Genomic DNA, 110768 nt, shown 5'->3' on the forward strand with positions numbered 1-110768 from the left:
GGATCTCATCCTCATCGAGGGCGTCATGGGGCTGTTCGATGGTCAACCCTCGGCGGCAGACCTGGCCGAGCGCTTCGGCGTACCGGTGCTGGGGGTGATCGACGCGGCGGGTCTGGCGCAGACCTTTGGCGCCCTGGCCTATGGCCTGGCCCACTACCGGCCGAGCCTGCCCTTCGCCGGGGTGCTGGCCAATCGCAGTGGCAGTTCGCGGCAGACCCAGTTGATCCGTGGCAGCCTGCCGGCGGGCATGACCTTCTTCGGCAGCCTGCCACGCGATGCCGGCATCGAACTGCCCAGTCGCCATCTCGGGCTGATCCAGGCCGACGAGGTCACCGACCTGGATCGCCGCCTCGATATGGCCGCCGATGCCCTGGCCGCCAGTTCCGACATCGAATTGCCGCCGCCGGTGGCCTTCGCCGCGCCGGAGCCGACCGCCGTGGCACCGCTGCTGGCTGGCGTACGCATCGGCGTGGCCCGGGACGCTGCCCTGGCCTTCCTCTATCAGGCCAACCTGGATCTCCTGCGTGCCCTGGGCGCCGAGCTGACCTTCTTCTCCGCCCTGACGGACCCGACCTTGCCGGCGGTGGATAGCCTCTATCTACCCGGTGGCTATCCCGAGCTGCACCTGCAGGCGCTGTCCAACAACCTCGGCATGCGCGCGGCCATCCGCGCCCACCATGCGGCGGGCAAGCCGATCCTGGCCGAGTGCGGCGGCATGCTCTATCTGCTCGATGAGCTGACCGACAAGACTGGGGAATCCGTCGCCATGCTCGGCCTGCTGCCGGGCAGCGCGCGGATGCAGGCACGGCTGACCGCCCTGGCCCTGCAGTCGGTGGAATTCGCGCAGGGCACCCTGCGCGGCCACACCTATCACCATTCCGCCCTGGAGTCTCCCGCGGCGCCCTGGGCGCGTGGGCTGTGCCCCAATGGCAAGGCAGTGGCCGAGGCGGTCTACCGCGACGGTCGCCTCACCGCCAGCTATATTCACTTCTACATGCCGTCGGCACCCGCCGCGGCTGCTGCGATGTTCAAGCCGTGACCACGACGCCCTATACCCCCGCCGAACGAGCCGCTGTCTACCGAGCCATCGCCGAGCGCCGTGACATGCGCCATTTCTGCGGTGGCGAGGTGCCCGCCGAGCAACTGGCCCGCCTGCTGAGCGCGGCACACCACGCGCCCAGCGTGGGGCTGATGCAGCCCTGGCGCTTCCTGCGCATCAGCGATCCGGCCTTGCGCCAGCGCCTGCACGAGCTGGTGGAAGAGGAGCGTTGCGCGACCGCCGAGGCCCTTGGCGAGCGTAGCGACGAGTTCATGAAACTCAAGGTGCAGGGCATCCTCGACTGCGCCGAGGTGCTGGTCGCGGCCCTCATGGACGGCCGTGAGGCCCATGTCTTCGGCCGCCGGACCCTGCCGGAAATGGACCTCGCCTCGCTGTCCTGCGCTATCCAGAATCTCTGGCTGGCGGCGCGCTGCGAAGGCTTGGGCATGGGCTGGGTATCGCTGTTCGAGCCCGACGCCGTGCGCAGCCTGCTGGGGATGCCCGAGGGCTCCCAACCGGCGGCCATTCTCTGCCTGGGTCCGGTCGAAGCCTTCTATGAGCGGCCGATGTTGGAAGAAGAGGGCTGGCGCCAAGGCCGCCCCCTGGAAGAGCTGGTCTTCGAGAATCGGTGGGGCCAGAAGCCATGATGCTGGCCTTCGCGGTCGTCTGCGGCATGCTGCTCGACCTCCTGTTCGGCGAACCGCGTCGTGCCCATCCGCTGGTCTTGTTCGGCCGTTTCGCCGAGAGCCTCGAAGCCCGCTTCAATCCTGGCGGCCGCGGCTGGCGCAGCCACGGGGTGATGGCCTGGAGCCTGGCCGTGCTGCCTTGGGTACTGCTCACCGCCTTGCTCTGCCAGATCGGCTGGCTGGCCTGGATCATCCAGCCGCTGGCGCTCTACCTGGCCATCGGGCTACGCAGCCTGGGCGAGCATGCCGAGCCGGTGGCGCGCGCCCTGCAACGCAACAACCTGCCCGAGGCGCGGCGCCGGGTCGGCTATCTGGTCAGTCGTGAAACCAGCGAACTGGACCAGACCGCCGTGGCCCGCGCCGCCACCGAATCGGTACTGGAAAATGGCAGCGATGCCGTCTTCGCCGCGCTGTTCTGGTTCGCCCTGCTCGGCGCGCCTGGCGTGGTGCTCTATCGCCTGGCCAATACCCTGGATGCCATGTGGGGCTATCGCACCCCGCGCCTGGAGCGCTTCGGTTGGGCCGCGGCGCGGCTGGACGATGTGCTCAACTATATCCCGGCACGCCTGGTCGCCCTGACCTATGCCTGCCACGGCCGCTTCTGGAACGCCATCGAATGCTGGCGCACCCAGGCGCCGCTGTGGGACAGCCCCAACGCCGGTCCGGTGATGGCGGCCGGTGCCGGTGCCCTGGGCGTGAGCCTGGGTGGAGCGGCGCGCTACCACGGTGAGTGGCACGAGCGCCCGTTGCTGGGCCGTGGCCCCGCGCCAACTTTCCTCGCCATCACCCGCGCCCTCACGCTGGTACGCCGCGGCGCCTGGCTATGGACCGCGCTGATCGCCCTGGGAGGGTTGCTGCTTGCTTGAGCACGGCGGTCGACTGCGCCGCGCGGCGCGCACCTACGACATTCCCCTGGACGATTGGCTGGACCTGTCCACCGGCCTCGCGCCCTGGCCTTGGCCGCTGCCTGAGATCCCGGCGAGCGCCTGGGCGCGCCTGCCCGAGCCCGACGATGGCCTGGTGGAAGCTGCCTGCGCCCACTACCGTGCACCCGCCGTTTTGCCGGTGGCGGGTTCCCAGGCCGCCATCCAGGCACTGCCTACCTTGCGTGCGCCCTCGCGGGTCGCGGTACTCGCCCCCTGTTACGCCGAGCATGCCCTGGCCTGGCGTCGTGCCGGGCACGAGGTACGGGAGCTGGATGAGGAGCAGATCGTGGCCGGACTCGATTCGCTCGACGTCCTGGTGGTGGTCAATCCCAACAATCCCACCGGGCTGCAACTGCCGCCCGCGCGGCTGCTGGACTGGCACGGCCGACTCGAACGTCGTGGCGGTTGGCTGGTGGTCGACGAGGCCTTCATGGACGCGACGCCAGGCCTGAGTCTGGCCCCCTACAGCGATCTGCCCGGGCTGATCGTATTGCGCTCCTTCGGCAAGTTCTTCGGCCTGGCTGGCCTGCGCCTGGGCTTCGTGCTCGCTGCGCCCGATCTCTTGGCTCGCCTCGACGAGCACCTCGGCCCCTGGACGGTGAATGGCCCGAGTCGCCATCTCGCCCGGCAGGTGCTAGCAGATGTCGCGGCTCATGAGCGCCAGCGCCAGGTGTTGCTCCAGGCCGGTGATCGACTGGCGACGCTGCTCACCGCCCACCATCTGCCGCCCAGCGGCGGGTGCGCCCTGTTCCAGCTGCTGCGCCGCCCAGACGCCGCTGCGCTGCATGAACACCTGGCGCGCCAAGCGGTCTTCACCCGGCTGTTTCCCGACCTGGGTGCCCTGAGATTCGGCTTGCCTGCCGACGAGTCCGGCTGGCAGCGGCTGGAGCAGGGGCTGGCCCGCTACCGGAGTTCCTTATGAGTACCTTGATGGTGCAGGGCACCACCTCCGACGCCGGCAAGAGCACCCTGGTGGCCGCGCTATGCCGCTGGCTGTATCGCCAGGGCGTGAGCGTGGTGCCCTTCAAGCCGCAGAACATGGCGCTGAACAGCGCCGTGACTGCCGACGGTGGTGAGATCGGGCGGGCCCAGGCCGTCCAGGCCCAGGCCTGCGGACTCGCTGCGCACACCGACATGAATCCGGTGTTGCTCAAGCCCAACACCGACGTCGGCGCCCAGGTGATCATCCATGGCCGCGCCGTGACCAGCATGGACGCCAAGGCCTACCACGCCTACAAGCCGATAGCCCGCGAAGCGGTGCTGGCTTCCCATGCACGGCTGTCGGCACAGTATCGGGTGGTGCTGGTGGAAGGCGCCGGCTCGCCGGCCGAGATCAATCTGCGCCAGGGCGACATCGCCAACATGGGCTTCGCCGAGGCGGTGGATTGCCCCGTGCTGCTGGTGGCCGACATCGACCGCGGCGGCGTCTTCGCCCATCTGGTGGGTACCCTGGAGCTGCTGGAGCCCAGCGAGCAGGCGCGCGTCGCCGGCTTCATCATCAATCGCTTCCGCGGCGACCTGGCCCTGCTGCAACCGGGGCTGGACTGGCTCGAGGCGCGCACCGGCAAGCCGGTGCTCGGGGTGCTGCCCTATCTCCACGACCTGCACCTGGAAGCCGAGGATCGCCTGGCCACCGGTCAGGTCGCCAAGCGGGGCCCGCGCCTGCGGGTGGCCGTGCCGGTAATGCCGCGGCTGAGCAACCACACCGATTTCGACCCGTTGCGCCTGCATCCCCAGGTGGAGCTGCTGTTCGTCCGCCAGGGTGAGAGCATGCCCGCCGCGGATCTGATCATCCTCGGCGGTTCCAAGAGCGTGCGCAGCGACCTGGCCTTCCTGCGGGCCCAGGGCTGGGACACCGCCATCGCCCGTCATCTGAGATACGGCGGCCGGTTACTGGGCCTCTGTGGCGGTTTCCAGATGCTCGGCGAGCGCATCGCTGATCCCCTCGGCCTGGAGGGGGCGCCAGGTGATAGCGCCGGTCTGGGGCTCTTGGCCATGACCACCGAGCTGGCGGCGGAAAAGCAACTGCGCAATGTGCGTGGCTGGCTGTGTGACGGCGGGGCCGAGGTCGGCGGTTACGAGATCCACGCGGGTGTCAGCCAGGGCCCGGCGCTGGAGCGCCCGGTGCTGCGTTTCGTCGATGGCCGGGTCGACGGCAGCCTCAGCGACGACGGCCAGGTGCTGGGCACCTATCTGCATGGCCTGTTCGAGTCGCCTGCCGCCAGCGTCGCGCTGTTGCGCTGGGCAGGGCTTACCGAACCGCAGCTGTTGGATTACCACGCGCTGCGCGAGCGCGATCTTGAGCGCCTGGCTGATCTGGTCGACCATCATTTGGATACCGGGCGCCTGCGCGCCCTCTGCGAGCTCTAGATGCGCGAACTCATCCTCGGTGGCGCTCGCTCCGGCAAGAGCGCCCTGGCCGAGCGCCTGGCCGCTCAGTCCGGCCTCGCCGTCACCTACATTGCCACCGCCGGCGGCAGCGACGCCGAACTGGCCCGGCGCATCGAGCGTCATGCGGCACGGCGCCCTGCGCACTGGGCGCTGGTGGAAGAGCCGCTGGCGCTGGCCGAACGGCTGCGCGCCCTGGCCGCGCCGGACGCCTGCCTGCTGGTGGATTGCCTTACCCTCTGGCTGACCAACCTGCTGCTGCTCGACAATCCCCAGCGTCTCGACCGCGCCTGCGCCGAACTGCTCGATGCCGTGCCGCAGTTACCTGGCCGCCTCATCCTCGTCAGCAACGAGACCGGCCTGGGCGTCGTCCCGCTGGGTGAGCTGACGCGGCGCTACGTCGATGCCGCCGGCGAATTGCATCAGGCCCTGGCCGCGCGCTGCGAGCGCGTGGTGCTGACCGTCGCCGGACTACCCCTGACCCTCAAAGGAACCCCGCTATGAGCATGCCCTGGTGGCAAGGACCCTGCCGCCAACCCGATACCGCCGCCGCCGAGGCTGCGCGCCAGCGGCAGGCGGTCCTGACCAAGCCGAGCGGCTCGCTCGGCGACCTGGAGGCGCTGGCGATCCAGATGGCCGCCCTGCAGGGCACCCCCCGGCCCGTGCTGGAGCGCACCGCCATCGCCGTCTTCGCCGGCGACCACGGGGTGGTGGAGGAGGGCGTTTCGGCCTATCCGCAGGCGGTCACCGCCGAGATGGTGCGCAACTTCGTCCGTGGCGGGGCTGCCATCAGCGTGCTGGCCCGGCAACTCGACGCCACCCTGGAAGTGGTCAACCTGGGTACCGTCACGCCCCTGGAAGCGCTACCGGGGGTGATCGACCTGCCGTTGGGGCTCGGCACCGCCAACTTCACCCTGACCGCGGCCATGACCCACGAGCAGTGCCAGGCCGCGTTGCAGGCCGGCCGCGATGCCGTGCTGCGCGCCCGGACGCGCGGCGCCGACCTGTTCATCGGCGGCGAGATGGGCATCGGCAACACCACCGCCGCCAGTGCCTTGGCCAGCGTGCTGCTGGACACCTCGCCCCAGGCCCTGGCCGGCCCGGGGACCGGCCTGGACGCCAGCGGCGTGGCGCGCAAGGTCGCGGTGATCCAGCGCGCCTTGCTGCGCCACGGCGAAGCCCTGCAGGACCCCTACGAATTGCTGCGCCGGTTGGGTGGCTTCGAGCTGGCGGCCCTCACCGGCGCCTACCTGACCTGCGCCCAGCAGGGCCTGCCGACACTGGTGGACGGCTTCATCTGCTCGGTGGCGGCGCTCTGTGCCCTGCGGCTGCAACCCGATATCCGCGACTGGTTGCTCTTCGCCCACTGCGGCGCCGAACCCGGTCATGCCGCCGTGCTGCTGGCCCTGGGCGGCGAGCCCATGCTGGACCTGGGCTTGCGCCTGGGCGAGGGTAGCGGCGCCGCCCTGGCGGTCCCGCTGTTGCAGCTGTCCTGTCGCCTGCACAGCGAGATGGCCACCTTCGCCGAAGCCAGCGTCTCCGACCGTGCCCATGACTGACTGCTGGCTGCTGCGCCATGGCGTCACCGAGGGTCCCGAAGGCTTTCGCGGGCGCCTCGATCCGCCGTTGTCGCAGCAGGGCTGGGCGCAGCTGCGCGAGGCGGTTGCCGCGCAGCCGGCCTTCGCCCTGATCTTGAGTTCGCCGCAGCAGCGCTGCGCCCGCTTCGCCGAGTGGCTTGCGGCGGAGCAGGGCGCCGAGCTGGTGCTGGAACCCGATCTACGCGAACTCGACTTCGGTGACTGGGAAGGCCGCAGCGCGGCCGACCTGATGCAGGACCAGGCCGAGGCCCTGGGACGGTTCTGGGCCGATCCCTATGCGCATACCCCGCCGGAAGGCGAGCCGGTGGCCGCCTTCGCCGAACGGGTGCTGGGCGCCATGGCGCGCTGGCGGCCGCGGCTGCAAGGACAGCGCAGCCTGATCGTCACCCACGGCGGCGTGATCCGCCTGCTGCTGGCACGCCAGCGCGGTCTCGCGCCCAGGGACCTGCTGCAGGTCGAGGCCCCTTACGCGACCCTGCAAGCGCTGATGCTGGAGCCCTGCTGATGCCCCTGCCGCTGCTGATCGCCGTGCAATTCCTCACCCGCCTGCCGGTTCGGCTGCCGGGGATGCCGCCGCCGGAGGCCGTGGGCCGCTCCGTGCTCTGGTATCCGGTGGTGGGCCTGCTACTGGGGGGGCTGCTGAGCCTGATCGCCTGGTTGGGGGCGGGGGGCGGGGTTTTCCTGCAGGCGGCGCTGGTGCTGGCCGGTTGGGTGATCCTTACCGGCGGCCTGCACCTGGACGGCCTGGCCGATACCGTCGATGCCTGGGTCGGCGGCTATGGCGATCGCGAACGCACCCTGGCGATCATGAAGGATCCGACCTGCGGCCCCATGGGCGTGCTGGCGCTACTGCTGACCCTGCTGCTCAAGTGGAGCGCCCTGGTCGTGCTGCTGCCGCAGTCGTCCGCCTGCCTGTGGCTGGCCACCCTGGCCGGTCGTCTGGCGCTGCCCTGGCTGCTGTTGACCACGCCCTACGTCCGCCCGGGCGGACTCGGTGAACTGCTCAGTCGCCACCTGCCGCGGGCGACCCTGCGCGGGGTATTGCTCGGCGGAGCGGCGCTGCTGCTGGCGTTGCCCCTCGGCGGATTCGCCTTGATCGCCACCGCCGCGGTTGCGCTGCTTGGCCGCCGGGCCCTCCGCCGGCGCCTGGGCGGCACCACCGGCGACACCGCTGGGGCCCTGCTGGAGCTATGCGAAACCGGTGTGCTGGTCACCCTCGCCTTGACCTTGTGCTGAAAATACCTGGTACAACTGTGAAATGGCGGGGATTTTGCGACCATGCGCCTTGAACCGTGCCCCTTTAACCGCTATGAAGGCCCGTGGTGTCGCCCTGGTGGGACCGCCACCTAGAAACGCGCGGGTCCAGACGGAGTCGTCGTCAGCAGGACAAGGAGCCCTAATGCCCGGTGCGTATTCCCGCGCGGATTCGGCCAAGGAGATTGCCGCCGAGCCCCGCCTTCGTTTCAAGCCTCGCAGTCTGTTCGCCAAGTTTCTCCTGGCCTTCATCCTGGTGGATGCGCTGGGCACCACGCTGTTCACCCTGCACAGCTATCGCCAGGCACGCGACGCCAGCAGCCAGAGTATCGACTACCGGTTGATGAGCGCAGCCCTGGCATTGCCCGAGATCCTCGGCGAGGACTACCTGGCGCAATTGCAGGACCCCTCGCAGGCCGACCCGCAGCGCTATCACCGTACCCTGGTGACCCTCGATCGCTATGCGCAGAAGGCTGGCCTGGCAGCGCTCTACGCCTTCGTCGAGGACGGCGACGAGTTCCGCTTCATCATGGATTCGGCCAGCGAGGAGGATATCCGCATCGGCTACTACGGCAACTATCGCCAGGTCTACGACCAGGCGCCGCCGGAGCTGCGCGCGGTATTCACCGATCACCAACCCCGTTTCGCCGAATACCAGGATGGTTTCGGTAACTTTCGTTCGCTGTTCCTGGCCGTTCCCGGCCGGGACGGGCAAGTAGTCGTCATAGGGGCGGACATGTTCATGGAAGGCATAGCAGCGGCGGAGCGCTCGGCGCTGCTGGAATCGCTGCTCATCGGGGTGCTCATCTTCGCCCTGGGTGCGCTGGTCGCGCGCATCCTGGCGGGAGCGCTCAACCGCTACCTGCTGCGCCTCGGGCAGGCCACCGAGCGCATCGCCGACGGTGATTACCAGCTCGGGCTCAAGGAGGGGCGCGATCCGGTGGGCCGCCTCGGTCGCGCCATGAACCAGATGGGCGCCGCCCTGGCGGCCCGTGAGCGCCGCATCAGCCAGCTGGCGTTCCGCGACATGCTGACCCGGCTGCCCAACCAGACTCGCCTGGTGCTGGAACTCCGCCAACGCATCGAGCGGGCGCCCGCGGAGCGCTTCGCCGTGTTGCTGCTGGATGTCGCCAACTTCCGCAACATCAACGAACTGCTCGGCCAGGAGGGCGGCGACAAGATCCTGCGCCATCTGGCCCGGCGCCTCCGGGTAGCGGCACCGGAGGAGAATGGCGTCGCCCGGATCGGCGCCGACACCTTCGTGCTCCTGCTGCCCTGGTTCGATGCCGGCTCCGCCGAGGCGGCGCTGCTCTCCCTGCGCAACCTGGTGGAAAAACCGGTCGTCAGCGGCAGTCAGCGCGTCTCCCTGCGCATCACCTTCGGCATTGCCTGCTATCCCGAGCATGGCGAGGGCGCCGAGGCGCTGCTGGCCAACGCCGAGACCGCCCTGCAGGAGGCCCGGCGACGGCAGCTGCCCTATGCCTTCCATGATCCGGAACAGGAGCGTCAGCGCCAGCTCGGCATCGCCCTGCTCGATGCCCTGGACCTGGCCGTGGATCACGATCAGCTGCGGCTCTATCTACAGCCGAAGATCTCCCTGGCGGACGGTCGCATCGCGGGTGCCGAGGTGCTGATCCGCTGGCAGCACCCGGAACTCGGCCTGCTCGGGCCGGACGTCTTCGTCGGCATCGCCGAGCAGAGCCGCAAGATCTGCGACATCACCCTTTGGATTCTCGAGCGCTGCATGCGGCTGCAGCGCGATTGGCCACTGGGCTCGCTCACGCTCAACGTCAACCTGTCGTTGCTGGATCTCGAACATCCGGCCTTCATCGGCCGCATCGGCCGCCTGCTCGACGATACCGGCGCCATCGCCCGGAACTTCTGCCTGGAGATCACCGAGTCCCGCGCCATGAGCAATCCGGTCCAGGTGCTCGACTGCCTGCGGCAACTCAAGGCGATGGGCTTCGAACTGGCCCTGGACGACTTCGGCGCCGGGCATTCCTCGCTGGCCTGTCTGAGCAGCTTTCCCATCGACGAATTGAAGATCGACAGGCAATTCATCGAGCACTCCCAGCTGCCGGGTGATCAGGAGGTCATTCGCCTGCTGGTCCAGCTGGGTCAGCTGCGCGGCCTGCGGGTGGTGGCCGAAGGGGTGGAGACACCCGAGGCCGCTACCTTGCTGGCAGCCCTGGGCTGCGACCAGCTGCAGGGCCTGCTGGTGGCCGGTCCCATGCCCTGGGAGACCTTCGAGGCCTGGTACGGAGCGCATCAGGGGCGCTGGGCGGTGCCCGCCTGACAAGGCTCAGGGCTGGCTGACCGCTGCTCTGCCAAGCAACGGTGGCAAACGTTCCACCAGTTCGTCCAGCACCAGACGCACCCGCAAGGGCAGTTGTCGCATGGCCGGCCAGATCGCCTGGATCTCGATGGGCTGGGCACGCTCGGCGAAGGTGAGGGCCACCAGTTCGCCTTCGCGCAGCGCTGCGTCGACCAGCCAGCTCGGCAGACGCGTGACACCGAGCCCCCGGCAAGCCGCCTGGAGCATGGCCTCGAGATCGTCCAGGAGCAGGCGGGCCGGTGGGCGGATCTCGAGCAGCTTGCCCGTGGCGTCCTGAAAGGCCCAGCTCGCCCCCTGAGCCCCGCGGCCATAGAGTACTGCCGGCTGCTGCGCCAGTTCGTCCAGGCTCCGCGGTGTGCCGTGGCGAGCCAGCCAGGCGGGTGCCGCGCAGACCACCATTAAATGTCGTCCCAGGCTGCGGCTGCGCAGACCGGGTGTGTCATCCAGCGGACCGCTGCGGATGGCCAGGTCGATACCTTCCTCCAACAGGTCCACCTTGCGGTCGTTGAAGGAGAGCTCCAGTCGCAGGTCGGGCCAGCGCTCGACCTGCTCCAGCAGGATCGGCGCCAGGCAGCGGCGGCCCAACAGCACCGGCATGCTCAGCCGTAGCCGTCCGCGTGGACTCAGGCCTCCGGCGAGTTCGTCCTCGGCGCCCTCCAGCTCGGCCAGGATGCGCAGGCAGCGCTGATAGAACAGCTCGCCCTCCGCCGTGAGTGTCTGGCTGCGCGTGGTGCGTTGGAAAAGCTGGACGCCCAGCTGTTCTTCCAGGCGGGCTACCGCCTTGCCGACCGCCGAGCGGGAAAGATGCAGCCGCTGTGCCGCGCTGCTGAAGTTGCCCGACTGCACGGCCTGGACGAAGGCGGCGATGCCGCCTAGGGAATCCGCTCTGATCATGGGATTGTCGTGTTTGGTTATTCAGTCTTGAGAGTTTATCGCGCAACTGGCGCGTAGGGCTATTCAATAAGCTGGGGGAACTACTCACCGAGGAAATTCCCATGCGTCCGATCTCCGCCCGGCAATGGCAGTTGCATGCCTATGGCGCCGCCCATCTCCACCTGGTCGAAGCGACCGTTCCGCCGCCCGCTGCTCAGGAGGTCCTGGTTCGGGTGCGAGCGGTGTCCCTCAACTATCGCGACCGCCTGGTGCTGGAGAACGGCATGGGCAGCCCGCTGCATTTTCCCCTGGTGCCCGGTTCGGATCTGGTTGGCGAGGTGGTGGCACTCGGGGCAGGCGTCCGCCGGGTAGGGCTCGGCCAGCGGGTGATCAACACCTTCTGGCGCCACTGGCTAGACGAGCCCCTGCCGGGGCGGGCGCCCGATGCGGCCTTCGGCGGCGCGGAGCTGCCTGGTGTACTGGGCGAATACGTGGTGATGCACGAGGACAATCTGGTCGCTGCGCCGGAGACCCTGGACGACGTCGGTGCCAGCACCCTGACCTGCGCCGGTCTCACTGCCTGGCACAGCCTGCTGGAGGTCGGGCGGCTGCGGGCGGGCCAATGGGTGCTGGTGCAGGGTAGCGGTGGCGTGGCGCTGTTCGCTGCCCAGCTCGCGCTGAGCCTTGGCGCCCAGGTGGTGCTGACCAGCGCCAGCGCCGAGAAGCGCGCCCGGGCGCAGGCCCTGGGCATCCAGCGAGTGGTGGCGCGTGATCGTCCCGATTGGGCCGAGGAGGTCTGGCAGGCTACCGGTGGCCGTGGTGTGGATCTCGCCGTGGAGGTCGCTGGCGGTGATCTGGGTCCGACGCTGGATACCCTGGCGCCGGGCGGAGTGATCGCCATGGTCGGGGTGCTGGATGGCTTCCAGCTGCAGGTCCCCTGCGCGACGCTGTTCGCCAAGCGGGCCCGCATCCAGGGCGTCGGCGTGGGTAGCCGTCGGGGACTGGAAGACCTGGTGCGCTGGATCGACCAGGCAGGCATCACGCCCGTGGTGGCGGCCGAATACGCCCTGGCCGATCTACCTGCGGCCCTGGCGCATCTGGCCCGCGGCGCCTTCGGCAAGGTGGTGGTGCGGATGGAGTGAGCCGAACAGCACGAAGCCGCCTCGCGGCGGCCTCGTGGCGGCGGACCCCGGCGCTTAGAAGCGGTAGGTCAGCTGGGCGCCCAGACCGTGGGCGCTGTTGTCGTACTTGGCGCTGTAGCCACCGCGCAGGGCGTCGGGGGCACGGTTGACCTTGACGTTGTCTTCCCACAGGTAGGCGTAGGCCACGTCGATGGTCATCTCCTTGGTCGGGGACCAGCCCGCGCCCAGGGAGAAGGTCTTGCGATCACCCACCGGGACGCGCACGTTGCGGTCGGCGTTGTCCACCGGAGAGGGATCGAGGGCCATGCCGGCGCGCAGCACCCATTGGGGATTCAGCTGGTAGGCGGCGCCCACGGCATAGGACCAGGTGTCCTTCCAGTTGAATTCCTCGGTGATCTCGCCCAGGCGATTGCCCAGCACCGGCAGGGTGGGGGTACCTTCGTTCTCGACGGTGATGGCGTCCAGACGGCTCCAGCGGGTCCAGGTGGCACCGGCATAGAGGGTCCAGTCGTTGTTCAGCCGATAGGTGAAGGAGGCGTCGGTGCTTTCCGGCAGGGTCAGGTCCAGGCTGCCATCGTACTTGCCGTTGAGCCGGCTGAGGATGGAGTTGAAGGCCGGGACGGCGCTGCCGGCGCCGCTGACTTCGGTATGGCCCTTGAGCTTGTAGCTGACCTTGGAGTGGTAGGTCAGGCCGAAGGTCAGGTCGTCGGTCAGGTCGGCCAGGACGCCCACGTTGTAGCCATAGGCGGTGTCGTCGCCCTCGACCTTGACCTGGGCATCACCGCCACCGAAGGCGCCGGCGCTCAGGTTGCTGTTGAGCTTGCCTTCGATGCGGTTGATGGTCGGGCCAAAGCCGACCGAGACCTTGTCGGTGATCTTGTAGCTGACGGTGGGCTGCACGGTTATGACTTCCACCTTGCTCGCCTGGCCCTGGTAGCGACCTTGGAAGGCATGCTCGTAGTTGCTGATCAGCGCATAGGGTACGTAGACGCCCAGGCCGAAGTGCAGGCGGTCGTCGACCGGGGTCACGAAGTAGCCGAAGGGCACCACCGAGTTGGGCACCATGTCACCATCGTTGCTGCCAGGGACCTGCTGGCCGTTGGCGTAACGGGCGTTGGCGTCCTTGATGTCCACCTTGGCATGGATGTAGGCGCCACCCACGGACACCTCACGACCCAGGCGCGACATGCCGGCCGGGTTGCCATAGATGGTGGAGGCGTCCTGCGCGGACGAAGAGCGCCCGGCGAAGGAGGTGCCCATGCCGCTGACGCTCTGTTCGTTGATGGCGAGGCCGTTGGCCAGTGCATAGCCGGAAGCGCTCGAGACGGCCAATGCAAGTAGGGTGAGTTTTATTGTTTTCATGCTCTTGCAGCTCCATTGAAAGGCGAGAAGCGCTTACCTCCGCGGATTCCCAAGTCCGAGTGAGTACCTGCGCACACTCTGCTTGTAGCAGGCCCCGCTTACGAATACAAAAAAAACTATCCGGTCACGTTTGGTCCGGTGGGTTCATCGTACGTTCATCCGACGAACCCGCCCGAACAGACGCCGAAAGGCCCGGCGCGGTGCCTCAGGCGAAGGCCGTGACGGGAGCCGATGCCGGCCGGCCGGGTGGCTTATACTGTCGGCTCTCTTGCCTGGAGTGAGCCCTTGACTTCCACCCCCCACTGGATTCGCGATGACGCCTCGCTGGCTGCGCTCTGCCAGCGTTGCCGGACCTTGCCCTTCATTGCCCTCGACACCGAATTCATGCGGGTCGACACCTTCTACCCCAAGGCCGGCCTGATCCAGATCGGCGACGGTGAGCAGGCCTACCTGGTCGATCCTCTGTGCATTGGCGACTGGGCACCCTTCGCCGCGCTGCTGGAAGACGCCGGGGTAGTGAAGGTGCTGCACGCGTGCAGCGAAGACCTGGAAGTGTTGCTGCGTTTGACCGGCAGCCTGCCGCAGCCGCTGTACGACACCCAGCTGGCGGCGGCCTACCTGGGCCTGGCGCACTCCATGGGTTACTCGCGGCTGGTGGCCGAGGTGCTGCAGATCGACCTGCCCAAGGACGAGACCCGTTCCGACTGGCTGCAACGACCCCTGACGCCCCTGCAGGAACGCTACGCTGCGGCCGACGTGACCTACCTGGTCGACGTTTATCATCATCTGGAAGCGCGCCTGGATGACCAGCGCCGCACCTGGCTGCTGGAAGACGGCGCCGAGCTGGTGGCCAATCTGCGGCGTACCAGCGATCCCTGGGAGGCCTATCGCGAGGTCAAGCTGGCCTGGCGGCTGTCGCGCCAGCAACTGGCGGTGCTGCGGGTACTCTGCCACTGGCGCGAGCTCACCGCCCGCGAGCGCGACCAGCCCCGTAACCATGTGCTGCGCGAGCGCTCGCTGTGGCCGCTGGCGCGTTTCCAGCCCACCGACAAGCAGGCCTTGGGTCGCATCGACGACATGCATCCGCGCACCGTGCGCCAGGACGGCGACACCCTGCTGGGGCTGATCGCCGAGGGCGCCGCCACGCCTGCCGAGCAGTGGCCGGAGCTGCAAGGGGAGCCCTTGCCCCACGAGGTGTCGCCGCTGCTCAAGGCCTTGCGTGCCATCGGCGAGCGTGATGCCCAGGCGCTGGGCATGGCACCCGAGCTGATGCTGCGCAAGAGGGTACTCGAAGCCCTGCTGCGCACCGGTTGGCCCGATGGCGAATACCGCCTGCCCGACAATCTGCGCGGCTGGCGTCGCGAGCGCTTCGGCCAGGCCCTTCTCGATCACCTGCAAGCGCAACGCACCACGCCTGCGCCCCTGGAAAACGCCCCATGAAATTGCTCTGCTCCATCTACCGCAGCCCGCGCAAGCCGGAAATGTACCTCTATGTCGACAAGCTCAAGGGCCTGTCCCGTGTCCCGGAGGGCCTGCTGGCCGCCTTCGGCCCCCCGGCACTGGCCTTCGAGTTCGTGCTCACCCCGGAGCGCAAGCTGGCGCGGGAAGACGTCGCCAAGGTTCTCGAGAACATCGAGCAGCAGGGCTACCATCTGCAGCTGCCGCCGCCTCCCGAGAACGATGACTACGTCGAGCATCTGCCCGAAGAACTGCTGCGGCTCAACGATCCGCTATGACGGCCGTCCTGCTGCTGGAGCACGAGCCAGCCGGCTATCTCGACGCCTGGCAGGTATTGGCACCCGGCCTCGACCTATGGGTGGCCCAGGATCAGGCCGAGGCCGAGCGCCTGGCTGGCGGAGCATGCTATTGGCTGGGGCAGCCTGATCGAGCGGCGGACTTGCTGCGTCGTGGCGCCAAGCCGGCCTGGCTGCAGTCGACCTGGGCCGGCTATGCGCCGCTGCTGGCGGCGGACCTGCCTTGCGACTACCGTTTCAGCCGCGCCGTGGGGCTGTTCGGCCAGAGCATCGGCGAATACGTGCTCACCTACCTGTTGCAGCACGAGCGCCAAGTGGCTGCGCGTCAGCAGAGCCAGCGCGAGCGTCACTGGGACAGCCGGGCGCCAGGTACCCTGGCCGGGCGGCGTCTGCTGCTGGTGGGTGCCGGCGACATCGGCCAGGACATCGCCCGGCTGTTCGCGCCGTTCGGCCTGAGCATCACCGGCGTCGCCCGCCGTGCGCGGACGATCCTCAGCTTCGCGCGGGTCGTGCCGCTGACGGCCTTGCAGGAAGCCGCTGCCGAGGCGGACTTCGTGGTCAACCTGCTGCCGGACAGCGCCAGCACCCGGGATCTCTACGACGCGGACTTCTTCGCGGCCCTGCCCGCGGGCGCCCTGTTCATCAACGCCGGGCGGGGCACCAGCGTGGTGGATGCCGATCTGATCGCGGCGCTGCAGCGTGGACACCTGGCCGGTGCGGTACTGGACGTGTTCCGCCAGGAACCTCTGCCTGCGGATCATCCCTTCTGGCGGACGCCCAACCTGCAACTGACCGCCCACGTCGCCGGACCCACGCCGCCTGCGGCGGCTGTCCGGCTGTTCCTCGACAATCTCCAGCGCCTGCAACAGGGTTTGCCCCTGCGCGGCGCCGTCGATCTCGCTGCTCAGCCGAGGGTATAGGGACCGGCCACCGCCAGTTCCTCGATGGTCAGGCGGGGGCTGGGCAATTCGCGCCCCTGCAGGGACTCCGGCAGGTTGGCCTTGTCGCCCAGCTTGCCGATGGCCACCGCCAGCTCGACCTTGAACGAGCCCGGCACCTTCAATTCACGCTGGATGCCCTCGCGGTCGATACCCGCCATGCCGTGGGCGTGCCAGCCGGCGTTGGTCGCCTGCAGCGCCAGATAGGCCCAGGCGGCGCCGGCATCGAAGCTGTGGCTGGGGAAGGGCACTTCCTCGCCGCTGCCGGCGCGGGTATGGGTGGTCTTCGACAGGATGATCACCAGCGCCGAGGCGTGTTGGGCCCAGCCGCGATTGAACTCGGCCAGCAGGCTCAGGAACAGGTCCCAGTGGGCATCGCCACGGCGGGCATAGAGGAAGCGCCAGGGCTGGGCGTTGAAGGCCGAGGGTGCCCAGCGGGCGGCTTCGATGAAACCGAGCAGCGTCTGTTCGTCGATCTCGGCCGGTGCGAAGGCGCGCGGTGACCAACGCTGCACGAATTGCTCATCGACGGGATACTGTGGGGTACGGCTGGTACTGGTCATGGCTTCACCACGGGAGGAAAGGGGAGTCCGGCACGGTAATCCGGCCGGGCGGAGTCGACAAGGGCGCGAACGGTGCTTGGCGCTCGCAGCGTGCGGCACTAGACTGCGCGCCCCCTTTCTTTGCCACGACCTCTGCCATGGCCGCCATCACCCAGCCGTTCTGGAAGCGCAAGACCCTCGACCAGCTCGATGCCCAGGAATGGGAGTCGCTGTGCGACGGCTGTGGCCTGTGCTGCCTGCAGAAACTGGAAGACGAGGACGACGGCGCCGTCTACTACACGCGCATCGCCTGCAAGCTGCTGGATCTCAAGACCTGCCAGTGCAGCCGCTACGCCGAGCGTACCCGCTTCGTACCCGACTGCATCCAGCTCACCCCGGCCCAGGCCGACCAGTTCGCCTGGCTGCCGCCTACCTGCGGCTATCGCCTGGTGGCCGAGGGCAAGGACCTCCCCGAGTGGCACCCGCTGATCTGCGACGACCGCGAGGCGGTGCACAAGGCCGGCATCTCCCAGTCCGGCCGCATGCTCAGCGAGACCCAGGTGGCCGAGGATGACTGGGAAGACTATCTAATCTTCCGCGCTGGCTAAGAATCTTTTCACGATCTGCTGCGCGTCGGCCAAACCGCGTTGAAAAGGCCCTGGGTCGCCAGCCCGGTCGGAATGCTCATTTACCACTCGTAAACTCCGCTTCCTCAGCCATTTTCGCCTTGTTTGGCTCTAGCTCGCGAGATCCTGAACAGGTTCTAAGAACCTGTTCAGGCCCGCGCGGCACTCATCATCGGCGAAACCAATCCACCCACGCGATGGCAGCGCACCTCCACGAGGGTCGCTGGCAGTAAGGCCTGGGGCCTTTCGCAACCGGCGCCGGCCAGCGGGCAGCGATCCCGAAAGAAGCAGCCACTGGGCAGCACCCGGTTGCCCGGCAGCTCGGTGCGCTGGGCGGCGGCGTCGCCGGTCAGCGGCTGGTCCAGCCGCGGCACCGCTTCCAGCAAGAGCCGGGTGTAGGGATGACTGGGATGCTCCAGCACCTCTGCCGCCGCGCCCAGCTCGACGATCTGTCCCAGGTACATCACCGCCACCCGGTCGGCCAGGTGGCGCACCACCGAGACGTTGTGGGAGATCAGCACGAAGGTCAGGTCGCGCTCGCGCTGCAGCTGGGCCAGCAGGTTGAGGATCTGCGCCTGCACCGAGATGTCCAGCGCTGAGGTGGGCTCGTCGAGAATGATGACGTCCGGATCGGACGACAGCGCCCGGGCGATGGCGATGCGCTGGCGCTGGCCCCCGGAGAACTGGTGGGGATAGCGATCCAGGTATTCCGGGCGGATGCCCACCTGGCGCGCCAGCCGCTCGGCGACGGTGCGCAGTTCCCTGGTGGAGCGGCGACCGCGCACCACCAGCGGCTCGGTGATCAGCTTCCACACCGGTAGACGCGGGTCCAGCGAGGATTGCGGGTCCTGGAAGACGATCTGGATGTTGCGCTCGCCGCGCGCCGTGCCTTGAAGGGAGCCGCTGACCGGCTCCACCAGCCCCATCAGGACCTGGGCCAGGGTGCTCTTGCCGCAACCGGATTCGCCCAGCACACCCAGGGTTTCGCCGGGGAAGAGCTGCAGGTCGATGCCATTGAGCGCATGGGCCAGGCCCTTGCCGCGGCCGAGCCAGTCGCGGCCCACCGGGTAGCGCACCTCGACGCCGCTGAGCTCCAGCAGGGGTACAGAGGGCGGGGAAAGAGTGTTCATGCAGGGGCGTCCTCCGCCTGCAACCAGCAGGCGCTCAGGTGATCGGGAGTGGCCGCGGCCAGCAGCGGCGGGCGCGTCTCGCAACGTCCGTGGCGCTGGGCGCAGCGCTCCTTGAAGGTACAGCCGCTGGGCAACTGGGCCAGGTTGGGCACCTGTCCGGGAATGCTGGCGAGGTCGCTACCCGGCACCGCCTTCTCCGGCAGGCAGGCCAGCAGGCCCTGGGTATAGGGATGCCGGGGTGCCTGCATCACCGCGGCGGTGACGCCCTGCTCGACGATGCCGCCGGCGTACATCACATAGACGCGGTCGCAGAATTGCGCCACCAGGGCCATGTCGTGGGTGATCAGCAGGATGGCGGTGCCCCGCGCCCGGGCCTTTTCACGCAAGAGCAGCAAGACCTGGCGCTGTACCGTGACATCCAGTGCCGTGGTCGGCTCGTCGGCGATCAGCAGCTGCGGATCGCAGGAGAAGGCCAGGGCGATCATGATGCGCTGGCGCATGCCGCCGGAGAGTTCGAAGGGATAACGCTCGAGGATCTGCTCGGGATCGGCGATGTGCATGTCCTTGAGCAACTCGATCGCCTTGGCGCGGGCCTCGGTGACGTCCAGCGTGGTATGGCGCCGGATCACGTCCAGCAGTTGCTGGCCGATGCGCCGGGTGGGATTGAGGGCGGTCATCGGTTCCTGGAAGATCATCGCCGCCTCGCGACCGCGGACTTCCATGAGCTGGCGCTCGGAAAGCGCCAGCATGTCGCGACCCACCAGGTTGACGCTGCCACCGGTGACCCGGTAGCTGCCGGGTGGCAGCAGGCCGAGGGTGAGCATGGCGGTGACCGACTTGCCGGAGCCGGACTCGCCCACCACGCCGACGATCTCGCCAGGGGCCACGCTCAGGCTGACGCCATTGAGCGCCTTGGCGCTGCTGCGAAAGCCGGGGAATTCCAGGTTCAACTGGTCGATGTGCAGAACGGGCTGGCCCATGTCATTTGCCCTTTTGGCGAGGATCGAGCAGGTCGCGGATGCCATCGCCCAGCAGGTTGAAACCGATGGCGGTGACCAGGATCGCCAGGCCCGGGAAGGTCGAGTACCACCACTGGTCGAGGATGAAGTTGCGGCCGCTGGCGACCATCACGCCCCATTCCGCGGTGGGCGGCTGGGCGCCCAGGCCGATGAAGCCCAGCGCCGAGGCCATGAGGATGGCGTTGCCGATGTCCAGGCTGAATTGCACCAGCAGCGGCGGCAGGGCGTTGCGTGCCACGTGCCAGTGCACCAAGTGCCATTTGCCGGCGCCGAAGGTGCGCGCTGCCTGGACATAGGCCAACTGGCGGATGCTCAGGGTCTGGCCGCGGGCCAGGCGCACATAGAAGGGGATGCGCACCAGGGTGATGGCCAGCATGGCATTGAACAGGCTCGGCCCGAGGGCGGCGGCCAGGGCCATGATCAGCACCAGCGAAGGCACCGAGAGGATGATGTCCATCAGGCGCATCATCAGGCGGTCGAAGGCGCCGCCGACGATGCCCGACAGGCAGCCGAGCAGGCCGCCAATAGCGCAGGCGGCAAAGGCCACGAACAACCCGACGCCCACCGACTGGCGGCTGCCGTAGATCACCCGGCTGAGCAGGTCACGGCCCACCTCGTCGGTGCCGAACCAGTGCAGGGCGCTGGGTGCCTGCAGGCGGGCGGTGAGTTTCAGGGCGTTGGGTTGGTAGGGTGCCAGCCAGGGCGCGGCGATCATGCACAACAGCACCAGCAGGGTGATCACCAGGCCGGTGAGCATCAGCGGATTGCGGCGGATGCGCCAGGCCAGCCAGGCGAGCTGCTCCCGCCAGAGGGGGCGCGAGGTGGTCAGGGTCGTCATGCTAGTTCACCTTGCCGATGCGGGGATCGACCAGTCGGTAGAGCAGATCGATGAAGCGGTTGAGCAGGACGTAGATGAAGGACACCACGATGGCGAAGCCCATCACCGCCGGAAAATCCAGCGCTTGGATCGACTTGACCACATAGGCGCCCATGCCTGGCCAGGCGAACACGGTCTCGGTGAGCACCGCGCCATAGAGGAGGTCGCCCAGGGCCAGGCCGATCACCGTGATGGAAGGGATCAAGGCGTTGGGCAGCGCGTGGCGCAGCACCACGGTGGCTTGCGACAGGCCATAGGCGCGGGCGGTGCGGATGTAGTCCTCACCAAGCTGTTCGAGCATGGCGCCGCGAATCTGCCGGGTGATCACTCCCAGGTTGACGAAGGCCAGGGTCACCGCCGGCAGCAACAGATGCTTGGCCGCGCTGACGAAACCGGTGAGATCACCAGCCAGCAGGGTGTCGATGAGATAGAAACCGGTCACCGTCGGTGGGGGCGTCAGCCCCTGGTCCAGGCGACCACCGCCCGGCAGCCAGCCGAGATGGCCGTAGAACAGCACGATCAGCCCCAGGCCCAGCCAGAACGCCGGGGTGGAGATGCCGGCCACCGCCAGGGTGCGGCTGAGGTGGTCGATCCAGCGGTTGTTGTAGACCGCCGAGAGCACGCCCAGGGGCACGCCGATCAGGATCGACAGCAGCAGCGCGGCCAGGGCCAGCTCCAGGGTGGCTGGAAAGAACAGTTTGAGATCGTCCAGCACCGGGCGATGGGTGCGGATCGACTGGCCCAGGTCACCCTGCAGCAGGTCGCCCATGTAGCGGAAGTACTGTTGGTAGAGCGGCAGGTCCAGGCCCAGCTGGTGGCGGATGCCGGCGACGATCTCGTCACTGGCACGCTCGCCGGCGATCAGCCGCGCCGGATCGCCCGGGATCAGGTGGGAGATGACGAAGGTGATCAGGGACACCCCGATCACCACGATGAGGATATCGGTCAGCTGCTTGCGCAGCAGGTGGAAGAAGGCCATGGCACACCTCGAGAGGCGGGTGCCGGAGCGCGCCGGCACCCGTCGCCCCTACTTGGACATCGCAGCGAAATCGAAGACCTGTTCGAGCATGGGGTTGAATACGTACCCCTTGATCGCGGCGCGCATCGGCACCGTGTAGGCCTTCTGGTAGAGGTAGGCGTAGGCGGCGTCGCCCACCACGATCTTCTGGGCTTCCTGGTACAGCGCCTTGCGCTGGGCCACGTCGCTGACGCTGGCGGCGTCGCGCAGCACCTGGTCCACCTTGGGATTGCTGTAGAAGGAGCGGTTGCCGGCCAGGCCGGCGTTGCTGCTGTCGAACCAGAAATTCATGAACATGTAGGGATCGGCGAAGTCCGGACTCCAGTTGCCGATGGCGACGTCGAAGTCGCCCTTGCCCAGGCGTTCGCGGAAGGTGGCATTGGCCAGCTTCTCCATCTTCAGGTTGACGCCGAGGGTACTCAGGCCTGCCTGCAGGGTCAGCCCGATGGGCTCCCAGGCCGGGTCCTTGTCCGAATAGAGGAATTGCAGTTCACGGACCTTGGGTGCCTTGCCCAGGGCCGCCTGGGCGGCTTCCAGGTCCTGCTTGGGCAGTGGCAGGCTCGGGTCATGACCCCACATGCCGTCCGGGATCGGGCCGTTCATGAGCTTGGCCTTGCCCATGGCGATGCCTTCCACGATGCCCTGGTAGTCCAGGGAGTCGACCACGGCCTTGCGCGCGTTGACGTCGTTCATGGGCGCGCGCTTATTGTTAAGGTATAGGTAGGTCACTCGCAGCGAAGGATAGGCGGTGGTGACGAAACCTGGCTTCTGTGCCAGGGCCTTCACCTGGTCTTCGGGCAAGTCCTCGATGATGTCCAGGTCTCCCTGTTCCAGCTGCAGGCGGCGTACCGAAGGCTCGGCGATGATGCGGATCACCACCTGCTTGAGCGTCGGTGCCTTGCCGGCATAGTGCGGATTGGGCTCCAGGGTCAGTGACTGGCCCTTCTGCCAGGCGGCCAGGCGATAGGCGCCGGAGCCGGCGGTGTGGCCGGCCAGCCAGGCGTCCACGTCCTTGCCGTGGGTGCTGGCCACCTTGGGGTTGATCACGCTGGCGCCGTCGTGGGCCAGGGCGAAGAGGAAGGGCGCGAAGGGCTTCTGCAGGGTGAACTTGATCGTCTGCGGGTCCACCACGGTCACCGTCATGTCCGCCGGGAAGATGCTGGACGGACCCTGCTTGAGCTTCATCAGCCGCTCGACGGAGAACTTGACCGCCTCGGCAGTGACCTCGCTGCCATCGTCGAACTTGTTGCCGGGCTTGAGGGTGAAGGTCCACACCAGGTTGTCCGGGGAGACAGTCCAGCCGCTGGCCAGGTCGCCCTCGACGTCGGTGCTGCCCTTGCCGTCTTCCACCTTGTAGCGCATCAGGCGCTGGTAGGCCGGGTAGGTCACCGTCCAGTCGTTGTTGTCGAAGGTCACGCCCGGGTCGACGGTCTGCAGATCCGCCGGCTTGCCGATGACCAGGGTGTCGGCCGCGGTGGCAGCGCTGGCCGGTTGCCAGGCGCCGAGGCCCAGCAGGGAAACCAGGGCGAGCAGGCGGGACGCCGATGAAACGAAGGTGCGCGAAGACGAAAACATGCCGGTACCTCGGATTGTTTGGGGTTGTAAGAGCCTGTCCAAAGTCTCGCGAGCTAGCGCCAAACAAGGCGAAAATGGCTGAGGAAGCGGAGTTTACGAGTGGTAAACGAGCATTCCGAAGGCATTTTCAACACCGTTTGGCCGACGCGCAGCAGCCTTTGAACAGGCTCCAAGGGTGTTTCGGCAGTGGGCAAGTCGGTCGAGCGATGAGCTCGCGGCGCGGGATTCGAACGATCCGGTCGCCGGCTGGATCAGCTCAGCAGGGCGGCAAGATCCTCCGGGCTGAGGTGGTGGTAATCGATCAGGGCATAGCGGCGCGCATCGGGCAGCTCGAAATGCCACCACTCGCTGGGGATGAAGGTGAAGCCGGCGCTCTGCATCACCCCCAGCAGCAGCAGGCGATTGCGCTGCGCGGCGGCGGGAACGGCCGGATTGAACAGGTGCGATAGCTCGCGCATGTCGTCGAAGCCCGTCCCCATGTCCAGCGCCACGCCCTGGTCATCCAGCAGGGTCACGTCCACCGCCACGCCACGGCTATGGTGCGAGCCAAGCGCCGGATCGCTCACGTACTGGGCATCCGGCAGTACTCGCCACAGCAGTTGCTGGGCATAGGGCGGACGGTAGGCGTCCAGCACCTGCAGGCGCAGGCCGGCCTGTTGCGCCAACTCGCTGGCTCGGAGCAGGCGGGCCGCAGCATCCCGGTGCAGCAGGCAGTGGGCGTCCTGGTAGAGCACCTTGCCGGCGAGATTGTCGGCGGTCGCATAGACCAGGTGGATGTCCACGCCGTAGCGCTGGGCGTCGATCTCGACGAGTTCTGGATGGTTCACGGTGCGGAGTGCTTCCTCGGAGTAAAGGGGATCACCTGGGCTCATTCGAATTGCCCGAAACGCTGCTGCAGGGCACGGTTACTCGCCAGGCGCTGTTCCAGGGCGTCGCCGAAGCGATCCGCCACCGCCGACACCAGCAGGTTCAGCAGGCAGGCCAGGGGCGCCAGGGAGTCCCAGAATTGGTCGACCTCCAGGCGTAATTGCAGCAGGTCGGCCGGATAGTCCCTGGCCCAGGGGCAGTGGTAGTCGGTGATCAGCGCCATGGGCAGTGCGGCGTCACGGGCGGCCTCGCACAGCTTGCGGGTCACGCTGGAATAGGCGCGGAAGTCGGCCACCACCAGGTAAGGGCGGGTGAAGCCGCTGTTGAAGATATCGGCGTAGGTGCCCGCCAGGCCGTCGACGTAGAAGGCCTTGGGACGGATGTATTCCAGCAGGCTGTGGAAGCTGCCGAGCACCCCGCGGGTGGTCTGGATGCCGGCGATGAACACGGCGTCGGCGTCGGTCAGCTGCTGCACCACCTGCTCGAACACCGGACCGCGGGCGAGCTGATAGACGTCTTCGATGGCGGCGAGCTCGGCGGCCAGGGATCGATCCAGGGCATCGCTGCGTCCGCTCTGCTGGCGGAAGGCGCTGAAGCGATCGGTGATGCGCCAGGCTTCCAGGCCTTCGTCTCTCAGGCTCTGCTTGACGTCGTCGAGGTTGCGATAGCCCAGCGAGCGCAGTAGCCGGCCCACGGAAATGCCGGTGGTGTTGGTACGCTGGGCGATGCTGTCGGCGGTCTCGAAGGGCAGCTTCTCCGGATTGGCCAACAGGTAGCCTGCGACTCGCTTGCCGGTGGGCGTGAGGTCGGCGAAGGCACCTTCGAGGGCTTGGAAGAAGAGGGGTTTGGTCACGCCGCGGGCCTGTGATGTTATCGATCTGTCATTTAAGGGTATGTTGTTCTCAAGCTAACATCGCCTTTCCAGGCGTCGCAAGTGGCGGGAAGCCGACTGTCATCGGGTTGTCGTAAACAGGGGAGAGGTGTCGCTTGGAGACAAGCGCGAAGCAGCAGGGGGCGGGCAGCGGCGTCTCGGACGAGACGCCGCCATTGGCGTCAGCCCAGGGGCGACTCCATGTGCGAGGCGCGTTCCACCGCGCCGTAGCGGTCGCTCACCGCGTGGGCCCGCTCCAGCAGCACCTTGAGCTCAGCCAGGTCCTGGGCGATGCGGGTGCCGGGATCGCGGCGCAGCAGGCGGGCGAAGAGATGGCCCAGGCGACCGGCCGGGGGTTCGTAGGCCATCACTGCCGTCACCTCGGTGCCGCTCGGCACTTCGGCGAAGCTGACCCAGCCCAGGTTGTTCAGGCCGGCATAGCCGCAGGAACGCCAGCCGATCAGCTGGCCGGGGATGTCATCGGTGACTTCCGCGTCCCATTCGAAGCGCCCCATGGGTGCCTTGACCACCCAATGGGAGTAGCGGTCGTTGAGCACGTCCACCCGTTCGATATGGCGCATGAAGATCGGCAGGTTGGAGAAGTCCCGCCAGAAACGGTACAGCTCGTCGCGTGGCCGGGCGATGACGATGCGGCGGGTCTGGGAGGCAGCCGAGCGCCAGGCCAGTGAGCGGCGCACGTCGCGTTCGAAACGGGTATTGGCCACGATCCGGCGCACTGGGCAACTGCCGCGCAGGCCGCGGGTCAGCAGCCAGGCGCCGGTCGCCCCGCTGAGCAGGCCGAGCAGACCGCCCCGCGCCAGGCCGCGACTCAACAGCAGGCCGCCGCCTGCCAGCGAGGCCAGGCGTTCCACGCCACGCACGGCAGCATCGTCGCGAATCGGGGGAGCAAGAGGGGGAGTGGGGGCGTCTAGGTGCATGGCAGATTCTCCTTCAACTGTGGAAAAGACCTGCCCAGAGCCCCCGCCGTTCCCTAGCCGCTCAGGCCCAGCACCCGAAACACGAAGGCGTATTCCAGGGCCACGTCGCGCAGGGCCTGGTAGCGCCCGCTCATGCCGCCGTGGCCGGCGCCGAACTCGGTTTTGAGCAGCAGCAAAGGCGCCTGATCGGTGCGCCGCTCGCGCAGTCGCGCCACCCACTTGGCCGCCTCCCAATACTGCACCCGGGTGTCGTGATAGCCCGCCACCGCCAGGATCGCCGGATAGGCCTGGGCCTTGACGTTCTCATAGGGTGCGTAGCTGGCGATGCGCTCGCGTACCTCCGGCTCGTTCGGATCGCCCCACTCGTCGTATTCGGTGACGGTCAGGGGCAGGTCCGGCTTGAGCATGGTGTTCAGCACGTCGACGAAGGGCACCTCGGCGATGGCCGCGGCATAGAGGTCGGGCCGCTGGTTGAGCACGGCGCCGATCAGCAGGCCGCCAGCGCTGCCGCCGCTGATGACGATCTGCTGCGGCGTCGTCAGGCCTTGCTCTAGCAGATGCTCGGTGCAGGCGATGAAATCATCGAAGGTGTTCTGCTTGTGTTCCAGCTTGCCGCTGCGATACCAGGCCTCGCCCAGCTCGCCGCCGCCACGCACATGGGCGATGGCGAAGCGCACGCCACGCTCCAGCAGACTCAGGCGGGCATGGGAGAACCAGGGGTCGAGGCTGTGGCCGTAGGCCCCATAGCCATAGAGGTAGAGTGGGGCGCTCTGCGGCAGGTCGCGTCGGCCGACCAGGCTGATGGGGATACGGGTGCCGTCGGGCGCGGTCGCCCACAGTCGGCGACTCTCGTAGGCGTCGGCATCGAAGGGGCCTTCCACCGGCACCTGCTTGAGCACCCGCTGACTGCCGCTGGCCAGCTCCAGCTCGCGAATCTCCGCCGGTCGATTCAGCGCCTCGTAGCGCAGGCGCATGACCGGACTGTTGAATTCCAGCACGTCCATGGCATCGAGGCTGTAGACCTCGTCCGGCAGGTCGACGCGATAGAGCGCCTGGCCGTAGGGGCGAACCTCAAGGATCGGTAGGCCGGCGGCGCGCAGGCTCAGCACCAGGGCATGGGCGCCCAGACTCGCGTCCTCCAGCATCACCTCCGGATCATGGGGCACCAGCAGCTCCCAATGCACCCGGGTCGGGCTTTCTTCGGCGGCCCGGTACAGCGCGAAGTTGATGCCATCCTGGTTGCTGCGCACGTACCAGCCATCGACGCCATGGTCGGGGAAGTATTCATGGCCTTCCTCGCGCGGCGCCAGGCAGACGAAGGCCTCGTCCGGCCGATCCGCGTCCAGCACCCAGGCCTCGCTGGTGGTCTTGCTGTGGGACAGCAGCAACAGCTTGCGCTCGGAACTGGAACGATAGCAGCCAAGGAAGAAGCGGCCGTCGGTCTCATGGAAGACCAGCTGCGGCTCGGCATCGCCCAGGTGATAGCGATAGAGCTTGTGCGGGCGATGGGACTCGTCCCGCTCGCCGAAGAACAGGGTGCGACTGTCGTTGGCCCAGGTCAGGCTGCCGTCGCATTCCCCGAAGGGCAGTTCGGTCACCGTGCCGGTGGTCAGGTCCTTCACATAGAGCCGATAGGTCTCGTCGCCGACCTGATCCAGGCTGTAGGCGAGCTTGCTCTGGTCCGGGCTGACGGTGAAGCGGCCGACGGAGAGGAAGCCCCCATCGGCGATGGCGTTGCCGTCGAACAGCAGTTCCTCGCTCGCGGCATCCGGCGTCAGGTCGCCATCGGCCGGGCGGCGGCAGCGGTAATTGCGGCCGTATTCGTCGCCGGCCTGGGTGCGCTGGTAATAGAGATAGTCGCCACGCGGGACCGGCAGCGACAGGTCCGTCTCGCGGATGCGCGCGCGGATCTCCTCGAACAGTTGCTCACGCAGGGCGGCCTGGGGCGCCAGCTCGGCCTCCAGGTAGGCGTTCTCGGCCTCCAGGTGCGCCAGCACCTCGGGAGCGTCGCGCTGTTCCAGCCATACGTAGGGGTCGTCACCTGGGGCGCGGCGAGCGGTGGGGGCTTGGGTCATGCGGGCTCCTTGTACGCCGCGTGGAAGCACGCGGTCGGGGCAAAACCGTTATCATAGGCTTCCCTTTCCCGCTATCGCCATGGATCGCAATGACCGAGCAAGAGTACCTGATCGCCTGGGCCGTCTACGCCATCGCCGCGCTGCTGCTGTTGGTGGTGACCTTCAAGGCCACCGGCTGGCTCTGGCGCTGGCTACGTGAACCCATTCGCCTGGTCGCGGCGGTACTCCTGCTGACCCCGACCATCGCCGACCCGGAGCACAGCTTCTATGCGCCGGCCATCGCCGTGACCGTGCTCGACCTGGTGTTCAAGGTGGGCAACAGTGCCTGGTCGGCGGTGGCGGACCTCTCCGTCGCCGGGGCCCTCGCCCTTGTGCTCTACCTGGTCTTCGTCATCGTTCGCTGGCTTTACTGGCGTTCACGGCCGCAGCCTGCCGCCGTCACCGCGACCGACCCTGCGGACGACCCGCTGCCGGAAGCGTCCGCCGCACGGCGCGGAGCTCCCGCGCCCGTCGAGCGCCGCGAACCTCGTGGCCGTGGCGAGCGCGTAGAACCCCGGCTGTAATCCAAACTTGCGCCCGGGGCGTCACCCATTCAGCATGCTTGCCATGGGCAGCGGCGGCAGCCGCGATCGAACCAGGCAGCCACCCCGGAGGGACGGACATGTGTGAATTGCTGGGCATGAGTGCCAACGTGCCCACGGATCTGGTCTTCAGTCTCCAGGGCTTGATGCAACGCGGCGGCCGCACCGGTCCGCACCGCGACGGCTGGGGCGTGGCCTTCTACGAGGGTAGGGGGCTGCACCTGTTCAAGGACGCCCTGCCGGGCGCCGACTCCGAAGTAGCCAAGCTGGTCCAGGGCTATCCGATCAAGAGCCACACCGTGATCGGCCATATCCGTCATGCCAACGTCGGTGGCGTCAACCTGGCCAACACCCATCCCTTCGTGCGCGAGCTGGGTGGCCGCTACTGGAGCTTCGCCCACAACGGCCAACTGCAGGATTTTCGCCCTGACCCCCGCTTCTACCGCCCGGTCGGGGATACCGACAGCGAGGCGGCCTTCTGCAGCCTGCTGGATCAGGTCCGCGAACGCTTCCCCGAGCCGGTGCCGGTGGAGATGCTGCTGCCTCAGCTGGTGAATGCCTGCGACGGCTTTCGCCGGAAGGGCGTCTTCAATTGCCTGCTCAGCGACGGTGACTGGCTGTTCAGCTTCTGCACCACCAAGCTGGGTCACATCACCCGCCGTGCACCCTTCGGGCCGGCTCACCTGCGCGATGCCGAAGTCCACGTCGACTTCAAGGCCGAGACCACCCCCGACGACGTGGTCACCATCGTCGCTACCGAACCCCTGACCTCCGACGAGGTCTGGACCCTGCACCAGCCTGGCGAATGGCATCTCTGGTGGAATGGCGAGATCGTCACCCAGGGCCGCGTCTGAACAGGAATCTCACTGGCGATGTTGCGTAGCTATATACGAATGCTGTTGTTCTCCCTGGCCCTGCTGGTCGGGGTTCAGGTGCCTGGATTCATGCTCGACTACGAGCAGCGGGTGGATGCCCATCGGCTGGAGTCCGAGCAGTCCCTGAGCGGGTTCCGGCGCACCGCGGAGCAATACTTCGAGGGCAGCCTCGAGCGCCTGCTGGCCCACTACCAGGCCAGTGACGACCCGGTCTTCCGCAGCGATGCCGACAGCCTCGGCATACTGATGCGCCGCAATGCCCTGTTCGACGAAGAGTGGCAGGCGTTGCAGGGGCCCTGGTACGAGAAGGCCTGGCGCATCCTGGTGCGTCCCAACCCCGAGCTGCGTGACGAGACCCTGCGGCAGTACCGCTATCAGGTCGTACTCACCCCTGCGGCCATCGCCTGGGGCGTCGGACTCGGCCTGGCTCTGGCGGTGATCCTGGAAACCCTTGCCCTGTGGCTGTCGATCCTGCTTTACCCTAGGCGACCGGCGCGGCGGATTTCCTAGGCCTCGGAAAAAAATTCACGTTTTCAGGCGTTTAGCTGAAAAAAGGGCTTGACGCTCCGGTGCCGGTCTGTAGAATGCGCACCCACAGCAGGCACGTAGCTCAGTTGGTTAGAGCACCACCTTGACATGGTGGGGGTCGTTGGTTCGAATCCAATCGTGCCTACCAAACAAAACCCGCACTGCTGGCGGGCTAAGAAGGGCGATCCGAAAGGGTCGCCCTTTTTCGTTTGGAAATTGGTTGGAAAAACTTTGGAAAAACGATTGTCGGCTACAGCTTCAAATCGGCGCCGACGACCTGGTATTCAATCACTTGCTCGCCATGGCCTTCCTGGTAGTGGCGGGTCATCTTCGGGTCGGCGTGGCCCATCAGCGCCTGGACGTATTCCTCTTGGAACTGCTGCTGGTCGTAGAGCCATGATCCCAGGGCGCGCACTTCGTGGAAGGTTGGGCGCTGGCCGGCGGGGATGTGGTTATAGGCGCCCACCAGGTCGCGGACGCGGCTGAATTCCTTGGTCAGGTAGTCGGGCGTCACGGCGGTCCAGTGCTCTTTGGCATCCAGCTGCTCACGCTTCCGGGCCTTGGGCCGGTAGTGGATCAGGAACGGCGAGACTATGGCCGAGCGCATGCACTCATGGACCACCTCTCGAAGTGCACCGCCCATCTGAATTTCCAGGTGGATGGGCGTCGAGTACTTCTCGCTCTTGCCGGGCGACACTCGGATGGTGCCCTTGGCAAGGTCGACGGCGTCGCGCCGGAGCGTCACCACGTCTTCGCGGCGCAGCAGGGTGATGAGCGACAGCCGGATAGCACGGCTCAGCCAGGCGGGCGTCTCCGGGTGCTCGATGATCTTCGTCAGGCCTTCCAGCGTGTGGCGCTGGCGCTGTTTCTCCGCCTCCTTCTTCACCAGGGTCAGCTCGGCCACGTTGCGCTCGGTGAGGCCCTTGGCGACGGCGAAGGCGAATAGCTGGACCAGCAAGCCGCGGTGCTTGGTGTAAGCGTTGTTCGAGAAGCCATCCAGGTACTCGGCGATGCCCAGCACATCAAGCTGGCCAATCATTCGCTTGCCCAGGTCCTGCCGATATCGATTCAGCTTGAAGGTGATCTCTTCCAAGGTGCTCGCTGCATAGTCGCGCCCGGGTAGCCATTCCGCTTCGAAGCGGTCAATCAGGTGCTCGAACGTCGGCGCTTGGTCGCCTGTGATCAGGGCCAGCAGGGCGCCGTCGTCGGCCATCAGCGGGGCGAGTTTGGCATTCGCCGCCCGTGCTAGTTTCACCGCATCGGCGAGGGGACGGTTGATGCTGGTTCGCTTGCCGGTGATGGGGTTCCGGTACACCCAGTATTTGCCGTTGGGGTAGAGGTTGTCCGGCAGCGCCCGGTTTTTCGGGGCGCGAGGGCGAGCGGCCATCAAAAGACCTCCAGCATCTTGGCCAGCAGCGGGTCATTCGATGCCATGAACTCGGCCTGCAGGTCGACGAAATACATCCCTCCTTTGATCTCTCCCACCACTTCCCCTTCCTCGATCCACTTCTTGAGCTGCTGCAGGCTTGGGATCTTCCCTGCATAGCGCAGCTTCCGGTATTCGCCGGCTTCCATGAGGCGCGGCACCTTGATTTCGACCTGGGCGATGATCTTGGCCATTACTCGGTGCCTCGCTCAATGCTTGGGGTGCGTGCCAGCGGCCAGGCGCCGATAGCATCATAGATACGGTCGGCCTGCTGCTCGCTGAGCGAGAGGCCGCTGGGATTGGCGATCCATGCGGACGCGACAACATGCTTGGTGTTGCAGGTGGCGAGCAGGCCGGCGTGATAGTGCTCAATCACCTCGGTGAGCGTCGCCGCCAGGTGCAGGTGCTCGAGCGCCACCTCCTGGCTTTTGATATAGCGTTCACCGCGCTGGTCCTCGCAGAGCGCGCTAACGTAGATCGTCCAGCGGTGGGGGATGTCGCAGAGTGCGCCGGCCACCGGTGCGCCGTGGGCGATGTGCTTGCAGTTGCCCATGTGGATCATGCTCTGGCGGCCGCTGGGCAGCAGGTTGTAGATCGCCACCTGGTTGCTGCTCAGCAGCGCCCGGGAGCTACGGTGGATACGGCGACGCATGCTGTTGGGTTTGCGCTTGCTCATGCCGCCTCCTTGCCCGTGGTGACGGTCATCCGCCACGGGTCATTTGCCCGAGCAATCGCCGCCATGTGCGGAGGCGAAACGCTGTTGCCGCACATGTGCACCTGCTGGCTCTTGGTGAAGGCCTTGCCGTCGGCACCACGGTCGATCTGGTAGTCGTCAGGGAAGCCCTGGGCGCGATACAGCTCGCGCGGCTGCAGCATGCGCAGGCCGATGTCGATAACCACGTAGGGCGTGCCATGGATTGTGACGGTGACCAGGGCAAGGCGGTCCTTGGTGGTGACGGTGGGCGACGGCTCGTCCAGGGGGCTGGTGTTGTCGGTGCCGTAGTAGCTCATCAGGAATGCGGCCACGCGCAGGGCGCCGGCCTCGACCTCTGGTGACAGCTGCAGCTCGACCACCGAGGTCTTTCCGCCGCCGCCCGCGGTGACGGTGGGCGCCGGTTCGTCGACGCCCTGGCCGATGGAGGCGCCGAACTGGCGGGACAGGAATGCGGTGACTGCACCATGGTGCTGGCCCGCCGCGCTAATGGTGTGCAGCGGCTCCCCAGGCGCCCGGGCATCGCAGTTGCCGCGGAGGTGGGCGAGGGTGGCCATGGCCAAGCGCTGCTGGCTGCCTGAGTTGGTCACGGTCGTCATCGGCCGCTCGACGCTGTGCGCAGGCGTGTTGTTGAAGCCGCCATTAGCTTGCTCGAGGAAGGCAGTGCAGATTCCCATAGCATGGGCCGCGCCCGCTGGGCGCCGGCAGTTGCCGCCACTGGTGATGGTAGGCATCGGCTCGTCGGCTGCAGCGCCGGCTGAGTCGAAGCGGAATTTCACCAAGTGGGCGGCTGCCACGGCGTGCTTTATCCCGCCAGCCATGACCGTGCCCAGGGGCTTGTCCAGGCCCGGCACCCGAGGCTCTTGGCCGTCCCGCTCGCCGTAGCCGACCGACACCAGGGTCGGCGCCACGATAGCCCGGTGGTTCTCGGTCAGGACGCTGCCCAGCGGCGCGCCAATGTCAGCAGGCTTTCCAGCGTAGACAGGGCCGCCGAGTCCAACCAAGGTAGGGCTCACAAGCATCTGCTCGCCGCGATTTGCGCAGGTCACTGTAGGCAGTGGCTGCCGCGGGTCATTCACCCGGTCGCCGCCCTGGTGGGTTGCCGGGGCGAACACCGGGCTGGCCAAGGCGAACGATCCGCCACGGGGCCAGGCCGTGACTGTGCGCAGCGGGTCGGCCGCCGACAAAGCCGCCTCACGCGACCAGTTGGCGATGGGCACTATGAATGGATCGGCGGAGTCGAGCACGAACTTGCGCATGCCCTTGGCCACCCGGCGCAACGTGGCGGCGGCCAGCGGCTTCTTCCGGTCGAAAATGCTGGGGCAGGGGATCGACCAGTCGATGCACTCGGCTGCGCTGCGCCATTTCTTCTGGCCCTTCGCTGGCACCTTGGCATGCGTCGGCGTCGGCCAGACGATGGGCTGGCCATCGCAGCGGGCGATCATGAACAAGCGCTCGCGGCTGGTGGGTGCGCCATAGTCGCAGGCCCGGCCGACTTGCCATTCCACCTGGTAACCCATGCCCTGCAGCAGATGGACGAAGCGGCGCCAGGTCTGGCCACGCCGCTTCGGGTCCGGCACCAGGAACTGCTGATGCACCGGCACACGCTCGCCAAGGGCGGCCACGGTGCCGTCGACCTTCATCACCCGACCGCTGATTTTGCAGCGCTTCGCGATCAGAGGGCCCCATTGCAAAATCTGTTTGACGTTTTCCAGGCTGATCACTCGGGGGCGCTTCTTGCCGGCCCATTTCAACCCGACCCATGACAGATTCCTGATCTCGCGCTTCCGCGGCTGGCCGCCGGCGGCTTGGCTGTGATGCGTGCAGTCGGGGCTCATGTGGAACCAACCGACCGGGCGGCCCGCGCACTCGGCATCCGGATCACCGTCGAAAACGTCCGTGGTGAAGTGCCGGGCGGTGGGGTGGTTGGCGGTGTGCATGCTGATCGCCGCCGCGCTGTGGTTCTTCGCCACGGCCACTGGCCGGTCCAGGCCCATCTCCAGCCCGGTACCAGCGCCGCCGCCACCGCAGAAAAAGTCTACGATGATCTCGTCATCCTGGCTGCTGAAGCCAAGGCCATACTGGGTTTTGAATTCAGAACCGAGTCGATTCATGGCGGTCATGCTTGGCTCGCCTCCCCGTTGCTGTCCTCAGGGGGCTGCTCAACACGGTCTAGGCGCTGAATTTCAGCGATGATCAGGGCGCCGGCCTTGACCAGATTGCGGCGCGGCGCGCCTGGCTTCCACCAGTGCCAAGCCCAAGGCCAGGACTCTGGCGCTTTGCCATAGAGTTCGTCGGGGCGGTGAGCGTGTTGGGCGTAGCAGCTGGCGGCGAGCGCCAGTGCGCCCCATCCGTACCCGTCGTCGCCTTCCAGCGTGAACCCTTCCGCCTCTATCTGCCGCTGCCGCTCGGCCAGCACGTCGCGCGTCGCCTTATCCGTATGCGCGGCGGCGTACAGCTCTGTACCGTCTGGTATCTGCTGAAGGTCGACGTGAAAGTCCAGGGACTTCCAGCCGGTGCCGTCCAAAATTGTAGTAACGGTCGCTACCAGCTCGCCGGCGTCCAAAGGGAAGACTGCGGGCTGGGAGGCGAGGGCGGTGGCCCGCTCTCGATGAATGTCCAGGGCCTTGGCCAGCATCCGCGCCTCATGGCGGGCGTCATGCATGGCGTGGTGCTTGACGCCTTCGAATTCGATATCGGCGGCTTCTGGATAGAGATCGAGGAGGGTGCGCAGGTCGCGTTCCTGCCGGAAGTGCCAGGGGCGAGACAGGCCGACGGAGTCGTAGGCGGACCCCAGGATGGTGCAGTCAAACGCCGGGCTGTTGCCCCAGATAAATAGGTCGCCGTAGTTGAGTTCCAGCCCCTCCAGCCATAGAGACAAGGTGCGAAGCTCGGCGTGTAGCGGTTGCGCGAGGCTGCCGACCAGCTCGTGGCGTGCTTCCTCGCTTTGCTGCATCCACCACTGGACGGTCTCTGCGTCGAAGACGCCGCCCTGGGCAACGCTATCGGCCAGGTCGACCCGGCCGTAGTATTCGCGTGGCCGTGGGAATTCGGCGTGCAGCGCAACGGCGCCGAGGGCAACTATGGCTGCGCGTGGGCTGGTGCCCATGGTCTCCAGATCGATCACCACGTCCACCCGGCTCATGCTGCGGCCTCCGCTGCGGCTGCCGGCTCAGCGGCGACTCGGCGGGCATACCAGGCCCGGGCTTCGCCGTCCTCGTTTTGCTCGATGGTCAGCAGGAACCAGCCATCGCCCTCCGGTGGTTTCGGTTCGAAGCTGCTGATGTCGTCGCTGAAGTCAGGTGCTGGGTGTTCTTCGAAGCGCTCATCCCACAACAGCCGTGCCTCCAGGTGCTGGGCCTTCAGCCAGGCGTCCTGGCGTTCGCGGGTAAGGCCTTCGGAGAACAGCGGCAGATAGGGATGGGACCACCAGCCCTTGGCGTCGCGCTCGATCTGACCCCAGGCGCGGAGCTGCAGGGTGCCGTCCGCCACCAGGTGCCGAGACAGACGCTCCACCACCGCCATCAGTGCATGTTCGATTCGCAGGATGTTGCCGGCTTCGGCCGAGTTGAGCGAGGCGTAGAAGGTGCGCGCGGCAGTGAGCTTGACCAAGGCGTCCAGCAGGGTGCGGCGGTCGGCTTCGGTGAAAGGCTCCTCGTGCAGGGGGATAGCCTGGATTCGAGCGTCCGCCAGGTCGTACATCAGGCGCTGATTGTGTTTGACCAAGCGCTGGTTGCTGGCGCGCTGCTGTTCGATCCTGTCGTGGGTCTCTCGATGCAGAGCGGCATACTCCCGGCGGTGCTCACGGTGAGTCGCGTCCAACACCTCGCCGGCCAGGCGCTGCTGCTCGGCCAGGGCCAGAGTGTGGAGCCGATTGATGCGGCGGGTGTGCATCACTATGAAGGCGAGGACGGGGAGGCTGACTGCGAACAGCGTCAGGGCGACTATGAGAATGGGGTTCATGTGCTGTGTCCCATGTGGTGGTGGAAAGCCCGGCAGGTGGTGTCCGCCGGGCGCTGGTGTCAGGGCTTGAAGGTGCCGAGCGTCAGCCGGGCCGCGCTGCCGATCTCCTGGCCGAGCACGTCCTTGAAGTCGCGGGCGATCTCTTCCTTCTGGCCTTCCTCCCCGACCCACCGGAGTTTTAGCGTCGGGTGCTCCGAAGGGTTGCTGGTGTGGATGCTCACGCGCAGCAGGGCGGTGATTTCCGATAGGCCTTCATACGGCACCAGGGTGAAGGCGATGCTGGCTACGCGGCTGTCCTGGCTGTTGGCCTCGATCTCATCCATGGCGCTGCGCGAGGCGTTGAAGTTGCCCTCGGTGTGGCCGCGCTCGGACTTCGCCTTGATGACAATGTTGCGGACGTTGGCGATGGCCTCGACCACCGACATGTCGCGACCTTCCTCGTTCTGCGGCTTGAGCTGCAGGTGCCAGTCCTCGAGGAATTCGGCCAGCTCGCGTTGGGTGAAGGTCTTGCCCGCCGCGTGCTGCAACGCCTTGTAGGCGGCGGTAGCCTGCAGCCGGAGGACGGCGTAGTTGTCGGCATGGCCCGGCGCGTTCACGTCGCCCAGGTTGAAGAACACCTGGGCGGTCATGTCGTCGGGGTCGACGAAGCCGGCGAAGGGGTCGGTGGCTGCCTGCTCGTTCACGTAGTCGGCGAAGTCCTGCAGCGAGCTGGTGGACAGCACGCCGCGGAAGCGCACGCGGCCGGCGCCGTAGGTTTCCAAGTTCACCAGCTTGAAGCCCTCGGGCACCAGGATGGCCGGGGTTGGGGTGTTCAGTGGCTTGCCGGTGGCAGCTACGGCGTCGGCGATGATCAGTTGCAGAGCGTCTTTGGTCAGCGACATGGAGCGGTTCCTTGTGGTGAGAAAGGTGTGGTGATGGGGTTGGGGATCAGTCGCGGGCCTTGACCGGTGCCTGGTCCTTGTTGAAGAGCTGATCGGTCGGGTTGGTCTGGAACAGCACCACGCCATCCGCCGTCGAGTACATCGGCGTATCCAGCGTGAGGTCTTCCCGTAGCTTTCCGCGCTTGGTGGGCTGGATGTAATCCAGGGTGTGGGAGACCGTGACCTGGTTGCTCTCGCCAATCCGCTTGAACTTGAAGCTCAGGACCACCTGGCCGGCCTTGCCTTGGTCGACGACGCCGGCAGCGACATCAGAGAGGGCGCGACCGACCTGTTGGGCAAAGACGCCGGCATTGAGTGAGTTGAGAAAATCCGCGGTATCAGTGGCTTTCATCGTGCTGTGTCCCGTGGTTGGGGGTTATGCCGCGGCATCCGGCGCGGCGTCGGGTGGTGCCTGGTTGTCGCCTGCCCGGGCGTCGAGAAATTCGGCGAGGTCGGGCAGGCGGACGACGTAGGGGGCGGTGCGGCCCTCACGCAGCTTGTTGGCCGGCAGTGCGACCTTGCCGGCGCGGATCAGCCGGAGCAGGTGCTTGTCGGTCTGGATGTCCGGGAAGAACTTCTCGCGGACCTGGGTAATCGTCGGGGTGGGCGTGTCGAACGCCCGGCGCAGTTGGTCCAGGGTGTTCACGCGGCCTCCTGGGTGGGCGGTCGGAAGCGGGTCAGCAGCGCGTTCTCCAGCTCTTCCAGCGTCTCTGCCGCTACGCTGCCCTGGGGCTTGTCGTTGCCGTCCACGAAGACCGCCTGAATCGCGGGGCCAGCCAGGTCGACGGCCAGCAGGAAAGGCAGCCACCCGCGGGGCGTGAGGGCGATCAGCAGCTGCATGGCGGCGACGGCGAGGGAGTGGGATTGAGTGTTCATGAGCCAGTCCTTTGGTCAGCGCCGCGCGGCGGCATGGGGGTGATTTCGACGTTCAACTGCTTGGCCAACCACTGCACGCCGCGCTCGGTGACTTTCACCACGGCGTAGTGGCGATAGGTGCGCAGCGTCGGGCACCAGCGCGAGCGCGGGTCCATGAACAGCCGGCCTTCGTGCTGGGGCGCGGCGATCAGTTCGTTGCCCTGGTTGAGGATCTTCAGCTCACGCATGCGGCGGCGGAGGATGTTCGGGCCCAGGCCGAGCAGGGCAGCCACCTGGTCGAGGGTGCGGTTCATGGGCGGTCCCTCAGGCGGCGAGCTTGAGAACCAGCGCGGTCAGCGCGGGCGGCATGTGCTGGGCGGTGGCCACGGCTTTAGCGCTGGTGCAATCCAGGGCGGCAATGGCGAGAACCCAGTCACTGTCCATGCCGTACTGTTCGCGATGCACCGCGACATGGACACCGCACTGCAACTGCTCGACGCCGCCGCGCTGCACCAGGCGCTGGATGGCGTCCTGGTCCGCCTGGGACAGCTGAGGCCGCTCGACCTCGCGCCGCTGCACCCGTGCGGGCACCACGGGCGCCGCCGAGTCGTTGGTGCCGTTGGCGATGCCCTCGACGAACTCGGCCAGGGCCTGGAGGTTGGCGCTGTCGTGCCGGGGGAGGGTGATGCGGTTGCAGCTGCCGCCCATCTCCACGTCGACGTCCACGCTGGTGTCCGTCAGCTCGACGTTGACATAGGGGCGGATACTGGAGCCCGGGCGGTCGAGGCGGCAGCGGTACTGGCCGCCTTCGGTCAGGGCCTGGCGCAGGAGTACTTGCTGGTTCAGGTCGAGGCGATAGGTGCTCATGCTGCCTCCGGGCCGTCATCGCCAGTGGTGTTGGCGGTGGCCTTGGTGCGTGCGGCGCGGGCCATGGCGAGCGCGAGGCTGGAGACGAACGCGCAGCCAGCCTCGCGCGCATCGCGACGGAGGTCAGCGATGGCGTTCGGACTGAACGGGGCGGTGGGCAGTGCCAGGATCTGGCAGCGGGATTGGGGTACGTGCTGTGTCGTGGTGGTCATGTCCGTGCCCTGTGGTGTGGGGGTACGGACATAACAATACGCGGAAGAATTATTCCGTGCAATACGTCAATGTATAGTTTTGCTCGTTAGCGCTTTCGGCGCTTCTGCCACGAGCCAGTCACGACCCCGCAGAATTCTGTATCGTCAGGAATCTGCAGGATTCTGTTGGGGAACTCCGGGTTCACCGCATAGAGGTAGCGGCCATCTTCCGTGTCGTGAAGGCGCTTGAATGTGGCTTGGCTGTCCGGGGCTGGGGTACGGACTACTACATCATCGCCGTGGAAAGCCTCCACCTCCGGGTCAACCAGGATGATTTCGCCAGGTCTATAGTCCGGGAACATGCTCAAGCCTCTAACTTCGAGACAGAATGCTTTGTCAGAGTGGGGGAAAGGGCAGGCCAGCCAATCCTCGGCAAAGCCCGGTTCAAATAAGTCGATGGTGTCTGACACGTTACCAGCCTGTACCCAAGAAAGTAGCGGGACGGGCCGTTGAAGCTCTGGGCCAGGTTTCAAATCCAGGCTATAGACTGCTTTGTCTTCAGCGACCTCGCCACCTAACAGTGCAGCAAAGTCTAAGCGAAGCGCTCTGGCGAGTTTTTGCAGGTTTTCAAGCCTTGGGCTGGAGCTGCTGCCGCTGAGAATCCTATAGACGGTTGGCTGAGTCATATTGGCTCGCCGTGCAAGCTCGTTCTCTGACCAGCCTGTCGAAGCGAATTTTTCTTTGATAAGGCGAACCATCGCCTGGGAAGAGGCAGGCATGCAATATTCCTATACGTATAATCCGTGATTGTATTGCCCTGCCCTATTCTTGCGCGTATGATCGACTCAAATTCGTTAATGAATAGGTCGTGACGAAATGACCCTGCCGGAGATGATCCAGCACCTCCTGAGCCTCGGGATGACCCAGCAGACGATAGCGGCGGAAGCGGGGGTAACCCAGCCGACTGTTCATCGTGCTTTACACGGTGGCGCCGTCCTTTATGAGACGGGTAAGGCTATCGAGCGAGTATACGCGCGGGCTACAGCTCAAGACGCAGCCGCCTAGTATTCGACGCCGCCGATCACCACCGGCAGCGTTTTAGGGTGCCGGGAACCTGGGGAATCTCACCACAAGATTTTGGCCCCCAGGCCCCGGCGAGTCGGTGGAACCGCGATCACCACAATCGCTGAACCACCTCAACAGCGCACCGCCCCGGGACACAGCACGTATCTATCTGGGGCGGCACCGCGCTGCTGTAGGCCGATCTTAGGGCGCCCGTCGCCCTCGGTCTATGGCGCACATGGGGAATTAACGCCAATGCGCACCGATCCCACGCAGGGCCTAGGGCCCGAGCTTTCCCTCGAGCAAGCCATCGATCGTGACTGCCGCGACTTCCGCGGTGGGCTGACGGCGGTATGCGCGATCATGGGCAAGCCGTATGACAGCTTCCAGAAGCGGCTATCCATCTCCCACCCTGAGAATCACCTTAGCGTCCGGGATTTCGAGCAGTTCCTTGAGCTGGTTCGCGGTCCGGCCGTGAGCCGTTCCCTGGACCGCCTGCAAGGCCGTATCAGCTACCAGCCGGTGCCGGTCGAGTCCCTGGGCGATGCGCTCAAGGCCATGGCCGACAAGTGCAGCCAGGAGTCCCTGTTCTTCTCCAGCCTGCGCGACGGCGTGGCCGACAGCGTGTGGAAGCCTCATGAGGTGGCACGTCTGGAAGCCCATGGCGAAGACCTGATCCGCACCATCAAGGGCATCATGTCCGGCGCTCGCCGCGCGATGGTGGAGGACGATCTATGAACCTCCCGCAACTGCTGCTGGGCTTCGCCCTGGTGCTGTTCTTCGCCAGCCTGCATCGCGCTGGCTGGACCGCCGCCGCCCCGTTTCTCGCCGCCGCCCTGGTGCTGGCCTCCCAACCGGAGGTGCGTCATGGCTGACATCGTCGACATCGCCAACGATCACACCGAATGGCTGCTACAGGCCTCGCTTCAGCGTCGCCAGGTCCAAACCGGCCCGAGTGCCGAGGAATGCGATTCCTGCGGGACCGAGATCCCCGAGGCGCGCCGCCGCCTGGTGCCGGGCTGCACCCTGTGCGTCGACTGCCAGGCCTTCAGGGAGAAGCGCAATGCGTGAGCGTGAGCCTTTCGCCCTGGCGGACGTGCCCGCGCTGCTGCAATACATCACCGCCGACGACCGCGATACATGGTTAAGCGTCGGTATGGGGCTCAAGGCCGAGTTCGGCGACGAGGCGTTCCAGCCCTGGGACGCCTGGAGCCGTGCCGGTGAAGGCTATAGCCCCAAGGATGCCATCACCGTATGGAAGTCCTTCCGCAAGCGCGGCACGGGCTTCGGCACCGTGGTGAAGCTGGCCCAGGACAACGGCTGGCAGCCCGAGAAGCGCGAGCTGACCGCCGAGGACAAGCGCCGCTTCGCCGCCGAGCAGGACACCCGCCGCAAGCAACGTCAGGCCGAGATCGAGGCGGACGAAGCGCGAGCCCAGGTGATGCGCGAGGCGGTGGCCGAGGCGTGCCAGCGGATATGGGACAGCCACCTCGATGCCACCGGCACCAGTCAGTACCTCGAGCGCAAGCAGGCCGGCGCCCATGGCGTCGGCTTCTTCCGTCACGCGGTGCTGCTGGTGGTCGACGATCAGCGGCAACGGGCGGACGTCTGGGTGGGTAGCGAGGCGACCAACTGGCTGCGCGATGTTCCGCAACCGCGGCCGGAGCACTTGTCATACCAGCTCTACAAACGCGGCCATCTCGCCGTGCCGTTGCGTGATGCCGAGGGGCGGCTCTGGTCGATCCAGTTCATTGCGTCCAACGGCAAAAAGCTGTTCCCGCGCTACAGCCGCAAGGCGGGTTGCTTCCACTTGCTGGGCGCCGAGCAGGATCAGCCCGCCGTGGTGGCCCTGGCCGAGGGTTATGCCACGGCTGCCAGTTGCCACGAGGCCACCGGCTGGCCGGTCGCGGTCGGGATCGACTCCGGCAATCTGCTGGCGGTTGCCGAGGCGCTGCGCCAGCGCTTCCCGGACGCGCGCCTGGTACTGGCCGGCGACGATGACGCAACGGTCTCCGGCAATCCGGGACGCACGAAGGCCGAAGCCGCGGCCCTGGCCGTTGGCGGCGTGGCGATCTTCCCCAGAGGCGAGCCTGGCCAGGACTGGAACGATATCCGCTGCGCCTTGGGCCTCGAGGCGGTTCGCCAGCGCTTGGAAGCCGCCCTGGTCGAGCTGCCGGTGGTGCATACCGTCGGCGCCGATGAGGCCCTTCCCGGCGCCCCATCCGAAGAGCTCGCCGCCGAGGAGGATGCCGCTTCCAACGAGGGGGCAGGGGAGAAGCGGCCAGCATGGGATCTGGAGCGCGTCTTCGCACGTTTCGCCCTGGTCGAGGGGGAGACTAAGGTCTTCGATTTGTTCAAGCGCGTGGTGCTGAAGAAGACGGCGTTCGAGGCGATGGTGACCAAGGCGCTGGCCAAGGCCTGGTTCGACAGCCTGGAGAAGAAGGGCATCGCCGCCGACCAGGCGCAACGTCTGATGAGCCAGGCTAAGCTGGCCAGCAAGGTCGCTCCGGGCGAGCGCATGGCGCCCACGGATCGCTACGTCCATATCGACGGGACGAAAGACATCTGGGATGTCGAGCGCCGCCGGCGGATACCGGACGGCGCCCTGAAGCTAGCCCTGGGCGACGCCTTCACGTTGTGGGTGAACAGTACGGCGCGGCGCAGCGTGGATATGGAACACCTGGTGTTCGATCCACTGATGGAGAAGAACCCCGCGATCTACATCAACACCTTCGAGGGCCTGCCCCTCACCCCATCCGAGGATGCCGAGCGTTGCCGGGGCATCCGCAAGCTGGTCGATTTCCTGTGCAACGATGACCAGGAGGCGGCGCATTTCCTGCTCTGCTGGCTGGCCCTGCCGTTGCAACAGGTCGGGACGAAGATGGCAACGGCGATCTTGCTGCACTCGACCATGGAGGGCTCGGGCAAGAGCCTGCTGTTGAGCGACATCATGCGGGTGATCTATGGCCAGTACGGCGCCACCGTGGGCCAGGTGCAACTGGAGTCCGCCTGGTCGGCCTGGCAGTCGAACAAGCTCTATGGCGTGTTCGAGGAGGTGGTGAGCCGGGACCAGCGCTATAACCAGGTCGGCAAGATCAAGCACATGATCACCGGCAAGACGTTCCGCATCGAATCCAAGTTCATGAATGGCTGGGAAGAGGCCAACTTCATGAACGCTGTGTTTCTATCGAACGAGATCCTGCCGTGGCCGATCAGCGAGAACGACCGGCGGCTGTTCGTGATGTGGCCGGAGGAAACGCTCTACGCGGATCTCCAGCGGCAGGTCATTGCCGAAATGGGCAACGGCGGCATCGATGCCTTCTATGGCTACCTGCTGAACTACGACATTGGGGATTTCACCGCACACACCCGCCCGCCCCGCACCCCGGCCCGACAGCGGCTGGTCCAGTTGTCGATGGCCTCCTGGCAGACCTTCCTCGCCGAGTGGCGGGGCGGCTTGCACGGCGAGCTGTACCGGACGTGCCTGTCCTCGGACCTCTACGCGATGTTCCTGGAGTGGTGCAGCCGCAATAAGGAGCACTCGCTCAGCCACACGAAGTTTTCGGGATTCGTCGCCAGCCAGGTGCACAAGATCGAGAACATTCCTTGGCGCGACGCGCGCGGCAGGCGGCGCTTCGGGCGCTTCTTCGTGCCCGACCAGACGGTGGAGGGCGCTCCGCTGATCTCGCTCAAGGCGGAAGAGCTGGGCAAGGCGGTGGACAGCTGGCGAACGGCTGCCCGAGAAGCGGGCTGGAAGGTCGACGACTGGGAGCACATGAAGGAGAAGACCACATGACGCCCCGAAGTGTGTTGGGTGTGTTGCCTGTGTGTTGGGTCTGTTCCGCCAACCCGCCACAGCTGAAACCCGCGCCGTTACTGGTTTTCCGGGCGTCTGTGTTGGGTGTGTTGGGTTTATCGCGCCCGCGCGCATGTGTGTATGCGTTGCGTGTGTCTTCCGTCTCCGGTCGCTGATCCGGGCAAATGAAATTCCCTATATGCGCGAGTAAGCCAACACACCCAACACACCCACCACAGCACCTCTTAAAGTATTGATTTAGATAGGTTTTAAGTGTGTTGGGTGTGTGTTGGGTTGGGCTAAAAGTGTGTTGGGTTGGAAACGTGGGGTAAAAACGATGATTGCGGCGATTGAAAGGCTGCTCTTGCACTGGGGCGAGGCGACGGATAACAGCGAGGAATACGGAACCGTAAGTGGTCTGTCGCCTATCGCGCGGGCCATGGCCTATGGGGCGGTCAACGCGGATCGGCCGCCCCGGTGCAGTAGGGCACCTGTGTACTGGACCGAGGTGGATGGGGAGGTCGATGCGGTGCTGGCAGGTATCAGCAAGCGGGAGAAGGGAGGTCAGGGGCTGCTGGAACTGGCAAACGTCCGCTACCGCGATGGCAAAGAACTGGTGGTGGAGCAGCAGATGCGGCGTCTAGGCATCCGTTCGGACAAGACCTACCGGACCCGCCTACAGCGCCTGCACGAACTGATGCAGGCTGGGTTGATCGAGCGCAGCAAAGACAAGGCGGCATGACCGTTCGTCAGGTACCAACGGCGTTCAGGCGTCGGCGAGGTGCCGGCGAGGTGTCGGCCAGAACCGGCGTTATTCGAGGGTTTACGCCATTACCGGTCGAGGGGTACAAAGTCGCTACTGGTGGTTCGCGCGTCAGCAGAAACCACTAGCTCACCGTGCTGTGTGAGAGGCGCCGACCCCATGCGGTGCCAGCCCAAAGGCCCGAAGGTCACCACCCTTCGGGCCTTTGCCTTTTCTGAGCCACCAGGAGTACGAGATGAGCGAGCCAACGACCGTCGGTGTAGTGGTCGCGGGTGCCGCAGGTGCTGGACTGGCCGGGGCGCTGGCCGCTATCGACGGCGACGCCGCGGTCGGCGCGCTGCTCGGTGCCCTGGTGTACTTCACCACCACGCGCGAGCTGCCGATCTGGCAGCGCTGCCTGTTCTTCCTGGTCAGCTGGGTGATGGGCTACAAGGCCGCCCCGGCGTTGGTGGAGATCACGCTCTGGGGCATCCGGCCCTTCGCCTACTCGACCCTGAGTGCCTTCGCGGCGGCGCTGCTGGTGGTGACGGTCTCGCTGGCCGCCATCAATCGCCGGCGGCGCGATGACTCGCCCTCAGACCCTGGAGGTCTGCAATGACGACGCCACCCTCGCTGGCCTGGCTGGACTCCCTGGTGACCCAGGGCCTGTTCCTGCTGTGCCTGGTGCTGTTCGCCAGGTTGTTCACCTACCGCCGCGGCAATGCCCGGTTCCGCCGGGGCGTCTCGTGCCTCGCCACGGTCGTGATGGCCTGCTCGGCCATCAGCGCCTTCCACATCCTGCGGGGGGATCTGCGGCTGCCGTATGAGAGTTGGCCGCTGTTGATCCTGCTGACCGTCTTCACCTGCTCGGTGGTGCGCAGCGGCGGCAACCTGGCGGACGTGATGCGGCCCGGTGGTTGGGATGGCGTCGAGCGGCGCAGGGTCGAGCGGCGCACCGAGCGGCGAGCGCGTGAGGTGCGCGGTGAAGGTTAGTGACGAGCGCCGGGGCAGCAGCGCCGGGCGTGGCTATGGCTATCGCTGGCAGCAGGCCCGAGCCGATCACCTGCGGCGCAACCCTCTCTGTTGCATGTGCAGTGGCCCAGAGCGTCCGGTGCTGGCCCAGGTGGTCGACCACAAGCAGGCGCCTCGATTGAAAGAGGCGAAGGCAAGCGGGGACCCGGCGCAGTTGGCCGAAGCCTGGCGGCTGTTCTGGTCCCGCGACAACTGGCAGTCCCTCTGTACCTTCTGCCACAACTCGACCAAGCAGCGACTGGAGAAGTCCGGGCGCCTGGTTGGCTGCGATGTCTCGGGCGTCCCGCTTGATCCTCGCCACCACTGGAACCGCTGATGCGGCCTCGGCCAGGGCGGGTCACTTGCACCACGTTGGTGCGGGCAAGGGGTAGGGGGGTGAAAAACTTACAGGCTGAGCGTGTCTAGACCGCCTGCCACCCGCTTTTCGCAACGCCGGGAAAAATGGCGATAGGGGGGAGTAACTGATTGGAGGTTGAAATGGCCGGTAATTCGAACTCCGGGCGCTCGGCCCTGCCGGCTTCGGTGCATGTGCTGCGCGGCAACCCGAGCAAGCGACCACTGGCTGAGCTGCAACGGGAGCTGCGCGAGCCCTCGGTGCCGGTGGAGGCGCCGCCGAAACCCGCGTTCCTCCAGGGCGAGGCGGCCGATGAGTGGGACCGCGTGGTCGCGGCCCTCCTGGAGCTGGGCTGGATCACCACTCTGGACCAGGCCGCCTTGGCGACCTACTGCGAAGCCTACGGCCGCTGGTTGAAGTTGGAGCGCGAGGTAGCCCGGCTCAACGCCGCGTCCGCTGACGGCCTCGGTGGGGAGCTGCAAACGTTCCCCAATGGTACCCGCCAGGAGCACCCCGTGCGCTCCGCTGCCAAGTCCGCTGCGAAGGCGGTCAACCAGGCCGGCGCCTTGTTCGGCTTTTCCCCTGTTGCCCGGCGCGCGATGAAGGCGATGGCCGCCCATCCCCAAGGGGAGCTGATACCCAATGGACCACGAGACGCCGCCGACGCCTATTTCAGCTGAGCCTGAAGACCGCACGACCGCCTTCTGCCACGACGTGTTGGAAGGCCGGATCGTCGCTGGGCCGGACGTGCGCAATGCCTGCAAGCGGCATCTGCTCGACCAGCAGCAGGGCAGCGCCCGCGGCTTGTTCTGGGACGTTGCAGCCGCGAACCGGGCTATCGGGTTCTTCGAGGATGTGCTGTGCCTGAACGGCGGCGACTTCGAGGGCCTGCCGTTCCTGCTGGCGCCCTGGCAGGTGTTCGTGATCGGCAGCTTGTTCGGCTGGATGGACGCGGGCGGCTACCGCCGCTTTCGGATCGCCTATATCGAGACCGGCAAAGGCTCCGGCAAGTCGCCGCTCCTGGGCGGCATCGGCCTTTACGGGCTCATGGCAGACGGTGAGAAGCGCGCCGAGGTGTATGCCGCGGCGACCAAGCGTGACCAGGCGATGATCCTGTTTCGCGATGCGGTGGCCATGGTCAACCTGTCGCCGCGCTTGCAGTCGCGCCTGGTGCAGTCTGGGCTCAATGAGAAGGTCTGGAACCTGTTCTACCCGAACACCTCCAGCTTCTTCCGGCCGATCAGCTCCGACGAGAGCCAGTCGGGCCCCCGGCCGCACATGGGGCTGCTCGACGAGGTGCACGAGCACCGCAACGCCAGTGCCATCGACATGATGCGCGCGGGCACGAAGAGCCGTCGCCAGGCGCTGATCGCCATGATCACCAACAGCGGCTCGGACAAGAAGTCCGTCGCAGGGCAGTACCACGACCTGGGCGTGCGGGTCTGCGCGGGCCAGCAGCAGGCCGACACGCTGTTCGCCTTCATCTGCTCGCTCGATCCAGGTGACGACCCGTTCGTCGACGAGGCGTGCTGGCCCAAGGTGAATCCGTCGCTCGACTACATCCCCGAGGGGCACAGCGACGGCATTCCGGGCCGCAAGTACCTGCGAGAGCAGGTGCAGGAAGCGCGCGGCCTACCGAGTAAGGAGGCCATCGTTCGCCGCCTGAACTTCTGCGAGTGGACGGCGGCGACGTCGCCCTGGATCGGGCGGGACGTCTGGATGCAGGCCCAGGAGCGGGTGCCTATGCGGATGCTGCGCAACCGCGCAGCGGTGGCCGGGCTGGATCTCTCCAGTACCACCGACCTGACGGCGTTCGTGTTGCTGTTCTATCCAACGGTGGAGGACCCGCATTGGCGGCTGCTGCCGTATTTCTGGATACCCGATCACGAGATCGAAGAGCGCGAGAAGCGCGACCAGGTGCCTTACCGCGTGTGGATCAAGGAGGGGCATCTGGAGGTTACGCCGGGGCGGGCCATCAGCAAGCTGCATGTGCTGCGGCGGCTGTGGACCATCTGCGACTACTTCGATGTCCAGCAGATCGGCTACGACCGCTGGCGGATCGAGGACCTGAAACAGCTGATGGACGAGCACGAGATCGAGCTGCCGCCGCTGATGTCCTTCGGCCAGGGCTATCAGTCCATGGGGCCCGCGGTCGATGAGTTCGAGCGCCGCCTGCTGGGTACCCCGGCGGGAGGCGAGCAGCAGGGCGACCTGATCGACCTGGACCCGGACGACTACACCGTGCTCGAGCAACTGGATGCGGTCGAGACCCTGCGGCACGACGGTAATCCCGTCATGACCTGGTGCGCCGGCAACGCGGTGGTGACCAGTGACCCGGCGGGCAACCGCAAAGTCGACAAATCCAAGGCCATCAGCCGGATCGACGGCATCGTCGCCTCGGTGATGGCTTGCGGTATCAGCGGCTCAGCACCGATTGGCGGTGGCACATCCATCTACGACGAAGGAGTCGGCATATGACGCTGACGGTACTTGCCTGGCTGGCCGGCTTGCTGGGCTTCGGCCTGCTGGTCGCTGGCGTGGCGATGATCAACGTGGCGGCGGCCTGCATCGTGGCAGGTGTTCTGCTGTTGTTCTGGGCCTGGCTGGCTGACCGCGCCGCGGCGGCCCAGGCTCGTTCGAAAGGGGGCTGACCATGTTCTTTTCCAGGCAACGCGCCGAGGGCACGGGCGGCTTGACCGATCCAGATGGCGGATTCTGGCGCGGCCTGATCGGTTCCGGCCGCAATAGCGCCGGGGTTAGGGTGACGCCGGAGACGGCCCTGGGAGTGCCGGTGCTGCAGAACTGCGTCACCTTGCTGGCCGAGACCGTCGCCCAGCTGCCGCTGGAGCTGTATCGCCGGCAGGACAAGGGCCAGCGTGAAGCGGCGATCAATCACCCGCTGTACGACGTGCTGCGCTACCAGCCCAACGGTTTCCAGACGCCCTTCGAACTGCGCGAGTGCGAGCAGATGGCCCTGGGGCTACGTGGTAACAGCTTCACCTACATGGACCGGCGCGACGACGGCAACGTTACGGCGCTCTGGCCGCTGCTGAACGACAAGGTGATCGTACGCAAGGGCGACGACCTGCTGCCCTACTACCAGGTGGGCAGCGGCGAACCGCTGCCGATGCGGCTGATCCACCACAAGCGCTGGGTGACCACCAACCACTACGTGGGGTTGTCGCCCATCGAGCTGCACGCCGAGTCGGTTGGTATGGCGCTGGCGATGCGGCAGTACACCGGCAAGTCGTTCGCCAACGGTGCGACGGTCTCTGGTGTGATCGAGCGCCCCAAGGAGGCGACGGCGATCAAGGATCAGGGGGCGATTGACCGCATCCTCGATCAGTGGGGGCAGAAATACTCCGGGCCGGACAACGCGAAGAAAGTCGCGATGCTCCAGGAGGGCATGACCTTCAAGCCGATCTCCATGAGCAACGTCGACGCCGAGATCGTGGCCCTGCTCAAGCTCTCCGGCTCGGACATCGCCAGGATCTACAAGGTGCCGCTGCCGATGATCAATGACCTTGAGAAGGCCAACTACAACAGCATCGAGCAGCTGCTGATTCAGTTCGTGGTGTTCTGCCTGCTGCCGTGGGTCAAGCGGCACGAGCAGGCGATGATGCGCGACTTCCTGCTGCCGCGGGACCGGAGCCAGTATTTCATCGAATTCAATCTGTCGGGCCTGCTGCGCGGCGACCAGAAGTCACGGTACGAGGCCTATGCCATCGGCCGCCAGTGGGGCTGGCTCAGCGTGAACGACATCCGGCGGCTGGAGAACATGCCGCCGGTCCAGGGCGGCGAGATCTACCTGCAGCCGCTGAACATGGTCGACGCGGGCAAGGGGATGCCCGACCTGACGAACCCCAACACACGCGCCCAGCTGGAGCTTCAGCAGCGCGAGATCGAGAGGATGCTGACCCAATGAAGGCCTATCTCAGGGCGTCCAGCCTGCTGTTCAATCAGCCGCTGCTGGTGACGCCCGACATGCTCGACCTCGGCGTGCGCTGGGCGAACCAGGCCATGAGCCTGAACATCGTCAACCTGGGCCCGGTGCACGCCCTGGGCCTGGAGGCTGTCGACGACCAGGCGGCGCTCCGCCTGGAGCAGCAGCAGGAACAGCGCCGGGGTGCCATCGCCCAGACTGGGGTGGAGGTGATTCCCGTCAGCGGGGTGTTGGTGAGCCGCGGCGCCCACATCGGGCTGTGCGAGACCATGACCAGCTACGAAGGCTTGCGCGCCCAGCTGCGCCAGGCGGTGGCCGACCCCAACGTCGAGCACATTGTGTTGGACGTGGACAGCCCGGGCGGCGCCGCTGTCGGGGCGTTCGAGCTGGCCGATGACATTCGCGCCTGGACCCAGCAGAAGCCCATCACCGGCCTGGTCAACTTCCAGGCCTACAGCGGCGGCTACCTGCTGGGCTGCGCCTGCAGCGAGGTGGTGGTCAGCCGCACCAGCGGCCTCGGCTCCATCGGCGTGATCGCCAGCCACATGGATCGCTCTGGGCTGAACGAGAAGGCCGGCATCAAGGTAACGACTGTTTACGCCGGGGCGCACAAGAACGACCTCACGCCCCATGAGGCGTTATCCGATCAGTCGTTGCAGGTGCTGAACGACATCGTGCAAGAGAGCTACGAACTGTTTGTGGGCGCGGTGGCCCAGTTCCGCGGCCTGGACGTCGCGGCGGTACGCGCCACGGAAGCGGCGCTCTACCGGGGGCAGCGGGCGATCGACCTCGGCCTGGCCGACCGGCTGGCCAGCCCCCAGGACGCCGTGGACAACCTGTCACGAGCCATCGCCATGAGCCGGAGCAATCGGCAGACCAGCCGCATCGGCGTTCGCGCCGCGGCGGCAGCCATCCAGACCCTATTCTGACCGCGTTCGCGGCAGCAACCCGGCCCGCCCTGTGCGGGCTTTTTCATGCCCAGGAGGCAACATGTCGAAGGTATTGCAACTGCGCAGCGAACGCGCCGAGCTCAACACCACGCTCCAAGCGCTGGCGAAGATCGAGGCCGAAGGCGGCTCGCTCTCTGCCGAGCAGCTGGCCCAATTCACCCAACTGGAAACCCAGATCAACGCGCTGACCGACAAGATCACGCGTGCCGAAGCCGCCGAGCGCATCGCCGCGGCCAACTCGGTGCCGGTCAGCGAGGGCGCCCAGGGCATCAATGGGCCGCCCGCCCATGTGTCCGGCCCGTTCAACCAGCCGACGCCGCCCGGCGTTGCCATGGCGCAGATGGTGCGCCTGATGGTGCAAGCGGGTGGTAACCAGCAGCAGGCCGCCGAGCTGGCCAAGGCGGGCAACTTCGGTGCCGATGTGGCGATGGCGCTGTCCACCGTTACGCCCGGCGCGGGCGGCGTGCTGGTGCCGGAAAACTTCAGCTCCAGCGTGATTGAGTCGCTGCGACCGAAGTCGGTCGTGCGCCGGATGGGTACCATCAGCCTGCCGCTGAACAACGGCAACCTGACCATCCCGCGCATCATCGGCAACACCGTGGTGAGTTACATCGGGACCGAGCAGGACATCCCGGTCACCGACATGCAGTTCGGTGACCTGAAGCTGGCGGCGAAGAAGGCCGCTGCGCTGGTGCCGATCTCCAATGACCTGTTGGCCTATGCCGGGGTGAATCCGCGGATCGACCAGCAGGTGAGCAACGACCTGGCCACCAGCATGGGGCTGTCGGAAGACCTGATGTTCATCCGCGGGCCTGGCACCGGGGCGCTGCCCAAGGGTCTGCGCTTCTGGGCTATCGCCCGCAACATCGTGCCGGCGCCGAGCGCGACGACGCTCCAGGCCGTGGATACCTTCCTGAGCGGCCTGATGCTGCGGCTGGAGACGGCGAACGTCGACCTGGCCGGCTGCGGCTGGATCATGGCACCGCGCACCCTACGCTGGCTGCAATCGCTGCGTGACGGCAACGGCAACAAGGCGTTCCCGGAAATCGATCAGGGTTTGCTGAAGGGGTACAAGGTGGCCCTGACCACCCAGATCCCCACCAACCTGGGCGATACGGGCAAGGAGAGCGAAATCTACTTCGCCAACTTCGCCGATTGCTTCATCGGTGAGGACCAGAACCTGGCGTTCGCCATCAGCACCGAGGCCAGCTACAAGGACGCCAGCGGCAACCAGGTGAGCGCCTTCCAGCGCGACCAGACGCTGATCCGCGTGATCAGCAAGCACGACTTCGGCCCGCGCCATGTCGAGTCCATCGCCGTCGGCACCGGGGTGACCTGGGGTTCCGACATGTAATCGCGGCGCCCCATCCGCTGGGGCGCGACTGCTCTCCCTGAATACAACGAGGATTCGCCATGACCACCAAGACCGTGATCGTGAAGTTCACCAACGCCTGGCAGGGATACGCCGCTGGCGAGACTGCCGGCTTCGACGAAGACAAGGCCAAGGCGCTGGAAGAGGCGGGCTTTGCCACTATCGAGAAGAAGGCCGCCCCGCGAGCGGCCCGCGGTGGCGCCGCTACCACCAGCGCAAACAACGTGCCGCCGGAGAACATCCCTGGCGCCAATGGTGATCTGGATGTGCCGGGTGGCGCCGGCAAGGCCGAAGATGGCGTTCCGCCGGGTGACCCGAATGCCAATGCGGACGCCAACGACGATAAGAAGCCCTGATCATGGCGCGCCGCATCGGTTACACGGGTAGCTCCGTGCTCACCCTGGCCGACGTGGCGCGTCAATGCCGCGTTGAGCCGGAAGACCTTCAGCCCGAGCTGATCGAGGGGGTGATCATCCCCGGCGTCACCGCCCAGGCTGAAGCCCGTACTGGCGCCGCAATTCGCACCGCGGTCTACGAAGAGGACTGGGTGAACGGCTATCGCCAAGGCCAGGCGTTCGACGTGGGCCAGGTCAGGGAAGTGGTTTCGGTCCAGCGAGTGCTGGCGGACGGTACGCTGGAGACGGTCAGCCAGAAGCCGCAACTGAGTTACGTGGGCACCGAGTCCCTGCCGGAGTGGCTTGGCCCGGCGCCGGCTGGCCGGCTGCGCATCCGCTACAGCGCCGGGGTGGACCTGGCGATCTATCCGGGTGTGCGGATGTGGCTGCTGCTCAGTGCTGGGACGGCCTATGAGTTTCGCGAGTCGCTCATCGCCGGGGTCACGCTCGCCGAGATCCCGGCCACGTTCACCGACGTGCTGCTGGCCGACGTCACCTTGCCGCCGAGGTTCTGATGAGAGCAGGTCGATTGCGGTATCGCTGCAGCCTTCGGAAAGCCGTCCGGGTGAAGAACGCTACGGGTGGTTTCGACCAGACCTGGCAAGAGATCACCCAGCTATGGGCGGACATTGCCATCCCGAGCGGCCGGGTACAGCCAGTGGCCCAGAGCCTCAGCGCCGAAGTCACGGCCGAGATCAGGATTCGTTCCCGAGACGATGCGGTTGTTGGCTGCCGCGTCGTGCGTGGAAGCACCACCTACCTGGTCGAGGCATCCCTGTTGGATGCTGATCGGACGATGCTTCGTCTGCTCTGCTCCATCGTTCCCAATCCCTAGGAGCTACCCATGAAAGTCAAAGCCCTGGCCAGCCTGTCTGGTGCTGTCGGTGATCGCGAGCCCGGCGATGAGTTCGACGTGAAGGCCGAGGACGGCCGCGAGCTGATCGAGCGTGGCCTGGTGGAAGAGGTGGGCGCCAAGACCACCAAGCCCACGCCCGCGCCTAAGGCCGAAGAGAAGGCCTGACCGATGGCGCGGCGTTCGCGAGTCATCGGCGACTTCAAGCTCAGGCGGACGCTGCGCAACATCCACCAGACCATGGACAACCAGATCCGGCCGGCCATGCAGAAGTCGGCGGACCAGATCCTGGAGACGATGCGCGAGCTGATCCCCCGGGACACTGGCGCCGCCGCCGAGGCGCTGGAGGCCTTCGTGGCCCGCAGCGGCCTGGACGCCCAGGTCGGCATCCGCGGCAAGAAGAACAACCGGAAATTCTTCTACCTGAAGTTCATCGAGTACGGGACCAAGGGCTACACCGGCGGCAAGCGGGCGGGCAACCGTAACCGGCGCGATACGGTGAAGACCGACGGCACCCACTGGTTCGGCAAGTACCCGGACATTCCGGCGCGTCCGGCACACCCCTGGCTTCGGCCCGCCATCCAGGTGAACCGCGAGGTGGTGCTGGCCAATATCGCCGGCGCCATCAACGAGACCCTGCAGCGAGCCGCCAACAATGCCTGACCCATCCGTAGCGCTGCAGGCCGCGCTCTATGCCCGCCTGACTGCCGAGGTATCGGCGCCGGTGTTCGACGGCGCGCCGCTCGACACGCCGATGCCCTACGTCTCCATCGACCGCGAGGTGGTGAGGAACGCCCGGCCCATCTCCGGCCGGCGACGCGAGGAGCGTCTGATCTACCTCAGCGTCTGGTCCGACGCCCTGGGCCAGGCCGAGGCGAAGCGGATCGTCGGCGAGATCGTCGCCGCGCTGGATGAGCGCCGCCTGGCGCTGGACGTCGGCCGCGCCGTCTCGGTCCGGGTCATCGATTCCGACACCCAGCGCGACGAGGACGGCGTGACCTACATGGGGTCCGTGACCGTTCGCGTCATCACCACCCACTGATTCACCCCTGGCCATCGTGGCCACCACTGCGCCTTTGGAGGAAACCATGGCCGGAGACAACCTCAACACGGCGGCAGGCTGCCGCTTCTACCTCGGCACCAAGAAAGCCGCCGCCACCCAGACCGAGTTCGAGAGCGACACCTTCGTCGAGGTGGGCGAGATCGAAGACCTGGGTGAGTTCGGCGACACCTTCAGCTCGGTGAACTTCACCTCGCTGAAGAATGGCCGTGTGCGCAAGTACAAGGGCACCGCCGATGCCGGCGACATGACCCTGACCATCGGTCTGGACAACGGCGATGCCGGCCAGAACGCCCTCAAGGTAGCCCACAAGGATCGCAGCAAGGGCGACTACAACATCAAGGTCACCCTCAACGACGGCGATCCCACGGCTACCCCGGTGCTGAAGCCCACCACCTTCTACTACCGCGGGAAGGTGATGAACAACACCGTGGCCCCGGGCGCCGCCGACAACGTGGTGCGCCGTAACGTCACCGTCGCCATCAACTCGGACGTGCTGGAAATCCTGCCCGTTGCCGCGACCTGATCCTGTGGGGCTCCAGCCCCACCCCTGACCGAGACCCATCATGAGCAAGACCCTGCATGGCAACGTGGATCTAGAGATCGAGGGCGAGACCTATCAACTCCGGCCGACCCTGGCGGCGGTGCGCGCGATCGAGGCCCGCTTCGGCGGCCTGCGTGGAGCTGCTGCTGCTCTGCACGGAACCAGCGTGGATGCAGTGGCGATCATCATCGCTGCCGGCGCAAATCTCACCGAGAAGCAGGCCGAGGCGCTGCCGGAGAAGGTCTGGCAGCACGGGGTGACCGCCCTGGTACCGAAGGTCTACGAGTTCCTGGGCGCGCTGTACAACCCGCGCGGTGACGATCTGGGAAAGCCAAACGGGACGGAGTCAGCGCCGTAGAGGAGGGGAGCTACGTCGATCGGCTGTATGCGGTGGCCACCGGCTGGTTGGGCTGGTCGCCACAGCAGGCCTGGCACACGCCGCTCCCTGAACTCTTCCTCACCCTGGACGCTAGGATCGAGTGGGCCAAGATGACGAACCCCTTCGGTGGCAGCCGGGCTGCGGCCCCCGAGAAGCCCAAGCCGACGACCATCGCCCAGAAGATCCGCGCAGCGCTGACTGGACGACGAGAAAGTGTTTGACGTGGTAGGTTATCCATCAAATGGATGGAGGATATATCACAGTGTCGACTTATCGAGAACTCAAGTCAGAAGTAATAGACATTAAATTCAATGCGGATAATTTTTGGAGATACATAGAGTCTAGGATAGGAACAATATCCAAAGATTTGCATGAATACCTAAATGTGGAGCAGGGACTTTCTACATCGTCTGGAGATCCCTTGGTGCAGGTATTTGAGGTTTCTCGGACTGCCTTGGGTGTAGAGTTTTTAGTGCAGTTGCTGTTCGAGCTTGACGGTGATGTGCGACATATCACAGGTAATTACCTGTTGATATCCGCTGGCGATGACCTTGTGGTTCACGACTTTGAGCGGAAGTTTTGTGTCACTCTTAGGAAGCGAGAATCAGGCGTCCAGTTTTGGCGGCCTGCTTTTGACGAGATATGTAGCGATATGCTTTCGCGATTAAAAAGTATATCGCCAAAAATATAAATCCTAACCCGCCGAGGCGGGTTTTTTATTGGAGCTTGGAAAATGCCAGCAACCGACGTTCAGGGCATGCTCGTGCGTATCGAGGCCACAACGGCTCAGCTACGGCAGGAAGTGATGCGCGGAGATGCGGTTGTAGGACAAGCAGCTCAGGGCATAGATCAAAGCCTCGCTAAGGTGGACAAGGCCTTTGACCGCACTGGGGCGAATGCCGGTGTACTACAGGGCGCCATCAGCTCTGCATTCGGAGCAGTGAGTTTGGCCACTGCTGGGGCGGTCGCTGGATTGGTAGCTATCACAACCAGCACGCTGGACTATGCCAAAGAGGTGAAGAACCTCGCGGCCATTTCAAATACTTCAGCTGAGGAGTTTCAGCGGTTCGCCTATGCAGCTCGGACTGTAGGAATTGAGCAAGATAAGCTCGCCGACATCTTCAAGGATACCAATGAGCGGGTAGGTGAGTTCCTACAGCGCGGCGGCGGCGAGATGGCCGACTTCTTCAAAGAGATCGCCCCTCGAGTTGGAGTTACGGCAGAGCAGTTCAAAGATCTTTCCGGGCCACAGGCCCTTCAGCTTTATTACAACACGCTAGAAAAGGCTGGATTGAATCAGCAACAGTTCACCGCTTACATGGAGGCAATGGGTGACGAATCCACCGCTCTGATCCCGCTGTTCAAGGCTTCTGGCAAGGCCCTTCAAGAGCTTGGTGACCGTGGGCAAGCTGCTGGGGGAATTCTTTCGAGCTTAGACATCGAACGAATGGTTCAGGTGAAGCAGTCCATCACAGACATGGAGGCTTCATTTTCCGGCGCGACCAGGCAATTAGTTTCTGGGCTACTGCCTGGCATCGAAAGCGTCACGCAGCGCCTGCAAAGCATGACCGATAACGGTGCCTCCCAGAAGCTTGGAGAGGCTATTGGTTTCTTGGCCGAAAACATCAACTTCGTGGTCGCTGCCTTGGGCGCTCGCTGGGCGGCTGCTTTTGCTGGCTATATTTCCGGCATGGCGCAAAGCGCTATAGCAACTATCGAGGCAGAAAAGGCAAATACGCGGCAGGCCGCGAGCCTTTACCAGTTGGCCGTGGCCAATCAAACCGCGGCGCAGTCTGCGGTGATCCGCGCTGAGAAAGAGGCAGTGGCAGCGCGGGGCACTGCTGTCCAAACCCAAATGTCTATTCAGCTCGCTGAGGCAAGGCTTGCCGAAAGAGCGGCAACCGAAAAGGTTGCTATCGCTGCTACTGGGCTTCGTGGCGTTGCCGGTACCGTGATGGCGATTCTTGGCGGGCCGGTAGGTCTAGCGGCGTTGACGCTCGGCGCTGGCGCAGCCTTCCTGACAATGAGCAGCAGCGCTAGGACCGCTGAAGCCAGTATTGAACAGCTCAAGCGGCCGATTCAGGAGCTGCGCCAGGAGTTCATCGCGCTCAACAAGGATCAGCGCCAGGCCCTGCTGGTCACGACCATGCGTCAGCAGCAGCAGGCAACGGAAGATGCCGATAGCGCCTTCCAGGACCTCCTGGGCACCATCAAGCAGCAGGCTGGCGCTACTGTCGCCGGGCGGATAACCCAGGAACTGCGGGACGCGCGCCACTCTGGCAAGGGTCTCGACGAGACACTGAGCGATCTTCAGCGCCGGCGCATCCTGCCAGAGTCGGCCATGGGTGACCTACGGGTAGCCGCGGGCAACCTGGATACCCTGGATAGCAAGAGCAGGAAACTCGCCGAGACCCAGGCGGTGTACAGCAAGGAGCTGAATGCCAATACCGAGTCGCAGAAGAAAAACACCGACCAGAACCAGGCCGGTATCAACGCAGCGACCCTGCAGCTCCAGACGCTGCAGAAGCAACTGAACACGCTGAAGGACAAGACCACGCTGGAAGCGGCCGAGCGGGTCATCGCCGAGAACAACATCGACACCCAGGGCGAGCTCGCCCAGCAACTGCGCCAGGTAGCCCGGGACATCGATGCTCAGAAGGACGCCAAGAAGGCGGACACCCAGGCTACTAAGGACGCTACCTCGGAGCAGACGAAGCTAAATCAGCAGCTCAAGGAAGCGGCGGACGGCTACAAGCAGCTGAAGCAACAGTTCGATCCGGCAGGCGCCGCTCAGGACGATTTTGCGAAGAAGACCGGCGAGCTGGAGCTGCTGCACAAGAACGGCAAGCTGACCCAAGAGCAGTACGCTCAGGGCGTCAGCTGGCTGAAGCAGCAGTTCGACACCGCCATAGCGTCCGCCAACGGCCTATCGGAAGCCCTGAAGTATCAGGCCGACCTGGAGCGCCAGCTGGCCAACGCCAAGGCGCAGTACGATCTGGACGCCGCGGCGGTAGGGATGGGCGACAAGGAGGCCCAGCGCATCCAGGCCCGCCTGCAGCTGGAGCAGCAGACCAACGACAAGGTGCTGCAACTGCGCACCGAGCTGGCCACGGCCACCACCGAGAAGCAGCGCCAGGAGCTGGAGAAGCAGATCGCGCTCACCCAGGAGTACGGCGCGAAGCAAGCCGACGCCATGGTCGAGGGCTACAAAAAGGTAGACCAGGCCCAGGCCGATTGGTCGAATGGCGCTCAAGCCGCCTGGAAGAACTACCGCGACAACACCGCCAACGTCGCCGGCCAGACCAAGGACCTCTTCGACGACATGTTCGGTGGGGCAGAGGATGCCCTGGTCACCTTTGTGAAGACTAGCAAGCTGTCCTTCAAGGACTTGGCTGACTCCATCGTGGAGGACCTGATCCGCATCCAGATCCGCAAGGCGCTGGCCGGCGCGGTCAGTGCTGCCGCTGGGACCAGCTGGGGCGCGGGCGTGGCCTCGATGTTCAAGCAGGCCAAGGGCGGTGCCTGGAACGGCGGCGTCCAGATGTTCGCCGACGGCGGCACCTTCACGAACGGTGTCGTCGACAAACCAACGGCCTTCGGCATGGCCGGCGGCCTGGGCCTGATGGGAGAGGCTGGGCCGGAGGCGATCATGCCGCTGACCCGCGGCCCGGATGGTTCGCTCGGCGTCATGGCGCATGGCGGCGGTGGCGCCGGCGATACCGTCATCCACCTGGGCGCCCCGAGCGTGCAACTGACGGTTAACGGCAACCCTGATGCGGCTATGCTGATGCAGATGGAGCAATCCATCCAGCGTGCGGTCAAGGCCAGCTATCAGGCTGTGGCCAACGATTTCAAGACCAATGGGCCTTTACGCCGGCTAATCACCGGCTAGGCCGGGAGATGAGCATGACACCTGAAGAGCGCGATCAACTGGCAGAAGAAATCTCAGCAGCTTTTGCCAAGCGCTATTTCGCAAATCTGTCCGTCGATACCACCGCTGCCGATTGGCAGAGGATCGCCGGTGAGCTTGGGGCCGTGACAGGCAGAATCGTTGCCGCTGCCCGATGGGAAGGCCCTATCAACGGTGACTTGTTGATGCACATGAGGCACGGCGAGCAAGTTGGCATCACCAGTATGCAGACTGTCTTCCGTGGGATGACGGCGCCAGGGGTCGCGATAGCAGAGATCTATGCCAACCAGTCAACCCCGCGAAACGACGAATCGTGACATGTCACGAACCTGATTTTCAGTGACGCAATCACCACCCGCTTCGGCGGGTTTCTTTTTTTCTGGAGTACTCGATGGCTCTCGACTGGCCCGAATCACTGGAGCCCACGGACGTGCTGTGGGGCGTCGTGAACAACAACCGCGCCTTCACCTCGACGCTGAGCAACGCGCAGCAGGTGTTCGGCTTCCCAGGTGCTTATTGGCAGTGCACGCTGAATTTCGGCGTGCTCTATCCGGAGGACGAGCGCGAGCTGACCGCGCTGCTGGGCCGGCTGCAGGGCATGTTCGGAACGGTCAAGATCCCGGCCATCCACCGGCAGCGCGACGACGACATCGGCAGCCCGGTGGTGGCTGCCGCCGGCGCCCTGGCGCTGACCATGCAGCTGTCGGGCGTGACGCCCAGCGCCAAGGTCTTCAGGCTGGGCGACTACATCTCAGTGGGCGGCGAGATGTTCGAGGTGGTCCAGGAGGCCACCAGCACCTCCGGCGGCGCCGTGACGGTGCAGTTGAACAAGCGCATCAGGAAGACCATCCCGGCCGGCACCGCGGTGGAGTACCGGCGCCCCTTCGCGATCATGCGGCGAGCTGACGACACCAACCAGGTGAACATACAGCCGGTGGTCTCCAACGCCAGCTTCCCCTTTCGGGAGGACCTGTCATGAACATGGGTTTCCCCTTCAGCCAGGCGGTGGTGAACATCATCGCCCAGGGCAACTTCCTGGCGGTCTTCGCCGTGCAGCTCGATTTCGTCGACGGCATGGTCTACGCCCACACCGGGCTGGGCGATCTGGTCATCGACGGCATCACCTACAAGGGCCTGGGCCGCTTCGGCCAGGTCGGCCAATCCCAGGAGCGTCGAGACAGCGGCTCCCCGATGGGTGTCGATCTGACCCTCACTGGCCTGGACATGGAGATCGTCAGCTCGACCACCGTCAAGGGGTGCCGGGGTCGCTTTGGACGTCTGCTGTTCGTCGTCATGGATGAGGCGGGCAACTACGCCGCGGACGTGCTGTTCTCTGGCCGCATGGACGCCGCGCAGATCGGCTACGGCGGCAACAGCGAGGACGGCAACAAGATCACCGTCCCGATCATCGACCGCATGGCCGAGTGGAGCCGCACCGGAACCGAGCGCTGGACGGATGAGAGTCACCGCGCGCGCCATGAGGGCGACCGCTTCTTCTTCGCCGTGGCGCAGCTTGCAAGCTATCCGCTGTACTGGGGCGCCGCCAAGGACGCACCCAGCTTCACCTACGAGTAGCGCTATGCGACATCCCGACTGGGCTCTACAGCTGAGCAACACGATAAAGGCCGCCTCCGAGCGGCCTTTTTCATGGGGCGAGTTCGACTGCTGCGTGTTCGCTGCCGACTGCGCCGCGGCGGTGTGCGGCGTCGATCCGGCGCAGCACTACCGGGGCAAGTACAAGACCGAGATCGGAGCGAAGCGAGTCGTCGCCAAGGGGCACGGCAGCGTCGAGGCGATCCTGGATGCCTATTTCAACCGTGTGAACCCGGCGTTCGCCCAGCGCGGCGACCTGGCGACCTACCGCGGCGCCAATGGCCTGGGCGTGGCCGTGCGCTGGGCCAACGACTACTGGACCCCCTGTGAGACCGGGGTGGCCCGAATTAATTGCGAACCCCTGGCGGTTTGGAGAGTTGAGTAATGGCGCAAGGCACGAGCAAGATCGCCTCGGCGGTGATCGGCGCGGTCGTCGGCTATGCCCAGGGCAATGTGGGTGGCGCCATCGTCGGCGCCGCAGCGGGCTACTATGTCGCCGATCAGCAGGCCAAGGCCGCCAACGTCAAGGGCGCCCAGCAGCAGGAGCCGTCGGCGCAGACCGTACGCAGCTCCAAGGCCGCCTGCCGCTACCTGCTCGGCCGGGTGAGCACCGGCGGCCTGCTGGCCTGGGCCCAGGAGCAGAAGGGAGACCAGGGTGATGGGGAGTGGCTGCACCTGGTCTACGTGCTGGCCGAGGGTGCCATCGCGGGTGTCGATCAGATCCTGCTGGGCGAGGAGGACATCGCCGCGTTCGGTGATCAGGTCAGCTACGAGGTGGTGATCAACCCCACCCAGCCCAACGCCTTCCTCCTGGCCAACTGCCCGGACTGGAAAGACAGCCAGATCGGTCGCGGCCTGAGCTACGTGCGCCTGTCGCTGCGCTACAGCGCCGAGCGCTTCCCCTCGGGCATCCCCGAGGTTCGCTTCATCGTGCGCGGCCGGACCGACATCTACGACCCGCGCAACGGCAATACCGGCTACAGCCCCAACACCGCGCTGCACCTGCTCTGGTTCCTGCGCAACCGCTGCAACGTGCCGGACGACGAGATCATCTTCTCCACCTTCGCCGACGGCGCCAACGTCAGCGACGAATCGGTGAGCAATGCCGATGGCTCGTCGAGCGCCCGCTATCGCACGTCTTGCGTCATCGGCGCGGACGAGCAGCGCACCCAGGTCCTGCAGAAGCTGGAGCAGGCGTGCGGTGGCCAGTTGATCCGCGTGGGCGGCAAGTGGTCGCTCCAGGTCGGCGCATACTATGGCCCCTACGACTTCACCATCACCGAAGACATGGTGATCGGCACCGTCAGCGGCTCGACCGAGGTCAGCAACGACTCGGCGATCAACATCATCCGTGGCACCTTCGTCGATCCTGCCCAGGCCTGGGCAGACACCGACTACCCCGAGGTGCGCGTCGAGGAGTGGGTCACCGAAGACGGCGGCGAGGCAGCGGAATCGCTGTCGTCCACCTACGTGACCGACCCCTACCAGATGCAGCGTCTGGCCAACATGGAGCTGCGCCGGCGCCGGGCCGGGGGCTCGCTATCGATCCCGCTGAACTTCAACGGCTACAACTGCCGCCCTGGGCGGGTGGTGCGCGTCTACCTACCCAGCCTGAACATCGATGGCGAGTTCATCGTCCAGGACTGGACCATGACCGCCACCGGCGGCTGCACCGTCAACGTCGCCCAGTACGACGCCGAGATGTTCGGCGATGCCGTGGGCCAGCCCTACAACCCGATCGGCTTCATCAGCCTGCCCACCGGCGGCATCGGGTCGCCGACCAACCTGAGTTGGACGCCGGCCGACGAGGCGGAGGTCAGCCAGGGCGTGCTGTCGTGGGCGCCGCCGGCTCAGGGCAGCGTCCAGGGCTATGTGGTCACTGTGCGCCAGGGCGCCACGGCGGTTCAGTCCAAGACGCTGGCCGCCGACTCGCTGCAGATCTCGTTCAACGACCTGCCGTCGGGCAACTACACCATGAGCGTGGCCGCCATCGGCCCGCTGGCGCGCTCCGGCGAGGTGTCGATCACGGTCAGCATCAACGGCCCGCCGATCCCGGAGGCCGTGGCCGTCTATGCGACCCTGGATCAGATCACCCTGGTGCCGAGCAACCCGACCCATGGCCTGAACGGTGGCACCTACGAATACTGGTTCACCACCGACAGCCAGGCGACCGCAGCCCAGGCCAGCTACCTGGGGCAGGGCCTGAGCTTCACGCACACGGGCCTGGCGTTCTATACCAACTATTTCTACTTCGTCCGGACCCGCAACGCCTACGGCGTGAGCGATTTCCTGAAGGTCAGTACCTCCACCAGCAACGACGTTTCGGCATACCTGCAGGGGATGACCGGGAAGATCACCAAGACCCAGCTGGGTCAGGATCTGCTCGCGCCGATCAGCGCCGCCGAAACCCTGGTGCCGCTGGTGTGGAAAGCCGATGCCACCTACAAGAAGGGCCAGACGGTCGTCTACACTGATGGCCGCCTCTATGCCTGGAACAGCGATACCGATGGCAACGAGACGCCGCCCGGGACGAATTGGCTGGATGCCGGCGCGGGTATCGCCCAGGCCGGAGCTGTGGTCGCACAGGTCAATAAGAACACCCAGAGCATCAGCGACCTTGATGGCCGGGTAAAAGCGCAGGCCGAAAGCGTCAGCGGCATAGTGGCCAGCATCACGCCTGATGGGGCTGGCGACACCGACTGGGGCGCTGGGGATGTCAATGTCTACGCCGGCACCATCACAGTGCAGTCGGTCGCTGCCGATGACAATTTCGCGCAGGCGCGCAGAACGGACACCCTGACATCCGTCGTAGGTGATAACGCGGCGGCGGTGCAGGTTGCGCAGCAGGCGATAGTTCAGCAAGGCAACTCGCTGAACGGTCTGGCAACCAAGATCTCCTCGTCCTACTCGATCAAAACCGAGATCACCGCAAATGGGCAACGGTATGCGGCGGGAATAGCCCTGGGCGTCGACTACTCAGGCGGCGACGTCACGAGCCAATTCCTGGTGATGGCGACCCGCTTCGCCGTGCTCAATACCGACGGCAGCACGACGACGACGCCGTTTCTCATCCAGAACGGCCAGACCATCATCAACGTGGCGATCATTGGCGACGGCACCATCACCAACGCCAAGATCGGGGACACCATTCAGTCCACCGCCGTAGGGACGAATGGCGCGCCGCTCTGGTCGCTGAGCAAGACCAGCGGGTTCTCGATGAACAGCGCCGGACCGGGTGGGCGGATGCAGCAGACGGCCGAGGCCATCAAGATTTTTGATGGAAACGGAACCATTCGAGTGCAGTTGGGAAATCTGAGCGCATGAGTTTCGGCCTTCAACTTCGTGATGCAGGCGGCGTCGTCTATTTCGATAGCGGCGCCAATTCCTTGCGGACCATGAGCTACGCGGAGATCACGGTGTCTGGCCCGGGTGCGACCTATGACCTGGGTGCGGGCTTCGATTCCTCAAAGGAAATGGTCTTCGTGTACGAGAAGTCCCCTTCTAATAACGGCGTTCCCTTCTTCAGCTTCAGTGGTAACAGCCTGGTCTTCGACGCCGGCAGTGCGAGCTCTGTGCTGATCATTCAACGAGTGAGGTTCAAATGAGCTTTGGCGCACTGTTCACAGGAGATCAGGGACAGACCATCATCGATGACACTAATAGCCTGTGCCATGTCATGGCCACGGGAATCATCGACTCCTCCGGCTCGGTCACATATCTCGCACCAATCGCCACTAGCCAGCCCCCCTTAGTGTGGATAAATCTGGATGGCGCGGGTTACCTGAGCTATTTCAGGCACACTGGATCGGCCGGCAACTGGACCGGTTTCACCTTCAACTGGAACACCTACGACCTAACGGCGATTTCGCGCTCGGGCCGCTACATCGCTACTGGAACGTTTCCACCAGCAAAGGCCGGATGGGGCTTACGCGTGCTGGATGCCAGCAGCCGAGTGCTTGCCGATACCGGCTACAAGTTATTCCGATTTTACGGTGGCACGCAGGCCTGGAGCTATGTAGGGAGCGGACGGGTAGCACAGAATTACTACTACCACTTCAATGCCAATTGGCCATCAACTGGTTTCTATTTCCTGGCTAGCCATTTTATGCGCGGGATATATCGGACTGTGGTCAACGGAGTGACGACTTACAACAGCTGTTCTCTATCAATTGGTCACCGCTCGGCCGATAAATCTCAAGTATTTGCGTCTTTAGAGACCATTTCACAGACTCAGCCCAATTCACTGCAGTTCCCTCTTATTTACGGAGCATAGCTTCTACTATTTTCCAGAGGACTAGGCATGTCACGGCAAGTAATCGACACTAACACGGATCACGGCACTTACCGTGGCGACCCAGGTAAAACCGCGTTCGATAAAGTAAACTTAAACTTCGAAGAGTTGTATAGGATGTTCCTAGGCGTACGATCCCTGGGAAACGTCGCCCTATACCTCGTCAACGATACGTTCACCGTTCCAACGGGATGCAAGATGCTGCGCGTCCTGGTTATTGGTGGTGGCGCTGGCGGCTCCGGTGCACTCACTGGTAACGCTGGCGGCGGCGGGGGAGGCGGCGGCGTCGCGATCAAGACGATCTACAACCCTACGGTAGGGCAGGCCATCGCCGTCACTATCGGCGCTGGCGGCTCCGCCGGCATCAAGAGTCAGGGGGACGGCGGCGCCGGCGGTAACGGCGGAACCAGTTCGTTCGGCTCGTACTGCTCCGCCACTGGTGGCACCTCGCTGGGGTACGGCCAGGCGGGAAACTCCGGCGTGGGCGTTGGCGGTGACATCAATTTGGGCACCAGCCCTGGGGGGCTGGGCGGCGTCAGGGGCACCGACACGACCCGCTACATTGGAGGTAACGGCGGCGGCTTCGGCGGCCCTAATGGGATCTATTCCTCCAACGGTCAGAACGCAACCACGCGCGGCTGTGGCGGCGCAGGCGGCGGCATAGGTCCAGAGTCTGCACCCGATGGCAGCACTGGAACCCGTAATGGCGGCCAGGGTGCGGCAGGCTTGATTCTTGTGGAGTGGTGCTGACATGTGGGCTCGAATCGAAAATGACCGGGTGGCTGAGACCACTACCGACAACCCGAAGGGGCGCTTCCACCAGGATCTCGTATGGATCCTGTGCCGCAACACCGTCAAGGTCGGCGACCTGTACGACGGCGCCACGTTCAGCCCTGAGCCGGTGAGCCAGGAGATGCTGCAGGCGTCCTTCGAAACAGCGATCCAGGCCCTGCTGGACGGAACAGCGCGCTCTCGTGGCTACGACTCGATCGCCACGGCGGTGAGCTACGCAGAAGAGCCGGCCGTGCCCAGGTTCCAGGAGGACGGCCGAGCTTTCAGGGCCTGGCGCTCGCTGGTCTGGGCCTATGCCTATCAGGAGCTGGCCAAGGTGAAGTCGGGTGAGCGCGAGGTGCCGGAACTTGACGTTTTCCTGTCAGAGCTGCCAACGCTACCCGACCAGGTTGCGGCATGAACAGATTTCCGGAGCCGCTGCAGGCCGAACTGCAGACCGACCGCAAGACATGGCGCCTCCTGGCGCCATTTTCGTATCTGGACCCTGAGCAGGGCCTGCTGACGGTACCCGCCGGCTTCGAGACTGACTTCGCCAGCGTGCCGCGGCTGCCGGTCGTCTTCGAGCTGGTGGGCGCGTACGGCCATGCCGCCGCTGTGCTGCACGACTGGCTCTACCGTACCGCGATGCTGCCGCGGGCGGCTGCCGACCAGGTGTTCTTCAACGCCCTGCGATCGAGCGGCATCGCCCGCTGGCGCGCTTGGCTGATGTGGGGAGGCGTCCGGATCGGTGGCGCCAGCCACTACGGCACCTCCTGATCCAACTACCGAGGATTCCTCGGTAGTTCACCAGCCCGCCCCGCGCGGGCTTTTTTTCGCCTGGAGAAAACCATGGCTCGAATTGACGAGGCTGCCGCTGGCGGCCGGAACGTGCTCGCCTTCCTGGACATGCTGGCGCGCTCGGAAGGGACATCCACCAGCCCGGCCACCCGCGACGACGGCTATGACGTGATCGTGACAGGCATTGATGGCAAGCCCGAGATCTTCACCGACTACTCGACCCACCCGTTCGCCAATGGCCGGAAGTCGAAGGTCATCAATAGCAAGGGCCTGACCAGCAGCGCGTCCGGCCGCTACCAGTTCATGCTGAAGGGCTGGGCCCACTATCGCGACCTGCTGCGCCTGACCTCGTTCGGCCCGGTCGCCCAGGACCGCTGGGCCCTGCAGCTGATCAAGGAGCGCCGAGCGCTTCCTGACATCATCGCCGGCCGCTTCGAGGTGGCGGTGGGCAAGGTGAGCAACCTGTGGGCCAGCCTGCCGGGCGCCGGCTATGGCCAGCCCGAGCACCGTCTGGAGACCCTGGTGGCCGCCTATCAGCGGGCCGGAGGGATGCTGGCGTGAACGCCTGGCTGACGCAGTACCGCGCCTTGGCTTGGGCGCTCGGCGGCATCCTGCTCCTCGCCCTGGGCGCCCTGGTCGGCGCAGGAATCGCTTACCGGCTCACCACCGGGCATTACCGACCCATCGTCGAGAAGCAGCAGGAGGCGATCTCGGTTGCGGCCCAGGTGCTGGGATCGTGCCGGACCACCACTAGCACGATGGAGGGGCAGATTGGCCAGCAGAACCAGGCCCTTGCCGATCTCAGGCGTGCTGCTGACGCCCGCGAGGCTAAGGCCCAGGCCGATCAACAGCAGGCAGCCAAGGCCGCCGGAGAGGACTACCAGGCAGCCAACCGCCTGCAGCAGGAGCGCACCGGCGGTGACCCGGCGGCGGCCGCCGCGGCCATCATCGACAAGGAGCTGGGGCTATGACCGGGAACTCAAAGCACCCTGGTGGTGGGGTGCCGATCATCCTGCCGTTTTCGGCTGGATTTCAGGCAGAAATCTCAGTAATGGCGCGGGTTTCGGCCACGACGGTGGCGGCGATCATCCTGGTGGTGGTTGCCGGGTGCGCTGGCCAGCCAGTTCCCGAGCCTGAGCCGCGCGTCGTGCGCGTAGAGGTGCCGGTCCAAGTGCCGTGCCGGGTGAAGTCGCCGGCGGTACCGGCCTGGGCGGCGGAGGGGCTGCTCAAGGAAGACAGCCTGGAAGTGAAGGTGAGGGCATTGCTGGCAGAGCGCAGGCAGCGTATCGGCTACGAGCGGGAGCTGGTAGCGGCGGTGGCCAGTTGCCAATGAATGCCGTTCGTCGCTGTCAAGCTTGTGGGGCCAGCTTTGCCTGACTACTGTATAAAAAAACAGGTATCAGGTTTCGCCATGGAAAAAGTCGACGAGTTCGGCAGCTTCGGGAACGATGAGTTCGACCCGGACAGCCTGGAGATGATCAGGAACGAGCGCGATCTCTACGTTGAGGAGATCGAGATCATGCGCGGCGTGATGGGGCGGCTTCGCCAGAACCTGCTGACGATCCTGGCCGAGCGCGATCAGCTGTGGACGGAGGTTCGCATCGTCCGGGGGTTCAAGCAGCTCAGCGTGCAGAAGTGGATGGCCGGCGGAGGCGATGGCGCTCCGGCGAGAGTCCTGGAAGAGATCGACGTGAAGTATCACGAGCTGCTGCTGGCACTGGACATCTGCCAGAAGGAGAGTGAGCACCTTCGCCAGGAGCTTGCGACGGCCCGGGCGATGGCCATTGACGAGAAGATGGACGCCGATCGGCTGCGCAGCCAGGTCAGCTGGCTGCATGGAAAGCGGTAGGATTTGGGTGTCTGCGCCTGCCGGAAGATGCGAGACCTGTAGGAAAATACAACTGTAAGTTATTGATTATATTAGGCGGTATTGACGGATTTTGAAGGACTGAAAACGTTGATAAAGGCGAGTAAATTCAAACGGTTATGTTCTATGTGGCGTCCACTTTGACATGGTGGGGGTCGTTGGTTCGAATCCAATCGTGCCTACCAAACAAAACCCGCACTGCTGGCGGGTAACGAAAAGGGCGATCCGAAGGGGTCGCCCTTTTCGTTTGCCTGTCTTACCCGAATGCCTCGGGTCCCTATCCAAGAACCGAGAGGCGACCGGTTGGCTGGCCTCTCGGGGTTGATCGGTTCTCGCCTCCGGCGTCGCAGGGAGCGCCGGAAGCTCGAGCCGCTACTTGGACGGGCTGGTGGTCGGGGTGACCGTCTCGGTGAAGGAACCAACGGGCTGCAGGCCTTTGCCGTGCGGGGCGAAGTTCACGTCCGTCGAGGCGAAACGTACCTCGTCCTGGGCCTGTTTGAGCGTCAGATTGGCCTCGTAGTACTTGTTGCTGCTCAATTGTTGCGCTGCCTGATCGACATCGGCGATGGTCTGCTTGAGCGGCGCCAAGGCAATGGAAGTATCGACGTTCACATTGGCCAGGCGCAGAACTTCCGCGGCTCCTTTGGCATCACCCTGTTTGAGTTTCTGGTTGGCGTCGGCAACCGCCTTGACCTTCTGCGGGCTGGCCAAGTAATTGTCCTGGATAATGGTGTCACCCCAGATGGGTAGCCAGGCCTTTCCGGTAGTATCCATATCGGCCGTGCCCTGGCTGTCTTTGGCATTCAGGTCCTTGGCGGCCTTTATGAAAGACGTATTGTCCGTTTGCGCGAGTTTAAGTGCATGTTGGGCTGCCTTGACTTGCTCCTCGGCCTTCTTCGGATGGCCTTGGAATAACTCGACGCGGGCAGTGGAGATATCCGCGAAGGCTTTCTGGCCTTCGGTGGACAGCGCCTGGAAACTGCTCAGCTCGTTAGCGGCGGGCGTTTCGGTGGCGGCGTACACTGCAGCGGACGAGCAGGCGGCTACGATGGCGACGACCAGCATGCTCTTTGCTAGTTTGTTCTTGACGTTCATTTGCTGCCTCCAGCGGGATATGCAATTGAAGTAAGTTTATCGCTCAGGTACCAGAACCTGGTTCTTCATGGTTGGGTTCTGTAGTGCCTGGGATCGATACTCCGCCTGGCATCTTAAGTTTGGATTAACACTTTTGGGTTGTTTCTTGAATGCGCGCTGAACAGGTTTGTTGAGGGTGTTGGTTTGCCTTATTTAATCTTGAGATTAAATAAGGCAAGTGTTTCGGGTTTGGGTATGAAGTTATAGGGTGCTTGACGCCTGATCGAAGACTGAATGTCGTTGCGGGTGGAGACTGCGCTGCCGGGATGTGACCTCTTGCCTCCTTCGTGGCGCCAGACGTTTTCACGTAGACTGGCGGACGATTTTTCCGGGGCCGCCAGTTGATCCGTGACAGCGGCGCATGGCGGTCCGCAGCGACGAGGAGGGGAAGATGTCTCAAGTGGGTGAAGGGCGGCAGATCGGCAAGGGCGGCTGCCTGGGCTTGATCCTGCTGTCGATCCTGTTCGCGGTGGTGGTGTTCGGCTCCATCATCTACGTCTATCGCCACAATGCGACGCCCACCAATCGTGCTAACGAGCAGCAGGCCATCGACCAATGCCTGGCGCGCGCCGACGCCCCGGATACCTCGCCGGCCGATCGCCAGGCGCTGATGGAAAACTGCCAGGAAATGCAGAAGCAATTCCTCAAGAAGTATCCCGACGCCCCGCGCTGATCTGCCTGGCCGCCTTCGCGCAGTTGCGCCAGGTGGCCGTTTCTGAAAGGATTTCCGTCCCAAACTTCCAGTGATCCTTTCGCGTCGCCTCGGAATGCCTTGCGGCCCTGCCACTGTGCGGCGGGATTTCCAGCGGTGCGGCTGCTTACTGGCCAATCCCACCATGTGGCCCTTGGTATGGGTCACCACTGAGTTGAGGAGGCGCCATGCCTGTCATTACTCTCCCCGACGGTAGCCAACGTCCATTCGACAAGCCCGTCACCGTAGCCGAAGTCGCCCAATCCATCGGGGCCGGTCTCGCCAAGGCCACCATCGCCGGTCGCGTCGACGGCCAGTTGCGCGATGCCAGCGATCTCATCGAGCAGGACGCCAACCTGCAGATCATCACCGCCAAGGACGAGGACGGCCTGGAGATCATCCGCCACTCCTGTGCCCACCTGGTGGGTCATGCGGTCAAGCAGCTGTTCCCGACCGCCAAGATGGTCATCGGTCCGGTGATCGACGAAGGCTTCTACTACGACATCGCCTTCGAGCGTCCCTTCACCCTCGACGACCTCTCGGCCATCGAGACGCGGATGCGCGAGCTGATCGACAAGGACTACGACGTCATCAAGAAGATGACGCCGCGCACCGAGGTCATCGAGGTGTTCAAGGCCCGGGGCGAAGACTACAAGTTGCGCCTGATCGACGACATGCCCGAGGAGCAGGCCATGGGCCTGTACTACCACGAGGAATACGTCGACATGTGCCGGGGCCCGCACGTCCCGAACACCCGCTTCCTCAAGGCCTTCAAACTGACCAAGCTGTCCGGCGCCTACTGGCGCGGCGACGCCAAGAACGAGCAGCTGCAGCGCATCTATGGCACCGCCTGGGCCGACAAGAAGCAGCTGGCCGCCTACATCCAGCGCATCGAGGAAGCCGAGAAGCGCGATCATCGCCGCATCGGCAAGCAGCTTGATCTCTTCCATCTGCAGGAAGAGGCACCCGGCATGGTGTTCTGGCACGCCAACGGCTGGACCGTCTATCAGGTGCTCGAGCAGTACATGCGCAAGGTCCAGCGCGAGCATGGCTACCAGGAGATCAAGACGCCCCAGGTGGTCGACCGCATCCTTTGGGAGCGTTCCGGGCACTGGTCCAACTACGCCGAGAACATGTTCACCACGGCCTCGGAAAACCGCGACTTCGCGGTCAAGCCGATGAACTGCCCCTGCCATGTGCAGGTGTTCAACCAGGGCCTGAAGTCCTACCGCGACCTGCCGCTGCGCCTGGCCGAATTCGGTGCCTGCCACCGCAACGAGCCGTCTGGCGCCCTGCACGGCATCATGCGCGTGCGCGGCTTCACCCAGGACGATGCCCACATCTTCTGCACCGAGGAGCAGGTGGAGAAGGAAGCGGCCGACTTCATCAAGCTGACCCTGCAGGTCTACGCCGACTTCGGCTTCACCGACGTGATCATGAAGCTCTCTACCCGGCCAGCCAAGCGCGTTGGCTCGGAAGAGCTGTGGGATCGCGCCGAGAAGGCACTGGCCGATGCCCTGAATGCCTCGGGTCTGGACTGGGAATACCAGCCGGGCGAGGGGGCCTTCTATGGACCGAAGATCGAATTCACCCTTAAAGACTGCCTGGGTCGCAATTGGCAGTGTGGTACCCTGCAGTACGATCCCAACCTGCCGGAGCGCCTCGACGCCAGCTACGTCTCCGAAGACAATAGCCGGCAGCGCCCGGTGATGCTGCACCGCGCCATCCTCGGCTCCTTCGAGCGCTTCATCGGCATGCTTATCGAGCACTATGCCGGCCAGTTCCCGGCCTGGCTCGCGCCGACCCAGGCGGTGGTGCTCAACATCACCGACAAGCAGGCCGATTTCGCCCAGCAGGTCGTCGGCGAATTGAACGCCGAGGGCTTCCGCGCGAAGGCCGACTTGAGAAACGAGAAGATCGGCTTTAAAATCCGCGAGCATACTTTGCTCAAGGTTCCCTATCTCCTGGTTATTGGAGACCGGGAGGTTGAGACACGATCCGTTGCCGTGCGTACCCGCGAAGGCGTAGACCTGGGCTCGATGCCCGTCGAGCGTTTCCGCGAGCTGCTCACGCAAGCGGTTTCCCGGCGTGGCCGGCAAGAATCGGAGTAATCACTATCAAGCAGCGTGACATGAGACAAGACAAGCGAGCCGCACCTCGGGCACCGATCAACGAAAATATCACCGCCCGGGAAGTTCGCCTTATTGGCGCCGATGGTCAGCAAGTAGGCATCGTCTCCATCCAGGAGGCCATGCAGGCTGCCGAAGACGCCAAGCTGGATCTGGTGGAAATCACCGCCGATGCCGTACCCCCGGTCTGCCGGATCATGGACTACGGCAAGCACGTCTTCGAGAAGAAGAAGCAAGTCGCGGCGGCGAAAAAGAACCAGAAGCAGGCTCAGGTCAAAGAAATCAAGTTTCGTCCAGGGACGGAAGAAGGGGATTACCAGGTAAAACTACGCAACCTGGTACGTTTCCTAACCGAGGGGGACAAGGCCAAGGTCTCGTTGAGATTCCGCGGCCGGGAGATGGCCCACCAGGAGCTGGGCATGGAGCTGTTGAAGCGGGTCGAAGCCGACCTCGCCGAACATGGCGCCGTTGAGCAGCATCCTAAGATGGAAGGACGTCAACTCATCATGGTCATCGCCCCCAAGAAGAAAAAGTAACTACCAGGGCACTGGCAGGCCTTGCGGTTATGCGTAATCACTCAATGCGGAGTATCCGAACATGCCAAAGATGAAAACCAAAAGCGGCGCTGCGAAGCGCTTCGTGAAAACTGCTGGTGGCATCAAGCACAAGCACGCTTTCAAGAGCCACATTCTGACCAAGATGACCACCAAGCGTAAGCGTCAGCTGCGCGGTACGTCGCTGATGCATGCATCCGACGTCCAAAAGGTCGAGCGCATGCTGCGCCTTCGTTAATCCTGGTCAAGAATTTAAAGGAAGTTATCCATGGCTCGTGTTAAGCGTGGCGTCATCGCTCGTCGCCGTCACAAGAAAATCCTGAAGCTCGCCAAAGGCTACTACGGTGCCCGTTCGCGCGTCTTCCGCGTCGCTAAGCAAGCGGTAATCAAGGCAGGCCAATACGCCTACCGTGACCGTCGTCAGCGTAAGCGTCAGTTCCGCGCTCTGTGGATCGCTCGTATCAACGCTGGTGCTCGTATCAACGGTCTGTCCTACAGCCGTCTGATCGCCGGCCTGAAAAAAGCGGCCATCGAGATCGACCGTAAGGTACTGGCCGATCTGGCCGTGAACGAAAAAGCGGCGTTTGCTGCGATTGTCGAGAAAGCTAAAGCTTCGCTGGCTTAAGCCCCCCGGCAATCTCGCGCTTCTGGCGCGAAGCAACGTTATCGATAGGGGAAGAGCCTCATAGCTCTTCCCCTATTTTGTATCTGGAGTCCCTAGATGGAAAACCTGGATGCGCTGGTCTCCCAAGCCCTGGAGGCCGTGCGGCACACCGAAGACACCAATGCCCTGGAACAGCTCCGGGTCAATTACCTGGGCAAGAAGGGTGAGCTGACCCAGATCATGAAGACCCTGGGCAACCTTTCGGCGGAGGAGCGGCCCCAGGTCGGCGCGCTGATCAACGCCGCCAAGGAACGTGTCCAGGACGCGATCAACAGCCGCAAGGCGACGCTGGAGCAGGCCGCGCTGGCCGCTCGCCTCGCCGCGGAACGCATCGACGTGACCCTCCCCGGACGTGGTCAGGCCTCCGGCGGCCTGCATCCGGTCACCCGTACCCTGGAGCGCATCGAGCGCCTGTTCGCCAATATCGGCTATGGCGTCGCCACCGGTCCCGAGATCGAAGACGACTACCATAACTTCGAAGCGCTCAACATCCCCGGCCACCACCCGGCGCGGGCGATGCACGACACCTTCTATTTCAACGCCAACATGCTGCTGCGCACCCATACCTCGCCGGTGCAGATCCGTACCATGGAGAGCCAGCAGCCGCCGATCCGCATCATCTGCCCGGGCCGTGTCTATCGCTGCGACAGTGATCAGACCCATTCGCCTATGTTCCATCAGGTCGAAGGCCTGGTGATCGACGAAGAAGTCAGCTTCGCCGATCTCAAGAGCACCCTGGTGAGTTTCCTGCGCGAATTCTTCGAGGAAGAGTTGGAAGTGCGCTTCCGTCCGTCCTACTTCCCCTTCACCGAGCCGTCGGCCGAGGTGGACATCCGCCGCCCGAGCCGCGATGGCGAACCGGCGTCGCGCTGGCTCGAGGTGCTGGGCTGCGGCATGGTCCACCCCAATGTCCTGCGCATGGCCGGCATCGATCCGGAGAAGTACCAGGGCTTCGCCTTCGGCATGGGCGCCGAGCGCCTGGCCATGCTGCGCTACGGGGTCAACGACCTGCGCCTCTTCTTCGACAACGATCTGCGCTTCCTGGCGCAATTCCGCTAGCTGCCAGACGGGAGTCCTATGAAATTCAGTGAACAATGGCTGCGTAGCTGGGTGAACCCTGCGGCTACGCACGAGGATCTGGTTGCCCGGCTGTCCATGGCCGGCCTGGAAGTGGACGGCGTCGAAGCGGCGGCCGGGAGCTTCCAGGGCGTCATCGTCGGCGAGGTGGTCTCCGTCGAGCGCCATCCCGATGCCGACAAGCTCAATGTCTGCCAGGTCAGCAACGGCCAGGAATCCTTCCAGGTGGTCTGCGGCGCGTCCAATGTGCGCGCGGGCTTGAAGGTCCCCTTCGCCACCGTCGGCGCCACGCTGCCGGGTGACTTCACCATCAAGAAGGCCAAGCTGCGTGGTGTGGAATCCCACGGCATGCTCTGCTCGGCCAGCGAACTGCAGATCAGCGACGACAACAGCGGCCTGCTGGAACTGCCCGCCGCTGCGCCGGTCGGTGAGAGCCTTCGCCGCTACCTGCAGCTGGACGACGCCATCATCGACGTCGACCTCACGCCGAACCGCGGCGACTGCCTGTCCATCGCCGGGCTGGCGAGGGAAGTAGGTGCCCTGTACAACACCACCGTCGAGCCGCTGCAGGTCGAGGCCGTAGCGGCTACGCACCAGGAGACCCGTCCGGTCGAGGTGCTGGCTCCCCAGGCTTGCCCGCGCTACCTCGGTCGCGTGGTGAAGAATGTCGATCTGTCTCGTCCGACCCCGGACTGGATGGTCGAGCGCCTGCGCCGTAGCGGCGTGCGCAGCATCGACGCCGCCGTCGACGTCACCAACTACGTGATGCTCGAACTGGGCCAGCCCATGCATGCCTTCGATCTGGACCAGATCAAGGGTGGCATCCGCGTGCGCCTGGCCGATGCCGGCGAGCGCCTGGTGCTGCTGGACGGCCAGGACATCGAGCTGCGCAACGACACCCTGGTGATCGCCGACCACGAACGCGCCCTGGCCATCGCTGGCGTCATGGGGGGCGAGCACAGCGGTGTGGCCGCCGATACTCGTGATCTGTTCCTGGAAAGCGCCTTCTTCGACACCATCGCCGTGGCCGGCAAGGCCCGTTCCTATGGTCTGCACACCGATTCCTCCCACCGCTTCGAGCGGGGCGTGGACTTCGAGCTGGCACGCAAGGCCATGGAGCGGGCGACCCGTTTGCTGCTGGATATCGTCGGCGGTGAGCCGGGCCCGGTGATCGAGGCGGTCAGTGCCGAGCACCTGCCGCAGGTCGAGCCGATCCTGCTGCGCGCCGAGCGCATCGAGCGCGTCCTGGGTCTGACCCTGGATGACGCCCAGGTCGAGCGTCTGCTCAGCGGCCTGGGTCTGGCCGTGGCGCGCCTGGAAGCCGGTCGCTGGCAGGTGGGCGTGCCCAGCCACCGCTTCGACATCAGCATCGAAGTGGACCTGATCGAAGAGCTGGCGCGCCTCTATGGCTACAACCAGTTGCCGATCCGCTTCCCCCAGGCCCGTCTGGCGCCGCAGCCCCTGCCCGAGAGCAAGGGCGAGCTGAGCCAGCTGCGTCGCCTGCTGGTGGCACGCGGTTACCAGGAGGCCATCACCTACAGCTTCATCGACGAAAAGACCTTCCGTCTGTTCGCCCCTGAGGTCCAGCCGGTGATGCTGGCCAACCCGATCTCCACCGACATGGCCGCCATGCGCTCGTCGCTGTGGCCGGGTCTGGTCAAGGCCGTGCAGTACAACCTCAACCGTCAGCAGGACCGCGTCAGGCTGTTCGAATCGGGGCTGAGATTTGTCGGTCAGCTGGAAGGTCTGGTACAGGAAAACGTCCTGGCTGGCGCCGTCTGCGGTTCGCGTCTGCCGGAGAGCTGGTCATCCGGTCGCGAAGCGGTGGACTTCTTCGACGTCAAGGCCGATGTCGAGGCGCTGCTGGCCCAGTCGGGTGCGGGTACTGACTTCCGCTTCGTCGCAGGCGAGCATCCGGCGTTGCACCCGGGGCAGACCGCGCTGATCGAAAGGGCAGGGCAGCCGGTGGGCTACCTGGGCGCCCTGCATCCGGAAGTGGCGCGCGAACTGGACGTGGATCGTCCGCTGTTCCTCTTCGAGCTGGCCCTGGATGCCCTGACCACCGGCAGCCTGCCGTGCTTCGGCGAACTGTCGCGCTTCCCGGAAGTGCGTCGTGACCTAGCGCTGGTAGTGGACGAAACCGTCGCCGCCGGTGACCTGCTGGCCGACATCCGCGAAAACGCCGGGGAAGGCCTCAAGGAGCTGCGTCTGTTCGACGTCTACCAAGGCAAAGGTATTGATCCACATAGAAAAAGCGTCGCCATCGGCTTGACCTTGCAACATCCATCGCGCACATTAACCGATGAAGAAGTCAACGAAACGACGCAGAAAATCCTCGTTTCTCTGGAAAGAAGGTTCAACGCCACGTTAAGGAAATAGTGCATGGGGGCCCTGACGAAAGCTGAGATGGCCGAACGTCTGTTTGAAGAGCTCGGTCTGAACAAACGTGAAGCCAAGGAATTGGTCGAACTGTTCTTCGAAGAAATTCGTCATGCGCTCGAAAGCAACGAGCAGGTCAAGTTGTCCGGTTTCGGCAACTTCGACCTGCGCGACAAGCGCCAGCGCCCCGGACGCAATCCCAAGACAGGGGAGGAGATACCCATCACGGCGCGCCGTGTGGTGACCTTCCGCCCCGGGCAGAAACTCAAAGCCAGGGTCGAGGCCTATGCTGGAACCAAGTCATAACGACGAGCTGCCGGTCATACCGGGCAAGCGCTACTTCACCATCGGTGAGGTTAGCGACTTGTGCCTGGTCAAGCCGCATGTGCTGCGCTACTGGGAGCAGGAGTTTCCCCAGCTGAACCCGGTGAAGCGGCGTGGCAACCGCCGCTACTACCAGCGCCACGACGTGCTGATGATCCGCCAGATCCGCGCACTGCTCTACAACGAAGGCTTCACCATCGGCGGGGCGCGCCAGCGTCTCACCCAGGGCGACGAGACCCGTGACGAGGGTTCGCAGTACCACCAGCTCATCCGCCAGATGATCAGCGAACTCGAAGAAGTCCTCGTCGTACTGAAAAAGTGAAAAAAAGCTTCCGTTAATCAAAGTGTTGCAGTAAGATGCACGCCGTTCCCTAGGGGAACACAGTCGGGGCGTAGCGCAGCCTGGTAGCGCACTTGCATGGGGTGCAAGGGGTCGAGTGTTCGAATCACTCCGTCCCGACCAAATTAACGAGAAGGCTCAAGCACTTAGTGGCTTGGGCCTTTTTCGTTTCTGGAGCCCAATCAAAGCATAATCAAAATCACGCAAATCAGCTGGCGATTTCGCTGATGTCGAGGTCTGGCACGGCGTCCGACCAGACCATTTCGGTATGGGCGCGCTGATAGTGCTTGGTCATGCTCGCGTTGGCTTGCTCGGCAAGCTGTCTCCCGATTTGCCCATAGGTCCAGCCGCAGTGACAGCGGCCGGACTTGGTCGAAGCCTGGCGTCTCTTCCTCTCCTCAGCCCTTGTAGCATCCGGCGGAATTGCGCCCCTCAGGAATCGCGCTGCGATTGAGTTCCAGTCGGCCTTGGTCTGGTGCTTCAGCCGCCGGAGCGGCGGGTGGGTTCCTGTTCGCCTTGGCTATTCTTGCCTTAGCTGGCTGCTCGGCGTTGTCGCCGGAGCAGGCGGCCGAGGCGGAGGTGACGGTATGGCTGCGCTTGAGCACTTCGAGCGGCATGTTGAGCAAGGCCAGATGATCGGCCATGGAGAACGCATCGAAGCACCCACGCTCCAGGGACTGGGCATAGCGGATCAACGTCTGCAGATTGAAGTTGGTATCCCGTTGCGCGCCGGGATAGCGCCAGGCGCCGGTGTGGATGCTGACCGGACGCATAAAGGCGCCAAGTTTGAGTCGCCGTGAGTGCATGCCGGTGCCCTGGGGGATTGACCTGCGTCAGGGCAGTCTTGCAGCCATGCCGAGAACCACCAGCAGCCAAAAATGCATGAGCCATTACCAGCGGATATAACCTCTGAACTCCCGGGGTTCCCGCGGTCGATCGATGCCTGTTCCGAAAGATCTGGTTTTGCTGATTGCCGCGCTGACCCTGGTAAGGATCCGGATCGCGGCGGAGTGGAAACGCGTCCGCCAGGCCAAGGCCTGAAATCGTGGCTAATGACTGGGTGGTGATGCCGGGGTCGACTACGGTCCGGCCGCCAGCATGGGCCATCGGCGAGCAGGCTGCTCAGAGGATAAGCGATGTTTTTGGGTCGAAGTGCCTTTGGTGTGTTTCTTGACCCGTGACTAGCAGGCCGCAATTACCTCTATTTCATAATTGCGGCTTGCTTTTGGATAAGCTGTGCGGAAGCTCTTATCTGATGGCGGTAGGCAATAAGAGCATGGCCCCGAGCACCACTAGTGCTGCGCCAATGGTTTTGTCGAGAATTATTTGCTTGCTCAGCATTTTATGCCGAAGAAGATCTGCGGAGAAAAATATAGCGACAAGGCTAAACCAGGCCCAGTGAGAAAATGACATGAAAAGCCCATAAGCAAAGTTTGTAATGAGCGGACTGCCTGGTTTCACCACCTGCGTATATGTCGATACAACAAACAGCATTGTTTTGGGGTTGAGGGCGTTTGTAAGGAAGCCCATTCGAAAGATGGATAGTAAGCTTTCCGATGTTCCAGCTTCTGTGTCGAGATTGATTCGGCTTTTGTTGGTGAACGACTTGACTCCAATGTATATTAGGTAAGCGGCACCCAGAAGCTTCATGGCGAACAGGAGGTTTGGCGACTGCACAATTATCACTGCTATGCCAAATACCGTATAGAAAACGTGGATTTGAACGCCGCAAGCTATACCCAATGCGGCCATCAGGCCCGCCTTTCGGCCATGTAGGAAGCTATTGCGTGTCACCATCGCAAAATCAGGGCCAGGGCTGATCACGGCCAGTATTGTGATAACGGCTACCGCGAGAATTTCGTTCATGTTTTTCCTTCCGAAGGACGAGCCGGAAAGGCTCGCCCATGATCAGTGTTCTACTTTTTGTTGAACGTGATAACCAACACGTCCCGATAGGCTTCTTTTTCGGCATCGATTTGGATTATCGGTGTCACACCGTGCATTACACGTTCGTCGTTTACTATTGCGACATCCATAGGGTCGGTGAGGGTGAATGCAGTCAGTTTTCTCTTTTGCCGATCATGTATTGACGTTTCACCGTTGACGACATTGACGCGGTTGATCAGCATCATGAATACGAAATTCACACCGTCGCGGTGTATGCCCTCGGGGGTCGGCGAAGAGGCTTGGCCTGGTTCTGCGTAAATGCGGAATTGATGAACTTCGATATGCCAGGCAAAGAAAGGCGTAAGCTGGCCAAACGTTTCGCAGCATAGTCGCATCGATGCGAGAAAGGCGCGGTTCTGGATTATTTCTGGGCGGACTGCTGAGAAATGCCGAGCTATATCGCCGTTCAGCTGATTGTAGTCTAGGCTTTGATAGTGAGGCTGATGAGGGACGATACTAACTGATACGCTTGATGGATCTGCCTGAAAAGTGGCGTGTCTCCGGTAACGATAGCTTCCGCCATCACGCATATAACCATCCTGATCGAGAAGATTCCAGCTTTCCTGAAATGCTGTCCAGTCTTCGAAAAAGTCGTCGTCCTGCTCGGCTAGAAGCTTAGATGTTCGGCGTGCTGGTAAATGCACGAAATCTTTTCTTGCGATGATTTTGCACAGATCGTCGATGTCTTTGCTGACGTTGTTGAGAGCGGGGCTGGGATGACTGGCAGATTGAGCAAAGCTAGAGGTGCTATCCATTTCACTGTCCTAGATGCGTTCAAGAAGACTGTTTTTTTGAGTCGCTGTCAGATGATGCCTCGTTGCAACCGTCGGTAGAAACGATTTAAAATCGCCTAACCTGTTCCGTTTCGTTGTCAATTGATATGAAATTGCCACCACTGAATGCGCTGCGTTTTTTCGATGTTGCTGCGAGGACTGAAAGCTTCGTCGAGGCAGCCGCTGAGCTGCATGTCACTCACAGTGCCGTTAGCAGGCAGGTTCGGTTGTTGGAAGATGCCCTAGGCGTTCCCTTATTCGATAGAAAAGGAAGATCTATTTACTTGAATAGGGCAGGTCGCGAATTGAAGCAGGTCACGAGTAGAATCTTCGATGAGCTTTTGCATGTGTCGGATCGAATAAGAAGCGCCGCTGGCGAGAATGTCCTGACCTTATCCTGTGAGCCTACAATCGCGATGAAATGGCTCATTCCAAAACTAGGATCATTTCAAGCCGCCTGCCCTGACATAACGTTGCATTTAGTGGCCGCAGGAGGGGCAGTGGATTTTCGTCGCACTAGAGTCGATATTGCATTCCGTAGGAATGACTTCAAGTGGGATGAAGCTGTTGATGCGCTATTTATATGTAAGGAGCGTACAGGTCCGGTAGTTGCCAAGGGACAGTCTATGAGTTTGACTGGTGATGAACTGGTATGCCTTCATACCAGTTCTCGTCCTGCCGCCTGGGCTGCGTGGAGCGCTATTTCTGGCACGACAGTCGCAAGTAAGCGTGAGGTGACGTATGAGCACTTCTATCTTTCAATTCAAGCTGCCACTGCTGGCTTGGGGGCTGCTATAGCTTCATTTCTGATGGTGCAGGAGGATATTTCCACAGGGCAGTTGACCGCACCCTATGGGTTTGTTGAAGATGGCTCGGCCTATTACTTGTTATCTCCAGAGCCAATCTCTGAATGCGATAGTCGCCAGCGGTTCGCAAATTGGCTGTCGCAGGAGATGTCGAAGGCAAAATGAGCAAGGTTGAAAGGTAGTTGTTGTAGAAGTACCCCCTCCGAAGAAGGGAATTTTATCCCGCCGCTGATTGCCTAGCTAACGCCATCTCGACCGATTCACCATCCTGTTCTTGGTCCTGTCTGCGATCAGCTGTAGCTCATAGTCGTCATCGGGCAGCTTCTGCCTTGATGGTAGCGATTGCGTACACGCAAGATCGCAAGCTCTTTTGCGATCTGCCCGCCTAGGGGCCAAGGTTGCGTATTTTGTAAGCTTGAGCCGTCAGGATACGACTTCCACCCGCACCAATCCCTGCTGCCTGAAGGGCGTTAGGACCTCACTCGCCGTGGCATCGGTAATCAGCGTCCAATCCGTCTTCAGCGGTGTCCAGTGCTGCTGGCGGTCGCGGCCGAGCTTGGTCGAATCGGCGAGGACGAAGACCTCGGCGGCCTGCTGGATCATCAGTTCTTTGAGGTACGCCTGCTCGGTACTGGCCTCGCAGAGGCCACGCCCGGCGACCACGCCGTCGGCGCTGAGGAAGACCTTGTCGGCCGACAGCCGCTCCAGCATGGTGAAGGCCGCGGGGCCAAAGGTGGACATGCTGCCGGGGCGCAGGTCGCCGCCGAGCAGGGTGACGTGGCCTTCAGGCAGATCACGCAGCAGCGGCACCGCCAGCAGGTTGTTGGTGATGACGTGCAGGCCGCGTCTTTCGTTGAGCAGCTTGGCCAGGGCGGCGGTGGTGGTACCGCCGTCCAGCACCAGAGTGTCGTGGTCGTTAATATGAGCCAGGGCGGCGCGGGCAAGGAGGGCTTTTTCCGGGCCGGACTGGCTGCTGCGTTGCTCCAGGGACGGCTCGGGCTCGCGGGTGCCGATATGGGTCGCCCCACCGTAGGTGCGCAGGATCTGGCCCTCTTCCGCGAGGGCAGTCAGGTCGCGGCGGACCGTGGCTTCCGACACTTCCAGATGCCGGCACAGGGTTTCGACATTGGTGTGACCGGCCAGAACCAGTTCGAGGATGGCCTGGCGACGTTTGGCGACCTTCATGGGGAATCCATCGGGAAAGACCGCGCTACTCTAGCGCAGTCGTGCTTCCCCCACATCACAGCGAGGCGCCGCCGCAGACCGTCAGTGTCTGGCCGGTGAGGGCGCCGGCATCCGGGCCGAGCAGGAAGGCAGTCAGGCCCGCGATCTCCTCAGGCTGCACATAGCGGCCCAGCGGCGGCAGCCGCGGCGGCGTGCCGGCACGACCCGGATCGCGCAGCATGGGCGTCTCGGTCGCGCCGGGCGCCACCAGGTTCACGGTGACGCCACGCGAGGCCAACTCCAGCGCCCAGGAACGCACCAGACCCACCAAGGCCGCCTTGGTGGCGGCGTACTGGCTGCGTCCGGCCGCGCCCTGCATGGTGCGGCTGCCGATCAGCACGATACGTCCGCCTGTGACGAGGCGCTCGATCAGGCGATCCACCAGGCGGCTGGCCACGGCGACGTGCAGGTGCCACATGGCGGCGCCATCGGCCGGGTCCAGGGCGCCCAGGGGCGCGGTGCGCATGAAGCCGGCGGCATGGACGATGGCGTCCAGCGGTTCGATGTCGGCCAGCACTGCATCCAGCGCCTGGTCATCGGCCAGGTCGACGCCGATCCAGGTCAGCGCTGGATGGGGCTGTTCCGGCGGGCGACGGCTGAGGCCCGTCACCCGCCAGCCCTCGGCGAGCAGGCGCTGGGCGATGGCCGCGCCGATGCCGGAGCTGACGCCGGTCACCAGGGCATGAGGCTGAGTCGTCATCGCCGTCTCCTCTAACGCAGCGCCGCCAACGGCAGGCGGACGTGCTTGATGCGTTGGCGGAAGTAGGTGAAGGCCAGATGCACATCCCCGTCGGCTGCCTGTACCAGGCTCGGATAGGAATACTCGCGGTTGAGCTTCTCGGTGGAGTTGTTGGTCAGGCAGTAGCCATCGCCGGCCTCGACATCCAGGCGCCGCCAGCTTTGCCCGTCGTCGGTGGAGACAGCAAGGCTCATGGGGCCGCGCGGCACGCCCCAGACAGCGCTACGCTCACCGTCGCGGGCCACCGGATCGGTGCGGCTGTCGCCGTCGTCGATTTCATCGTAGAGCGAGGCGCGGCGTTCGCTGTAGTCGGCGGCGCTGGTGGGGTTGTAGGCCACCACCAGTTCGCCACTGGCTAGGCGGATGAACTGGATGGAGGAGTTGTTGTTGGGCAGGGCCGTCGGGGTGGGGGCGCTCCAGGTGCGACCGCCGTCCTGGGAGCGGCTGGTGTGGATGAAGTCGGCCCAGCGACTGCGGAACAGCGCCAGCAGGCTGCCGTCGCCCAGCGCCTGGATGTTCATGTGCACGCAGCCGGTGCTCTCGGGCACCTGGTGCTCGGTCCAGCTGCGGCCCTGGTCGCTGGAGATCAGCACGGCGCTGGTGTCATGGCTGCCCACCCACTTCTCGCCGGGGCGGGCGATGCAGTGGAAGATCGGCAGTAGCCAGTCGCCATTGGCCAGCACCACCGGCGGTTGGCGAACGAAGGTCCCGGGGGGGTCGATCAGGGTCTCGATGGCGCCCCAGCTGTGGCCGCCATCGGTGGACAGGCGACGACGAACGATGGCGGTGTCCTGGTTGCCGGCGACTTGGGCCGTCCACAGCAGCCATAGCGGGCCGTTCGGCGCCTGGAACAGGATGGGGTTCTGCTCGGAACGGGTCGGGTCGTCCGACAGTTGCACCGGTTCGCTCCAGGTCCCGCTCGATGGATCGCGGCGGCTCAGCAGCACCGAGATGTCGGCCTTGCCTTCCTGGGTCCCGGCGAACCAGGTGCACAGCAGGGTGCCATCGGGCTGGGCCAGCAGGTTGGCGGCATGGTTCTGCGGATAGGGCGTCGGCAGGTAGGCGTCCTGGCGCCCGGCGATGGCGATTTCAGTGGTGGACATGGGGGACCTCGGCAGGGGCGGCTTTGGCGGCGGACTGGGGGAAGAGCCGTTCGATGACCACGACGATGGCAGGCGTCGCCAGGGCAACGTACATGTTGTCGATGCCATAGGGATTGCCCAGCAGATACCAGACGCTGGTGGTGATGGTCGAGGCCAGCAGGCCCAGGGTCGCGCCGCGGTTGGTGGCGAACAGCGGCAGGTAGATGGCGATCATGGCGATCACCGCGATGGACAGGCGCAGCGCCCGGGTAAAGAACGACAGGTTGAGGATCTCGGGCACGAAGAACACGAAGAACAGCGGCACGAAGCCGATGATCAGGGAGATCATCCGGGTGGCCTTGAATTCACGCTCAGGCGTGGGCTTGCGCAGCGGTACATAGAAGTCGCGGACCACCAGCGAGGCGATGGCCAGGGCCACGGTGCTGACGCTGACGAAGATGGAGGCCACCAGGGAAATGGTCACCACCCCGGCCAGCACCGGGTGCATCGACTGCAGGAAGACCGGCAGGGCGTAGAGGCTGCTCATTTCCGGATGCAGGTACTTGGAGGCGACCCCGATGAAGCCCAGCGCCAGGGAGATGGGGATGCACAGCAGCGAGGCGTGGAAGGTGGAGCGCTGGGCGGCGCGGGCGTCCTTGGTGGAGGAGATCGCCTGGATGATGAACTGGGTAGAGAAGATGGCGCCGATGGTCCCGATGATCCAGGCGAAGATCTTGCTGCCGCCGATGGCGCCGTCCCAGGTGAAGTAGTGCTCCGGCATCTGCTGCATGACCGGGGTGAAGCCACCGGTCAGGTGCAGGGCCACGCCCAGGACGATGAACACGCCCACGTACTTGACCGCGGTGTGCAGGACACTGACATAGGCCACGCTCTTCAGTCCGCCGAACGCGTAGTACAGGGTACTGACGATGGCGGTGATGAAGGCCGCGGTGGGCAGGTTGATCTTGAGCACCGTGGCGATGGCGGCGGCGCCACTGACGTAGTTGCCCACGTTCACCAGCAAGAGGGCGTAGATCATGATGATCGACACCATCAGCTTGGTGGACAGCCCATACTTCTGGGCGATGAAGCCGGAGATGGTGAACTCGCCGGAGGCGTAGAGCTTGCGCGCCATCAGCAGGCCGAACAAAGGAAAGCCGATGGCCGCGGCGATCACCGACCAGGAGGCGGCGAAACCACTCTCGAAGGCGGCCTGGGCGGTGCCCACCGTGGACTTGGCGCCGATGAATTCCGACATCATCAGGATGCCCACCACGAAGGCCGGCATGCTGCGCGCGGCCACCATGAATTCGCCGCTGGTGCGGCTGCGCAGGCGGATGCTGAGCCAGGTGGTGAAGAGGATGTAGACCACCACCATCCCGACGATGATGGCGGTGCTTTGCACGTCGAACGTCTGCATGGAAATCGCTCCGTGTTGTTGTTGTACGAGCTTTTTCACAGGGCGCTGGCAGGCCGCCGACGCCCTGGTAGAGGAACGTCAGTGGCTGGGTTGGCCGGCGCCCAGCAGGTCCGCCTCCGGGTCATCGTCGGTGACGATGGGTTCCACCCGGCCGAGCAGGAACAGGTAGTTGAGGATGGCCGCCACGATCAGCGCCGCCGAGAACAGCAGGGCGATGTTGAAGGAGCCGGTGGTGGCGACGATGAAGCCGGTGACGATAGGGCCGACCACGCCGCCCATGTTGGAGACTGAGTTCTGCAGGCCGGCCAGCATCGAGGTCATGCCGCGCGGGGCGATATCCCCGGGCATGGCCCACACCTGGGTGGCAGCCACGGTGGTGCCGGACTTGGCGATGCACAGCAGCACGATGGCGATCCAGGCCGACTCGGCGAAGGCGGCCAGGCCGATGCAGGAGGCCATCAGCAGGCCGACGATGAGGAAGGTCTTGCGGATCGTGGTCAGCGAATAGCGGCCACTGCGGTAGATGCGGTCCGACAGCCAGCCGGCGAAGACTTCCACCACCATGGCGATCAGCAGCGGCAGCGCCGCCATGAAGCCCATGGAGATGAGGTCCATGCCCTTTTCCTTGACCAGGTAGGTGGGCAGCCAGGTGATGAAGAAGTAGGAGTTGTAGTTGATGAAGAAGAAGCCCAGGCACATGGCCCAGACGTTGCGATAGCGCAGCAACTCGTACCAGCGCATGGCCGGCTTCTCGCCATTGCCTTCGCGGCGGCGCTGACCCTCGCGGATGTAGTTGAGTTCGGCCTGGTTGATGCGCGGATGGTCTTCCGGATCGTTGCGGTAGAAGGCGAACCAGGCCAGGGCCCAGAGGATGCCGAGGGCACCGCTGATGACGAAGGTCAGCTTCCAGCCGAACAGCGCGATCAGGCCGACGATCAACGGCATGGCCACCGCGCCGCCGAACTTGGAACCGCTGTCGAAGATGCCCGAGACGGTGGCGCGCTCCTTGTCGGGAAACCAGCGCGAGGTGATGCCGGCGTTGCTCGGGTAGGCCGCCGCCTCGCCGATGCCCAGGCCGATGCGCAAGGCGAACAGCGACTTGAAGCCGGTGGCGAGGCCGGTCAGGGCGGTCGCCAGCGACCACCAGAGCACCGCGCCGCCGAGGGTGGCCTTCTGGCCGAAGCGGTCGGCCAGCCAGCCCGCGGGTAGCTGCAGCAGGGCGTACGACCAGAAGAAGGCCGACATGATCAGCCCCATCTCGGTGGCGTTGAGGGCGAACTCCTTGCTGATGAAGGGGGCGGCGGCGGAGAGCACCACCCGGTCGATGTAGTTGATGGCGATCGCCGTCCACATCAGTCCGGCGATGATCCAGCGAATCCTGGTGGCCTTGTTGTTGTTATCCATGATCAGGTTCCGAAAAGGGGTTGGGGGTCAGGGGGCGACGACGACGGACTCCAGTGAGGCGGTGCCGGTGAGGGCAGCGACCACGTTGCGGGCGCAGGTGAGGCTCAGGATGTCCAGGGCGCCCGGGGTATAGCCGGCGATGTGCGGCGACACCACCACGGTGGGGAGTGCATACAGGGGGTGCTGGCTGGCCGGCTCGTCCTCGAACACGTCCAGGGCCGCACCGCCCACGTGGCCGCTGTGCAGCGCCTGGAAGAGCGCCTGCTCATCGACGATCCCGCCGCGTGCGGCGTTGATCAGGTGGGCACCGGGCTTCATCAGGCCGAGACGACGGGCGTCCAGCAGATGACGCGTGGCATCCGAGAGGCCGATGTGCAGGGTGACGAAGTCGGCTTCGGTGAGGAGCTCGTCCAGGCTGCGGAATTCGATGCGCTCGCGGTCGGCGAAGGCCTGGTCGGGATAGGGGTCATGGGCGATGACACGCATGGCGAAGCCACTGGCGCGCCGCGCGACTTCCTTGCCGATGCTGCCGAGGCCGACGATGCCCAGGGTCTTGCCGTGGACGTCGGCGCCGAACAGCCGCGGCCATTCGCCGGCGCGGGTCTCGCGATCGGCGCGGGCGACCTGGCGGGCCGAGGCCAGCAGCAGGGCGAAGGTGTAGTCGGCCACCGCATGGCGGTTGGAGTTGGGCACGTTGCAGACGGTCACGCCCCGGGCGCGGGCAGCGTCCAGGTCGATGTTGTCGACCCCGACGCCGTGCTTGCACACCAGGCGCAGCTGCGGCAGGGCCGCGAAGGTGGTGGCGTCGAAGACGTTGAAGGCGGTGATCGCGGCCTGGCAGTCCCTGGCCGCGGCGATGAAGCCTTGGGCGTCGATGTCGGCGGGGACCACCACCACGTCGATGCCGTGGCGAGCCAGCAGGTCGAGCGGTTCCCGGGAGTACTTGGCGAAGGACGGCGAAGTGCAGACGACTTTCATGGTCGAGCTCCTCAGGCGGCCTGGCTGGCGCGGTGGCGACTGGCGAGTTCGGTAGCCTGGCGCAGCGCCTCGATGAGGCTGCGCTCGTCGGCGATGCCCTTGCCGGCGATGTCGAAGGCGGTGCCGTGGTCCACCGAGGTACGGATCACCGGCAGGCCGACGGTGACGTTGACGCCGGCCTCCAGCCCCATGACCTTGACCGGGCCGTGGCCCTGGTCGTGGTACATGGCCACCACGCAGTCGAAGTCGCCACGCCCGGCGCGGAAGAACAGGGTGTCGGCAGGCAGCGGCCCTTCCACGCGCCAGCCACGGGCGCGCAGCTCGTCGATGGCCGGCTGGATCTTGGTTTCTTCTTCCCCGTAGCCGAACAGGCCGTTCTCGCCGGCATGCGGGTTGATGCCGCAGACGGCGATCAGGGGATCCTGGATGCCGGCCCGCTGCAGGGTGGCGTGGGCGCGCTCGATGGTGCGCTTGACCAGGCCCGGCTCGATGCGCGCGATGGCATCGATGATGCCGATGTGAGTGGTGACGTGGATGACCTTGAGGATCGGCGTCATCAGCATCATCGATACCTCCTCGGTGCCGGTGAGGTGCGCCAGCAGCTCGGTGTGGCCGGGGAAGACATGGCCGCCGGCGTGCAGGGCTTCCTTGTTCAGCGGCGCGGTGCAGATGGCATCGAGTTCGCCGGCCGAGGTGAGTTGCACGGTGCGCTCGATGTAGCGGTAGGCGGCGTCGCCGGCCAGGGCGGACAGCTTGCCGTAGGGCAGGTCGGCCGGAATCAGCCCGAGGTCGATGCAATCCACCACGCCGGGTTGGAAGCGCGCCTGGTCGGGACGCTCGATGGCATTGATCTGCAGGCGACCGCCGACGATGCGATTGGCGTCTTCCAGGCGACCGGCATCGCCGATGACCAGCGGACGGCAACCCTCGTACACCGAGGCGTGGGCCAGGGACTTCATGATGATCTCGGGACCGACGCCGGTGGCGTCACCCATGGTGATGCCGATGACGGGACGTTCAGACATGGTGGGCTTCCTTCTGCAGGGAGGCCGTGGCGGCCTGTGCGGGTAGGCTGGCGCGCAGGTGGCGCCAGGCGTCGAGGAGGGTGTCGGGTTGGCCGAAGCCGCCGGCCTTGGTCACTACCCGCAGGGCGCGACCGCGCCAGCGGGTGCTGGCCAGGGCCACGCCCGGCGCGAGGGCGCCGTGCAGGTCCAGCGCCGTGATGCCGGCCTGGGCGAGCAGGGCGCGAGCGGTCTCGCCACCGGTGGCCATGACGGCAGCGGCCTTCTGCAGGGCGGGCTGCAGCAGTTCGGCCAGGGCCTGGCTCAGGGCCACTGCCTGGCGCGGGTCCCGGGCCTGCTGGTCAAGGCTCACCAAAACGTCTTCGCCGCAGGCGAGCTGCCGAGCGAGGGCTGCGGCCAGCGCGGTACGCTCGGCGGCGTGCTGCGGCTCCAGCAGCCAGGCAGGGGCCAGCCGCTGCCAGTGTTGGCCGCTCCCCGCCACCAGTCGCTCGGCCTGGGCCTGGGAGTGTCGTGACATGCTGCCCACCACCGTGAGGATCGGGCCGTCCCCATGAGGGCGGAGTGCGGTGTGGCCGGTCAGGCCCAGGGCCGCGGGCAGCGCCTCGGCCAGTCCTGCGGAGCCGACCCAGAACAGCTGCTGCGCCACGGGCGCGGAAGCCCGGGCCAGTGCCTCCAGGTCCGTTTGCCGCTCGGCGTCGCAGACCAGCGCGGGCAGACCACTGTCCAGCGCGCGGCGCAGGGCGGCGGCCAGGGCCACCGGCTGACGAAGGGTGGCGAGATCCAGCCGCGCACAGCTGATGCCGTGATCGGTCAGTTGAGCAACCAGATCGGCACTGCCGGTCAGGCCTTCGTTGCGCCAGACATCGGTCTGGTCGACCGGTACGCCGTCCAGGTACTGGATACCCCCCAGGGTGGTGCGGCCCAGTGCCGGGTAGGCGGGCGCGACCAGGGCCAGGCCGCGCGGGGCGAGGGCCGCCACCTCGGCGGCGACATTGCCACGCAGGGTGGAGTCGATCTTCTTGTAGAGCGCGGCGCCAGCCAACGCCGGGTGCCCGAGCAGCGCGGCGTGGCGCGCGGCCGCCGCACGCGCATCCAGTCGACGGCTGTCCAGATCCAGAGCCGTCACCGGCGCCTGGGCATCCAGGGCCTCGGCGTCGAGCAGCACCCGGGTCGCCTGGGCCTCGGCAAAGCCCAGGGCACAGTCGGCGGCGCCACTTAGGTCGTCGGCCAGGATCAGCAGCCGGGTCATGGCAGCAGGCGCCGGTACAGCGCCTGGATGTCGTCCAGGCTCAGCGGCTTGGGATTGTTGACCATCAGCCGGGTGACCTTGGACGCCGCCACGGCCATCTCCGGCAGATGCTCCTCGCGCACGCCAAAGGCGGCCAGGTCCTGGGGGATCTCCAGGGTGGCGGTCCAGGCGGCGATCTGCTCGATCAGCTTGCGCGCGGCCGTCTCGTCGTTGTCCTCCTCCCGGGCCAGGCCGCAGACCACCGCCGCGCGCTTCAGGCGTGGCGCGCAACTGTCCAGGTTGAAGGCCATGACATGGGGCAGCAGCATGGCGTTGGCCACGCCGTGGGTGACATGGAACTTGCCGCCCAGGGGATAGGCGAGGGCATGGACCGCCGCCGTGCCGGCCGCGGTCAGGGCCACGCCGCCGTAGGTGGAGCCGAGCAGCATGTCGCTGCGGGCGCGCACCGAGTCCGGCTGCTGGTAGGCCTCGACGATGCTGCCGGCGATCAGGCGCATGGACTCCAGGGCGAAGGTATCGCTGACCGGGTTGGCCTTGTTGGAGATGAAGGACTCCAGGGAATGGGTGAAGGCGTCCATCCCGGTCGCCGCGGTGATGGCCTTGGGCAGGCTCAGCGTCAGCAGTGGATCGAGCAGCACCAGGGCGGGCAGCAGGTGGCGGCTCACCACCCCTACTTTCAGCTCTTCGTCGGGCAGGGTGACGATGGCATTGGGCGTGACTTCCGAGCCGGTGCCGGCGGTGGTGGGCACCAGCACCGTGGGCAACCCGGCACGGGCGACCTGGTCGATGCCGAGCATGGATTTGAGCGATTGCTCGTTGGTGAGCATGACCGCGAACAGCTTGGCGGCATCCAGCACCGAGCCGCCGCCGATGGCCAGCAGGGCATCGGGCTGGCGCGGCGCGACCTGCTCGCGAAAGACCTGCTCGATGTTCTCCAGGGTCGGCTCGATTTCGACGTTGTCGATCACCGCCACCTCGATGTCGCGGGCGGCCAGTTGCGCCCTGACGCGCTCGGTCACGCCCAGGCCATGCATGGCGTTCTGGGTAACCAGCACCACGCGGCGCAGCGGGACGTCGAGGAGGGCGAGCTTGTCGCCGAGCTGATCCAGGGCGCCGGCGCCATGGACCAGGTGTTTGACGGTCTGGAAATGATAGAGGGACATGGGCGCTCCGGATCAGTCGCGGTAGATGGCCAGCAGGCCTTCGAGCTTGTGTACGGTGGCTTCGTCCAGCGGTGCCACCGGGGCGCGACAGGGACCGACCGGGACGTTGAGCAGGTCGGCGGCCTTCTTCAGTACCGACGGCATGGTGCCCAGGGCGAAGGCGTCGCGTAGCGGCCGCAGCTTTTCCTGGGCCGCGCGCGCGGTGGCGTGATCGCCGGCCTGGAAGGCGTTCCAGATGGTCATGACGACCTGGGGCACGGCATTGGCGGTGGCCGCCACGGCGCCGTCGCCGCCGGCCAGCAGGTTCCAGTAGATGAGGGAGTCGGTACCGGCGAAGACGGCGAAGTCGTCGCTGCGGTACTTCAGCATCTGCACCAGCGCATCGAAGTTGCCGGCGCTGTCCTTGATGCCCTTGATCCGCGGATGCTGGCTCAGGGTGGCGACGGCGCCGATGCCGATGGACATGCCGGTTTTGGCCGGGATGTTGTAGAGCATCAGCGGCAGGCTGGACGCATCGCCGATGGCCTCGTAGTGGGCGATCAGCTCCTTCTGGCTCACGGCGTTGAAGTAGGGCGTGATGACCGACAGGGCATCGACGCCGCGATCCGCCATCTTTTTGTTCAGTTCGATCACTTCGTGCGTGGCGAAGGCACCGGTACCGGCTACGACCGGGACCCGGCCGCCCGCGGCGTCCACCGTGAGCTCGGCGATACGCAACTTTTCGACTTCGGAGAGAGCGAAGAACTCGCCATTGGTGCCCAGTACGAACAGGCCGTGGACGCCAGCGTCAATCAGGTTTTCGATCAAACCGCGCAAAGCGTTTTCATCGACACGTTGTTGGGCGTCAAAAGGGGTAACGAGGGCGGGAACGATGCCGCGGAATTTCATGGTCATGCCTACCTTATGATTGTTCTAATCACAATAAAGCATGTTTTGATCTAATCGATCAATAGCGACCCGATGGTTTTGCGTAGTCGATGGGGCTGTGCACCTCTGGAAAGCAACGGCCCTTCGTGAGGCCACTGTCGACTCGGGTCACTGGCAATAGAGAGGGATAAAGGTAACGGGAGCCTCGCGGCGCGTTACCCACGCGCCGCGAGGCAGGAATGTTAACGCTGCAGGCGAGGGGTAACGCTGTCGGGTCGGGACAGCTATCCCACTGATCCTTCTGACAAAATTGTCATTCCGCAGTACCCGTTCCTGACCGAACGATCAGGATAGGTTGGCGGGGTCATCTCCTGGACCTCGAATCATGTCGCGCTTTCTTTCCTCTCTGCCCCTCACGCTGCTGGGCGCTGCCTTGCTCGGCAAGGCGCAGGCGGCGCTGCCGCAGCACCCCGATCTCGACCTCGCTGCCGCTCATCGGCTGGCGCAAGCCGCGCCCTGCAGCGCCGCGCTCGCAGTGCTCGACCGCAGCGGTCAACTGATCCTTCTGCAACGCGATACCCGCGTCGGGCCGCACAACGCCGAGGCGGCGCGGCGCAAGGCCTTCACCGCGCTGTCCACCCGCACCCCCTCGCAGGCGCTGGCCGAGCGCGCCCGGCAGAACCCGGATGCGGCCAACCTCGTCACCCTGCCCGAATTGCTGCTGCTCGGTGGTGCCATCCCCCTCTACGAAGGTGACCAACTGGTCGGCGCCCTGGGCATCGCCGGTGCTGGCGGTGGCGGGGCGGACGAGCGCTGTGCGCTGGCGGCCGCTGAACACCTCAACCTCACCTCTCATCCTTGAAGGAAATCTCCATGAAGACGTTCGTGCTGTTGTCGGGCTTGACCCTGTCGGGCTTCGCGGTCGCCGCGCCCAATCCCTTGAGTGTCCATGTGCTCAACCTGGAAGACGGCAAGCCGTCGGCCGGGGTACACGTGACCCTGGAGCGCCAGGTAGGGCAGGGCTGGCAGCCGCTGGCGGAAGAGGTCACCAACGAGCAGGGCCGAGTGCCGGCGCTGTTCCCCAAGGAAAGGACCTTCGAGAAGGGCGAGTACCGGGTGGTCTTCAAGACCGGCGACTACTATCGCCAGCAGGGCCGCAGCGCCTTTTTCCCCGAGATCCCCGTGGTGTTCGACGTGACCCAGCCGGAGCAGCACTACCACATTCCGCTGTTGCTCAGTCCCTACGGCTTCAGTACCTACCGCGGTTCCTAGTGCTGAAAGAGCGCCTGTAACGATGGCCTGGCACGGGAAGGCAAGCCGATACTGGCACGGCGCCAGGCTTTGTATATCGGTGGATACAAGATCGCGACAGACTTTTACCTTGGTTCGAATTCCTGCCAACCCCAGCGCGCGCACAATGGCCGGGTGACAGCTCGGGCCGGGTGTGCGGTGGAAGCGCAGCGCTGCCCCGCCTGCAGCCGTCGCCAGGGCGCGCTCGGCCTCGTCGCTGCCGAGTGCGCATCGTCATTCTCTGGTCTGGAGTCTCGCGTCTTGTACCTGTCGCCCATCTCTTTCCGGTCGGCCAGGCCGGTGAGTTCGGCCTCCGGCTCCTTCGCCGCCTGGCGCAATCGCTATCGCGGTCCGGTCCTGCTGCTCGCCTCGGGGCCCTCCGCGGGGGCGCTCGACCTTGCGGCCTGGCAGGACACTCCGCTCATCACCATGAATGGCGCCATCGCCAAGCTGGCAGGCAGCGCCTTGCGCCCGCTGTTCTATGTCTGCAGCGACCTGAGTTTCGCCGTGCAGCAACCCGACCTCTACCGGCAAGGTCTCGACCGCTCGACGCGCCTGGCGCTCTGGCCGGAGGCCATCCAGGCGCTACCGACGGACCTGCTGGCCAAGGCCCATGCCCTGCACCGGGCCCCGGCCACTCGCCTGGAACATCACCTGGGCGTCGAGCAGGAGCAGGCGCAGCGGGCGTCCACCTTGTTCAGTCGTCGCGCCCGGGACATCGGCTTCAGCCGTGACCTGGACTACGGTATCTTCGATGTCCGTACCGTGGCCTTCATCGCCTTGCAACTGGCCTATCACCTGGGCTTCAGCGAGATCTACCTGGCTGGAGTCGATCTCGACACCCAGGCGCCGCGCTTCTACGAGGACGGCCGCATCCCGGCGTCGCCCTGCGGCGAGCAGCATCTGCACAGTCGCATCCTGCCGGGCCTGCAGGTCATGCAGACGGTGATGCAGGCGGCCGGTCGCCGGGTGTTCAATCTATCGACCCGCAGCCGTATTCCCGCCGAACTCATTCCCCGCGTCGATCTCGCCGCCATCGAGGCCCGGTGGCTGGCGCGCGGCAGGCGTCAGGCCGGCTAGGCCTCTCCATCGCCAAGGATGAAGGGCTGCCGGTGTCAACTCCAGCCCAGGGCGAGCCAGGCGACTATGCCGTAGCGGATCGCCTTGAACCAGGGTCACCACCAGCAGGAAGCGCCACAGGGGATCGCCGATCACCGGTGTCCAGCTCAGCAGCAGGGACCACCAGCCATGGCGCCGATAGACGCTCTGGATACGTGCCAGACGCTCCGGGGTGAGCGGAAACCAGCGCCGCTGGCGAAAGCGTTCGAGATGGCGACCCAGCCCCCCGTTCAGCGTCGAGCCGGCGACGTTGCCCACGGTGGCGGCAAGCAGCAGCGCCGTCGTCGCATGGCGCTCGGTCAGCAGCAGCCCGGCCAGGGCCGCTTCCGATTGCAGCGGTAGCAAGATGGCGGCGCTGAAGGCGAGGGCGACCAGCCCGAGGTAGACGCTCAGGACTCCCAGGGGAGGGCACCGGGTGGAACGGCCATGGTGGTTGCCTCTTCAGGCTGGACGAAGCCGCCAGCCATAACGTGCCGTCCAGGAACGCGAGCGTCTTCTCCCTGGACGGACACTGCACCGCTCAGTCCAGCCGAGCGACCCAGTCCGCTACCGAATCGCCGCTACCGATATCCGGCTGTACCAGGCCGTCGATCATGAAGGTGGGTGAGACGTGGATGCCGTTCTGGCGGGCGTACTTGCAGTGCCACTTGATGGCCTGCTGCAGGTCGGGTTTGGCGAAGGCCTCGGCCAGGGCCAGACCGCTGTAGCCTTCCAGGCGGGCAATGATGTCGTTGGGGGTGGCGTCGCGGTTGGGGCCGGTGGCGTGATCCTGGAACTCGAATTCCTCGCGATGGGCGGCGACCGCGGCCAGCACCGCCTTGGCGCTTTCCTTGCCGCCCTCCAAGGTGGCGGCGGCCAGGACACAACGCACCACCACGCCGGAAAACAGGTGCCAGGGCTGGGACTGCAGGCGGATCTTCAGGGTGATCCGTTCCGGACCGGCCTGGGCCAGCAGGTCGTCGAGCTTGTTGAAGGCCTTGACGGAGAAGGGGCAGGTGGGTTCGAGAAAGACTTCGAAGCTGCGGGGGCCGTGGCCCCAGCTGAGGGTATCGGCGTACATCTAGGACTCCTGTAGCAGAGTGAGCGAAGCGCCCGGGATGAGACCGCGTGCTGTCCCTGGCGTTTTCCCCGTTCAAGGCTCAAGGAATCAGCCGCCGTCGACGCATGTCCTCCAGGTGCGCCAGCAGGACCTCGTCGGACCTCAGGATCATCCGCTGGAAGCCCGCTTGCCGGGCCTTGGTCACATCGAAGATGGCGTCCTTCTCGACGTGGAAGATGAAGTCGCCGAAGGCGCCCGGGGCGATCCGCTCGGGGTCGCTTTCGACCAGGTGCTCACGCTGGGCGAGGGTCTGCCAGACCGGCCTGAGCGCGGTCAGCCGCTGGGCCAGGGAGATGGGTTGCGGCTCGCCGATATCGAGGCCGAACCAGTCGGCCAGCCTGGGCCAGACATGGCTCCAGCGGAAGACGTCACCATTGGTGAGATTGTAGGCGCCGTCCCTTTCCTCGTCGGTCGCCCAGACGGCCGCCTCGCCCAACAGCGGCGCGGCGGTGATGTTGACCAGCGCCCCGCGATAGGCCTGCTCCGGCCCGGGGAACTGCATGGCGGTACCGGTTTCCTTGCAGAGCGCGCCATAGAGGCCGATCAGGTTGCCCAGGTTCATCGCCGAGCCGAGGGAGTGGCCAATGACGATGTCGGGCCGCAGGGCGGTCCAGCGGATGCCTTCGGCTGCCAGACTGCGGACGAAGTCTTCGTGGCGGAAATAGAGATTGGGCGGAAAGTGCCGGCTGTCGTCTTCCCGTGCTGGCGTCTTGTAGACGCCGAGGTGGGCGCCATAGATCTTGCCGCCCTGGACGAAGGTGATGCGCGCCAGGGGCGCTCCCGCGCTGCGCACCGCGGCCACCAGGTTCTCCAGCATGGCGGCGTTCTCGTCGGCTTCCACGCCGGGGTCCGGGTTGGGCTTGAGGGCGCTGTAGAAGAGGTGGGTCACGCCGGCGAAGTGGGCCTTGGCAGCGGCCAGGCTGCCGACGTCCAGCAGATCGGCGGTCACATGGGGAAAGCGGCTCGGCGCGTTCTGCGAGCGGCCTACGGTGATGATGGACCAGCCGGCCTGGGCGAAGGCCTCCAGTACGGCCTGGCCGATGATGCCGCTGGCGCCGGCGATGAGTAGCTGTCTTGCGGTCATGGGGACTCCCGGTTAGGTCTCTTGAGGGCGATGAAGGGGAGACCCCGGTCGGAGGCGATTTGTCCCCGCGCCGGGCTGGACGGTCGGGGCATCCAGCGGCTGCGGACGGCCCGTCGCGGCGGGCTTTCGCGGTCGTTCGGCGCGAACTATGTTAAGTCTCGAATCCTTCCCTGCGAGGCGGTCCGTCATGGCGATATCTCCGGCGTCTTTCCCGGCCTTACCGGCGTTGCTCGACGCGGTGCTGGTCGCCCTGGAATTGCCTGGCGCGCGGTCAGAGCAACTGCGGGTACCGAGCGCCGACAGCCTGGCGTCGTGCTTTCCGGTCAGCGACCTGGCCACGGCGTCCATGGGCGTTGCCGGCCTGGCGGTGGCGGACTTGTTGGGGGCATCCGGCGCGGCCGCGGAGGTCCGCGTGGATCGGCATCTGGCCGCGGCCTGGTTCAAACGCTCACTCAAGCCCGAGGGCTGGGCGCTGCCGGATGCCTGGGACCCGGTCGCCGGTGACTATCGCACCCGTGACGGCTGGATTCGCCTGCATACCAATGCCGCCCACCATCGGACGGCGGCGCTCGGCGTCCTGGACTGCCCCGCGACCCGCAGCGCGGTGGCCGAGGCGGTCGCCACCTGGTCGGCCACGGCGCTGGAGACCGCGGTAGTCGCGTCCGGAGGGTGCGCCGCCGAGTTGCATAGCCTGGCGGCCTGGCAGGCTCACGAACAGGGGCGGGCGGTAAGGGCCGAGCCGCTGGTAGCCCTCCGTTGGCAGGCTTGCCCGATCCCCACGACCTGGCGGCCAACGCCCCTGAGGCCCCTGGCCGGCATCCGCGTGCTCGACCTGACCCGCATCCTCGCCGGACCCATCGCCACCCGCCTGCTGGCCGGACTGGGCGCCGAGGTGCTGCGCCTCGATCCACCCGGTTGGGAAGAGCCGGCCCTGGCGCCGGAGGTAACGCTGGGCAAGAGGTGTGCGCGACTGGACTTGCGGCGGCCGGCGGATCGTCTGGTATTCGAGGGGCTGCTGGCCGAGGCGGACGTCCTGGTCCACGGCTATCGCGCCGACGCCCTGGAGCGGCTCGGCTATGGCAACGTCGAGCGCCGGGCCCTGAATCCCGCGCTGATCGACGTGTCCCTGTGCGCCTATGGCTGGACCGGGCCCTGGGCCCTGCGGCGTGGCTACGACAGCCTGGTGCAGATGTCTTGCGGCATCGCGGCGGCCGGGAGTGACTGGCAGCACACGGAGCAGCCGGTGCCTTTGCCGGTCCAGGCCCTGGACCATGCCACCGGCTACCTGATGGCGGCCGCCGTCATCCGGGGCCTCGCCGGCCGCCTGCGTGAGCGCCGTATCCTGAGTGCGCGCCTGTCGCTGGCGCGCACTGCCTGCCTGCTGACCGAGTATCCCGCCGTGGCCTGCGAGCCGCTTTATACCGGTGTGCAGGACACCGACTACGACGCTGCAGCCGAGCCCACCGCCTGGGGCCCGGCGCTCCGATTGCGCCCACCGCTGCAGATCGGCGAGCTGCGCCTGCAGTGGGAGCGGCCGGCGACCCAACTGGGGTCAGCACGTGCGGCCTGGTCGACGGGAGGCTGAAAGCCTCAAGGCTCCAGGCAATAGCCGACGCCATAGATGGAGCGGATCAGCTCGCAGTCCGGGTCGAGGCGGTGCAGTTTGCGACGGACGTTGCGCACGTGGCTGTCGACGGTGCGGTCGGTGATGATGCGGTAGTCGGTGTGCAGGTGGTTGAGCAACTGGTCGCGGGAGAGCACCTTGCCGGGGTGCTTGGCCAGGGTGGCCAACAGGCGGAATTCCACCGGGGTCAGCTCCAGGGGCTGGCCGTTGAAGCTGGCCTGGTAGGCCTCGGCGTCCAGTTGCAGGCCGCTGGGCGCAGGGAGGCTGCCCGCCGTGCTGCGGCGCAGGACGGCCTTGACCCGGGCCACCACCTCGCGCGGGCTGAAGGGTTTGCAGATGTAGTCGTCGGCGCCCAGCTCCAGGCCGAGCAGGCGGTCGATCTCGTCGACCCGGGCGGTGACCATGATGATCGGCAGGGCGCTGAAGGTGCGGACCGCGCGGCAGATCTCCAGGCCGTCCAGGCCGGGCAGCATCAGGTCGAGCAGCAGCAGGTCGGGCGGTGTGGTGCGGATGGCGGCCAGGGCTTGTTCGCCGTCGGCGTGCCAGTCGCAGGTGAAGCCGGCGGCCTTGAGGTAGTCGCCCAGCAGGGCGGCGAGCTTGGGTTCGTCTTCGACCAGCAGGATGGTCTGGCTCATGCCGGGCTCCGGTCGTCGAGGGCGGGCAGCTGGAGTTCCAGCCAGAGGCCGCCGAGGGGAGAGGCATGGGCCAGCAGGTGCCCACCGTGCACCTCGGCGATGCCGCGGCAGATGGCCAGGCCCAGGCCGGCACCGCCACTGCGCCGGCTGCGCGAGCCTTCGACGCGATAGAAACGTTCGAACAACCGCTCGCGGTCGGCCGTGGGTACCCCGGGCGCTGAGTCCTGCAGGTCGACCTGCAGCAGACTGCCGACCTGGCGCGCGGCGAGGCGCACCTGCCCAGGGGCCTCGGTGTATCTCAGGCTGTTCTCCAGCAGGTTGTAGAACAACTGGCCAAGGCGCGCCTCGTCGCCACGGATCAGCAGAGGGGTGTCCGGCAGCTCCAGCCGCAGCTCCAGGTCGGCCTGGCGATAACGCGGGCGCCAGGCGTCGGCGGTCAGCGCCAGCAGCGTCGCCAGGTCCACCGCCTCGTGGCGATAGGTGGGCCCGCCCACCTCGGCCAGGGACAGCTCGAAGAGATCGTCCACCAGTTTGTTCAGCGAGCCGACCTCGGTCTGCAGTGACTTCAGGCCACCCACATCCAGCTGCCGGATACCGTCTTCCATGGCTTCCAGTTCACCCTTGAGCACCGCCAGGGGAGTGCGCAACTCGTGGGAAATATCGGCCATGAAGGCGCGGCGCTGGCGTTCGTTGCTCGCCAGGACGCTAGCCAGGCGGTTGAAGTCCTGGGCCAACTGGCCGGCTTCGTCGGCGGAACGGACGGGCAACTGGATGCCGTAATCGCCGGCCGCGAGGCGATGGGTGGCGGCGGCCACGGTACGGATCGGGCGCAGCAGGGTGCGGGCGATCCACCAGGCCAGGGCGGCCGCCAGCAGCAGGCAGAAAAAGGCGATCACCAGGCTGGAGCGGATCTGGCTCTGCTGGAAGCGGCGGTCGCCGTCGCTGATGACCGCCTCGAAGGGGGTCAGTGCCAGCCAGCCGACCACCCGGCCCTGCCAATGAATGGCACGCAGCAGGGGGACGGGTGGCAAGTCGCGGAAGCCGATCAGATAGTGATGCTCGGTATCCAGCAGCGAGAAGCGCAAAAAGGCGCCGGTGAGATCCGACACCGGTGGGGAGGGGCGCGTGGTGGTGTTCGCTGGCAATTCCGGTCGCAGCAGCTGGATCCAGGCTTCCGGCGGATGCTGGTTGAGCAGGAAATCCCAGCTGCCATGCTCGGCATAGGCGTGCTCGAAGCGCGGCACCAGGGCGTCCAGGCGCTGTTCGGCCTGGCCGTTGAGATAGCCGAGGAAATCCCGCGAGAAACTCAGGTAAGACGCCCAGGCCATGCCCAGCACGGCGAAGGCGCAGAGCGCCAGGGCGGCGAGGAAGACCTTGGCGGAGAGGGACAGACGCAGCAGGCCCATGCGGATCTCGGCAACTAGAGGTAGGGGCACGCTAGCAGCTCCGCGGTTAGCTGTCAGGGGGCCGCAGCCAGGCGCGCGGCCTGCCAGTCGCCGCCCAGGGCCACCTGCAACTGGACGCTGGTCACCAACTGGCTGGATTCCAGCTGCAGCAGGCTCTGCTCCTGGCTGAGCTGGGTCGCCTGGGTGGTGGCCACGTCCAGGTAGTCGATCATGCCGGCCTCGTACTGGTCGCGGGTCACGCTGGCCGAGTCACGGGCGGCAGCCACGGCGCGGCGCTGGGCGGCGAGTTCGGGGCCGAGTACGTGCAGGGCCACCAGATAGTCTTCCACTTCGCCGAGGGCGGTGAGTACCGTCTGCCGGTAGTTGGCGACCTTGGCGTCGTAGGCGGCGCGAGCCTGGTCGACGCTGGCACGGGTGGCGCCGAAGTCGAACAGGGTGCCGGAGAGGGTCGGGCCCAGGGACCAGAAGCGGCTCGGCGTCTTGAACAACTCACCGAGCAGGCTGCTCTGGTAGCCGCCGCTGGCGCTCAGGGTGAGGTCCGGGTAGTAGGCGGCGGTGGCCACGCCGATGGCGGCGTTGGCGGCGGCCACTTGCCGCTCGGCCTGGGCGATGTCGGGGCGGCGCTCCAGCAAGGCGGTGGGCAGGCCGGCAGGAATGTCCGGCAGCCGGGCCTGCCACTGGGGATCGACGGCCAGGGTGAAGTCCGCCGGCGGCTTGCCCAGCAGCAGGGCGATGGCGTGTTCCAGCTGGGCACGCTGGGTGGTCAGGGCCAGCCGATTGGCGTCGGCGCTCTCCAGCTGGGTTCGCGCCTGGGCGAGATCGGCACGGGAGGCGAGCTGTTCGTCGTACTTGTTCTGGATCACCGCGAGATAGCGTCGGTAATCGGCCAGGGTCTGGTCATAGAGCGCCAGGCGCCGATCCAGCACGCGCAGCTGGAAGTAGTCCTGGGCCAGTTCCGCCTGGGCGCTGAGGGTGGCGTTGGTCAGCTCCGCGGCGCTGGCCTGGGCACTGGCGCGGTCCTCTTCCAGGGTCCGTCGCAGCTTGCCCCAGAGGTCCAGGTCCCAGCTCAGGCCGAGGCTCAGGCTTTCGGCGTTCCTGACCGTGGCACCGCCGGCACTGGTACTACCGGTGTCGCTGCCACTGGTGCCGCTGGCGTTCTCGCTGCGGGTCGCCTTGGCATCCAGGGTGGCACTGGGCAGGGTCTCGGCGCGGCTCTCGCGGACCAGGGCGCGGGCCTGGCGATAGAGCGCCTGGTACTGGGCGACGTTCTGGTTGGAGACCGCCACCTGCGCCACCAGGGCATCGAGCTGCGGATCGTCGTAGCGTTGCCACCAGGTGCCCTTGGCCTGGTCGTCGCGCGGACTGGCGGCCTTCCAGCCGGCCGCCTCCTTGAACTGGGTCGATACGGGGGCGCTGGGTCTCTGATAGTCGGGCCCGACGGTGCAACCGGTGAGCAGGGCCAGCAGGAGCAGCGGGGGCAGGGCGCGCGGGGAGGGCATGGTCGTCACCTTCAGGCCGCGGAGCGGCGCAGATGCTTGCGCCAGAGCTGGCGACTGGCGCGGCTCAGGCGATCGAGACAGAGGAACACCACCGGGGTGGTGAAGAGGGTCAGCGCCTGGCTCAGCGCCAGGCCGCCGGCGATGGCCAGGCCCAGGGGCCGGCGCAATTCGTCATCGCCGCCGCTGCCCAAGGCCAGCGGCAGGGCGCCGAAGAAGGCCGCCAGGGTGGTCATCAGGATCGGCCGGAATCTCAGCCGGCAGGCCTCGCGGATGGCGGCCTCGGGCGTCAGGCCCCGGTCGCGCTCGGCCACCAGGGCGAAGTCCACCAGCAGGATGGCGTTCTTCTTGACGATGCCGATCAGCAGCAGGATGCCGATCAGGGCGATGAGGGTCAGCTGGGTGCCGGTGGCCAGCAGCAACAACAGGGCGCCCACCCCGGCCGAGGGCAGGGTGGAGAGGATGGTCAGGGGGTGGATGTAGCTCTCGTAGAGCATGCCCAGCACGATGTAGATGGCCGCCAGCGCCGCGGCCACCAGCCAGGGAATCTGGGTGACCAGGGTGGCGAAGGCCTGGGCGGTACCCTGGAAGCCGGACTGGATCTCCCGCGGCAAGCCGACCTTGATCAGCGCCGCCTGGATCGCCGCCTGGGCCTGCTCCAGGGAGACCCCGTCGGCCAGGTTGAAGGCCAGGGTACTGGTGGCCATCTGGCCCTGGTGCGCCACCGCCAGGGGCGCGTTGCCGCCGGCGAAGCGGGCGAAGGCGGCCAGGGGGACCTGGGCACCGCTGGCGGTCACCACGTAGAGCTGCCCGAACACCTCCGGGTCCTGGGTGTAGGCCGGCGCCAGTCCCAGCACCACGTGGTACTGGTTGAGGGTGCGATAGAGGGTGGCCACCTGGCGCTGGCTGAAGGCGTTGTCCAGGAAGGTGTCGAGTTCCTTGACGGTCACTCCCAGGCGGATGGCCGCGGCACGATCGATTTCCAGGCGCACCTCCTGGCCGCCGTTCTGGGCGTCGGAGTCCACCCCGGTGAGTTCCGGCAGGGTCTTGAAGGCGGCTTCCACCTTGGGCGTCCAGCTGCGCAGTTCGTCGAGATCGTCGGCCTGCAGGCTGAACTGGTAGGTGGCATTGGCGCTACGCCCACCGACGCGCAGATCCTGGGCCGGCATGAGGAACAGCTGGATACCGGCGTGGCGGCTACCGGCCAGGCTCAGGCGGTTGGCGATCTGCTGGGCGCTGTCCTTGCGCTCGCTGTAGTCCTTGAGGCGGATGAAGAACTGCGCGGTGTTGCGCGAGCCGAACATGCCACCCCCGGTGGAGGCCATCACCGCCGCCACGTCCGGATCGCGGCGCAACTGGGCGGCGATCTCCTTCACATAGGGCGCCAGGGCCTGGTAGGAAATGCTCTGGTCGGCGCGGATGGCGCCGAGCAGTACGCCGGTGTCCTGGTCGGGGAAGAAGCCCTTGGGCACCACCACATAGAGATAGACGTTGAGCACCACGGTCAGCGCCAGGCTCGCCAGGGTCAGTAGCGGATGCCGCAAGACCCAGTCCAGGCCGCGCAGATAGCCGGCTTGCAGGCGCGCCAGGCCCGCTTCGATCCGGCGATAGGCGGCCGGCACCTGCGCCTGGGGGGAACGCTCGCGCAGCAAGCGCGCGCAGAGCATGGGGGTGAGCGTCAGCGACAGCAGCATGGAGATGACCAGGGCCACGCTGAGGGTCACGGCGAATTCGCGGAACAGCCGGCCGACGATGCCGCCCATGAGAAGCAGCGGGATGAACACGGCGATCAGCGAGAGGGTCATGGACAGCACGGTGAAGGCCACCTCGCGGCCGCCGATCAAGGCCGCGCGCAGGGGCCCACGGCCCAGCTCGCGATGGCGGGTGACGTTCTCCAGCACCACGATGGCGTCGTCCACCACGAAGCCGGTGGCGATGATCAGCGCCATCAGCGACAGGTTGTCCAGGCTGTAGTCCAGCAGGTACATCACCGCGCAGGTGCCGATCAGGGACAGCGGCAGGACCAGCGCCGGCACCAGGGTGGCGCGCAGGTCGCGCAGGAAGAGGAACACCACCGCGATCACCAGCAGCACCGCCACCAGCAGGGTCTCTTCGGTGGAGTGCAGCGAGGCGCGGATACTGGCCGAGCGATCGATCACCGGCACCAGGTCCACGTCACCCGGCACCAGGGCTTGCAGCGCTGGCAGCTGGGCCTTGATGGCATCCAGGGTCTGCAGCATGTTGGCGCCGGCCTGGCGGGTGACGCCCAGGGTCACCGAGGGCTGGCCGTTCAACGAACCGCTGACGTAGACGTCCTCGACCGTGGCGTAGACCCGCGCCACGTCGCTCAGGTGCACCGCGGCGCCTTGCTGGTAGCCGACGATCAGTCGCCCGTAGTCCGCCGCCTGCTCCAGCTGGCCGTTGCTCTCGATGGACCAGGTCTGGCCCTCGGCGTGCAGCACGCCCTTGGCGCCATGGGTGGTGGCGTTGGCGATGGCGGTGCGCACGCTGTCCAGGGCGATGCCGGCGTGGGCCAGTTGCTGGGGTTGCAGGTCGATGCGGATCGCCGGCAGCGAACTGCCGCGGATCGACACCTGGCCGACGCCCTGCACCTGGGCGATCTTCTGCTGCAGGATGCTCGACGCCAGGTCGTAGAGTTCGCCCGGGCTGCGCGTCTTCGACGTCAGCGCCAGCATCAGGATCGGCGATTCGGTGGGGTTGGCCTTGCGGTAGGTGGGCAGGCTGGGCATGCCGCTGGGTAGCAGGCTGCGGGCGGCATTGATGCCGGCCTGGACGTCGCGGGCGGCGCCATCGATGTTGCGCGACAGGTCGAATTGCAGGATCAGGGTGGTGGCGCCCTGGCTGCTGCTGGAGGTCAGCTCGGTGATCCCGGCGATCTGGCCGAGGCTGCGCTCCAGCGGGGTCGCCACGGTGGCGGCCATGGTCTCGGGGCTGGCGCCGGGCAGGCTGGCGGTGACCACGATGGTGGGGAAGTCCACCTTGGGCAACGGCGCCACCGGCAACTGGGCGTAGCCGAGCAGGCCGAGCAGCAGCACCGCCATGCTCAGCAACAGGGTGGCGACCGGCTTGAGCACGAACAGGCGGATGGGATTCATCGTCCGACGCTCCGCTGCCACCGCCGCCCGAGCCGCTCGCCGAGGCTATCGAAGACCAGGTAGATCACCGGCGTGGTGTAGAGCGTCAGCACCTGGCTGACCAGCAGCCCGCCGACGATCACCAGCCCCAGCGGCCGGCGCAGTTCGGCGCCGGAGCCGCTGGCGAACATCAGCGGCAGGGCGCCGAGCAGCGCGGCCATGGTCGTCATCAGGATGGGTCTCAGGCGCAGCAGGCAGGCGCGGTGGATGGCCTCACGTGGTGCCAGGTGCAGGTGCTGCCGACCTTCCAGGGCGAAGTCCACCATCATGATGGCGTTCTTCTTGACGATGCCGATCAGCAGCACCACGCCGATCAGGGCGATCAGGGTGAATTCGGTGCCGGTCAGCAACAGCAGCAGCAGGGCGCCTATGGCTGCCGAGGGCAGGGTGGAGAGGATGGTCACCGGGTGGATGAAGCTCTCGTAGAGCACCCCCAGCACGATGTACATCACCACCACTGCGGCCAGGATCAGCCACAGGGTATTGCCGGCCGCCTGCTGGAAGGCCTGGGCCGCGCCTTGGTATCTCAGGGTGACGCTGCTCGGCGCCTGGGCCTCGGTCAGGCACTGGGCGATGGCCTGCTGCGCCTGTTCCAGGGAATAGCCAGCGGCCAGGTTGAAGGACAGCGTCACCGCCGGGAATTGCCCCAGGCGCGTCAGCGCCAGGGCGCCGGGTCGCTGCTCGATGCGGGCGATGTCGGTGAGGCGGACCAGGCCCTTGGGCGCGCTGGTGGTGATCGCGGCAGTAGTGCCTGCGCCAGTGCTGGTGCTGGTCGTGGAGGTGGTCGCAGGCGCCAGGTAGATATCGCCGAAGGCCGCCGAGGTCTGGCGGAAGGCACCGGGCACTTGCAGCACCACCCGGTACTGGTTGGCCTGGGTGAAGATGGTGGAGATCAGTCGTTGGCCGAAGGCGTTGTACAGCGCCGTGTCGACGTCGGCGGCGGTGATGCCGAAGCGCGCTGCGGCGGCGCGGTCCAGTTCCACCTGGGCGGTGAGCCCCTGGTCCTCCAGGTCGTCGAGCACGTCGCGCAACTCCGGCCTTGCCTGCAGTCGCGGCATCAGCCGCGGCAGCAGGGCGGCCAGCTGGGTGCCGTCGGCGTCGTCGAGGGTGAACTGGTACTGGCTGGGCGTGAGCTGGTCGTCCACCGTCAGCTCTTGGTTGGCCACCAGATTCAGGCGGATGCCGGCCACCCCCGCGGCGGTCTGCTCGAGGCGGTGGATGATCGCCGGGGCGCGCTCGCTGCGTTCGTCGAACGGCTTGAGCTGGATCTGCAGGCGGCCCTGGTTGAGGGTGGCATTGCTGCCGTCCACGCCGATGCTGGAGGTGACCGTGGCCACCGCCGGATCGGCCAGCACCTGCTCGACCAGCGCCTGCTGGCGGCGTGCCATGGCGTCGAAGGAAACGTCCTGGGAGGCGCGGGTGAAGCCGATCAACAGACCGGTGTCCTCGCTGGGGAAGAAGCCCTTGGGCACCAGCAGATAGAGCAGGGCGGTCAGTGCCAGGGTGGCGACGGCCACCAGTAGGGTCAGCCGTGGATGGTCCAGCACCACGCCCAGGGTGCGGTCGTAGCCGGCCACCAGGCGCTCGAATTGCCGTTCGCCCCAACGCGCGAAGCGACCCTGGCGCTCCACCGGCACGTGATGCAGCAGGCGGCTGCAGAGCATGGGGGTAAGGGTCAGGGAGACGACCATGGAAACCAGGATGGCCACCGCCAGGGTGATGGCGAATTCGCGGAACAGCCGGCCCACCACGTCGCCCATGAACAGCAGGGGGATCAGCACGGCGATCAGCGAGAAGGTCAGGGAGATGATGGTGAAGCCGATTTCCCGCGAACCTCGCAGCGCCGCCTGCAGCGGCGGCTCGCCGTCTTCCAGGTGGCGGGCGATGTTCTCCACCACCACGATGGCATCGTCGATGACGAAGCCGGTGGCGATGGTCAGGGCCATCAGCGTCAGGTTGTTCAGCGAGAAGCCGGCCAGGTACATGATCCCGAAGGTGCCCACCAGCGACAGCGGCACCGCCAGGCTGGGAATCAGGGTGGCGGTGAGGTTGCGCAGGAACAGGAAGGTCACCATCACCACCAGGGCGATGGACAGCAGCAGTTCGAACTGCACGTCCGCCAGCGAGGCGCGGATGGTCTGGGTGCGGTCGGCCAGCACCGTCAGCTGCACGCTGTCCGGCAGGGCCGCGCGCAGTTTGGGGAGTTGCGCCTGGATGGCGTCGACCACGCCGATGACGTTGGCCCCCGGCTGGCGCTGGATGTTGATGACGATGGCCGGCCGGCCGTTGGCGGTGGCCTGCAGATAGGCGTTCTCCGGCGCCTCCGCGGTGGTGGCTACGTCCTTGAGGCGCAGGGCGGCGCCGTTCTCGTAGCTGAGTACCAGCTCGCCGTACTCGGCGGCGCTGCGCAACTGGTCGTTGGCGTCGATGGTGATGGAGTGGTCGGGGCCGTCGAAGCCGCCCTTGGAGCCGTTGACGTTGGCGGCGTTGACCACCGTGTAGACGTCTTCCAGGGTCAGGCCGTGGGCGGCCAGGGCCTTGGGATTGGCGTCGATGCGCACCGCCGGCTGCTGGCCACCGGCCAGGCTCACCAGGCCGACCCCGGAGATCTGCGACAGCTTCAGCGCCAGGCGGGTGTTCACCAGGTCCTGCACCTGGGTCAGCGGCAGGCTGTCCGAGGTGGCGGCCAGGGTCAGCACCGGGGCGTCGGCGGGATTGACCTTCTTGTAGGTAGGCGGATTGGGCAGGTCGGTGGGCAGGAAACTGTTGGCGGCATTGATCGCGGCCTGTACCTCCTGTTCGGCGACGTCCAGTGACAGGCTGAGGTCGAACTTCAGGGTGATCACCGAGGCGCCGGCCGAGCTGGTGGAGTACTGCTGCGCCAGGCCGGCCATCTGCCCCAGTTGGCGTTCCAGCGGCGCGGTCACCGCGGTGGCCAGTACCTTGGCGCTGGCACCAGGATAGAGGGTGGTCACCTGGATGATGGGATAGTCCACTTCGGGCAGCGCCGAGATGGGCAGCAGGCGATAGCCGAGGATGCCGGCGAACAGCACCGCCACCATCAGCAGCACCGTGGCCACCGGCCGCTGGATGAACAGCCGCGACGGATTCATCGGCGGGCATCCGCCGCCGGTGCGCCTTCCACCCGGACCTGGGCGCCGTCGCGCAGGTGGTCGATGCCGCGGATGACCACCCGCTCATCGCCCCCGAGCCCCTGGGTGACGGCCACCCGGTCGCCCAGCGCCGGGCCGGTGGTCACGCTGCGCCGCTCCACCTTGTCGTCGGCGCCCACCACATAGACGAAGCTGCCGTCGCTGCCCAGCTGCACCGCGGCGGCGGGGACCACCACGGCGTTCTTGAGGGTGTCGGTCTGCAGGCGCACGTTGACGAACTGGTTGGGGTAGAGCTTCTCGTCCGGGTTGGCGAACACCGCCTTGAGCTTGAGGCTGCCGGTGCTGGTATCGATCTCGTTGCTGATGAACTTCAGGGTGCCCTCGGCCAGTGTCGTGCTGTCCAGTTGGCCGAGCGCGGTGACCGGCAGCGCCTGGCCCTGGCGGACCTTGGGCAGCAGGCTAGCGAGCGTCGCCTGGGGCAGGCTGAAGGTCACGGCGATGGGATCGGTCTGGGTGATGCTGACGATGCCGGTGGTGTCACCGGCCGCCAGGTAGTTGCCCGGGTCCACCAGGCGCAAGCCGACGTAGCCATCCAGCGGCGCGGTGATGCGGGCGTACTGCAGATTCAACTGGGCGGCGGCGATCTGCGCCTGATCGGCCTGCACCGCGCCCTGGTACTGGCCCACGGTGGCCACCTGGGTATCCAGCTCCTGCTTGGCCAGGGAGTCCTTGGCCACCAGCCGGCGGTAGCGCTCCAGGGTCAGTTGGGCGCTCTTGAGCAGCGCCTGGTTCTGCGCCAGGTCGCCACGATACTGGTCGAGGGTCGCCTGGTAGGGCCGCGGATCGATCTGCGCCAGCAGCTGGCCCCTCTTCACCCGCTGGCCTTCGGTGAAGAACACCTGCTCCAGCTGACCGGCCACCCGGGTGGTCACGGTAACGCTGGCGTTCGCCACCACGGTACCTAGGGCGGTGAGGGTGACCGGCACATCGGCATGCCCTGCCTGGCCCACCGCCACGGTAATCGGCTGCGCCTGTCCGGCATTTGCCCCCCAGCTCCGGCCGCCATGGCTGCCGTGCGCGTTAGTGCCTGCGTCGCTCGAACGCTCATGCAGCCTGAGGCCCAGCGCCACGGCGGCACCGACCAAGACAACGACGACGAGAATGCGGGATTTCCTGCTCATGCCTGCCAGACCTGATTGAGATGGAGGTCAGGCTGCTGGGCAAATGTGCAGGAAATATGGAAAGGGCTTTCAGCGCCTGCTGAGGAAGTGTTTCAGACGCTCGCGCAGGAGTTGGCGAACGCTTTTTGCCCGGTTCGCTACTTAGCGCGGGCCAGGGTCTGAGGAGCGACAACGCAGGCTGGGCGGTCCGCCGTTACCGGAAAAAGCGCCGCCAGAACTATGTAGATAACTTCTGCAACACCACGCGAGGTCGGCCTTCCAATCGCAGCCATGGCGGTTCGCCGATGCGGCCGCTCCTACAGGCTCGATGTAACTGTAGGAGCAACTGCCTTGTCGCTGTGGGGATACCTCACGTAGCGTGGAAAACGGCGCAGCCTTTTCCACTGGAGACTTGGTGGCGAGGAGGCCCTCACCCCAACCCTCTCCCGAGGGGAGAGGGGGCTATCCGAGCAGGCGTTCAGTTTCCATCAGCCACGGCAAAGATTACGTCAAACCGGCGAACCTCTTCCTGTAGGAGCGGCCCATGGCCGCGATCAGGAACCCAAGACCTGCTTCCGGGCCGGGAACCCGCGACCAGACACCGCCCTAACGTTGCGCGCAGCCCCACGGCCCCGCCGCGTCCGAAGAAGCGTCAATCCAGATCCGCCGCCGAATGCCGCTCGGCCAGCTGTTCTTCCGGCTCACCCCAGGTGCGATTGACGCGCCGACCGCGCTGCACCGCCGGCCGTGCGGCGATGGCCTTGGCCCAGCGCTGCACGTGGGCATAGTCCTGCACGGACAGGAATTCCGCGGCGTTGTACAGCTGCCCCAGTACCAGGTTGCCGTACCAGCTCCAGATGGCGATGTCGGCGATGCCGTATTCCTCGCCCGCTACATAGGTGCGCTCGGCCAACAGCCGGTCGAGCACATCGAGCTGGCGCTTGGTTTCCATGGCGTAGCGATTGATCGGGTATTCGAGCTTTTCCGGCGCATAGGCATAGAAATGCCCGAAGCCGCCACCCAGGAAGGGCGCCGAGCCCATCTGCCAGAACAGCCAGTTCAGCGTCTCGGTACGGCCCGCGTGATGCTTGGGAATGAAGGCACCGAAGCTATCGGCGAGGTAGAGCAGGATGGCGCCGGACTCGAACACCCGCAGCGGCTCGGCGCCCCGGCGATCC

118 protein-coding genes, 3 tRNA genes and 2 pseudogenes (2 of these 123 running past the window's edge) are annotated in these 110768 nt (G+C 65.5%); 73 read left to right on the forward strand and 50 right to left on the reverse strand.

What is annotated here, in order from left to right:
* The 10 genes from RND78_RS12205 to RND78_RS12250 all read left to right on the forward strand — a co-directional run.
* On the forward strand, positions 1 to 1039 hold the 3' portion of the coding sequence (locus RND78_RS12205) for a cobyrinate a,c-diamide synthase (RefSeq protein WP_312729071.1). 260 nt of this gene lie to the left of the window's left edge; 1039 of the gene's 1299 nt are visible here — the last part of the coding sequence; its start codon lies off the left edge, out of view; it ends in the stop codon at positions 1037 to 1039.
* The gene (gene bluB, locus RND78_RS12210) at positions 1036 to 1686 is read left to right on the forward strand and encodes a 5,6-dimethylbenzimidazole synthase (protein WP_312729072.1); all 651 of its coding nucleotides are present in this window, start codon (positions 1036 to 1038) and stop codon (positions 1684 to 1686) included. Before RND78_RS12205 ends, bluB begins: the two co-directional genes overlap by 4 nt.
* The gene (gene cbiB / locus RND78_RS12215; RefSeq protein ID WP_312729073.1) at positions 1683 to 2591 is read left to right on the forward strand and encodes an adenosylcobinamide-phosphate synthase CbiB; all 909 of its coding nucleotides are present in this window, start codon (positions 1683 to 1685) and stop codon (positions 2589 to 2591) included. Before bluB ends, cbiB begins: the two co-directional genes overlap by 4 nt.
* A complete protein-coding gene (gene cobD / locus RND78_RS12220; RefSeq protein ID WP_312729074.1) occupies positions 2584 to 3573 on the forward strand; it encodes a threonine-phosphate decarboxylase CobD in 990 nt (329 codons plus the stop codon). The genes cbiB and cobD overlap by 8 nt, the downstream gene beginning before the upstream one ends.
* Positions 3570 to 5021: a cobyric acid synthase gene (locus RND78_RS12225; RefSeq protein ID WP_312729075.1), complete on the forward strand. Its 1452-nt coding sequence runs from the start codon at positions 3570 to 3572 to the stop codon at positions 5019 to 5021. The genes cobD and RND78_RS12225 overlap by 4 nt, the downstream gene beginning before the upstream one ends.
* Positions 5022 to 5543 (forward strand): bifunctional adenosylcobinamide kinase/adenosylcobinamide-phosphate guanylyltransferase, encoded by a 522-nt coding sequence (gene cobU, locus RND78_RS12230; RefSeq protein WP_312729077.1) that lies wholly within the window; start codon positions 5022 to 5024, stop codon positions 5541 to 5543. It begins immediately after the preceding gene.
* Complete coding sequence (gene cobT, locus RND78_RS12235) at positions 5540 to 6598, forward strand: nicotinate-nucleotide--dimethylbenzimidazole phosphoribosyltransferase (RefSeq protein ID WP_312729078.1); 1059 nt, start codon at positions 5540 to 5542, stop codon at positions 6596 to 6598. Before cobU ends, cobT begins: the two co-directional genes overlap by 4 nt.
* Positions 6591 to 7142, forward strand: a complete 552-nt coding sequence (locus RND78_RS12240; protein ID WP_312729079.1) for a histidine phosphatase family protein — start codon at positions 6591 to 6593, stop codon at positions 7140 to 7142. The genes cobT and RND78_RS12240 overlap by 8 nt, the downstream gene beginning before the upstream one ends.
* Positions 7142 to 7873, forward strand: coding sequence for an adenosylcobinamide-GDP ribazoletransferase (locus RND78_RS12245; RefSeq protein ID WP_312729080.1), 732 nt, complete (start codon positions 7142 to 7144; stop codon positions 7871 to 7873). Before RND78_RS12240 ends, RND78_RS12245 begins: the two co-directional genes overlap by 1 nt.
* Positions 7874 to 8036: 163 nt before the next feature.
* The gene (locus RND78_RS12250) at positions 8037 to 10187 is read left to right on the forward strand and encodes an EAL domain-containing protein (RefSeq protein ID WP_312729082.1); all 2151 of its coding nucleotides are present in this window, start codon (positions 8037 to 8039) and stop codon (positions 10185 to 10187) included.
* Between the two features lie 6 nt (positions 10188 to 10193).
* Here RND78_RS12250 and RND78_RS12255 read toward each other — a convergent pair whose 3' ends face one another.
* Entirely contained in the window at positions 10194 to 11120 is a 927-nt protein-coding gene (locus RND78_RS12255; protein ID WP_312729083.1) for a LysR family transcriptional regulator, read from the reverse strand.
* Positions 11121 to 11221: 101 nt separating this feature from the next.
* On the opposite strand from RND78_RS12255, the gene RND78_RS12260 reads away from it, so the two are divergent.
* Complete coding sequence (locus RND78_RS12260; protein WP_312729084.1) at positions 11222 to 12241, forward strand: NAD(P)-dependent alcohol dehydrogenase; 1020 nt, start codon at positions 11222 to 11224, stop codon at positions 12239 to 12241.
* 54 nt (positions 12242 to 12295) lie between these two features.
* On the opposite strand, the gene RND78_RS12265 is transcribed toward RND78_RS12260, so the two are convergent.
* Complete coding sequence (locus RND78_RS12265) at positions 12296 to 13603, reverse strand: OmpP1/FadL family transporter (protein WP_312729086.1); 1308 nt, start codon at positions 13601 to 13603, stop codon at positions 12296 to 12298.
* Between the two features lie 285 nt (positions 13604 to 13888).
* Between RND78_RS12265 and rnd the strand changes: the two genes are divergently transcribed.
* Genes rnd through RND78_RS12280 form a run of 3 tightly spaced genes read left to right on the forward strand, consistent with a single transcriptional unit; the run spans position 13889 to position 16277 of the window.
* Positions 13889 to 15043, forward strand: coding sequence for a ribonuclease D (gene rnd, locus RND78_RS12270; RefSeq protein WP_312729087.1), 1155 nt, complete (start codon positions 13889 to 13891; stop codon positions 15041 to 15043).
* Positions 15040 to 15339: a YcgL domain-containing protein gene (locus RND78_RS12275; RefSeq protein ID WP_312729089.1), complete on the forward strand. Its 300-nt coding sequence runs from the start codon at positions 15040 to 15042 to the stop codon at positions 15337 to 15339. The genes rnd and RND78_RS12275 overlap by 4 nt, the downstream gene beginning before the upstream one ends.
* Positions 15336 to 16277, forward strand: a complete 942-nt coding sequence (locus RND78_RS12280; RefSeq protein WP_312729091.1) for a D-2-hydroxyacid dehydrogenase — start codon at positions 15336 to 15338, stop codon at positions 16275 to 16277. The genes RND78_RS12275 and RND78_RS12280 overlap by 4 nt, the downstream gene beginning before the upstream one ends.
* Here the strand turns inward: RND78_RS12280 and RND78_RS12285 are convergent.
* Complete coding sequence (locus tag RND78_RS12285; protein WP_312729093.1) at positions 16262 to 16858, reverse strand: nitroreductase family protein; 597 nt, start codon at positions 16856 to 16858, stop codon at positions 16262 to 16264. The genes RND78_RS12280 and RND78_RS12285 overlap by 16 nt on opposite strands.
* Before the next feature lie 137 nt (positions 16859 to 16995).
* Here RND78_RS12285 and RND78_RS12290 point away from each other — a divergent pair, with 137 nt between their 5' ends.
* Positions 16996 to 17445 (forward strand): YcgN family cysteine cluster protein, encoded by a 450-nt coding sequence (locus RND78_RS12290; protein WP_058762427.1) that lies wholly within the window; start codon positions 16996 to 16998, stop codon positions 17443 to 17445.
* Positions 17446 to 17612: 167 nt separating this feature from the next.
* Here RND78_RS12290 and RND78_RS12295 read toward each other — a convergent pair whose 3' ends face one another.
* From RND78_RS12295 to RND78_RS12335, 9 genes are all read right to left on the reverse strand, one after another.
* Entirely contained in the window at positions 17613 to 18593 is a 981-nt protein-coding gene (locus tag RND78_RS12295) for an oligopeptide/dipeptide ABC transporter ATP-binding protein (RefSeq protein ID WP_312729096.1), read from the reverse strand.
* Entirely contained in the window at positions 18590 to 19573 is a 984-nt protein-coding gene (locus RND78_RS12300; protein ID WP_312729097.1) for an ABC transporter ATP-binding protein, read from the reverse strand. Before RND78_RS12300 ends, RND78_RS12295 begins: the two co-directional genes overlap by 4 nt.
* A gap of 1 nt (position 19574) precedes the next feature.
* Positions 19575 to 20450, reverse strand: coding sequence for a D,D-dipeptide ABC transporter permease (gene ddpC, locus RND78_RS12305; RefSeq protein WP_312729098.1), 876 nt, complete (start codon positions 20448 to 20450; stop codon positions 19575 to 19577).
* Position 20451: 1 nt separating this feature from the next.
* The gene (locus RND78_RS12310; RefSeq protein ID WP_312729100.1) at positions 20452 to 21468 is read right to left on the reverse strand and encodes an ABC transporter permease; all 1017 of its coding nucleotides are present in this window, start codon (positions 21466 to 21468) and stop codon (positions 20452 to 20454) included.
* A 48-nt stretch (positions 21469 to 21516) separates the two neighbouring features.
* A complete protein-coding gene (locus RND78_RS12315; RefSeq protein ID WP_312729102.1) occupies positions 21517 to 23082 on the reverse strand; it encodes an ABC transporter substrate-binding protein in 1566 nt (521 codons plus the stop codon).
* Positions 23083 to 23333: 251 nt separating this feature from the next.
* Positions 23334 to 23909: a D-alanyl-D-alanine dipeptidase gene (ddpX, locus tag RND78_RS12320; RefSeq protein ID WP_312729103.1), complete on the reverse strand. Its 576-nt coding sequence runs from the start codon at positions 23907 to 23909 to the stop codon at positions 23334 to 23336.
* 41 nt (positions 23910 to 23950) lie between these two features.
* Complete coding sequence (locus tag RND78_RS12325) at positions 23951 to 24802, reverse strand: MurR/RpiR family transcriptional regulator (RefSeq protein WP_312729104.1); 852 nt, start codon at positions 24800 to 24802, stop codon at positions 23951 to 23953.
* A gap of 200 nt (positions 24803 to 25002) precedes the next feature.
* Complete coding sequence (locus tag RND78_RS12330; RefSeq protein ID WP_312729106.1) at positions 25003 to 25758, reverse strand: SRPBCC family protein; 756 nt, start codon at positions 25756 to 25758, stop codon at positions 25003 to 25005.
* Positions 25759 to 25811: 53 nt separating this feature from the next.
* Positions 25812 to 27833 (reverse strand): S9 family peptidase, encoded by a 2022-nt coding sequence (locus RND78_RS12335; RefSeq protein WP_312729108.1) that lies wholly within the window; start codon positions 27831 to 27833, stop codon positions 25812 to 25814.
* Positions 27834 to 27922: 89 nt separating this feature from the next.
* Here RND78_RS12335 and RND78_RS12340 point away from each other — a divergent pair, with 89 nt between their 5' ends.
* The 4 genes from RND78_RS12340 (at position 27923) to RND78_RS12355 (ending at position 29965) form a co-directional block, all read left to right on the forward strand.
* Positions 27923 to 28396: an MFS transporter gene (locus RND78_RS12340; RefSeq protein ID WP_312729110.1), complete on the forward strand. Its 474-nt coding sequence runs from the start codon at positions 27923 to 27925 to the stop codon at positions 28394 to 28396.
* Between the two features lie 98 nt (positions 28397 to 28494).
* The gene (locus RND78_RS12345) at positions 28495 to 29268 is read left to right on the forward strand and encodes a class II glutamine amidotransferase (RefSeq protein WP_312729111.1); all 774 of its coding nucleotides are present in this window, start codon (positions 28495 to 28497) and stop codon (positions 29266 to 29268) included.
* Between the two features lie 18 nt (positions 29269 to 29286).
* Positions 29287 to 29799, forward strand: coding sequence for a DUF2937 family protein (locus RND78_RS12350; protein ID WP_312729112.1), 513 nt, complete (start codon positions 29287 to 29289; stop codon positions 29797 to 29799).
* A gap of 89 nt (positions 29800 to 29888) precedes the next feature.
* Positions 29889 to 29965: transfer RNA gene (locus tag RND78_RS12355), tRNA-Val, on the forward strand.
* A gap of 102 nt (positions 29966 to 30067) precedes the next feature.
* On the opposite strand, the gene RND78_RS12360 is transcribed toward RND78_RS12355, so the two are convergent.
* From RND78_RS12360 to RND78_RS12425, 14 genes are all read right to left on the reverse strand, one after another.
* Complete coding sequence (locus tag RND78_RS12360; RefSeq protein WP_312729406.1) at positions 30068 to 31204, reverse strand: tyrosine-type recombinase/integrase; 1137 nt, start codon at positions 31202 to 31204, stop codon at positions 30068 to 30070.
* A complete protein-coding gene (locus RND78_RS12365) occupies positions 31204 to 31437 on the reverse strand; it encodes a hypothetical protein (protein WP_312729114.1) in 234 nt (77 codons plus the stop codon). Before RND78_RS12365 ends, RND78_RS12360 begins: the two co-directional genes overlap by 1 nt.
* A complete protein-coding gene (locus tag RND78_RS12370; protein ID WP_312729115.1) occupies positions 31437 to 31919 on the reverse strand; it encodes a hypothetical protein in 483 nt (160 codons plus the stop codon). Before RND78_RS12370 ends, RND78_RS12365 begins: the two co-directional genes overlap by 1 nt.
* Positions 31916 to 34078, reverse strand: coding sequence for a DNA cytosine methyltransferase (locus tag RND78_RS12375; RefSeq protein WP_312729116.1), 2163 nt, complete (start codon positions 34076 to 34078; stop codon positions 31916 to 31918). Before RND78_RS12375 ends, RND78_RS12370 begins: the two co-directional genes overlap by 4 nt.
* Positions 34075 to 35100: a 3'-5' exonuclease gene (locus tag RND78_RS12380; protein ID WP_312729117.1), complete on the reverse strand. Its 1026-nt coding sequence runs from the start codon at positions 35098 to 35100 to the stop codon at positions 34075 to 34077. The genes RND78_RS12375 and RND78_RS12380 overlap by 4 nt, the downstream gene beginning before the upstream one ends.
* On the reverse strand, positions 35097 to 35918 hold the full coding sequence (locus tag RND78_RS12385; protein ID WP_312729119.1) for a hypothetical protein: 822 nt from the start codon (positions 35916 to 35918) through the stop codon (positions 35097 to 35099). Before RND78_RS12385 ends, RND78_RS12380 begins: the two co-directional genes overlap by 4 nt.
* 59 nt (positions 35919 to 35977) lie before the next feature.
* On the reverse strand, positions 35978 to 36799 hold the full coding sequence (locus RND78_RS12390) for a DUF2303 family protein (RefSeq protein WP_312729121.1): 822 nt from the start codon (positions 36797 to 36799) through the stop codon (positions 35978 to 35980).
* A gap of 46 nt (positions 36800 to 36845) precedes the next feature.
* The gene (locus RND78_RS12395; protein WP_312729123.1) at positions 36846 to 37190 is read right to left on the reverse strand and encodes a hypothetical protein; all 345 of its coding nucleotides are present in this window, start codon (positions 37188 to 37190) and stop codon (positions 36846 to 36848) included.
* A gap of 24 nt (positions 37191 to 37214) precedes the next feature.
* Entirely contained in the window at positions 37215 to 37484 is a 270-nt protein-coding gene (locus RND78_RS12400) for a pyocin activator PrtN family protein (RefSeq protein WP_312729125.1), read from the reverse strand.
* Positions 37481 to 37714 (reverse strand): hypothetical protein, encoded by a 234-nt coding sequence (locus RND78_RS12405; RefSeq protein ID WP_312729126.1) that lies wholly within the window; start codon positions 37712 to 37714, stop codon positions 37481 to 37483. Before RND78_RS12405 ends, RND78_RS12400 begins: the two co-directional genes overlap by 4 nt.
* The gene (locus RND78_RS12410) at positions 37711 to 38007 is read right to left on the reverse strand and encodes a hypothetical protein (RefSeq protein WP_312729127.1); all 297 of its coding nucleotides are present in this window, start codon (positions 38005 to 38007) and stop codon (positions 37711 to 37713) included. Before RND78_RS12410 ends, RND78_RS12405 begins: the two co-directional genes overlap by 4 nt.
* A 10-nt stretch (positions 38008 to 38017) precedes the next feature.
* Positions 38018 to 38560 carry a hypothetical protein gene (locus RND78_RS12415; RefSeq protein WP_312729129.1) on the reverse strand — a complete coding sequence of 181 codons (543 nt, stop codon included), beginning with the start codon at positions 38558 to 38560 and terminating at the stop codon, positions 38018 to 38020.
* Positions 38557 to 38772: a hypothetical protein gene (locus tag RND78_RS12420; RefSeq protein ID WP_312729131.1), complete on the reverse strand. Its 216-nt coding sequence runs from the start codon at positions 38770 to 38772 to the stop codon at positions 38557 to 38559. The genes RND78_RS12415 and RND78_RS12420 overlap by 4 nt, the downstream gene beginning before the upstream one ends.
* An 86-nt stretch (positions 38773 to 38858) precedes the next feature.
* Positions 38859 to 39530 (reverse strand): XRE family transcriptional regulator, encoded by a 672-nt coding sequence (locus RND78_RS12425; protein ID WP_312729132.1) that lies wholly within the window; start codon positions 39528 to 39530, stop codon positions 38859 to 38861.
* A gap of 538 nt (positions 39531 to 40068) precedes the next feature.
* Between RND78_RS12425 and RND78_RS12430 the strand changes: the two genes are divergently transcribed.
* The 38 genes from RND78_RS12430 to RND78_RS12615 all read left to right on the forward strand — a co-directional run bounded on the left by RND78_RS12430 (position 40069) and on the right by RND78_RS12615 (position 68628).
* Entirely contained in the window at positions 40069 to 40551 is a 483-nt protein-coding gene (locus RND78_RS12430; RefSeq protein ID WP_312729133.1) for a hypothetical protein, read from the forward strand.
* The gene (locus tag RND78_RS12435; protein WP_312729135.1) at positions 40548 to 40688 is read left to right on the forward strand and encodes a hypothetical protein; all 141 of its coding nucleotides are present in this window, start codon (positions 40548 to 40550) and stop codon (positions 40686 to 40688) included. Before RND78_RS12430 ends, RND78_RS12435 begins: the two co-directional genes overlap by 4 nt.
* Positions 40681 to 40884 carry a TraR/DksA family transcriptional regulator gene (locus RND78_RS12440; protein WP_312729137.1) on the forward strand — a complete coding sequence of 68 codons (204 nt, stop codon included), beginning with the start codon at positions 40681 to 40683 and terminating at the stop codon, positions 40882 to 40884. The genes RND78_RS12435 and RND78_RS12440 overlap by 8 nt, the downstream gene beginning before the upstream one ends.
* The gene (locus RND78_RS12445; RefSeq protein ID WP_312729138.1) at positions 40877 to 43609 is read left to right on the forward strand and encodes a DUF5906 domain-containing protein; all 2733 of its coding nucleotides are present in this window, start codon (positions 40877 to 40879) and stop codon (positions 43607 to 43609) included. Before RND78_RS12440 ends, RND78_RS12445 begins: the two co-directional genes overlap by 8 nt.
* Before the next feature lie 337 nt (positions 43610 to 43946).
* The gene (locus tag RND78_RS12450) at positions 43947 to 44351 is read left to right on the forward strand and encodes a hypothetical protein (RefSeq protein ID WP_312729140.1); all 405 of its coding nucleotides are present in this window, start codon (positions 43947 to 43949) and stop codon (positions 44349 to 44351) included.
* A 256-nt stretch (positions 44352 to 44607) separates the two neighbouring features.
* Positions 44608 to 44970, forward strand: coding sequence for a putative holin (locus tag RND78_RS12455; RefSeq protein ID WP_312729141.1), 363 nt, complete (start codon positions 44608 to 44610; stop codon positions 44968 to 44970).
* On the forward strand, positions 44967 to 45344 hold the full coding sequence (locus RND78_RS12460; RefSeq protein WP_312729143.1) for a phage holin family protein: 378 nt from the start codon (positions 44967 to 44969) through the stop codon (positions 45342 to 45344). The genes RND78_RS12455 and RND78_RS12460 overlap by 4 nt, the downstream gene beginning before the upstream one ends.
* Positions 45334 to 45699: an HNH endonuclease gene (locus RND78_RS12465; RefSeq protein ID WP_312729145.1), complete on the forward strand. Its 366-nt coding sequence runs from the start codon at positions 45334 to 45336 to the stop codon at positions 45697 to 45699. The genes RND78_RS12460 and RND78_RS12465 overlap by 11 nt, the downstream gene beginning before the upstream one ends.
* Positions 45700 to 45860: 161 nt before the next feature.
* Positions 45861 to 46397, forward strand: coding sequence for a phage terminase small subunit P27 family (locus RND78_RS12470; protein ID WP_312729147.1), 537 nt, complete (start codon positions 45861 to 45863; stop codon positions 46395 to 46397).
* Entirely contained in the window at positions 46360 to 48195 is a 1836-nt protein-coding gene (locus tag RND78_RS12475; protein WP_312729149.1) for a terminase TerL endonuclease subunit, read from the forward strand. Before RND78_RS12470 ends, RND78_RS12475 begins: the two co-directional genes overlap by 38 nt.
* The gene (locus tag RND78_RS12480; protein ID WP_312729150.1) at positions 48192 to 48368 is read left to right on the forward strand and encodes a hypothetical protein; all 177 of its coding nucleotides are present in this window, start codon (positions 48192 to 48194) and stop codon (positions 48366 to 48368) included. The genes RND78_RS12475 and RND78_RS12480 overlap by 4 nt, the downstream gene beginning before the upstream one ends.
* Positions 48369 to 48370: 2 nt before the next feature.
* The gene (locus RND78_RS12485; RefSeq protein ID WP_312729151.1) at positions 48371 to 49642 is read left to right on the forward strand and encodes a phage portal protein; all 1272 of its coding nucleotides are present in this window, start codon (positions 48371 to 48373) and stop codon (positions 49640 to 49642) included.
* Positions 49639 to 50589 (forward strand): S49 family peptidase, encoded by a 951-nt coding sequence (locus RND78_RS12490; protein ID WP_312729153.1) that lies wholly within the window; start codon positions 49639 to 49641, stop codon positions 50587 to 50589. The genes RND78_RS12485 and RND78_RS12490 overlap by 4 nt, the downstream gene beginning before the upstream one ends.
* A 61-nt stretch (positions 50590 to 50650) precedes the next feature.
* Positions 50651 to 51964, forward strand: coding sequence for a phage major capsid protein (locus RND78_RS12495; RefSeq protein ID WP_312729155.1), 1314 nt, complete (start codon positions 50651 to 50653; stop codon positions 51962 to 51964).
* 59 nt (positions 51965 to 52023) lie between these two features.
* Positions 52024 to 52338, forward strand: coding sequence for a hypothetical protein (locus tag RND78_RS12500; protein ID WP_312729157.1), 315 nt, complete (start codon positions 52024 to 52026; stop codon positions 52336 to 52338).
* A 2-nt stretch (positions 52339 to 52340) separates the two neighbouring features.
* The gene (locus tag RND78_RS12505) at positions 52341 to 52892 is read left to right on the forward strand and encodes a hypothetical protein (protein ID WP_312729159.1); all 552 of its coding nucleotides are present in this window, start codon (positions 52341 to 52343) and stop codon (positions 52890 to 52892) included.
* Positions 52892 to 53212, forward strand: a complete 321-nt coding sequence (locus RND78_RS12510) for a head-tail adaptor protein (RefSeq protein WP_312729161.1) — start codon at positions 52892 to 52894, stop codon at positions 53210 to 53212. The genes RND78_RS12505 and RND78_RS12510 overlap by 1 nt, the downstream gene beginning before the upstream one ends.
* Positions 53213 to 53221: 9 nt before the next feature.
* Positions 53222 to 53398 carry a hypothetical protein gene (locus RND78_RS12515; protein ID WP_312729163.1) on the forward strand — a complete coding sequence of 59 codons (177 nt, stop codon included), beginning with the start codon at positions 53222 to 53224 and terminating at the stop codon, positions 53396 to 53398.
* A 3-nt stretch (positions 53399 to 53401) separates the two neighbouring features.
* The gene (locus tag RND78_RS12520) at positions 53402 to 53893 is read left to right on the forward strand and encodes an HK97-gp10 family putative phage morphogenesis protein (RefSeq protein WP_312729165.1); all 492 of its coding nucleotides are present in this window, start codon (positions 53402 to 53404) and stop codon (positions 53891 to 53893) included.
* Entirely contained in the window at positions 53886 to 54272 is a 387-nt protein-coding gene (locus tag RND78_RS12525) for a DUF3168 domain-containing protein (RefSeq protein WP_312729167.1), read from the forward strand. The genes RND78_RS12520 and RND78_RS12525 overlap by 8 nt, the downstream gene beginning before the upstream one ends.
* A 46-nt stretch (positions 54273 to 54318) precedes the next feature.
* Positions 54319 to 54816, forward strand: coding sequence for a hypothetical protein (locus RND78_RS12530; RefSeq protein WP_312729169.1), 498 nt, complete (start codon positions 54319 to 54321; stop codon positions 54814 to 54816).
* 40 nt (positions 54817 to 54856) lie between these two features.
* Entirely contained in the window at positions 54857 to 55192 is a 336-nt protein-coding gene (locus RND78_RS12535; protein WP_312729171.1) for a hypothetical protein, read from the forward strand.
* Between the two features lie 754 nt (positions 55193 to 55946).
* A complete protein-coding gene (locus RND78_RS12540) occupies positions 55947 to 59105 on the forward strand; it encodes a phage tail tape measure protein (RefSeq protein WP_312729173.1) in 3159 nt (1052 codons plus the stop codon).
* 14 nt (positions 59106 to 59119) lie between these two features.
* Entirely contained in the window at positions 59120 to 59440 is a 321-nt protein-coding gene (locus RND78_RS12545) for a hypothetical protein (protein WP_312729175.1), read from the forward strand.
* A 74-nt stretch (positions 59441 to 59514) separates the two neighbouring features.
* A complete protein-coding gene (locus RND78_RS12550; protein ID WP_312729176.1) occupies positions 59515 to 60102 on the forward strand; it encodes a hypothetical protein in 588 nt (195 codons plus the stop codon).
* Positions 60099 to 60698 (forward strand): hypothetical protein, encoded by a 600-nt coding sequence (locus RND78_RS12555; protein ID WP_312729177.1) that lies wholly within the window; start codon positions 60099 to 60101, stop codon positions 60696 to 60698. The genes RND78_RS12550 and RND78_RS12555 overlap by 4 nt, the downstream gene beginning before the upstream one ends.
* A gap of 4 nt (positions 60699 to 60702) precedes the next feature.
* A complete protein-coding gene (locus tag RND78_RS12560; protein WP_312729178.1) occupies positions 60703 to 61101 on the forward strand; it encodes a DUF6950 family protein in 399 nt (132 codons plus the stop codon).
* On the forward strand, positions 61101 to 64040 hold the full coding sequence (locus tag RND78_RS12565; protein ID WP_312729180.1) for a DUF1983 domain-containing protein: 2940 nt from the start codon (positions 61101 to 61103) through the stop codon (positions 64038 to 64040). The genes RND78_RS12560 and RND78_RS12565 overlap by 1 nt, the downstream gene beginning before the upstream one ends.
* The gene (locus RND78_RS12570; protein ID WP_312729182.1) at positions 64037 to 64321 is read left to right on the forward strand and encodes a hypothetical protein; all 285 of its coding nucleotides are present in this window, start codon (positions 64037 to 64039) and stop codon (positions 64319 to 64321) included. Before RND78_RS12565 ends, RND78_RS12570 begins: the two co-directional genes overlap by 4 nt.
* Positions 64318 to 64989: a hypothetical protein gene (locus RND78_RS12575; RefSeq protein WP_312729183.1), complete on the forward strand. Its 672-nt coding sequence runs from the start codon at positions 64318 to 64320 to the stop codon at positions 64987 to 64989. The genes RND78_RS12570 and RND78_RS12575 overlap by 4 nt, the downstream gene beginning before the upstream one ends.
* Before the next feature lie 27 nt (positions 64990 to 65016).
* Entirely contained in the window at positions 65017 to 65757 is a 741-nt protein-coding gene (locus tag RND78_RS12580) for a hypothetical protein (RefSeq protein ID WP_312729184.1), read from the forward strand.
* Between the two features lies 1 nt (position 65758).
* A complete protein-coding gene (locus RND78_RS12585) occupies positions 65759 to 66199 on the forward strand; it encodes a hypothetical protein (protein ID WP_312729185.1) in 441 nt (146 codons plus the stop codon).
* Positions 66196 to 66555, forward strand: a complete 360-nt coding sequence (locus RND78_RS12590) for a DUF1353 domain-containing protein (RefSeq protein ID WP_312729186.1) — start codon at positions 66196 to 66198, stop codon at positions 66553 to 66555. The genes RND78_RS12585 and RND78_RS12590 overlap by 4 nt, the downstream gene beginning before the upstream one ends.
* Before the next feature lie 72 nt (positions 66556 to 66627).
* Entirely contained in the window at positions 66628 to 67137 is a 510-nt protein-coding gene (locus RND78_RS12595; RefSeq protein WP_312729187.1) for a glycoside hydrolase family 104 protein, read from the forward strand.
* Positions 67134 to 67547 (forward strand): hypothetical protein, encoded by a 414-nt coding sequence (locus RND78_RS12600; RefSeq protein ID WP_312729189.1) that lies wholly within the window; start codon positions 67134 to 67136, stop codon positions 67545 to 67547. The genes RND78_RS12595 and RND78_RS12600 overlap by 4 nt, the downstream gene beginning before the upstream one ends.
* Positions 67548 to 67627: 80 nt before the next feature.
* Positions 67628 to 67909, forward strand: a complete 282-nt coding sequence (locus RND78_RS12605) for a hypothetical protein (RefSeq protein ID WP_312729408.1) — start codon at positions 67628 to 67630, stop codon at positions 67907 to 67909.
* Positions 67910 to 67987: 78 nt separating this feature from the next.
* Positions 67988 to 68425: a hypothetical protein gene (locus RND78_RS12610; protein WP_312729191.1), complete on the forward strand. Its 438-nt coding sequence runs from the start codon at positions 67988 to 67990 to the stop codon at positions 68423 to 68425.
* 115 nt (positions 68426 to 68540) lie between these two features.
* Positions 68541 to 68628 (forward strand) — tRNA-Ser (locus RND78_RS12615).
* 187 nt (positions 68629 to 68815) lie between these two features.
* Here the strand turns inward: RND78_RS12615 and RND78_RS12620 are convergent.
* Positions 68816 to 69538 (reverse strand): YfdX family protein, encoded by a 723-nt coding sequence (locus RND78_RS12620; RefSeq protein WP_059227080.1) that lies wholly within the window; start codon positions 69536 to 69538, stop codon positions 68816 to 68818.
* 430 nt (positions 69539 to 69968) lie between these two features.
* On the opposite strand from RND78_RS12620, the gene RND78_RS12625 reads away from it, so the two are divergent.
* The 10 genes from RND78_RS12625 (at position 69969) to RND78_RS12670 (ending at position 77858) form a co-directional block, all read left to right on the forward strand.
* Entirely contained in the window at positions 69969 to 70250 is a 282-nt protein-coding gene (locus tag RND78_RS12625; RefSeq protein ID WP_059227082.1) for a hypothetical protein, read from the forward strand.
* A 206-nt stretch (positions 70251 to 70456) separates the two neighbouring features.
* Positions 70457 to 72379: a threonine--tRNA ligase gene (gene thrS, locus RND78_RS12630; protein ID WP_312729196.1), complete on the forward strand. Its 1923-nt coding sequence runs from the start codon at positions 70457 to 70459 to the stop codon at positions 72377 to 72379.
* Between the two features lie 20 nt (positions 72380 to 72399).
* Positions 72400 to 72933: a translation initiation factor IF-3 gene (infC, locus tag RND78_RS12635; protein ID WP_295464006.1), complete on the forward strand. Its 534-nt coding sequence runs from the start codon at positions 72400 to 72402 to the stop codon at positions 72931 to 72933.
* 61 nt (positions 72934 to 72994) lie between these two features.
* The gene (rpmI, locus tag RND78_RS12640; protein ID WP_007159200.1) at positions 72995 to 73189 is read left to right on the forward strand and encodes a 50S ribosomal protein L35; all 195 of its coding nucleotides are present in this window, start codon (positions 72995 to 72997) and stop codon (positions 73187 to 73189) included.
* A gap of 30 nt (positions 73190 to 73219) precedes the next feature.
* Positions 73220 to 73576 (forward strand): 50S ribosomal protein L20, encoded by a 357-nt coding sequence (gene rplT / locus RND78_RS12645; RefSeq protein ID WP_058762410.1) that lies wholly within the window; start codon positions 73220 to 73222, stop codon positions 73574 to 73576.
* Between the two features lie 96 nt (positions 73577 to 73672).
* The gene (pheS, locus tag RND78_RS12650; RefSeq protein WP_058793531.1) at positions 73673 to 74674 is read left to right on the forward strand and encodes a phenylalanine--tRNA ligase subunit alpha; all 1002 of its coding nucleotides are present in this window, start codon (positions 73673 to 73675) and stop codon (positions 74672 to 74674) included.
* A gap of 18 nt (positions 74675 to 74692) precedes the next feature.
* A complete protein-coding gene (gene pheT, locus RND78_RS12655; RefSeq protein WP_312729201.1) occupies positions 74693 to 77071 on the forward strand; it encodes a phenylalanine--tRNA ligase subunit beta in 2379 nt (792 codons plus the stop codon).
* A gap of 3 nt (positions 77072 to 77074) precedes the next feature.
* Entirely contained in the window at positions 77075 to 77377 is a 303-nt protein-coding gene (gene ihfA, locus RND78_RS12660; RefSeq protein ID WP_007159196.1) for an integration host factor subunit alpha, read from the forward strand.
* Complete coding sequence (locus RND78_RS12665) at positions 77358 to 77717, forward strand: MerR family transcriptional regulator (RefSeq protein WP_160922895.1); 360 nt, start codon at positions 77358 to 77360, stop codon at positions 77715 to 77717. Before ihfA ends, RND78_RS12665 begins: the two co-directional genes overlap by 20 nt.
* A gap of 64 nt (positions 77718 to 77781) precedes the next feature.
* A tRNA-Pro gene (locus RND78_RS12670) sits at positions 77782 to 77858 on the forward strand.
* Between the two features lie 275 nt (positions 77859 to 78133).
* Here RND78_RS12670 and RND78_RS12675 read toward each other — a convergent pair.
* The 3 genes from RND78_RS12675 to RND78_RS12685 form a co-directional block, all read right to left on the reverse strand.
* Positions 78134 to 78508, reverse strand: a complete 375-nt coding sequence (locus tag RND78_RS12675) for a hypothetical protein (RefSeq protein WP_312729202.1) — start codon at positions 78506 to 78508, stop codon at positions 78134 to 78136.
* Positions 78509 to 78983: 475 nt separating this feature from the next.
* Positions 78984 to 79601: a LysE family translocator gene (locus RND78_RS12680; protein WP_312729204.1), complete on the reverse strand. Its 618-nt coding sequence runs from the start codon at positions 79599 to 79601 to the stop codon at positions 78984 to 78986.
* A gap of 50 nt (positions 79602 to 79651) precedes the next feature.
* Entirely contained in the window at positions 79652 to 80437 is a 786-nt protein-coding gene (locus tag RND78_RS12685) for a 2OG-Fe dioxygenase family protein (RefSeq protein ID WP_312729206.1), read from the reverse strand.
* Positions 80438 to 80562: 125 nt separating this feature from the next.
* On the opposite strand from RND78_RS12685, the pseudogene RND78_RS12690 reads away from it, so the two are divergent.
* Positions 80563 to 80745: pseudogene (locus RND78_RS12690) on the forward strand (LysR family transcriptional regulator); the annotation flags it as partial.
* Between the two features lie 15 nt (positions 80746 to 80760).
* Positions 80761 to 81426: a LysR substrate-binding domain-containing protein gene (locus tag RND78_RS12695; RefSeq protein ID WP_312729411.1), complete on the forward strand. Its 666-nt coding sequence runs from the start codon at positions 80761 to 80763 to the stop codon at positions 81424 to 81426.
* Between the two features lie 258 nt (positions 81427 to 81684).
* Here the strand turns inward: RND78_RS12695 and RND78_RS12700 are convergent, their stop codons facing one another.
* From RND78_RS12700 to dapA, 10 genes are all read right to left on the reverse strand, one after another.
* The gene (locus tag RND78_RS12700) at positions 81685 to 82446 is read right to left on the reverse strand and encodes a DeoR/GlpR family DNA-binding transcription regulator (RefSeq protein ID WP_312729209.1); all 762 of its coding nucleotides are present in this window, start codon (positions 82444 to 82446) and stop codon (positions 81685 to 81687) included.
* A gap of 55 nt (positions 82447 to 82501) precedes the next feature.
* Positions 82502 to 83185: an SDR family oxidoreductase gene (locus RND78_RS12705; RefSeq protein WP_312729210.1), complete on the reverse strand. Its 684-nt coding sequence runs from the start codon at positions 83183 to 83185 to the stop codon at positions 82502 to 82504.
* Between the two features lie 11 nt (positions 83186 to 83196).
* Positions 83197 to 84327 (reverse strand): exo-alpha-sialidase, encoded by a 1131-nt coding sequence (locus RND78_RS12710; protein ID WP_312729212.1) that lies wholly within the window; start codon positions 84325 to 84327, stop codon positions 83197 to 83199.
* Positions 84314 to 85726 (reverse strand): sodium:solute symporter family protein, encoded by a 1413-nt coding sequence (locus RND78_RS12715; protein WP_312729214.1) that lies wholly within the window; start codon positions 85724 to 85726, stop codon positions 84314 to 84316. The genes RND78_RS12710 and RND78_RS12715 overlap by 14 nt, the downstream gene beginning before the upstream one ends.
* 78 nt (positions 85727 to 85804) lie before the next feature.
* Entirely contained in the window at positions 85805 to 87130 is a 1326-nt protein-coding gene (locus RND78_RS12720) for an MFS transporter (protein WP_312729216.1), read from the reverse strand.
* Between the two features lie 27 nt (positions 87131 to 87157).
* Complete coding sequence (locus RND78_RS12725; RefSeq protein WP_312729217.1) at positions 87158 to 88108, reverse strand: phosphoglycerate dehydrogenase; 951 nt, start codon at positions 88106 to 88108, stop codon at positions 87158 to 87160.
* 11 nt (positions 88109 to 88119) lie between these two features.
* Positions 88120 to 89133: a 4-hydroxythreonine-4-phosphate dehydrogenase PdxA gene (gene pdxA, locus RND78_RS12730; RefSeq protein ID WP_312729219.1), complete on the reverse strand. Its 1014-nt coding sequence runs from the start codon at positions 89131 to 89133 to the stop codon at positions 88120 to 88122.
* On the reverse strand, positions 89126 to 90379 hold the full coding sequence (locus tag RND78_RS12735; protein WP_312729221.1) for a four-carbon acid sugar kinase family protein: 1254 nt from the start codon (positions 90377 to 90379) through the stop codon (positions 89126 to 89128). Before RND78_RS12735 ends, pdxA begins: the two co-directional genes overlap by 8 nt.
* Positions 90376 to 91542 (reverse strand): iron-containing alcohol dehydrogenase, encoded by a 1167-nt coding sequence (locus RND78_RS12740; RefSeq protein ID WP_312729223.1) that lies wholly within the window; start codon positions 91540 to 91542, stop codon positions 90376 to 90378. The genes RND78_RS12735 and RND78_RS12740 overlap by 4 nt, the downstream gene beginning before the upstream one ends.
* Positions 91543 to 91554: 12 nt before the next feature.
* Complete coding sequence (gene dapA, locus RND78_RS12745; protein ID WP_312729413.1) at positions 91555 to 92430, reverse strand: 4-hydroxy-tetrahydrodipicolinate synthase; 876 nt, start codon at positions 92428 to 92430, stop codon at positions 91555 to 91557.
* Positions 92431 to 92794: 364 nt separating this feature from the next.
* On the opposite strand from dapA, the gene RND78_RS12750 reads away from it, so the two are divergent.
* The 3 genes from RND78_RS12750 to RND78_RS12760 all read left to right on the forward strand — a co-directional run bounded on the left by RND78_RS12750 (position 92795) and on the right by RND78_RS12760 (position 94779).
* Positions 92795 to 93271 carry a heme-binding protein gene (locus tag RND78_RS12750; protein WP_312729224.1) on the forward strand — a complete coding sequence of 159 codons (477 nt, stop codon included), beginning with the start codon at positions 92795 to 92797 and terminating at the stop codon, positions 93269 to 93271.
* An 11-nt stretch (positions 93272 to 93282) separates the two neighbouring features.
* On the forward strand, positions 93283 to 93681 hold the full coding sequence (uraH, locus tag RND78_RS12755; protein WP_312729225.1) for a hydroxyisourate hydrolase: 399 nt from the start codon (positions 93283 to 93285) through the stop codon (positions 93679 to 93681).
* 318 nt (positions 93682 to 93999) lie between these two features.
* Entirely contained in the window at positions 94000 to 94779 is a 780-nt protein-coding gene (locus RND78_RS12760) for a lipopolysaccharide biosynthesis protein (protein WP_312729226.1), read from the forward strand.
* A 35-nt stretch (positions 94780 to 94814) separates the two neighbouring features.
* Here the strand turns inward: RND78_RS12760 and RND78_RS12765 are convergent.
* The 3 genes and pseudogenes from RND78_RS12765 to RND78_RS12775 form a co-directional block, all read right to left on the reverse strand.
* Positions 94815 to 95220 (reverse strand): annotated as a pseudogene (locus tag RND78_RS12765) (YqaA family protein).
* A 118-nt stretch (positions 95221 to 95338) separates the two neighbouring features.
* A complete protein-coding gene (locus RND78_RS12770) occupies positions 95339 to 95878 on the reverse strand; it encodes a thioredoxin domain-containing protein (protein ID WP_312729228.1) in 540 nt (179 codons plus the stop codon).
* A 79-nt stretch (positions 95879 to 95957) separates the two neighbouring features.
* Positions 95958 to 97001, reverse strand: a complete 1044-nt coding sequence (locus RND78_RS12775) for an SDR family oxidoreductase (RefSeq protein ID WP_312729229.1) — start codon at positions 96999 to 97001, stop codon at positions 95958 to 95960.
* A gap of 187 nt (positions 97002 to 97188) precedes the next feature.
* Between RND78_RS12775 and RND78_RS12780 the strand changes: the two genes are divergently transcribed.
* Complete coding sequence (locus RND78_RS12780; RefSeq protein WP_312729230.1) at positions 97189 to 98586, forward strand: CoA transferase; 1398 nt, start codon at positions 97189 to 97191, stop codon at positions 98584 to 98586.
* 5 nt (positions 98587 to 98591) lie between these two features.
* Here the strand turns inward: RND78_RS12780 and RND78_RS12785 are convergent, their stop codons facing one another.
* The 7 genes from RND78_RS12785 to yghU form a co-directional block, all read right to left on the reverse strand.
* Entirely contained in the window at positions 98592 to 99260 is a 669-nt protein-coding gene (locus RND78_RS12785; protein ID WP_312729231.1) for a response regulator, read from the reverse strand.
* The gene (locus RND78_RS12790; protein WP_312729414.1) at positions 99257 to 100657 is read right to left on the reverse strand and encodes an ATP-binding protein; all 1401 of its coding nucleotides are present in this window, start codon (positions 100655 to 100657) and stop codon (positions 99257 to 99259) included. Before RND78_RS12790 ends, RND78_RS12785 begins: the two co-directional genes overlap by 4 nt.
* Before the next feature lie 62 nt (positions 100658 to 100719).
* A complete protein-coding gene (locus RND78_RS12795) occupies positions 100720 to 102165 on the reverse strand; it encodes an efflux transporter outer membrane subunit (protein ID WP_312729232.1) in 1446 nt (481 codons plus the stop codon).
* A gap of 11 nt (positions 102166 to 102176) precedes the next feature.
* On the reverse strand, positions 102177 to 105278 hold the full coding sequence (locus RND78_RS12800) for an efflux RND transporter permease subunit (protein ID WP_312729233.1): 3102 nt from the start codon (positions 105276 to 105278) through the stop codon (positions 102177 to 102179).
* Positions 105275 to 108430 (reverse strand): efflux RND transporter permease subunit, encoded by a 3156-nt coding sequence (locus tag RND78_RS12805; protein WP_312729234.1) that lies wholly within the window; start codon positions 108428 to 108430, stop codon positions 105275 to 105277. The genes RND78_RS12800 and RND78_RS12805 overlap by 4 nt, the downstream gene beginning before the upstream one ends.
* The gene (locus RND78_RS12810) at positions 108427 to 109611 is read right to left on the reverse strand and encodes an MdtA/MuxA family multidrug efflux RND transporter periplasmic adaptor subunit (RefSeq protein WP_312729235.1); all 1185 of its coding nucleotides are present in this window, start codon (positions 109609 to 109611) and stop codon (positions 108427 to 108429) included. The genes RND78_RS12805 and RND78_RS12810 overlap by 4 nt, the downstream gene beginning before the upstream one ends.
* Before the next feature lie 631 nt (positions 109612 to 110242).
* On the reverse strand, positions 110243 to 110768 hold the 3' portion of the coding sequence (gene yghU, locus RND78_RS12815; RefSeq protein WP_312729236.1) for a glutathione-dependent disulfide-bond oxidoreductase. The gene runs 308 nt beyond the window's last position; only the last 526 of its 834 coding nucleotides appear in the window; its start codon lies off the right edge, out of view; the stop codon is at positions 110243 to 110245.

Origin of the sequence: Pseudomonas oryzihabitans, from assembly GCF_032027545.1 — a bacterium.
Classification (GTDB): Bacteria; Pseudomonadota; Gammaproteobacteria; order Pseudomonadales; family Pseudomonadaceae; genus Chryseomonas; species Chryseomonas oryzihabitans_F.

Coding starts and splice junctions, on each gene's coding strand:
- cbiB (WP_312729073.1), top strand. CDS start 1,683: ATGATGCTGGCCTTCGCGGTCGTCTGCGGCATGCTGCTCGACCTCCTG.
- RND78_RS12225 (WP_312729075.1), top strand. CDS start 3,570: ATGAGTACCTTGATGGTGCAGGGCACCACCTCCGACGCCGGCAAGAGC.
- cobU (WP_312729077.1), top strand. CDS start 5,022: ATGCGCGAACTCATCCTCGGTGGCGCTCGCTCCGGCAAGAGCGCCCTG.
- cobT (WP_312729078.1), top strand. CDS start 5,540: ATGAGCATGCCCTGGTGGCAAGGACCCTGCCGCCAACCCGATACCGCC.
- RND78_RS12240 (WP_312729079.1), top strand. CDS start 6,591: ATGACTGACTGCTGGCTGCTGCGCCATGGCGTCACCGAGGGTCCCGAA.
- RND78_RS12245 (WP_312729080.1), top strand. CDS start 7,142: ATGCCCCTGCCGCTGCTGATCGCCGTGCAATTCCTCACCCGCCTGCCG.
- RND78_RS12250 (WP_312729082.1), top strand. CDS start 8,037: ATGCCCGGTGCGTATTCCCGCGCGGATTCGGCCAAGGAGATTGCCGCC.
- RND78_RS12255 (WP_312729083.1), bottom strand. CDS start 11,120: ATGATCAGAGCGGATTCCCTAGGCGGCATCGCCGCCTTCGTCCAGGCC.
- RND78_RS12260 (WP_312729084.1), top strand. CDS start 11,222: ATGCGTCCGATCTCCGCCCGGCAATGGCAGTTGCATGCCTATGGCGCC.
- RND78_RS12265 (WP_312729086.1), bottom strand. CDS start 13,603: ATGAAAACAATAAAACTCACCCTACTTGCATTGGCCGTCTCGAGCGCT.
- RND78_RS12275 (WP_312729089.1), top strand. CDS start 15,040: ATGAAATTGCTCTGCTCCATCTACCGCAGCCCGCGCAAGCCGGAAATG.
- RND78_RS12280 (WP_312729091.1), top strand. CDS start 15,336: ATGACGGCCGTCCTGCTGCTGGAGCACGAGCCAGCCGGCTATCTCGAC.
- RND78_RS12285 (WP_312729093.1), bottom strand. CDS start 16,858: ATGACCAGTACCAGCCGTACCCCACAGTATCCCGTCGATGAGCAATTC.
- RND78_RS12290 (WP_058762427.1), top strand. CDS start 16,996: ATGGCCGCCATCACCCAGCCGTTCTGGAAGCGCAAGACCCTCGACCAG.
- RND78_RS12295 (WP_312729096.1), bottom strand. CDS start 18,593: ATGAACACTCTTTCCCCGCCCTCTGTACCCCTGCTGGAGCTCAGCGGC.
- RND78_RS12300 (WP_312729097.1), bottom strand. CDS start 19,573: ATGGGCCAGCCCGTTCTGCACATCGACCAGTTGAACCTGGAATTCCCC.
- ddpC (WP_312729098.1), bottom strand. CDS start 20,450: ATGACGACCCTGACCACCTCGCGCCCCCTCTGGCGGGAGCAGCTCGCC.
- RND78_RS12310 (WP_312729100.1), bottom strand. CDS start 21,468: ATGGCCTTCTTCCACCTGCTGCGCAAGCAGCTGACCGATATCCTCATC.
- RND78_RS12315 (WP_312729102.1), bottom strand. CDS start 23,082: ATGTTTTCGTCTTCGCGCACCTTCGTTTCATCGGCGTCCCGCCTGCTC.
- RND78_RS12330 (WP_312729106.1), bottom strand. CDS start 25,758: ATGCACCTAGACGCCCCCACTCCCCCTCTTGCTCCCCCGATTCGCGAC.
- RND78_RS12335 (WP_312729108.1), bottom strand. CDS start 27,833: ATGACCCAAGCCCCCACCGCTCGCCGCGCCCCAGGTGACGACCCCTAC.
- RND78_RS12340 (WP_312729110.1), top strand. CDS start 27,923: ATGACCGAGCAAGAGTACCTGATCGCCTGGGCCGTCTACGCCATCGCC.
- RND78_RS12345 (WP_312729111.1), top strand. CDS start 28,495: ATGTGTGAATTGCTGGGCATGAGTGCCAACGTGCCCACGGATCTGGTC.
- RND78_RS12350 (WP_312729112.1), top strand. CDS start 29,287: ATGTTGCGTAGCTATATACGAATGCTGTTGTTCTCCCTGGCCCTGCTG.
- RND78_RS12360 (WP_312729406.1), bottom strand. CDS start 31,204: ATGGCCGCTCGCCCTCGCGCCCCGAAAAACCGGGCGCTGCCGGACAAC.
- RND78_RS12365 (WP_312729114.1), bottom strand. CDS start 31,437: ATGGCCAAGATCATCGCCCAGGTCGAAATCAAGGTGCCGCGCCTCATG.
- RND78_RS12370 (WP_312729115.1), bottom strand. CDS start 31,919: ATGAGCAAGCGCAAACCCAACAGCATGCGTCGCCGTATCCACCGTAGC.
- RND78_RS12375 (WP_312729116.1), bottom strand. CDS start 34,078: ATGACCGCCATGAATCGACTCGGTTCTGAATTCAAAACCCAGTATGGC.
- RND78_RS12380 (WP_312729117.1), bottom strand. CDS start 35,100: ATGAGCCGGGTGGACGTGGTGATCGATCTGGAGACCATGGGCACCAGC.
- RND78_RS12385 (WP_312729119.1), bottom strand. CDS start 35,918: ATGAACCCCATTCTCATAGTCGCCCTGACGCTGTTCGCAGTCAGCCTC.
- RND78_RS12390 (WP_312729121.1), bottom strand. CDS start 36,799: ATGTCGCTGACCAAAGACGCTCTGCAACTGATCATCGCCGACGCCGTA.
- RND78_RS12395 (WP_312729123.1), bottom strand. CDS start 37,190: ATGAAAGCCACTGATACCGCGGATTTTCTCAACTCACTCAATGCCGGC.
- RND78_RS12405 (WP_312729126.1), bottom strand. CDS start 37,714: ATGAACACTCAATCCCACTCCCTCGCCGTCGCCGCCATGCAGCTGCTG.
- RND78_RS12410 (WP_312729127.1), bottom strand. CDS start 38,007: ATGAACCGCACCCTCGACCAGGTGGCTGCCCTGCTCGGCCTGGGCCCG.
- RND78_RS12415 (WP_312729129.1), bottom strand. CDS start 38,560: ATGAGCACCTATCGCCTCGACCTGAACCAGCAAGTACTCCTGCGCCAG.
- RND78_RS12420 (WP_312729131.1), bottom strand. CDS start 38,772: ATGACCACCACGACACAGCACGTACCCCAATCCCGCTGCCAGATCCTG.
- RND78_RS12425 (WP_312729132.1), bottom strand. CDS start 39,530: ATGCCTGCCTCTTCCCAGGCGATGGTTCGCCTTATCAAAGAAAAATTC.
- RND78_RS12430 (WP_312729133.1), top strand. CDS start 40,069: ATGCGCACCGATCCCACGCAGGGCCTAGGGCCCGAGCTTTCCCTCGAG.
- RND78_RS12435 (WP_312729135.1), top strand. CDS start 40,548: ATGAACCTCCCGCAACTGCTGCTGGGCTTCGCCCTGGTGCTGTTCTTC.
- RND78_RS12440 (WP_312729137.1), top strand. CDS start 40,681: ATGGCTGACATCGTCGACATCGCCAACGATCACACCGAATGGCTGCTA.
- RND78_RS12445 (WP_312729138.1), top strand. CDS start 40,877: ATGCGTGAGCGTGAGCCTTTCGCCCTGGCGGACGTGCCCGCGCTGCTG.
- RND78_RS12450 (WP_312729140.1), top strand. CDS start 43,947: ATGATTGCGGCGATTGAAAGGCTGCTCTTGCACTGGGGCGAGGCGACG.
- RND78_RS12455 (WP_312729141.1), top strand. CDS start 44,608: ATGAGCGAGCCAACGACCGTCGGTGTAGTGGTCGCGGGTGCCGCAGGT.
- RND78_RS12460 (WP_312729143.1), top strand. CDS start 44,967: ATGACGACGCCACCCTCGCTGGCCTGGCTGGACTCCCTGGTGACCCAG.
- RND78_RS12470 (WP_312729147.1), top strand. CDS start 45,861: ATGGCCGGTAATTCGAACTCCGGGCGCTCGGCCCTGCCGGCTTCGGTG.
- RND78_RS12475 (WP_312729149.1), top strand. CDS start 46,360: ATGGACCACGAGACGCCGCCGACGCCTATTTCAGCTGAGCCTGAAGAC.
- RND78_RS12480 (WP_312729150.1), top strand. CDS start 48,192: ATGACGCTGACGGTACTTGCCTGGCTGGCCGGCTTGCTGGGCTTCGGC.
- RND78_RS12485 (WP_312729151.1), top strand. CDS start 48,371: ATGTTCTTTTCCAGGCAACGCGCCGAGGGCACGGGCGGCTTGACCGAT.
- RND78_RS12490 (WP_312729153.1), top strand. CDS start 49,639: ATGAAGGCCTATCTCAGGGCGTCCAGCCTGCTGTTCAATCAGCCGCTG.
- RND78_RS12495 (WP_312729155.1), top strand. CDS start 50,651: ATGTCGAAGGTATTGCAACTGCGCAGCGAACGCGCCGAGCTCAACACC.
- RND78_RS12500 (WP_312729157.1), top strand. CDS start 52,024: ATGACCACCAAGACCGTGATCGTGAAGTTCACCAACGCCTGGCAGGGA.
- RND78_RS12505 (WP_312729159.1), top strand. CDS start 52,341: ATGGCGCGCCGCATCGGTTACACGGGTAGCTCCGTGCTCACCCTGGCC.
- RND78_RS12510 (WP_312729161.1), top strand. CDS start 52,892: ATGAGAGCAGGTCGATTGCGGTATCGCTGCAGCCTTCGGAAAGCCGTC.
- RND78_RS12515 (WP_312729163.1), top strand. CDS start 53,222: ATGAAAGTCAAAGCCCTGGCCAGCCTGTCTGGTGCTGTCGGTGATCGC.
- RND78_RS12520 (WP_312729165.1), top strand. CDS start 53,402: ATGGCGCGGCGTTCGCGAGTCATCGGCGACTTCAAGCTCAGGCGGACG.
- RND78_RS12525 (WP_312729167.1), top strand. CDS start 53,886: ATGCCTGACCCATCCGTAGCGCTGCAGGCCGCGCTCTATGCCCGCCTG.
- RND78_RS12530 (WP_312729169.1), top strand. CDS start 54,319: ATGGCCGGAGACAACCTCAACACGGCGGCAGGCTGCCGCTTCTACCTC.
- RND78_RS12535 (WP_312729171.1), top strand. CDS start 54,857: ATGAGCAAGACCCTGCATGGCAACGTGGATCTAGAGATCGAGGGCGAG.
- RND78_RS12540 (WP_312729173.1), top strand. CDS start 55,947: ATGCCAGCAACCGACGTTCAGGGCATGCTCGTGCGTATCGAGGCCACA.
- RND78_RS12545 (WP_312729175.1), top strand. CDS start 59,120: ATGACACCTGAAGAGCGCGATCAACTGGCAGAAGAAATCTCAGCAGCT.
- RND78_RS12550 (WP_312729176.1), top strand. CDS start 59,515: ATGGCTCTCGACTGGCCCGAATCACTGGAGCCCACGGACGTGCTGTGG.
- RND78_RS12555 (WP_312729177.1), top strand. CDS start 60,099: ATGAACATGGGTTTCCCCTTCAGCCAGGCGGTGGTGAACATCATCGCC.
- RND78_RS12560 (WP_312729178.1), top strand. CDS start 60,703: ATGCGACATCCCGACTGGGCTCTACAGCTGAGCAACACGATAAAGGCC.
- RND78_RS12565 (WP_312729180.1), top strand. CDS start 61,101: ATGGCGCAAGGCACGAGCAAGATCGCCTCGGCGGTGATCGGCGCGGTC.
- RND78_RS12570 (WP_312729182.1), top strand. CDS start 64,037: ATGAGTTTCGGCCTTCAACTTCGTGATGCAGGCGGCGTCGTCTATTTC.
- RND78_RS12575 (WP_312729183.1), top strand. CDS start 64,318: ATGAGCTTTGGCGCACTGTTCACAGGAGATCAGGGACAGACCATCATC.
- RND78_RS12580 (WP_312729184.1), top strand. CDS start 65,017: ATGTCACGGCAAGTAATCGACACTAACACGGATCACGGCACTTACCGT.
- RND78_RS12585 (WP_312729185.1), top strand. CDS start 65,759: ATGTGGGCTCGAATCGAAAATGACCGGGTGGCTGAGACCACTACCGAC.
- RND78_RS12590 (WP_312729186.1), top strand. CDS start 66,196: ATGAACAGATTTCCGGAGCCGCTGCAGGCCGAACTGCAGACCGACCGC.
- RND78_RS12595 (WP_312729187.1), top strand. CDS start 66,628: ATGGCTCGAATTGACGAGGCTGCCGCTGGCGGCCGGAACGTGCTCGCC.
- RND78_RS12605 (WP_312729408.1), top strand. CDS start 67,628: ATGGCGCGGGTTTCGGCCACGACGGTGGCGGCGATCATCCTGGTGGTG.
- RND78_RS12610 (WP_312729191.1), top strand. CDS start 67,988: ATGGAAAAAGTCGACGAGTTCGGCAGCTTCGGGAACGATGAGTTCGAC.
- RND78_RS12620 (WP_059227080.1), bottom strand. CDS start 69,538: ATGAACGTCAAGAACAAACTAGCAAAGAGCATGCTGGTCGTCGCCATC.
- RND78_RS12625 (WP_059227082.1), top strand. CDS start 69,969: ATGTCTCAAGTGGGTGAAGGGCGGCAGATCGGCAAGGGCGGCTGCCTG.
- thrS (WP_312729196.1), top strand. CDS start 70,457: ATGCCTGTCATTACTCTCCCCGACGGTAGCCAACGTCCATTCGACAAG.
- infC (WP_295464006.1), top strand. CDS start 72,400: ATGAGACAAGACAAGCGAGCCGCACCTCGGGCACCGATCAACGAAAAT.
- rpmI (WP_007159200.1), top strand. CDS start 72,995: ATGCCAAAGATGAAAACCAAAAGCGGCGCTGCGAAGCGCTTCGTGAAA.
- rplT (WP_058762410.1), top strand. CDS start 73,220: ATGGCTCGTGTTAAGCGTGGCGTCATCGCTCGTCGCCGTCACAAGAAA.
- pheS (WP_058793531.1), top strand. CDS start 73,673: ATGGAAAACCTGGATGCGCTGGTCTCCCAAGCCCTGGAGGCCGTGCGG.
- pheT (WP_312729201.1), top strand. CDS start 74,693: ATGAAATTCAGTGAACAATGGCTGCGTAGCTGGGTGAACCCTGCGGCT.
- ihfA (WP_007159196.1), top strand. CDS start 77,075: ATGGGGGCCCTGACGAAAGCTGAGATGGCCGAACGTCTGTTTGAAGAG.
- RND78_RS12665 (WP_160922895.1), top strand. CDS start 77,358: ATGCTGGAACCAAGTCATAACGACGAGCTGCCGGTCATACCGGGCAAG.
- RND78_RS12675 (WP_312729202.1), bottom strand. CDS start 78,508: ATGCGTCCGGTCAGCATCCACACCGGCGCCTGGCGCTATCCCGGCGCG.
- RND78_RS12680 (WP_312729204.1), bottom strand. CDS start 79,601: ATGAACGAAATTCTCGCGGTAGCCGTTATCACAATACTGGCCGTGATC.
- RND78_RS12685 (WP_312729206.1), bottom strand. CDS start 80,437: ATGGATAGCACCTCTAGCTTTGCTCAATCTGCCAGTCATCCCAGCCCC.
- RND78_RS12700 (WP_312729209.1), bottom strand. CDS start 82,446: ATGAAGGTCGCCAAACGTCGCCAGGCCATCCTCGAACTGGTTCTGGCC.
- RND78_RS12705 (WP_312729210.1), bottom strand. CDS start 83,185: ATGACGACTCAGCCTCATGCCCTGGTGACCGGCGTCAGCTCCGGCATC.
- RND78_RS12710 (WP_312729212.1), bottom strand. CDS start 84,327: ATGTCCACCACTGAAATCGCCATCGCCGGGCGCCAGGACGCCTACCTG.
- RND78_RS12715 (WP_312729214.1), bottom strand. CDS start 85,726: ATGCAGACGTTCGACGTGCAAAGCACCGCCATCATCGTCGGGATGGTG.
- RND78_RS12720 (WP_312729216.1), bottom strand. CDS start 87,130: ATGGATAACAACAACAAGGCCACCAGGATTCGCTGGATCATCGCCGGA.
- RND78_RS12725 (WP_312729217.1), bottom strand. CDS start 88,108: ATGAAAGTCGTCTGCACTTCGCCGTCCTTCGCCAAGTACTCCCGGGAA.
- pdxA (WP_312729219.1), bottom strand. CDS start 89,133: ATGTCTGAACGTCCCGTCATCGGCATCACCATGGGTGACGCCACCGGC.
- RND78_RS12735 (WP_312729221.1), bottom strand. CDS start 90,379: ATGACCCGGCTGCTGATCCTGGCCGACGACCTAAGTGGCGCCGCCGAC.
- RND78_RS12740 (WP_312729223.1), bottom strand. CDS start 91,542: ATGTCCCTCTATCATTTCCAGACCGTCAAACACCTGGTCCATGGCGCC.
- dapA (WP_312729413.1), bottom strand. CDS start 92,430: ATGAAATTCCGCGGCATCGTTCCCGCCCTCGTTACCCCTTTTGACGCC.
- RND78_RS12750 (WP_312729224.1), top strand. CDS start 92,795: ATGTCGCGCTTTCTTTCCTCTCTGCCCCTCACGCTGCTGGGCGCTGCC.
- uraH (WP_312729225.1), top strand. CDS start 93,283: ATGAAGACGTTCGTGCTGTTGTCGGGCTTGACCCTGTCGGGCTTCGCG.
- RND78_RS12770 (WP_312729228.1), bottom strand. CDS start 95,878: ATGTACGCCGATACCCTCAGCTGGGGCCACGGCCCCCGCAGCTTCGAA.
- RND78_RS12775 (WP_312729229.1), bottom strand. CDS start 97,001: ATGACCGCAAGACAGCTACTCATCGCCGGCGCCAGCGGCATCATCGGC.
- RND78_RS12780 (WP_312729230.1), top strand. CDS start 97,189: ATGGCGATATCTCCGGCGTCTTTCCCGGCCTTACCGGCGTTGCTCGAC.
- RND78_RS12785 (WP_312729231.1), bottom strand. CDS start 99,260: ATGAGCCAGACCATCCTGCTGGTCGAAGACGAACCCAAGCTCGCCGCC.
- RND78_RS12795 (WP_312729232.1), bottom strand. CDS start 102,165: ATGCCCTCCCCGCGCGCCCTGCCCCCGCTGCTCCTGCTGGCCCTGCTC.
- RND78_RS12800 (WP_312729233.1), bottom strand. CDS start 105,278: ATGAATCCCATCCGCCTGTTCGTGCTCAAGCCGGTCGCCACCCTGTTG.
- RND78_RS12805 (WP_312729234.1), bottom strand. CDS start 108,430: ATGAATCCGTCGCGGCTGTTCATCCAGCGGCCGGTGGCCACGGTGCTG.
- RND78_RS12810 (WP_312729235.1), bottom strand. CDS start 109,611: ATGAGCAGGAAATCCCGCATTCTCGTCGTCGTTGTCTTGGTCGGTGCC.